Below are 115343 nucleotides of genomic sequence, written 5' to 3' on the forward strand. Positions count from 1 at the left end.
CATCTATCTGCTGGGGTTTGGACCGTCACAGTTGATTTATGGTCCCTTATCAGATGTGCTTGGCCGCAGACCGGTGTTATTAGCAGGGGTACTGATTGCAGTATTCGGGGTTTCAATCCTGATCTTTCAGGCCGAATCATTTACCGGATTGCTGATTGGCCGTTTTATTCAGGGATACGGGGCTGGCAGTGTCTCGGTACTGGCCAGAGCGATGATACGGGACAGCTATCAAAAACAAAACCTGGCGAAGGCGCTGACCTGGCTAGCGATTGTGGCAGCTTTCACACCGATCATGGCGCCTGTGATTGGTGGCATGGTCAATCATTATCTGGGCTGGTTGTCTGCATTCTTTTTGCTGCTTGGCTATATCACACTGATATGGCTGCTGCTCCTGGTCAGTTTCCGGGAGACATTAAATGCCGTCAAACAGCCGCCGTCCGTCAAGCGACTGCTGGGGAGCTACTTCTCATTATTTCGTGAACGCCATTTCATGACCTTTGCCGGGATTGGCTGGATTAATTTTGCTGTGGTGATCATGGCAATCTCCATGATGCCTTATATCATGCAGGTTCAGATCGGCATGACTTCAGAACAGTATGCAATGTGGGCGATGATTCCAGCCTGTGGTTTTCTGTGTGGCGGCTTGCTGTGTCAGCGTCTGCGTCCTTATGTCGGTACTGCACGCATGCTACAGCTGGCACCACTGATGCAGATTCTGTCAGCGGCGGTTTATATCTTTGCGCCGCTGGATCCGCGCTGGATGTCGCTTGCACATTTTCTGTTGGCAGTGACAAATGGCATCGCTTTTCCCTGTGCTCAGTCGATGTTATTGATTCCCTATCGTGAAAAATCCGGGACTGTATCTGCTTTGTCGGGGGCATGTCAGATGGTGGTGGCTTCACTGGTCAGTCACGTCTTATTACAGTTGGGAATTAGTCAACCCTGGCATCTCGGGACTGTGTTATTGAGCGCTTCTTTTCTGGGCATGGTACTTGCCAATCTGGGCCTTCGTAGTGAGTCGGGCCGACAGGCTTCGGTTGAGCTGAGTCAGTCCTGATTGTATTTTTCGGTATATCACCGCCAAATCACCGAGAATCCTCCATACTTAAGGCACAGATTTGCAGTTGGCTGAGGAGGTTGTATGCGTCAGCTCATCTGTATGATAGTTGTTCTGATGGTTGCTGCCTGTGTCAGTCAGTATGAAGCGCAGTTATCCCGGCATGGTGAATGGCAGGAGTTGGGAGCTTATCACGGCGAATATGGTTATCAGGAGTGGGATAAGAAACGCCTGGATCGTTTAGGGGTGTTGTCGGAATCGGACTATGAGAAATATCGTGCCGGTTATCTGCAGGGCCGTTATGAATATTGCACCGGAAAGAAAACGGTGACCACAGCGATCAATCCCGCGTATCCGGATGAGTGTAAACAAGACTCCAGCCAGTTTGGCCTGACAGAGCGGGGATACTGACAGCGTCGGAAATCCGGATAAAAGAAAGGCTGCCTTGGGCAGCCTTTTTTATGATTTGATCGTTTCGAAAAAGACTGACAGCAATCAGTTATTGCTGTGCAGTTCGCTGTTCAGTTCAACGGCCGTCTTGTTGGTCAGGCACTCGATGGTACCTGTTACAGAGTTACGACGGAACAGCAGATCGGATTTTCCGGCCAGCTCGCGCGCTTTCACGGTTTCGACGACATTGCCGCTTGAATCCAGCATCGTCACCTTAGTGCCGGCAGTCACATACAGACCAGATTCAATTGTACAGCGGTCGCCCAGCGGGAAGCCCAGACCTGCGTTTGCACCCAGCAGGCTGTTTTCACCGATAGAAATGACAACCTTTCCGCCGCCACTCAGGGTACCCATAATCGAAGCACCGCCGCCGATGTCTGAACCGTTACCGACCACAACACCGGCAGAAATACGGCCTTCGACCATGCTGACACCGGTTGTTCCTGCGTTGAAGTTAATGAAACCTTCGTGCATGACTGTGGTGCCTTCGCCGACGTGTGCGCCCAGGCGGACACGGGAAGTATCAGCGATACGAACGCCTGCAGGTACGATGTAATCGACCATTTTCGGGAATTTGTCGACACAGTCGACACTCAGTACTTCACCGTTCAGACGGGCTTCCATCTGACGTTCTGCCAGCTCAGGCAGATCGATGGGTCCCTGATTGGTCCATGCAATATTGTGCAGCAGACCAAAAATGCCATCCAGTACCAGACCGTGCGGCTGAACCAGACGGTGAGAAATCAACTGCAATTTCAGGAAGCCTTCGGCAACAGAAGCCGGTGCTTCGTCAGTGGCCAGGATCACCAGGACCAGCGGCTGGCTTGATTGTGCTGCTTTTTCAGCAAAGCTTGCACTGGCTTGTTCGCCATGGGCTGCAAATGCACCAGCCAGTTCAGCAGCCTGCGCCTGAGTCACTTCAATGGCCTGATTACCTTCTTTGTAATCAGCGACTTGAGCAATGGTATCAACCAGCGTCTGAGCCGGGTTCAGCAGTGGTGTTGGGAAGAAGGCTTCAATAATTTTGCCGTCGCGGTTTTTGGTCGCGGTACCCAGGGCTAAAGAAAATGTGGCCATGGTGAAATGGTCTCCATATCAAAGGGGAAAAGACTGCAAACAGCAGGCAGCCTGTTTGATGATTAAAAATTTCAGATATCCCATCATAAAGAGACTGAACCGGATATTGAAGGGGAAATCTGCCATTCATGGCAAAATGACTGAGAAATGAAGAAAACCTAAGGTTATCCCCATAGAAAGTCAGTCTTTTTGCATAAAAATCTTGTACAAAAAAACCTCCCTCAGGAGGTTTTTCAAGAGCATTGCCGCTGGATGATGATCAGGCCGCTTCACTTTCTGCGTCGTCTTCAACCGCTTCAGGCTTGGCCGGCTTTTTCTTTTCTGCTGGTTTTGCTTTTTTCGCACCCAGTGCGACCAGAACTTTCTCGCGTTCCTGAGCCAGGAACAGCGCCAGTTCTTCCTGTTTGGCTTCGTCTTCAAGCAGTTTACTTTCACTCAGAACCGCGAACAGCTCGTCAGCCATATCCAACATTTTATCGTAGGCATCAGCTTCAGATTTAGAGGTAAAAGTCATCTTCTCTTCTCCGTTGCGCTCTACTACATATTTGACGATAACAGCCATGGTCACCCTCTCCCGATATTGATTAACTGGTTTTTTATACAGTAGGATAAGGCCAGAGTCCAGTTCTGATTCCGGAGAGAAGGAGTTCTTGTGAGCGTGAGAGAAAAATTTGATCAAATTTATGCCCGTGCCGCTGATCGCAAAGGCGGTAAGGCGGCACTGGAAAGTCTGCTGAGTCATCCGCTGACGCCGGCGGAACTCAAAGCGATTCCTGACGACCGCTGGCTGGCCGCGTTTACACAGAAAGTGTTCCAGTCCGGTATGAGCTGGAAAGTGGTCCGTCAGAAATGGGACGGCTTTGAATCGGTGTTCTTCGGATTTGATATTGAGAAGTTGTTGCTGGTGCCGAACGAGATGTGGGAGCGTAAAGCAACGGATCCGGCCATTATTCGTCATCTCGGAAAAGTCATGACGATCCCGGAGAATACCTACATGATCCACCGGGCAGCCAAAGAACACGGTTCTTTTTCGGCCATGGTCGCGGACTGGCCGTCGGAGGATATCATTGGACTGTGGAAATATCTCAAAACCAAAGGCAAGCGTCTGGGCGGGAATACGGGACCTTATACCCTGCGGGTGATGGGAAAAGATACCTTTATTCTCAGTCAGGATGTGGAAGCCTATCTGCGCAATACCGGCATCATAGACGGCGGTAGGGATACCCAGCGCTCGCTGGCCGCTGCGCAGGCAGCATTTAATGCCTGGCAGCAGGAATCGGGGCGGCCGTTATGTCAGATCAGTCAGATCATTGCGTTCAGCAGCGGGGATAACCGGGTCTGAGCCCGGTTGCCAGTGCAGGCAGAATTGAATAAAAGCAGCCAGCAGCGGGCTGTTGTATTTGTCTTTGTGGTAGAGCAGCCAGTATTGCCGCTCTTTGGGCAGCGTGAAAGGCAGCTCGGCAACGCGCTTTTCCTGTAATGCGTGATATACCGCGTGGCGTGAGAGGCAGGTCATTCCCAGTCCTGCCGCAACACTGTTGATGATGGACTCTGTGGTATTCAGCTCGAATGCCAGATGCCAGTGGGTCACTTCCGGCGCAATCTGGTTCAGGAAATAATCACGTGTGCCGGAGCCGGATTCTCTTAACACCCACTCGGTGTTCGCCAGATCGGAAAACGTCAGTGTCTTATATTGCCGCAGCGGATGGGCCGGATGGCAAATCACCACCATCTCATCTTTCAGCCAGGGCTGGCTAATCAGCGCAGGCTGATTGACCTGGCCTTCAACCAGTCCGATGTCCAGTTCAAAATCGCGCAGTTTCTGGCAGATGCTGGCCGTGTTACCAATCAGCAGCGATTGGTCATGATGATGACTCCGGGCCTTGAAATCGCGCAGCAGAAACGGAGTCAGCTGATTACCGACGGTATCGCTGGAGCCGATCGCCAGATGTCCGGTCAGCGGACCGTCTTGCTCAAAAAACTGCTCAATACTATGGGCGCGATGCAGTAATTCATCAGCAAGCGGCAACAGGCGTTTACCCTGATGGTTCAGCGTCAGCCGGTTGTGGTGCCGGTCAAAGAGCGGCTGGCCGAGTTGTTTCTCCAGCTCGGCCAGTGCCATGCTGACGGCAGGTTTGGTCAGGTAAAGACGCTCAGCCGCGGCAGTAATGGTTTTTTCCTGCGCGACGGCAACGAAGACCCGAAGCTGTTTCAGGGCAATATTCATGACGGAGCGTTTCTTGAAGTGGCTTGAATATGTTCAGTTTAATTTAACCTATCTTTCAATTTATTCAATTATTCTAAACCCATTCATCTCAGTACACTGTCTCTATCGATAAAAAGAAAAATAACCGAACTGAAAACAGAGAGAGCAAGCTGATGCGTCAACAGTGGAAGCAAAGAATCGCGTCCGTGCCAACCCCAATGGCTGGTCTGGCGCTGGCAATCGCCAGCCTTGGCTGGTGTTGGGAGAATGCGCTGCCGTTTCATGGCCTGGCTCAACTGGGCAGTGCCGCAGTCGCTGCGTTGATGCTTCTTGGACTGGCGGCCAAATTTGCCCTGCATCCGCAACTGCTCTGGCAGGATCTGAAACATCCGGTTGTCGGGAGTGTTGTGCCGACTTTTTCTATGGCGGTGATGGTTGTCACTCATGCGATCGGGCCATTTGCACCGACTCTCGGGCAGGGGCTCTGGTTGTGTGCAGTAGCCTTGCACCTGATCTTTCTGGTCTGCTTTGTGTACCACCGTTTCTCCGGTTTTTCGCTGCATCACATGGTGCCCAGCTGGTTTGTCCCGCCAGTCGGGATCATCGTGGCGGATGTGACCTTTCCCGGCGGAATCATGGAGCCGCTTGCCCACGGCCTGCTGGTCTTTGGTCTGAGTGCCTACGCTCTGATGCTGCCGGTTATGTTATACCGCCTGATATTCGGTCGTGAAGTGCCGGATGCTGCCAAGCCGACGATTGCCATTCTGGCTGCCCCGGCCAGTCTGTCTCTGGCCGGATACCTGACGATGGCGGTGCAGCCTTCGGTACTGATGGTGGCCCTGCTGGCAAGTATTGGCTTGCTGATGACGCTGGTGATCTATCTGGCCTTCTTTCGATTACTGCGCCTGCCGTTCAGCCCGGCGTATGCGGCGTTTACCTTCCCCATGGTGATTGGGGCTACGGCACTGTACAAAACTGCGCACTGGATGAGCACTCAGCCGCTGCTGTCGGATTATGCGAGTCAGGTTCAGACGCTGGCGCTGGCTGAGCTTTTTATCGCCACTGTGGTGGTGGGGTATGTGATTGTGCGTTATCTGACGTTTTATTGTACCGCCAGCGTACGGCTGAGCCGTCCGGCGATGTAACGGGCTGAACCGAAAGGGCGGCGGCCGTCACAGCTGCCGCTGTTTACACCCTTCAATCCATGGTAGACAATCGGGATCATTCTTGTCTGATAGCGAGCCTGACGCGTGTTTACTGTCTACCATTCCAACCAACTGGACCTGCTGAAATCGCTGCTGGTTGAGCTGGTCCGCCGTGACCCGCTCGCTGATCCTTTTATTCCTGAGCACATCCTGGTTCAGAGCCCGGGGATGTCCCAGTGGCTCAAGCTGGAACTGGCTCAATCGCTGGGTGTGGCGGCGAACATTGCTTTTCCGCTGCCGGCGACCTTTATCTGGGACATGTTCACCAAAGTGCTGCCGGATGTCCCGGCGCGCAGCGCATTCAATAAAGAAGCCATGACCTGGTCGCTGATGAAGGTGCTGCCGGGATTGCTGGAACAACCGGAATTTGCGCCTCTGAAGCGTTATCTGGCCGAAGATGACGATCAGCAGCGCCGCTATCAGCTGTCGGCCAAAATTGCCGATATTTTTGACCAGTATCTGGTGTACCGTCCGGAATGGATTCAGGCATGGGAATCCGGCGTGCTTGATCCGGAACTCACCGCGGAACATCCCTGGCAGCCGATCCTCTGGCAGGCACTGTACGATCATATTCTGTCGCAGGGACAGTCGCCGTATCACCGGGCCAATCTGTACGAACACTTCATTGAATCTCTGAACCATGCGGCTCAGTCCGGAACGGCTTTGCCGGACACGCTGCCCAAGCGACTGTTTGTGTTCGGGATTTCAGCCTTACCACCGCGCTATATGGATGCACTGGCCGCACTGGGTCAGCACATTGATGTCCATCTGATGTTCACGAATCCGTGTCGTCACTACTGGGGGGATGTCCGTGATCGCAAATATCTGGCACGCCTTGCAGCCAGACAGCGTCAGCAGGTGATCTGGCAGGATGAACACAGTGAACCGGTGGGCGATGTCGGGATGCTGAAGGGCTCGCTGGAACAGAATCTGGTGGACGAAAAGCATCAGGAAGCCGCGGTCGGAAACACGTTGCTGGCCTCGCTGGGGAAATTGGGACGCGATAATCTGTATCTGCTGTCTGAACTGGAAGCCTTTGAAGTCGATGCCTTTGTTGATATCCCGGCCGACAGCCTCCTGCATGCAATTCAGTCCGATATTCTGCAGCTTGAAGACCGGGTGAATGATCAGCTGCTGGCCGACAGTCAGCACAAGATGCCGCTGAGTGCCGACGATCGTTCACTGTCTGTGCATGTCTGCCACTCGCCGATGCGGGAGGTGGAAGTACTACATGACAATCTGCTGGCGATGCTGGATGCCAACTCCGAACTCTCGCCGCGTGACATCGTGGTGATGGTGGCGGATATCAATGCCTACAGCCCTTACATTCAGGCGGTCTTTGGCAATGCCCCGGCAGAGCGGTATCTGCCTTTTTCAATCTCTGACCGCAGTGCGGATCAGGAAAATCCGGTGTTGCTGGCGTTCCTGCGTCTGCTGGATCTGCCGAACAGCCGCTGTCATGCTTCTGAGCTGACGGAAATGCTGGAAGTACCCGCGATCATGAACCGGTATGGTCTGGATGCAGAACGGTTTCTTCAGGTGAAAGCCTGGATTGAAGAAGCAGGGATCCGCTGGGGACTGGATGGTGATACGGCCCGGGAGTTTGCTCTCCCGGATCAGAAACAGAATACCTGGCTGTTTGGCTTGCAGCGGATGCTGCTGGGCTACGCCATGCCACAGCAGGCCGGACTCTATCAGGGGATGCTGGCCTATGATGAAGTGCAGGGGATGGAGGCCGAGCTGGCTGGCCAGCTCAGCGTTTTTGTCGAACAACTGATTCATTATCGCAAGGTGCTGAATCAGCCTCATTCAGCCAGCGGTTGGTTTGCGGTGCTGAACCAGTTGCTGGACGATTTCTTTGTCGTGGATACGGAAGGAGAGCTGGTCCTTCGCCTGATCCGCGAGAAATTACAACAGCTGGAACAGCAGCTGAAAGATGCCGGTTACGGCGACCGGCTGACTCCGGCCATCATGCGTGACTACCTCAATGACAAGCTGGGTGGCGAACGGATCAGTCAGCGCTTTCTGGCCGGACAGATCAACTTCTGTACCCTGATGCCGATGCGTTCTATTCCGTTTCAGGTGGTCTGTCTGCTGGGAATGAACGACGGCGTCTACCCGCGTACCATTGCGCCGGAAGGTTTTGATCTCATGGTCGGCCGCCAGCGCGCCGGTGATCGCTCCCGCCGTGACGACGACAGATACCTGTTCCTTGAGGCTATGCTCTCGGCCCAGCAGCAGCTCTATATCAGTTATGTCGGCCGGTCGATTCAGGACAACAGCGAGCAAATGCCGTCAGTGCTGCTGAGTGAATTGCTGGAATATTGTCAGCAGGGATTCTGTCTGACCGGGGATGAAAGTCTGTCGCCGGACGATTCAGCCGCCCGGCTGCTTCAGCAATTGGTCCGCCACCACCCGCTGACGCCTTTCAGTCCGCAGGCATTTCTGGGAGCAACGCCGAGCTATGCAGCGGAGTGGCTTTCTGCGGCCCGCCGGGAACCGGTGATTCAGGACGAATTCCTGGACCAGCCGCTGGCTCCGGTCGCACTGGAGGCGCTGTCGGAATCGACCGGTACGTCTGCGGTGATGGAGCTGGCGGAGCTACAGCGTTTCTGGCGTCTGCCGACACAGTATTTTTTCAATCGTCGGCTGAAGGTGTACTTCAATGCAGCCGAAGGCGCTATGGCGGATGATGAGCCGTTTGCGCTGGATGGTTTACAGAGTTACCGGCTGCGCGAAAATCTGCTGATGACCCTGCTGGAAGCAAAAGAACAGTCGAAAGATCAGTCCGAGGCCCTGGCGCAGTTTCAGGCCCGGCAGCAGGCTGCGGGCAGTCTGCCGATTGGAGCATTCGGAGAACTGACGCTGGCGCAGGAAACACTGCAGATCCTGCCGCTGGCTGAGCAGATCTCATCTTTGCTGGCCACCCGGACTGAAGACCCGGAAATCGACCTGCCGCTTGAAACTGCTGTCGGCGGCATTCGCTTGCAGGGGTGGTTACGTCACCGCACCGCAGAAGGTCTGGTGCATTTCCGGCCGGGTAAGATCCGGGCTCAGGATATGCTTCAGGCCTGGATGGAACATCTGGCACTGGCCGCTCAGGAAACTCAGGCAGCGACTCATCTGCTGGGCATTGATACCCATCTCCGGCTGAAACCGGTTGATGCAGAGTATGCCCGAGATCAACTGACCGCGTTGATCGACGGTTATCTGGCCGGGCAGTCGGATCCGCTGCCTTATTTCCCGCGCACGGTCTTGTCGGGGCTGGAAGCGCTTCAGGATAAAAGCGGCAACTGGCTGACGGATGAGGACACTCTGTTGAAAGCGCAGACCAAAATGGCTGCGGTTTTTCAGGACAGCTATTTGCTCCGCGGAGAAGGCAGCAATGTCTACATCGCCCGTGTCTGGCCGCAATGGCAGGATGATTTGGCGGCGGATGTCATGGCTTGGGGAGAGCGTGTGCTCAAGCCTGTGTTAATGCACCTGGAAGCGGTTGATTGAAGCTGGTGAGCGAGGTGGCCGCCGGCAAAATCATTATGAGTGTAGGGTGTTCACCGGTCGGCCACAAGGTCCAGAGGTAGACCAAATTTCGTGGCTGCGATACTACAGAAAGCCAGTGGTTGAAAATGTGAAACACCTCCCATAGTGATAGAAACATCAGAATGAAATAGGGTAAAAAGTGTTGAACCCGTGAGTGATCACAAAAGCACATGTAAAAAAGAAAGTTTTCCATTTTTTATGCTGCCTGAAACAGAATTCTGGTGTCACGGAGTTTGGGTGCCGTGTCAGCATGCGGGCAAATAATTTTTTCAGAGACCAGGTTGATGAGATGACAGCGACCACAGCAACGGATAAACCAGCAATCATGCCACAGCCGCTGGAGGCAATGACGTTTCCCCTGCATGGGACCCGGCTGATTGAAGCTTCGGCGGGCACGGGAAAAACCTTCACCATTGCCAGCCTGTATCTGCGTCTGCTGTTAGGACATGGTGAAGCGGGCGCGGCATTTCCGCATCCGCTGACCGTGGATCAGATTCTGGTGGTGACCTTTACTGAAGCGGCAACAGCTGAGCTGAGAGACAGGATCCGCCGACGGATTCACGATGCCCGGATCGCTTTCAGCCGTGGCTCCAGCGAGGATCCGATTCTGGCGGGGCTGTTGTCGGATCTGCCGGATCATGCCCGATCGGCCACCTTGCTCTTGCAGGCCGAGAGACAGATGGATGAAGCTGCGATTTTCACCATCCACGGTTTTTGTCAGCGCATGCTGACCCAGAATGCTTTTGAATCCGGCAGCTTGTTCACCAATGAATTCATTACGGAAGAGAGTCAGCTCAGGGCACAGGTCGCAGCCGATTACTGGCGCCGTTATTTCTATCCGCTGTCCCGTGAACTGGCGAATGAAATTCGTCGGTGCTGGCCCGCCCCGGAAACACTGCTGCAAGCGATCAATCCCTTTTTGTCCGGTGCACCGGTCGTGCTGAAAGCGCCGCCGTTATCCGGCGATCTGGCGCAGTTACACCAGCAGAATCTGGAACGGATAGAAGCCGTCAAGCAGGGCTGGTGTGCGCATGCGGCTGATTTTTTTGCGTTGATCAGCGATTCCGGGGTCAATAAGCGCAGTTATACCAAAACCAGTCTGCCAAAGGCGCTGGATGAAGTCGGCCAATGGGCTGCGCAGCCGACCACAGATTACAGTCTGCCCAAGGCCCTGGAAAAATTTGATCAGGCGGTGCTGGCAGAGAAAACTGCCAAGGGCACCGTGCCGGAGCATCCGGTTTTTGTTGCGATTCAGGATTTGCTGGCGAACCCGCCCAGTGTACGGGAGCCGATTCTGGCGCACGCGATCCGGGCATGCCGGGAACTGCTGGCTGAGGCAAAACAGCGCAAAGGCTGGCTGTCTTTTGATGATTTGCTGACGCAACTGGCAGCCGCGCTGCAAACGGATCGCGACAGCGGGAATGGTGCTCTTGCAGCCCGGATCCGTCATTTGTATCCGGTGGCAATGATTGATGAGTTTCAGGACACGGATCCGCTCCAGTATCAGATTTTCAGTACGGTTTATATGCCGGAAGAGTCTGCCGAGGGAGAATCATCGGCAGCCGTGTCCGGACTCTTTATGATCGGCGATCCCAAGCAGGCGATTTATGCTTTCCGGGGCGCGGATATTTTCACCTATATCCGCGCGCGGCGGCAGGTCAGTGCCCATTATACGCTGGGCACCAACTGGCGCTCGACCGCCAGTATGGTGGCCGCGGCCAACCGGGTGTTTGCACTGCCGGACAGTCCTTTTATCTATGACAGCGATATCCAGTTCCTGCCCGTCCAGTCTAGTCCGAAAGCGGCTGAACGACACTGGGTACTGAACGGTGAACGGCAGCAGGCGCTGTGTTTCTGGCACATGGATGCCGAGGCGCCGGTCACGAAAGGGGATTATCAAACCGTGATGGCGGAAGCTACCGCGGCCCAGATCCAGACGATTCTGACTCAGTCTGAACTGGGTCAGGCTGCGCTGGTGGACGGGGAAGAACAACATCCGGTGGCAGCCGGTGATATTGCGGTGCTGGTGCGGACCGGGACAGAAGCGGCCCTGATCCGTCAGGCGCTGGCCGGACAGGGGATTGCCAGTGTCTATCTGTCGAACCGGGACAGTGTCTTTGCCAGCCAGGAAGCGGCCGATCTGCTGCGTCTGCTGGTAGCCGTCCAGTATCCGGAACAGGAAACAACGCTGCGTGCAGCGCTGGCAACGCCTTTGTTTGCACTCAGTGCCTTTCAGCTGGACCGGCTCAATAACGAGGAAGATGAGTGGGAGCGCTGGATCGCCGAGTTCCGCGATTACCGCAGCCTGTGGCAGCGTCGCGGTGTCCTGCCTATGATTCGTCACATGCTGACCCGACGTCAGATAGCAGAACGGCTGCTGGGAGAAAACGGCGGCGAGCGGCGTCTGACGGATGTGCTCCATCTGGGCGAGCTGTTGCAGCAGGCCAGTCAGATGCTGGACAGTGATCAGGCCCTGATTCGCTGGCTGGCGGAGCATATTGAATCTCCGAACGGGAACAGCGATGAGCAGCAATTGCGGCTGGAATCTGATCGCAATCTGGTGCAAATCGTCACCATCCATAAATCCAAGGGACTGGAGTACGATCTGGTCTTTCTGCCGTTTGTCTGCAGTTATCGCAGTACCGAAACCGCGCTGTATCATGATGCGGATTCCCAGCAGGCTGTACTGGATGTCCGGGGGGAAGATGCCAGTCTGGCGCTGGCGGAACAGGAGCGTCTGGCCGAAGACCTGCGTCTCATATACGTGGCTCTGACCCGCGCCGTATACGGCTGTTATGTCGGCATGGCGCCACTGCGCAACGGGCGCAGTACCAAAGAGCCGACCGGTTTGCATCTGTCGGCAATTGGTTATCTGGTTCAGAACGGCCAGCCCGGCGGGCTGGCAGAGTTGACAGCTGCATTGGAGACGCTGGCACAAAGCGAGGACATTTGCATCGTCACGCCGCCGGCTTTACCGGAAGAACTCTGGCAGCCGGCTCCGGTGGAGCAACCGGTACCAAAAGCGGCCAGCTTCAGCGGTTCTGTCGGCCATCCCTGGTGGATCACCAGTTATTCCTCCCTCGTTAAACAGGGGCACTCCGTCCTGGATGCGACCAGCGAGCTGCCCGGCTTTGATACGGATTCATCTCAGGACAGCCTGCTTGAGTCGGCTGAATCTGAAACGGACATGTCAGCGCCGGAACGTTCAATTTTTACTTTCCCGAAAGGGGCACGGCCCGGCACTTTTCTTCACAGTCTGTTTGAGAATGTCGAGTTCACGGAAGCGGCAGACAGCGAAGCGACCGCGACCATCGTTCGTGAATTGCTGCGTCAGGAGAACTATGACCCCGAATGGCTGCCGGTGTTACAACAACTGCTGGAGCAGGTGCTCAGCTGCGCGCTGGATGGTGAATCGCTGGTGCTCGGCCAGTTATCCCCGCAGCAGCGGCTGGTGGAAATGGAATTCATGCTGCCGATCCACCTGCTGTCATCGGCACTGCTGAATAAAACGCTGGCCCGCCACGATACCTTGTCTGCAACTGCAGGAGAGCTGGGATTTGCGACTGTCAGCGGCATGCTGAAAGGCTTTATCGATCTGGTGTTTGAACACCAGGGGAAATATTACGTGCTGGACTGGAAATCGAACTGGCTGGGGGACAGCCATGACGCCTATCGCGGCGAGGCACTGACCACAGCCATGGCCGAACACAGATATGACTTGCAGTATCAGCTGTATGCACTGGCACTGCACCGTTTTCTGAAAAGCCGCAAAGCGGATTACGACTATCAGCAGCACTTCGGCGGTGTGTATTACCTGTTCTTGCGGGGTGTCCGTCGTGAGGACAACAGCGGCATTTTCCATGCCCGGCCCAGTCTGGCGCTGCTGACCGAACTTGAACACCTGATTGACGGCCAGATGAGCCAGGGAGATATAGCCTGATGATGACCTTGAACTCTCCCGTGGCTGACGGGCAATCGGCGATGATTGCGCAGCTGGATACGCTGGCGCGTGGCGGTTTGCTTAGGTCGCTCGATACCCAGTTTGCCAAATTTGTCTGCGATTCGGTGGCCGGGTTTGATGACCCTCAGGTCCGGGATTTACTGGCGCTGGCAGCTGCCTGGGTCAGCCAGGAGCTGGGCCGGGGGCATGTCTGCCTCCCGCTGTCGTTTCTGCAGAGTCAGCCACTGGGGTTACCGAAAGAGGTGGCGGAATCTTTATTATCGCTGTTGCCGGATGCCTGGCGATTGCCAGCCAGCTGGCCAGCGATCCTGAATGGCTCGGCAGCGATTTCGGATGGTCTGCAGCCCACGCCGCTGGTGCTTTGTGACGATCGATTGTATCTGCATCGCTACTGGCAGGACGAGCAGACGGTTGCCCGTCGCCTGTTGTCTGCGGCTCGTCTTCCTGAAACCGGTCAGACTGTCACGCAATCGGCCGGGATGCTGGATACCTTGTTTGCCCGCAGTTATTTCTATTTGTTTGATGGACTGTCGGCGCTGCGTCAGTCCGGTGACGACAGTGCGGAGCGCCGTCGTTTCGTGGTCTGCGATCTGCTGGATGTGGTGACGCCAGACGCGCTGAAATGGGAAAAAATTGACGCTGTACTGGTTCAGGCTCAGCGCTTTTCGGACCTGACACCGCTGGATACGTTAATCCCTGCATCTGCCTGTCTGAACTGGCAAAAGGTGGCGGCAGCAACGGCCCTGAGCCGGCCATTTGCGGTGATCTCCGGTGGGCCCGGAACCGGAAAAACGACGACGGTTGCGAAACTGCTGGCGGCGTTGGTGATGCAAAACCAACCTGCTGCCGCGTCTGTCGATGCTGCCCGGGTGCCCCATATTGTACTGGTGGCACCGACCGGTAAGGCTGCGGCCCGGCTGACCGAATCGATTGGTAAAGCGGTCCAGTCGCTGCCGGTGGCTCCGGCGTTGCAGGCCGCCATTCCGACGCAGGCCAGTACCTTGCACCGGTTGCTCGGAGCAATTCCGGGGCGGACTGCTTTTCGGCATCATGCAGGGAATCCACTACATGCGGATGTCTTGGTGGTCGATGAAGCGTCGATGGTCGATTTGCCCATGATGGCTCGCTTGCTGGAAGCATTGCCGCCGCATGCCAAACTGATTCTGCTGGGGGATAAAGATCAGCTGGCTTCCGTGGAAGCCGGAGCGGTGCTGGGAGACATCTGTGCTTTCGCCCGTCAGGGCTACAGTGTGCCGCAGGCAAAACAGCTCAGTGAGATGACCGGCTTTGTGCTGCCTGCCGGACAGTCGGACTCACTCAGTCCGATTGCTGATTGTCTCTGCGTGCTGCAAAAAAGTTACCGTTTCCACGCATTGTCGGGGATCGGCCAGCTGGCCAGTGCTATTAACAGTGGTCAGCCGGATCGGCTGGCTGCGGTCTGGCAGCAAGCATACAGTGATATCCGGCAGTACCCGCTCGGAGCCGAGCATTACCAGCAGTTGATTCAGGCGATGTCGAATTTTTACCGGCGTTATCTGGAGGCGATGACCCAAGGTGAACCGCCAGCCGAGGTGCTGCGGCAATTTGCCAGTGTCCGGCTGCTGTGTGCGCTGCGGGAAGGGGACTTTGGTGTTAAGGGGCTCAACAGCCGGATTGAACGCCAGCTGGCGAAAGATAAGCTGATCACGCCGGGGGATGAAACCTGGTATGTCGGTCGTCCGGTGATGATCACCCGTAACGATCATGGTCTCGGTTTGTATAACGGTGATATTGGGATTGCGATGCCGGATCCGGACGGGCGATTGGATGGTCGCGGCCGTCCGGCGCTTCGGGTGTATTTTGATATGCCGGACGGCAGTATCCGCAGCTTTCTGCCCAGCCGTCTGCCGGAGCATGAGCTGGTGTACGCGATGACAATTCATAAATCTCAGGGTTCAGAATTCGCCGATACCCTGATGATTCTGCCGCCGGAGTTCAGTCCGATCCTGACCCGGGAACTGATTTATACCGGGGTCACGCGGGCGAAGGAACGACTGTATCTCTATGCCCGGCCTGAGGTATTACAGCGCAGTATCCAGCGCTGTATTCAGCGGGCCAGTGGTCTGGAAGTGAACCTCAGCTAAGCCATTTGCACCCGCCAGCGAGACGGGCGGGTGACAGTTATAACGCCAGCGTCAGGATTTTCGAACGACGTTGCAGGTTATAGAGGGCCTGCTTTGCCATCGGCAGGTCTGACACATCAATTTCCACGAAGCCCTGCTCCCGGAACCAGTGCAGGCTTCGGGTGGTCAGGACAAAGAGCTGCTTCAACCCTTGCGTGCGAGCCTGATGGCGAATGCGATTGAGCAGCAGCGCACCCCGGTCACCGTCCCGGTAATCCGGATGCACGGCCACACAGGCCATTTCACCCATCTGTTCTTCCATGAAGGAATAAAGGGCGGCGCATCCGATGATCAGGCCGTCGCGTTCAATCACAGTGAATTGTTTGATTTCCTGCTCCAGCTGTTCGCGGGAGCGGCGAACCAGAATACCTTCTTGTTCCAGCGGCCGGATCAGCGCCAGAATACCGCCGATATCGTCGATGTGAGCCCCCCGGACTTTTTCGGCACTGGCCATCACAATCTGTGTGCCGATTCCGTCGAAAGAGAAGAGTTCCTGAATGAGCGCGCCATCGTCTTTATAGCTGATGAGGTGACTGCGGGGCACACCGGCCCGGCAGGCGGTCATGGCACCGCGCAGGAAGCGGGCTGTCCCGGAGTCAGATTTCTTCTGTTCGGTCAGCCGTTGCAGTGCTGCCTCTGCTTCCGCCGGCAGCATTTCGGAGACGATTTCCCCCTGTTCATCCCGAACCCCCTGATGGGAACAGAAGCCAATCAGTTTGTCGGCTTCCAGACGGATGGCGACCTGCGTGGCAACTTCCTCTGACATCAGGTTGAAGCATTCTCCGGTCACAGAGCTGGCAATCGGACCCAGCAAGACAATACTGTTCTGATCCAGCTGGCGTTTGATACCGTCAACATCGATGCGGCGGATCCGGCCGCTGTGGCAGTAGTCAATGCCGTCATCGACCCCCAGAGGCTGCGCGATGACAAAGTTTCCGCTGACCACGTTGATTTGTGAGCCGGCCATCGGTGTATTGTTCAGGCCCATGGAGAAGCGGGCGGTAATATCCAGATGCAACTGTCCGGCCGCCTGTTTGGCGATTTCCAGTGAACGTTCATCAGTGATCCGCACCCCTTTGTGGTACGGCGTTTCATAGCCGTGCAGCGCGAGTAAATGCGAAATCTGGGGACGGGCACCGTAAATCAGGACAATGCGCAGGCCCAGACAATTGAGCAGGGCGATGTCATTGACGATATTGCGGAAGTTTTTATCAGCAATTGCTTCACCGCCCAGCATGATCACCAGCGTTTTACCTCGGTGCGCATTGACATAAGGGGCTGACTGGCGAAAGCCTTTGACCAGTGCGGTACTTCTTAATTTCACTGAGTATTCCGTTACAAAAAATGAATCAGGGGGGACATGCCAGCATGTTGCCTGTTTATCTGCTGCACAGCAAGCAGGAAAAGTGTTCAATAAGTTAGAGTTCAGACTCAAATTTTTGAGTCAAGATCCCGTTCTGACATTCTGTGCTTATTCGACCCATCAGACGGACGCCAGCTAAGCGTATAGTTGAATCACGTAGGGATGATTGGCGATGCTGCTGATGGCATTCAATAAGTACACCAAGTGGCAGGGTGCCACCATGCTGACCATATTGGTCACAGGTCTGGCGCTCAGTGGTTTTCTTGCAGTCGGTGCAGTAAAAGGTGATCTGTTCACCCCGGCGCCGGAACCCAGTATTTTCGGGATTTGGGTTGAGCAGGATGTCGCACCTTACGCAGCGGATCAATTTGAACTGCGCCAGGATGGGGTGTACGTCGCCGGTCGTATGGTCAGTACCCGTTATGACTGGGATGGCAGCCGGTTAAGCTATCGTATGGGGGGCGAAACCTACAAGTACACTTTCGAGGAAGGAAAATTAGTTCGCCAGCAGCCTGCCCATTACGTTTCAACTTTTTCCCGTCAGGGCACGCTTCAAAAAACCAATTCCTGAATGGCTTCCCGGTCTGGCCGGGAACCTGGTTATTCCTCTTCCCGGAGTCTGGCAAACAGCTGGTGCACGGGGATTTTATTCAGTGCTACTTTCCGCATGGTATCGGCTGTCTGAGGGCTGCCGCCCAGACATCGCTGGATCACTGTATTGATTTGCTGCGCTGAGTTGCCGTCGCTGTCCAGATTGCGTATCCACTGGTATTCTACGGCGTTCGGATCAAGTAAGGTTTCCTTACCCACTTTAAATTGTTTGTTCATGCCTGTCCTTCCTGTGACATCAAGTTCCTGTTCGCCTAAAGGTGATCGCATTGTCTGCCGGTGAGCGGTATGCCAGTAAGCACGAAGTATAGTTTCCCTGACAGAATGATGTCTTTTATATGACGGTTTTATTAAATCGATCTTATATGACACTTATATGACAGTAGGTGCTTATTATTCATCTTTCGTGACAATCAAAACAAGACTTTGACATTGGTTATGATAAAAAGTCTTAAGATAACTGTTTTATCAGTGGTGCGAGAGTGGCGCCGCTGTTAATTTTTTAACCTGTCAATTTCATGAAGGCAATTCTGTGTTTCAACAATTTTCCCTGTTTAGAAAAGTGACCCTTGTATCTTGTGTGCTTGGGCTGGCGGCTTGTGCCAGACCTGTCGACCGCGGTCAGCAGTATCTGGATGGTGAGTTTGGCCAAGTACTGAATCCGGTCACTCACGTTGCATCAGATAAACCCAGGGATTACACCCGCTTTGAAGCGCAGTCTGAACAAGTACTGGCCCGCTCCCCTTCAATGATGCTGCGGTATCAGAACCTCTATCAGCAGGTGAAAAACTGGGCGGAAGAAAGCGGTGATCCGGCGTTGCTGACTCAGTATGGTCTGACGACGGATCAAATGGGCGGCGGCGACGGTTACGGCAACGTGATGTTTACCGGTTATTTTTCACCGGTGATTGAATTACGCCATGCAAAAGACGAGACCTTCAGATATCCGGTCTATGCGATGCCGGTTTGCGGTGAAAAATGTCCGACCCGGGCCGATATCTATAACGGCGCTCTGGAGGGACAGGGGCTGGAGCTGGGCTATGCGGCTTCAAAACTGGCGGTGTTCATGATGGAAGTGCAGGGCAGCGGCTTTGTCCATTTTGAGGATAATGACCAGCTGCAGTACTTTGCGTATGGCGGTAAGAACGGCCATCCTTATGTGAGTATTGGTAAAATCCTGATCGAGCGCGGGGAAGTGCCACGGGAGAAAATGTCGCTCAAGGCCATTGCTGAATGGGTGGAGCAGCAGGATGAAGCCACGGTTCGTGAGTTGCTGGAACAGAATCCGTCCTATGTCTTCTTCCGTCCGCGCGAGGATCTGGATGTGCTGGGAACTGCCGGGATCCCGCTGTTGCCGATGGCTTCGGTTGCGGCTGACCGTGAATTCCTGCCGATGGGCAGTGTGTTGCTTGCAGAAGTGCCTCAGCTGGATGCGGAAGGAAACTGGAACGGCAAGCATGTCCTGACATTGCTGATGGCGCTGGATACCGGCGGTGCAGTAAAACGCAACCATCTTGATCTTTACCATGGGATGGGTGAACAGGCCGGGATTGATGCCGGGCACTACAAGCATTTTGGCCGGGTCTGGAAACTGGGACTGACGGCTGAGACGGATGCGGCACTGACCGAAGAGCGACAGAAAGCCAGTGAAAAGACAGTGGCCCGCCCGGTTGATACGCACTTTACCTTCCTTGAAGAAAGTGTGCAGAGCCAGCCGGTGGTCACCGGTTCGGGACTGGACAACTGACAGGAGAGCGCGTATAAAAACGCGCTCATTCTCCACACACTGACAGGCCGTTATGCAACAACTCGAGACTCCAGCATCAGACAACTATAACCAGCGTTTTGGCGGTACCCGCCGTCTGTATGGTCATCAGGAAGTTGAGATCCTGAGAGCGGCCCATGTCTGTGTGATCGGTATTGGCGGAGTCGGCTCCTGGGCAGCTGAAGCCCTGGCCCGCTCCGGGGTCGGTGAGCTGACACTGATCGATATGGATGATGTGTGTGTCACCAACATCAACCGTCAGATCCACGCGATGTCAGGGACTGTCGGCCGCAGCAAAATTGAAGTGATGGCTGAACGGATCGCTCTGATTAATCCGGACTGTAAGGTCAATCTGATTGATGACTTTATTACCCCGGAGAATATTCCGGAGTATATTGGCGCTCATTTTGATTATGTACTGGATGCGATTGACAGCGTGAAGCCGAAAGCGGCACTGCTGGCGTACTGTAAGCGTCATAAAATCAAAGTGATTACCACGGGCGGTGCGGGTGGTCAGATTGACCCGACGCAGATTCAGATTGCGGATCTGGCAAAAACGATTCAGGATCCGCTGGCAGCGAAAATCCGGAATATGCTGCGTCGTTTTTACAACTTCAGTAAAAATCCGGCACGCAAGTTTGGTATCGACTGTGTCTTCTCTACTGAGCAACTGAAATATCCTCAGGCCGACGGTAGTGTCTGTGAAGCGAAAGCCACGGCGGAGGGGCCGAAACGGATGGACTGTGCAACCGGTTTTGGTGCCGCCACCATGGTGACGGCGACCTTTGGATTTGTTGCTGTGTCCCGCATTCTGCAAAAGCTGATCGAAAAACACAGCCAGCTCTGACAGAGCTGAGTTTAGCGACTGACGTACATCCGGATTTCTTCCACAATGGCCTTCAGCCCGTTACTGCGTGACGGGCTTAAATGAGCCAGCAGACCCAGTTGCTCAAAGTAAGCATCAATATCAAACCCCAGGATTTGCTCAGCGCTTTTTCCTTCATAGGCTGCAAGCACCAGGCAGATCAGTCCTTTCACAATTCGGGCATCAGAATCTGCCGCAAAGTGGTACCGGCCGTTTTCACAGCGCTTCACTAACCACACCTGGCTCTCACAGCCACTGACTTTCACTTCGTCTTCTTTGAGCGCATCCGGCAGGGCGGGGAGCTGTTTTCCCAGCTGAATCACCTGACGGTATCTGTCTTCCCAGCCACCGGCGTTGGCCATACTGGCAACAATGTCGTCGGTTAAGATGGCGGTACCAAACGGGTGGGAAGGAAAATGAACGGTTGTCATGAGAACTCTCTTTATTTACAGCAGGTCACAGGCTTTGTGCAGCGCCGCAACAAAACGGGCAACATCGTCTTCGGTATTATAAAGCGCAAAGGAAACACGCAGAGTCCCGGTCAGTCCGAGCGCATCCAGCATCGGATGGGCGCAATGGTTGCCGGCACGCAGCGTAATATTCTGTTGATCCAGCAAGGTTGCGATGTCCTGATGGTGAACACCATCGACGACGAAAGAGAACAGGCTAGCATCAGGCTGCAGGCCAATCACCCTTAGTCCTTCAATATCCCGTATGCCTTCAAGCGCCTGCTGGCGGAGGGCGTGAACGTGCTGCTCGGCACCTTCACGGTCAATACGGTTCAGCCAGTGAATGGTCTCGGCCAGTGCGATCACGCCGGAAATATTCGGGGTACCGGCTTCAAATTTTCCCGGCAGTCCGGTGAACCGGGTGCCATCGAAGGAGACTTTCTCGACCATCTTGCCGCCGCCATGCCATGGCGGCATGGCTTCCAGTAAGGCCTGTTTGCCATACAGAACCCCGATGCCGGACGGACCAAATAGCTTATGACCGGAAAAAACATAAAAGTCAGCATCCAGCGCCTGAACATCTACGGTTTCATGCACGATGCCCTGTGCACCGTCGATCACTACGACGGCACCATGCGCATGGGCGGCTTTGATCATGGTTTCGATCGGGTTACGGGTGCCGGTTACATTGGTGATATGGGCAACGGCAACAATACGGGTTTTTGCCGACAGCAGCTCATGAAACGCAGCCATATCCAGCGTGCAGTCGGGCTTCATCGGAGTTTTCACCACAGTTGCCCCGGTCTGTTCGGCGACGATCTGCCAGGGCACAATATTGGCGTGGTGTTCGAGTTCGCTGACCAGAATCTCATCGCCCGGCTGCAACGTGCTGCGTGCCCACGTCTGGGCAATCAGATTCAACGCTTCTGTTGCACCACGGGTCCAGACAATTTCCTTTCGGTCTCTGGCGTGAAGAAAAGCCTGTACGGTGTCCCGGGCCTGTTCAAAACGCTGTGTCAGGCTGGCGGTCAGCTGGTGGCTGCCACGGTGAACGTTCGCGTTCTGATGACGATAGTAATCATCCAGTGTCTGAATCATCGCCAGAGGCTTCTGCGCGGTGGCAGCGCTGTCCAGGTAAACAATGGGATGATCGGAATCTTGGTTCAGTGCCGGAAACTGAGCACGGATAGCCTGAATGTCGAATTGGACGGTCATGGTGAAACTCGTTGATAGCCTAGTGCAGGGATCATCCTCATTATTGACCACAGAGGCAAGGGGACGAGAAAAGATTGAATAAAAAAAGGCACCGCGTTGGGGCGCAGTGCCATCAAAAAGTTTTGACAGACAGGTCAAAAAAAACAGGAAGTAAATCGGTAGCTCGAAGGCTACCTGCCCGACAGGAACCGGGCAATATGCAAACACAACATGCAATCTCCAGGAAACAGACGCCGGGAATCAATTTGGGATCAACCCAAATTACAGCATTTACCCTTGAGATTGCGGCGCCAATCTTAGGGTTTCTGTGGTACTAGAACAATCGACAATTTATAATGGACTGGATAAAAAAAACTAATGCAACCAGTATGGCAGGACAATATGTCGAGAAGACTTCCCCCTCTGAATTCGCTCAAGGTATTTGAGGCAGCAGCCCGTCACTTGAGTTTCACGCGCGCTGCGGAAGAATTGTTTGTGACACAGGCGGCGGTCAGCCACCAAATTAAGGCGCTGGAGGAATTTCTGGGCCTGAAACTGTTTCGTCGCCGGAACCGTTCTTTATTGCTGACGGAGGAAGGGCAGAGTTATTTTCTCGACTTGAAAGACATCTTCAGTGCGATATCAGATGCGACAGATAAAGTTTTGGAACGCGGTTCAAAAGGTGCGCTGACCATTAGTTTATCTCCCAGTTTTGCGATCCAGTGGCTGGTGCCCCGCTTAAGCGATTTTAACCAGCTGCACCCGGATGTTGATGTCCGGATTAAAGCCGTCGACCTGGATGAAGGCTCGCTGACCGATGATGTGGATGTGGCGATTTATTATGGCCGGGGGAACTGGCCGGGTCTGCGCTGCGACAAACTGTATCAGGAGTTTCTGGTCCCTGTGTGTTCCCCGATGCTGCTCAGTGGGCCGAAAGCACTGAATACACTGGCGGATTTGCAGTTTCACACACTGTTGCATGACAGTTCCCGGAAAGAGTGGAAGAACTATGTTCGTGAGTTTGAGATCCCGGGCACCAATGTAAATCAGGGGCCGATTTTCAGTCACTCGACCATGGTACTGCAGGCAGCTATCCACAGTCAGGGGATCGCGCTGGCGAACAATGTTCTGGCTCAGCCTGAGCTGGAAGCCGGACGTCTGGTGTGTCCGTTTGATGAAGCATTGATGAGCAAAAATGCCTTCTATCTGGTCTGTCAGGAGAAACAGGCAGAAACCGGCCGGATCCAGATTTTCCGTGACTGGGTGCTGGAGAAGGCGCGCAAAGAACAGGAAGAAGGGCCGCTGCCGCAGCCAGAGGTTCCGGTCGAAGAAGCCCTTGCCTGATTCGCCTCTGATAATGCTGCAGGCTGTCATCCGCGGTCTGCAGATGGTCAAAACAGAGCCCGGAAACATCCGGGTCTGTCCTGCCACGCCCTGTTTTTCTCCCAGAAATCGTTCTGAGTTTGGTCTGAACGATTAAAGATTGAAATTCGCCACGGGTCGGTAATACTGACCCTGTCTGACAATCGAAGAAATGAAGGGAAAAATCAGTGTCATACCTGATCAATACACCGGAAAACGGCCAGTTCGATACCACCTTTTTGTTCGCACACGGTGCGGGGGCGGGCATGGATCATGAATTTATGACGGCGATTGCCGAAGGGCTGGCCGAAAAAGGCATTCGTGTGGTGCGTTTTGATTTTCCCTATATGGTGAAGCGTCGTGAAGACGGCAAGAAACGTCCGCCGGACCGGCAGCCGAAGTTGCTGGCAGATTTTCAGCGCCATATCGAACACTTTGCAGAGGAAGGGCCGCTGGTGATTGGCGGCAAATCCATGGGAGGCCGGATGGCCAGCCTGATGGTGACTGAAGTGGCCGATGAAGCTCCGGATGCTGCCAATTGCAGGGAGAAAGTGCTGGGCGTGGCCTGTCTGGGCTTTCCGTTTCATCCGCCGGGCAAACCGGAAAATTTCCGGGGCGAACACCTGAAAACCATTGAAGTGCCAACCCTGATCCTGCAGGGAGAGCGCGATACCTTCGGCACGCGCAGCGAGGTGGAAGGCTGGACCTATGCTGAATCGGTCACCCTTTCATTTCTGCCGGATGGTGATCACAGCCTGAAACCACGCAAGGCATCCGGACACACAGAAGCTGGAAATCGGCTGATGGCTGTCGAATCACTGGCGGATTTTATTCGGCAGTGCGTGTCCCGTATTTAAAAACAAAAGGATAGATTGAATGCAAAGCCGCAGCATGATTCTGTTTGCCGCTGTCAGCGGAGCCATAGGTGTGGGTCTGGGGGCTTTTGCTGCCCATGGCCTGAAGGCACAACTGAGCCCGTATTTACTGGACGTTTTTAAGACGGGTGTGGATTACCAGCTATGGCATAGCCTTGCGCTGTTCGGGTGCGGGATTTGGGCACGCAATTTTTCTGCAAAAGCGCTATCATACGCGGCCCTGTTGTTCGCGGTGGGGATTTGCCTGTTCAGTGGCAGCCTCTATTTGCTGGTGCTGACAGGCGTGAAGTGGTTTGGTCCCGTAACACCACTGGGGGGACTGTGTTTTATTCTTGCCTGGCTGTCACTGGCGGTGGCGGCCTGGCGTTCTAAATGAGGACTCGTGGTGAATCAGGTTCTGTTGTACTGCCGTCAGGGCTTTGAAAATGAATGTGCCGGTGAAGTGCAGGATAAAGCCAATGCACTTGAGCTGTTTGGCTTTCCGCGCGCAAAGAAAAATAGCGGTTATGTGCTGTTTGAGTTTTATCAGCCGGGTGATGCCGATAAGTTTGCGCAGCTACAGCCATTTTCACAGCTGATTTTTGCCCGTCAGATGCTGGTCGTCACGACGCGTCTGGAAGATTTGCCGGCCGACGATCGGATCAGTCCGATTCTGGCGGTTGCCGAAACATTACCACGTTGCGGTGATCTGCGGGTTGAAACACCGGACACCAACGAAGCCAAAGAACTGCTGAAATTCTGCCGCAAGTTCACGGTGCCGCTGCGTCAGGCACTGCGTAGGCAGGGTGCGTTGTATGTGAAAGACAATCCGAAGAAACCGGTACTGCATTTGTGCTTTACCGAACCGGGCTGTTGTTTCCTGGGGTACTCCTACAGTAACAACAACTCGCAGTTCTTTATGGGGATCCCGCGGCTGAAATTCCCGGCAGATGCACCCAGCCGTTCAACGCTGAAGCTGGAAGAAGCCTTTCATGTCTTCATTCCGCGTGAGGAGTGGGATGAACGTCTGGCCTCCGGCATGTGGGGTGTCGATCTGGGCGCCTGTCCTGGAGGCTGGACTTATCAGCTGGTCAAACGATCCATGTTTGTTCATGCGGTGGACAACGGACAGATGGCACAGAGCCTGATGGATACCGGTCAGGTGAAACATCATATGGCCGACGGATTTAAGTTTGAGCCGCCACGCAAGAATGTCACCTGGCTGGTGTGCGATATGGTTGAGAAACCTGCCCGGGTGGCGCACCTGATGGGGCAGTGGCTGATCAAAGGCTGGGCCAAAGAAACGATCTTCAACCTGAAGCTGCCGATGAAAGGTCGTTATGATGAGGTGCTGCAGGATATTGAAAACCTGAAGGTCTTTCTGATTCAGAATGGTTTGAAATTCCGCCTGCAGGCGAAGCATCTGTATCACGACCGCGAAGAAATTACGGTCCATATTCAGGCGCTGGACAACCGCAGTCCGCACTAAAACCTGCGTTACGGATGGCGGGCACTCAGCCCGCCGTCTGATATCGGATATCCTGTAAATTAAAGCCCAGCTGCAAGTCGGTTTTCAGCCGTGCAACGGCTTTGCTTGCTCTGGCACTGTCCTGAGCAGGTTCAATTTTCTTACGCCATTTCTCCGGCAGATCCGCTGCCGTTAGAATGCTTTCCAGATCCGGATACTGTCGTAGCAGTTCACAGGCAGCTTTCGGCCCGATGCCCGGAACGCCCGGGATTTTACTGGAGCTGATCCCGGCCAGTCCCCAGTAATCCGGCAGTTGCTCCGGACGCACGCCAAATTCTTTTTCAATGAACGGGCTGTCGAGCCAGCGTTGCTGGAAGTAATCCCGGATCATTACGGTTGGGCGTAACAGCTGGCAGTAGCCCTTATCGGTGGATACGATCGTCACCTGGCCGCCGTGATCGGCGACTTTCAGCGCCAGCGTCGCAATCAGATCGTCGGCTTCATCGCCGTCGGACAGCAATGAGTCGACGCCAAGTGCCATAAAATCATCCTGAATCTGCGCCATACCCGTCTGAAGCTCAGCCGGCATTGGTTTGCGGCCTTCTTTGTAGCCGGGCAGCAATTCGGCACGCCAGCCTCTGTCGTCTCCATGGTGGTCAAATACCGCCACAATGTGGGTCGGCTGACTGACAGCAATAATTTTACTCAGTGCCTGGCAGCAGACTTTACTGGTGCTTGCGATGTCCGGCTCGCCGGGTTGGGCGGCGTGAACACGGCGGATCAGGTTGAGGGCATCAATGACGACAAGATGTATAGACATAATATTCAATAAAAAACAGGGCCAGCTGGCCCTGTATTCTACGTTGCATGGCAAATTATTTCACCATGTCGGGGTGGGTGAGGATGCGATAACAGGGAATGTACTCGCTGCCGGGCAGTTTCATACGTTGCTGGGCGACGAAACTTTTCAGTAGTTTGTCCATACGTTTCATCAGCGACGGGTCGCCGTTGATTAAAAAGGGTCCTTTGCGCTCGATTTCCCGGATCCCTTCTTCTTTGACATTTCCCGCCACAATCCCGGAAAAGGCTCGGCGCAAATTCGCTGCCAGTTGTTCCGGACGCTGGTTAAGTTGCAGATCCAGACTTCCCATGGCTTCATGTGTCGGCTCAAACGGTAGCTGAAATTCCGGCGGAATTTTCAGTGACCAGTTATAACAGTACGCATCGCCGGTTTCCTGGCGGTGTTCCTTGGTCAGCGGCATTGCTGCTTTCATGATACGGGCCACCTGCGCCGGATCATCAATCACGATTTGATATAGTTTGGCTGCTTCTTCTCCCAGCGTATCGCGGATAAAGTTGTCGAGCGTTCTGAAATAGAGTTCGCTGCTCTTCGGCCCGGTCAGCACCACTGGCAATGGTTGATCCTGATTATCGGGGTGCATCAGGATCCCGATGATATAGAGAAGCTCTTCGGCGGTCCCGGCACCACCAGGGAAGATGACAATCCCGTGGCCAACCCGGACAAAAGCTTCCAGACGTTTTTCGATATCCGGCATAATGACCAGTTCGTTCACAATCGGGTTTGGCGGTTCGGCTGCAATAATTGAAGGTTCCGTCAGGCCGATAAAACGGCTTTTGCCGTAACGTTGCTGGGCATGGCCGATCGCGGCACCTTTCATCGGACCCTCCATGGCACCGGGGCCGCAGCCGGTGCAGATATTCATTTCACGCAGCCCCAGCTGATGGCCGACATCCCGGGTGTACTGGTACTCTTCAGGATTAATGGAGTGGCCGCCCCAGCAAACGATAATACTGGGATCTTCACGTGACCGGACCGTCTGGGCGTTACGCAGGATACTGAAGATAAAATTCGTAATATGCGGCGCACTGGTCAGATTCAGATCATTGCGTTGTTGAACGTGTACGTTGACGTAAATGATATCCCTCAAGACGGCAAACAGGTGTTCCTGAATACCGCGAATGATCTTGCCATCGACGAAAGCATGCTCTGGCGGATCTTTCAGTTCGAGTTTGATGCCGCGCTCTCTTCGGAGGACGTTAATGTCAAAGGATTTGTGTCTTTCCAGCAGGGCACTGGAATCATCGCTGTGGCTCCCTGAGTTCAGGACAGCCAGCGAACAGTTGCGGTACAGGCGATAGAGATCGCTGGCTGCGGTCGCTTTCAGCCTTTCGACTTCCAGTTGCGATAGCAGTGTCATTGCCCCAACCGGACTGATATGTGTAATCATGTTTACCTCCCTGGAGATAAATACAGGCCATCAAAGCGCCTGTACCTCATACCAGTCAGAGCAAACTACGTCGGGCAGCAGCTCTCACCTGGTATTTGTCTTTCCGCGTGCGGACAATGGTCGCTTCACGGAGAGAAATATCGGACATTTTTCCCTGCCCGTATTATTCAACATACACAGGCATCCAGAGTTTGACTAGAGGAAGTCTGAAAAAAAAGCGTTTGTACAGCAGTGGGTTAGATGCGAAATGCTGCGTTATTGAGTTTAAAATCAGCTGTTAAGCAATCCAGATCAGGTGATTCCGGCCAGCATTTTTGGCACTGCTCAGCGCTTTCTGGCTGCGTTCGATCACGCTGCTCGGCGTGTCGTTGTCATCAAACAGGGTGGCCCCCATAGATGCCGTGACCGAAACATTTTTTTCGCGAAAACGGAAGGGTAACTGGAAGATGCTTTCGCGAATGTTCGATAAGCGGCGATGCCTTTCCGTTTCTGTCATTTCCGGCAGGATCAGCATGAATTCATCGTTGCTGACCCGGGCGATAAAGTCGGTGTCCCTTAACTGCTGGCGCAGTGTCCGGGCAATGATTCTGAGGACTTTATCACCGGCCTGGAAACCATAGTTGTCATTCAGTTCGCTGAAGTGGTCCAGATTGACCACGGCCAGGCAGAGCGGATGCTGATAGCGAATCCACCGACGGTATTCATGTTCCAGACGATCCTGGAAGGCGGCCCGGTTGTAGACCCGGGTCAGCGGGTCCTGAAATATCCGTCGCTGCAGATCTTCAATCTGTCGGTGCTGATCCTGTGTCTGCTGATAGAGTTGTTCTGCACGGCTCTGATGATAGTGCAGCTGCTCCAGTAAGGATTGTTCGCGGTTTTCCAGGGCACGCTGGCGCTCAACCAGATGTCTGAAAGACTGATCCAAATCCTGCGCGGCACTGCGCCAGTTTTCCAGATTGCTGTGCTGGGCCAGAGCCTGATGGAAGCGATCGGACAGTTGTCCCAGCTCAGAAGTCAGTTCCGAGCGGTGATTGTACAGTGCTAACCCTTGTTCAACAGCCTGGCGGGTGGTCTGTTCCAGCGCAGCCAGATCGCCGCTGATCACATCCAGAAACTTCTGCGCATGGCGTCTTTCACTGACAAATGCATCCAGTGCCAGGCGGAGTACTTCCAGGCAGAGTTCAACCAGGGAAAGGGTGGTCACGCCTTTGAGCAACTGATGACGGATGGTCAGGAGCTGCTCACCAGATTCCCCTTCCGCATCCAGCTCAGTAATGATTTGCTGCAGCTCATGACAGAGCTTCCGGTGCAGGTCACTGTCTTTGGTGAGCGACTCCCGCTCGACACTGACCGGAACGGTCAGGAGCTTCAGAGCACGGTCGTACAGGCCGAACAGTTGAGTAATTTGCTGGTGGCTGTGGTTCAGTGAAGCGGGTGACTGGGAGAGTAAATCATGAAGGTCGCGTTTGAGCTGAACCGGCAGGGCAGGAATGCGTTTCAGACTCTCGGAACTTTGCTGTATCAGGCCCGCCAGCCGTTCTATGGTTGTATGGGTTGGCGTTTGCCGCAGCAAAAGGCGTTCCACCTGTGCCAGATGCGGCACAATTTTACTGATGTCTTTGTTCTGCTCCAGATCCCGGCGCAATGTTTCCAGACGCTTGTCCAGGTCGACATCCAGTCCTCGGCAGGCGACAGCCATACGGGCAATCAGACGCTTTAAAATGACGATCTCACGACGTGACTTTAACGACGCATCGCGATATGACAATTGAGCCTGATCCAAGCGCAGCTTCAACTTACTCACTTCAGAAGCTGCGTCAACATTCGTTGCCACGTTGACTAATGATTACCTTATCTGAACTTCCTTCGCTCAGTACAACTCACAGAGCGATACCGGATGTTAGCAAAAAATTCCTGCCGGGTTGAACATTATTAACGGCTTGTTTTCCCGGACACAAACGCTCGCGTGTTTTTTATACATTTTCGTGATCTTAGTAGACCTAAATAGCAGTAATACCGAGTGTTTTTTCTTCAGAGGTGTTTGCTCCAGTCATATTCCTGCTGGGAAGATGTCTGAACTTTGACCAGTCCCTTATCCATTCCCTGAATGCAGGCATGACGAATATTGTCTCCGGCAAAGCTGGCGGCAGGTGCGGCATCGATGGCACTCAGATGCACCCACTGGCTGCCCGACTCGGCTTTACTGATTTGACGGGCGGCCTGGGTGGCCATCAGCAGAATATCAATCAGCTCCTGGTCATTGATGGCCGTATAGGCGCGGGGCAGAAACGGATATTCCGCCATGCCGATGCGAACCCGGCTGTCGAGCTGTTTTTCAGCCATGAAATGATCGACCAGTTGCTGAATGGAATCGGCCAGCTGTTTGGGCGCACTTTCCAGTCGCGAATTCGGCTCAATATATAAAAACATGGCATCAGAGAAATGGTACAGGCGTGCGGGTTCGCAAATCTGGGCATTCAGGTAGTCACCGAACTCGCGTTCCAGTGCCAGTCCCTGCTGATAGCCATGCTGCAAATAGACATGTTTGAGTAGCGGTACTTCAAACAGCGCAAAGCGGAGCCGGTCACTCAGGGGCTCATTGATGATTTCGCCCAGATGCCATTGTTCAAAATGGGCGCTGCTTTGCTGCAATGAGTTCGACAGTCTTGCATTGAGCATTCGCAGATTGCGCAGACCGCTGCGCGGGTGCGTGTAGAATTCATCACGTAACAGCTTGAGGCGGCGACGCCACTGATGTGCGGAACGATTGCGATACCAGAGCAGCAGCAGGGAAAGCAATAAGCCGATCAGTAAGACGGTAGTCAGGTTTTTCTGCTGATACAGCGCCTTTTCCTGTTCAAACTGTTGACGCTCGAGTTCTTCGAGTTTCAGCGAGCGCGCCATAATCCGCTGCTGCTGACGAAACACTTCGACATTACTTTTGACCTGATTTTCCTGCATGGAGGCTTGCAGCTGCTCATAGCGGCGCTGGCTGAGCAGAGCATTGTAATAGTCTTTTTGTTTTTCAAAGGCTGCAGACAGGCTGGCTTCCCCCATCATTTGCAGTGCGGGCTGGGGTTTCTGCAGGCGGCTGGCAGCAAGCAGAGCCGACTGGATGGTCGAAATTGCCTGCGGCGTTCTTTCTTCAGCCAGTTCAAGCTGACCCTGGAGTAACTGAGACTGAATCAGGGTGATCTCATCATCGCTTTCTTGAGCCAGTTGCCGGGCATGATGGAGGTATTGTTCGGTTTTGGGGTAGTTATACAGTTTCAGATAGACCCGGGCGATACTCAGGCGCAGACGGGCTGAACGAGGCTGCAGACGCAGCTGATTTTCCTGATCCAGTGCATTGAAATAGTGCACCAGCGCCAAATTGTAGCGGCCTTGCTGTTCATAGATACTGGCGATCAGTGCCAGAGTTCTTGCCAGCGGAATCGTTCGGTTAAAGTGCTCAAAAAATTCTCCCGCCTGAGTGGCGTGTTCCAGCGCTTTGTCGAAGACTTTCCGCTCTTCATAGAGCGTTCCCAGTTCCAGGTTGGCCACGGCCACTTTGCCGTGGTCTTCCTGTTCCTGAGCCAGCCAGTAACCACTGAGCAGACGGTCCAGCGCCAGATCATAATGCTGATGCCTCAGATAATGACGGCCGTGGCTCAGCAGGAAGTTGATTTCTTCTTTGGGCTCATTCAGTTCAGACAGATCACGCTTGGCGCGGGTAAACATTTTTTCGGCTTTGCGTTCATCGCCCAGCGTGGATTCAATATCTGCGCGAAGCATCAGCAGATGGTACTGCAGGACTTTCACCTGCTCACTGCGCTGGAGCTTTTCATCACCGGCAATCGCCTGGTCCGTTTTGTTCAGCAGGTCGCTCGCAGAGGTGGCATCGCCGAGTCCCTGCCAGAGAATGTCGGCATGGATCAGCTGAGTTTCCAGCAGGGTGTAGCTGAATTCATTGCTGATCGCCAGTGCCTCGGCTTCCCGGATGATCTGAATGGCTTCGGGTTGCCGGTTCAGCAGGGACAATGCTCTGGCTTTAATCTGGAGCGCATTAATAGTACTGAGAGGGGTGCGGATAGAATGGTCGGTTTCTTCGCTTACATGTACGCGCGAACTGTCGACAGGGATGCTCATCTGACGCTGGCTCAGGTAGCGGTTGGTAATTTCCAGCGCTTTTTCAGGGCTGGTTTCCAGCAGCAGGTCTGCATCGGCCAGAATCGGGGTGGCATAGATTTTTGCCTGCACGGGCAGGGCAGTCAGAAAGCAGAACAGAATGCTGAAGAGCCAGTCACGACAGTTCATAGAGCACTTATCCATCAGGAAACACGGCCCTCATATTACTGGCTCAGGTCCTCAAGTCCAGCAAACTAGAGTGATTTGCCGGACTTGCAAGACAAGTTGAACTCAGAACTACTGTCGGGCCAGACGATCATTGTCGCTTGGTGTTTTGCCCTGATTGGTTCGGTAAGGGTTGATATCCAGACCTCCACGACGGGTATATCTTGCGTAAACCGTCAGTAACTCAGGCTGGCAGAAGTGCAGCAGGTCCGTGAAGATACGCTCGACACATTGTTCATGGAACTCATTGTGGTTGCGGAAAGACACCAGATAACGCAGCAGCTTTTCCCGGTTGATCTGTTTCCCTTTGTACGAAATCCGTACGCTGCCCCAGTCCGGCTGGCTGGTGATCAGACAGTTGGATTTCAGCAGATGGCTGTGCAGGATTTCTTCGACAACGTCGCCTTCAGCGGCATTTGCCAGCAGGCCCGGGTCAAAGTCGAAACTATCAATTTCAATGTCCTGATCATCAATGCAGGTGCCGCTGAAATCGACAATCGGCTGCGCGGTGAAATCACTCAGCGGCTGGATCGTCACATCGACGTCAGAACCGGCACAGGCAGACAAATCTTTCTGCAGCATATCAGCAACTTCCTGCCAGCTTTCGATACGCGTGTTGTTCAGGCTGTTCAGATACAGCTTGAAAGATTTGGACTCAATCAGGTTCGGGCTGCCGGCGGGCAGACGCACTTCACCGATTGCAACCTGCGGCAGTCCTTTACTGTTCAGCCAGGACAGTTCGTACAGGGTCCAGATGTCATACCCGGTAAAGGGCAATTCATCACCAAGCGCCAAGTCATCGCGGTTCAGTTTGCGTGGCACTGCCTGCAGCAGGGAAGGATCATACTGATCTTTGTATTCACTTTTTTGGCCAAGAGTTAAACCGGCTAGTTCTTTCGCGTCTTTGTATTTGCTCATATTGTCCTGGACACACACACTTGGATTACAATAGGCAAAGTTTACTGAATCTTGCTTGAGGTTGCGAATGAATCATCCGGTTACGGCCGCATTGGCCGATTTTTCTTCCCGTTTTATGAAAGCCTGGTCTTATGATCAGGCCAGCCAGCCATGCAGCAGCGATCTGATTGGCCTGGCATCGCCCTGTGTGGTTCGTGACAGTGGCGATACGGTGTTCTGGCAGCCGGTGGTCCGAGAGCCGGCAGGTGATTTGGCCGCAGTTGAACAGGGGATTGAACTCCGTCTGCACGCCGACATTCAGGCGTTTTACGGCAGCTATTTCAGTGGCGACATGGCGGCCCGTTTTCAGGACCTGGAACTGGATTTGCTGCAGGCATTCAGCGAATCGGACCATCAGCGGTTACAGGAAAATATTCTGGGCCATCTGGTGACCCAGCGTCGTCTGAAACTGAAACCGACCGTTTTTATCGGGGTGATGGCCTCTGAGCATCAGGTCATTGCCGTCTGCAATCTGACGGGGAATGTCATTCTGGAAACTCTGGGTCAGTCGGAGCGTGAGGTTCTGGCGGAAGATGTGGCCAGTTTTCTTCGCCAGCTGGAACCTGTGGTCAGGGTAAGTTAAACCATGTATGTCATCGAATTGCAGTTTGAATGCTTTGATAACACGACGATTTCTGCCGTTGAGCAGGCGATCAATGGTTTGATGGATGCGCTGAGGTACAACGGTCAGGTCCTGGGCCGTGAGTTTCCTGTGGTCATGGATGAAGCGGTCTTTAAAGTACGGGCTGTCTGTCCGGAAAAACAAAGCCTGCACAGTCAGTTCCACAGTCCTCAGGTGAAGGCCTCTATGAACCGGCTCTCTCAGGCCGGTCTGCTGGCCCCGAAAATCAAAGTTCTGGGCCGGGATATCAACTCTGAAGCAACCGCCGAAGAATCGCCCGGCTGGCAGGTGCTGTATACCACTTATGTGCACACCTGTTCGCCCTTGCGCAGCGGAGATTCTTTACTGCCGATACCCTTATACCGGATCCCGGCAACCTTTAACGGGGATCACAAGGCTGTGGTGAAATGGCAGACCGAATGGCAGGCCTGCGATGAAATTCAGATGGCCGGTGGCTGTCAGGCCGAACATGCAGCCTTGCATGAAATTCGCGATGCGGACAGTGATTTATTCCGGCGCGGCTGGGATTTGCGGGGCCGGATTGAACACCTGACCAAGGTACCGACGTATTATTACCAGTACAGAGTCGGGGGTGTCAGTCTGGCAGAAGAAGCAAACCGGCCTTGTCCGAAATGCGGTCAGCCTTGGCGCCTAGAGGAACCGATTCACGGGATTTTCCATTTTAAATGCGACCCTTGCCGTCTGGTCTCAAACCTTTCCTGGGATTACCAGTAACAAATTACCAGTAACAAAGAGACGCCCGCTCCGAAGAAGAGCGGGCGTTTTTTTCAGCCAGGTCAGGTAAGACTGATTTATTTGGCCTGAATCGCTGTTTCCAGCGCGGCGAGGCGTGAGGTCAGGCTGGCCACCTGTGCTTCAAGCTGAGCAATGCGTTCGCTGTCGCTGGCTGTTGCTGCTGGTGTTTCGGTAATCTTCGGTACTTTGGCGTGCTGTTTCCAGCTTTTGATTGCCTGAATGATGACGGGCATTGGCAGCGGTTCGCGCAGGCGTGCCTTCACCAGTGCAACGCTTGGTTCTTTACCTTCGGCCATCAGAGATTGAATGGCGCTTTCTAATGCTTCAGTGATTGCTGAGGACATCATTTCTTCCTGAAATTGAGGGATCGTTGGCTTATTTTCGTAGCAATGTATCCAACTGATCAATCACTTCGCACCAATCGGCATCTTCTGCGATCGATTCGTTCAGAAACCGGCGCTGGGAGGGCTGCCAGAAATCAGCCTGGGTGATAGTTTCGTTCTGCTGCAAATGATGATCCCGGATAAAGCTTTCGATGGACTCTTTGGATGAATTTAAGCCTAACTGGTTGAAGAGGCTGGGTAAATCGTGGCTGAAAGTTTCCATGGTGACATTCCCCTAGTCGTGTTTGCCTTAAGTATAGTGGGGAATAATCGGCATTTCGTCTGAGCCCTTTGTGAGAGATCGCTTACAAATGTGTAGGAGAAATTGAAATCAGTTGACAGATGATGACTTTAGCTTTGTATTAAAGTCGTTTTCTTTCAAGTGTTTACCTTTATTTTTTGTTTTTGATATTTGTGTCATTGAAAAGATTACCATCAGACAGTTGCTTGTTCTGAATCGGATATCGCGTAATCTTAACTCTGTCGGAAGGAACTGACACGGAACAGGAACTGGCGCCACGGAATCGGCGGTCTCAGGATGAGACAGGTTTTCAGGAAGAAAACTGACAGGGAAGATTCGGAGGTTGCAGGACGCAATCAGTGCAAACGGGATGTTTGCCGTCAGGATGACACAAGGATGATGCTTCAGGGCAGAAGCGATGGACACCGCCAGGAAGGCTGTTGAGAGTTAATTCAGGACGGATTAACGGGTCAGGAGACCAGGGAACACTTCAGGACGAAGTTCAATAAGGGAAGCGCTGAAGGATTCAGCATACAAAGGAATGATGCAGGGAGCACCGTTGTAGTAGGATGCTACAGGTAAGACCTAAGGGCGCAGCGCAAGTTGCGCCCATTCTTTTATTGGTGCCCCGCCAGCCGCGTCCAACCGCATGAAAACCAGCCTTTCTATTGTCTGAACCAAACCATAGAGCTCCATCCATATAGCCTCATTGTCTTGCAGTTGAGAATCTGTTTCTCAGGAAAATGGTATTCTCATCTTTGAGTATGAAAGCCGGTGCCTTATGTTTCTTCTGTTTTTGCTCGTCTCTCTGTAAGAGATCTCTCACAAAAACGTGAGAAATCTGAGTTTAAGGGTCAGTCAATCTACGCACACTCTATATAAATTGTCTTTAAATACAATTTTTTAAGTTATTTCTTTTAATTCAATGACGATGGTGCCTTTTTTTCGTCGTTTCGCCATACTGTGTTCGCCTTCGATTTGTCGTAGTCTTAGAAGTGTCGAAGGATTTGACATTTTGGAACAGGATAACGGCCAGGGAGCAGGGTCGGTTAGGGATGATAGTGAGGGCGAGGACAGCTCTTGCGCTAAGGACAGTTCAGGACATGGCAGGATGCCGGTTGCAGTCACCAGGATGGGGCTGCTCAGGATGAGACAGGACACTTTCAGAACGAAAGCAAGGACACCGCCAGGACGGTCGAAGAGAGTTATTTCAGGATGAAGTAACGGATCAGGAGATCAACGGACACGTTCAGGATGAACGCCAAATGGAATATCGCCGACGGATTCCGGCGCATCGATGGATTGAGGCAGGGAGCCACTCAGTAGCGGGAATGCTGCAAGTAAGACCTAAGGGCGCAACGCAAGTTGCGCCCGTTTTATTTGGTCGCCAGTCAGAATGCGCACTTCAACCCGGCATATGATGCGGCGGGACGTAAAACTGTACAGGTCTCATTCCCCGGAAGGTTGCACAACCCTGATAGGCATCGGCACCATCCGCGGAAAACTCGAACAGGTAAAGCGTCTGCCAGGTCCAGTTGCCGGCATCGTCTTTCAGGCGGTGTGCTCCCCGGGCAACACTCAGCAGCTGTAAGCCGAGCTGCTGGCAGCGCTGGTGAATAAACTGCTGCGCCAGTTCACTTTGCCGGCGTTGCTGCCAGAACAGGTAACCCGCGAAGGCCAGCGCCAGTATAATGAGTAAATTCTCCATCCTTGGTTCTATTCCTTTTTTGTAAGTGACGGCTTACTGGCCGCGTGCGGCTTGCTGTAAGCGGGTGATCGCTTCAGTCAGTTCAGGATTAGCCTCGCTGTGCAGGACCTGCAGCATGATTCCCCGCAGAGCCGGCAGCATCACCAGATCGGCAAACAGCTGGTTAAACAACGTTTGGTCCTGCGTCTGTGCCAGACGCAGCAGGTACAGTCCGGCAGTCTCTGTATCAGCCAGTCCTTTCCAGCACCGGCCCGCAATAGCGACCATCATCTCCGGGTGGCACAGTTCAGGCTGGTTCAGCAGCTTCCTGACCGTTTCATGCAGCCTTCCGGATTCGGCACCGGACAGGGCGCGAACCAGCGCCGTCAGCAGAAAAATATCGGCTTCTTCAGACGAGAGCTCCAGCGTCATCCGCTCAATCAGCCGTTCAGTCAGTGCGGGTGGCAAATCACAGTGTTCCAGACAGCCCAGCAGCGCGTACAACGGCGTCATCGGCAGATGATGAATGGCTTTGCGTAACCAGGTTGCGTTGTTTTCCTGTTTCATTCGGGCGCAGACATCAGCCAGCCCCTGTAAACCCACACCCTGCCATTGATCCCAGGCCAGCTTGCCGCTCAGGTAGAGCTGCGCGTGCTCGTAGTACTGGCTGGCCGGCAGGGACAGTTGTTGTCGCAGATGGGCATGGAAAATCGCCATCTTGTCGTCTTTCGGTTTGAAGGTATAAGGGTTTGCCGCCAGTTTTTCCTGCTCTTCTTCTGTCGGCACCGCGTTCAGGGTCGCACCCATCGCTTCGATGACGTATTTAATGAAGTCGCCGACAGCGGCTTGTTTCAAAAGCCCGCGCTCATCAAGCGGCAGTTTTAGAAACCAGATCCACGGCGGGTTATTCTGTTGCCAGAAGGAAATCGACAGGTGGGCGTGCTGTTGCAGCGGCCATGGATACGGCTGGCGGTTATCCTCGACTGCTTTGAAAGTTTCCCGCTCGATCTCGCTGACCCGGCGGCCAAGATCATAAATCTTATACTGGCAGCCAGCGTTATCCAGCAACTGGGTCAGGGTGTGAAATTTATCCATGGACATGCAATCGAGCTCCTCGGTTTTTAACGCATATGGTGGCGCATTATAGGGAGTTGCAGCAGAAGATGGTATCCTTGCGCGCCAGTTGTCCGGCAGAGGTCAAGCCCTGTGCCCGTATTGTTTCAGGAGTACCGTTTTGGACCCTTATGAGAAAACCGCCCGTTTAATGACGGCACTGGAGCAGCAGTTGCGTGCGCATGACCTGTGGCAGGATGAATCCCCCGATGAAGTTGCGCTGACCAGCACGCTGCCATTTGCTGTGGATACCCTGAGTTGTGCTGAATGGCTGCAGTGGGTTTTTCTGCCGCGGATGCATCATCTGGTGGAAGAGCGCCTGCCGTTGCCGACTCAGTTCAGTATTTACCCTTATGCCGAAGAAGCCGCCAAGCTGACTCCGGCACTGGCCGGTGTGCTGCCGGTAATCAATGAATTGGATCACTGGCTGGGAGGTGCGATTCAATGAGTGAGCCCGCCACTGAGTCAGTCACAGAACCGCCAATTGAGCTGGAAATCCTGTATCAGGATGAATATCTGGTGGCTGTGAATAAGCCATCGGGCATGCTGGTACACCGTTCCTGGCTGGACCGTCATGAAACTCGTTTTGTGATGCAGACCCTGCGTGATCAGCTGGGGGGGCAGCATGTATTCCCGCTGCACCGGCTCGACAGGCCGACATCCGGCGTGTTGCTGTTCGCGCTCTCGAGTGAAATGGCGGCGCAGATGATGCCGAAATTTGCCGGGCGTGAAGTGAAGAAAACTTATCATGCGGTGGTGCGGGGCTGGGTGAAAGAAGCGGCGGTGCTGGATTATCCGCTCAAAGAAGAGCTGGATAAGCTGGATGATAAACGAGCCCGTCAGGATAAAGCACCGCAGGAAGCAGTCACAGCTTATCGCCCGATCGCCAGAGTCGAAATGCCGATCCCTGTCGGCCGTTATGCGAGCAGCCGTTACACCCTGGTGGAAATGAAACCGGAGACCGGGCGTAAACACCAGTTGCGCCGTCATATGCACCACCTCAGTCACCATATTATCGGTGACGTGAATCACGGTGACGGACGACATAACCGCATGTTCCGGGAGCAATTCGACTGCCATCGCCTGATGCTGCATGCGTCATCACTGGAATTATTCCACCCGGTGACCGGTCATTCTCTGAAGATATGTGCGACAGTTGATGAAGCCTGGCAACGGGTGATGCAGGCGTTTGACTGGCCGGTGTCCCATCTGGATGCTTAAAGCATTTTTGACAACGGGATCGCGCAATTGCAACTGAGACTTGCATCTGGCCGGAAGCCGCGCCAGAGTAAACGCAGGTCATTGATTTTCAGACAGGGAGTGAGGCGTGACTTTGATGGCAAATATTGGTGTTTTTGTGGGTTCGGTGTTTGGTGGGGCTGAAGAAGTCGCTGAAGAAGTTGTCAGTGAGCTGAAAGCCAATGGTCACCAGGCCGAAATGTTTATTGAACCGAGTCTGGAAGATTTTCTGGCTTATCGTGATCAGGTGGCACTGGTGATTACCTCGACCACAGGGCAGGGCGAACTTCCGGAAAATCTGTTGCCGCTGTTTACCGCGCTGAATGATCAGTTTCCGCTGATGCCTGCTCTGAATTACGGTGTGATCGCCATGGGGGATTCCAGTTATGGTGAAGACCGATACTGTGGCGGTGGCCGTCAGTTTGATGCGCTGCTGCAGGAACTGCAGGCCAAATCTGTGACAGAACGGCTGGATATTGATGCCTGTGTGAATTTTGATGCGACCGAAGCTGCGCTTCCCTGGCTGAAAAACTTCATGAATAAAGTCAAATAATAACACGATGCCGCTGTTTTACGGCGGCATCAGTTGCTTGTTTATTTCAGTTTTTCCAGATCGGCTTCGATCTCGGCAATCTTATGCGTGACCACCTGCTCAAGGTGACGTAAGTCCGCCAGAATCTTTTTCTTGATATCTACATCGTTGTGGCGTTTGTTGGTGATTCGGTCCAGCTCATCGGTCACAAATGTCAGTTTGCGGTTGATTTCCGAAAACTCTTTTGCTTCCCGGTTGCCGCTGTTGACGACGACAGAGCGGGTTTGACGGGGAAATTTGAACTTCATGCTTTTGGCAAAAAGCTCTCCCTTCTCTTTTGCAAAATAGATCTTCAGAATGTCGTTTGCGGCTTCCTGACGCAGGCTGTAGCTCTCAATGCGTTCAGGGTGTTCAATGCCCAGGCTGGTAAGGTTCGGATACATGGCGGCCTCGTGTGATTCAGTCAAGCTTCGCATCCAATACAACAATATGCGGCAGGTGGCGTAATCAGCAGTATTGATTGATGCAGGATGGGATTACTCTAGCAATTAATCCGGGGTAAATCTTGAACCCAGCGCAGAATCTGCGTGAAGGATTCAGGGCTATACCCGCCAGCCTGAGCTGACGGGCGGGGCTCAGGCAGCGTCGTCGATGCGTTCAATTAGTGCCGCTTTCAGTGCCTGTTCCTGTTCGGCGGACAGTTGCTGACCGGCTTCATTTACCAGAATGAAAAAGTCTTCCGCCCGTTCACCGATCGTGGTGATTTTCGCGGCCTGCAGACTGACGTTCTGATCGGCAAAGACAGAACCAATCCGTGCCAGCAGGCCGGGCATATCCAGCGCGACCAGCTCCATCATGGTTTTCTTGCCGGTTTTTGTCGGCAGGAAGTCGACCTGAGTTTTCACGTGAAAATGGCGCAGTTTCCGGGGAGGCCGTTTGTGGCGGCGCGTTGTGCTCATGGTTTCCAGCGCGTGGATCAGGGCTTCTCGCACCATGGCATGACGATTCTCCGTCAGCGGATCACCGTTCGGATCCAGCACCATAAAGGTATCCAGCGTATAGCCGTCTCTGCTGGTCATGATCTGGGCGTCATGAACACTGAGGTTCTTTTTATCCAGTTCAGCAACCACGATGGCAAAAAGCTTTGCCTTATCCGGGCTGTAAACGAAGACCTCTGTACCACCGCGGGTCGGTTTTTTACTGATCAAGATCAGCGGCGCATTCGGGTCGTCGTGCCTGAGCAGGGCTTCGGCATGCCAGGCGATCTGCTGGTGAGTATGGCGCAGGAAATAGTCGGCTTTAAAGCGTTGCCAGAGTACGTCGACTTCACGCTGTGCGAACCCCTGGCTGCGGAGCAGGGCCGAAGCCATCTGCTGATTGTGACGGATCCGTTCCCGGACATCCGGCGGATTTTCCAGACCCCGTCGTAACGCTTTCTGGGTGGAATAGTAGAGTTCTGCCAGCAGGGTCCGTTTCCAGCTGTTCCAGAGTTCCTGGTTGGTCGCGCAGATGTCGGCCACGGTCAGACAGATCAGGTAATCGAGTCGTTCTTCGTCGCGGACGACTTTGGCAAACTCGGTAATCACATCCGGATCATAGATGTCGCGGCGCTGGGCTGTGACAGACATCAGCAGGTGATTTTTCACCAGCCAGGTCACCAGATTGGCTTCAGGTCGCGACAGGCCATGGTTGATACAGAAATTATAGGCATCGTCGGCACCCAGTTCGGAGTGATCGCCGCCGCGCCCTTTGGCAATATCGTGGAAAATCGCAGCCAGAATCAGCAGTTCTTTTTTGATGATCCGCGGATAGACTTCACAGCAGATCGGATGCAGTTCGCGGTTGGCCGGATCGCTGAACTTGTTCATGTGTTTCAGCAGGCGCACGCTGTGTTCATCCACGGTGTAGACGTGGAAGAGGTCGAACTGCATCTGACCGACGATCTGACTCCACTGAGGCAGATAAGCGGCCAGTACCCCATGACGATGCATCAGGCGAAAAGCCTTGTTAAGCGCATTGGGCTGGCGGACCAGCTCCATGAATTTCTCGCGCGCGGCCGGGATATCGACCAGAAAACGGTTGAGCCGGCGGCGGGCAGTTCGCAGCTGACGCAGGGTGGGTGCGGAAATTCCATCAATCTCTGAGTTACGTGCCACATGCAGGAACATATCGAGAATCGTTTCCGGCCGGGCCTGAAACAGGGCGGGTTTGCGTGCTTCAATTAACGGACCGACCAAACGGAAATCTTCATCCAGATCGACTGTGGTTTGTGCATTGCCATTTTTCAGAATGGCCTGGTCAAACAGCTGCAGCAGCATTTTGTTGAGTTCTGCCACCCGGCGCAGCGTACGGTAGAACTCTTTCATCATCATTTCGACTGGCTTGTTGCCGTCACCGGTATAGCCCAGTTTCTGAGCGACTGAAGCCTGATGTTCGAAGGTGAGCCGGTTGTCGTAACGTTTCAGCTCACTGTGCAGGGCAAACCGGATCCGCCAGAGGGATGCCTGGCATTCATAGAGCTCGCGGTATTCGGCGTCGGTCAGAAAGCCGAACCGGCTCATTTCCAGCAGATTGGTGGCACCGAAATGACGGCGAGCAACCCAGCTCAGCGTATGAATATCGCGCAGGCCGCCGGGGCTGGATTTGATGTCCGGTTCGAGATTATAGGTGGTGTCGTGGTAGCGGGCGTGCCGAACCCGCTGCTCTTCTACTTTGGCACGGTAGAACGCTTCACTGGGCCAGAATTTACCTGAGTTGACCTGCTCCTGCAGCTGCAGAAAGCTGTCTTCACTGCCGCAAAGCTGGCGGGCTTCCTGCAGGTTAGTCGCGACGGTCAGATCTTCCAGACCAATATTGATGCACTCTTCAATGGTGCGGACGCTGTGACCGACTTCCAGTTTGAGATCCCATAAAAGCGTCAGGAATTCACTGATTTGCTTCCCGGTATGAGCATCCAGCGGCGTACTGCTCAGCAGGAGAATATCGACATCGGATAACGGATGCAGTTCTCCCCGGCCGTAACCGCCCACCGCAACCAGAGACAGATCATCGCGTTGGTCCAGCTCGAAAACAGGCCAGAGATGGCGGAGTAAACCATCAATGCATGTTGCCCGGGCTTCAACCAGTTCGGTCACCGGCACGTGCTGAGCAAACAGGAGTTGCTGCTGTGCGTTGAATTGTTCCAGTTCCTGCTTCAGCGCAGCACGTAACGGATGAATGTGGTCACCGTTCATCGTGGTATCAGATTGAGTCTGTGTCATTGCAGTCCATGCCCAGTTGTACTTTCCTTTACTCTAGCCTGAAACGGGGGAACAAAAAAGCCAGCAGAATGCTGGCTTAGATGTCTTTATCAGTAGCGGACTACTGCAGATTGTTAGGCGTTTTTCATCACGCGTGGCAGTGATTCTTCTTTCCGCAGAGTCAGGATTTCACAACCGGTCTCGGTGACCAGCAGGGTGTGCTCCCACTGTGCTGATTTCTTGCCGTCCACAGTATAAACTGTCCAGCCATCATCGTCATCGAGGATGCAACCGAATTTACCCGCGTTGATCATCGGCTCAATGGTAAAACACATCCCGGCTTTCAGCACGGTGCGGTCTGCATTTTTATAGTGAACGACTTGCGGTTCTTCGTGGAACTCATCCCCGATGCCGTGACCACAGTAGTCGCGGACAATCGTGAAACGGCTGTTACCGTTTTTCACGAATTTCTGAATCGTTGTGCCAATCTCACCCAGCTTCGTCCCAGGTTTCACTTTCTTGATGGCCTGGTACAGGCTTTCCTGAGCCACACGGCACAGGCGTTTATCTTCCAGTGAGACTTCGCCGACTTCAAACATTTTCGACGTATCGCCGTGGTAACCATCTTTGATCACCGTGATATCGATGTTGATGATATCACCGTCTTTCAGTACATCCTGCTCACTCGGAATGCCGTGGCAAACCACGTGATTGATGGAGGTACAGATGGATTTCGGGAAACCGTGGTAGTTCAACGGAGCCGGGATAGCATCCTGGGTTTCCGTGATGTATTGATGGCAAATCCGGTCCAGCTCTTCAGTGGATACGCCAGGTTTGACATACGGCTCAATCATTTCCAGCACTTCTGCGGCCAGCTGGCCAGCGACGCGCATCTTTTCGATTTCTTCTGCCGTCTTGATCTTAATGCTCATGCGAACTTCTCTACCCTATCAGTCTCTATACTTAATATGGTATCAGCGCATGCACCAGATGGAAACTGGCTTTGCCGATGCGGGGGAGATTAGGCTGGATTTTGACGGCAAAAATATGGTATAAAGCGCGCCGTAATTTGCCAGATTGTGCGTTGATGAAAATTAACCCGGCGGGTCAGATTACAAAAAACGTTATTTTATTAATCACTCACACATATCGACACGTGCTCCGGGGTGCCCAAGGCTTAATGTTAAGTCGGCTGTTATGCAGTCAAGGGTCGGTAGCATGGGATATGTGGACGCCTAACCCCAATTGAGGAATATTCAATGGCAACTGTATCAATGCGCGACATGCTGAAGGCTGGTGTTCACTTTGGTCACCAAACCCGTTACTGGAACCCTAAGATGAAGCCGTTCATCTTCGGTGCTCGTAACCGTGTGCACATCATCAACCTTGAGAAAACTGTACCAATGTTCAACGAAGCGCTGGCTGAGATCAACAAGATCGCTGCTCGCAAGGGTAAAATCCTGTTCGTTGGTACTAAGCGTGCAGCCAGCGAATCTATCAAAGAAGCTGCTATCAGCTGTGACCAGTACTATGTGAACAACCGCTGGTTGGGCGGTATGCTGACTAACTGGAAAACTGTTCGCCAGTCAATCAAGCGTCTGAAAGACCTGGAGACTCAGTCTACTGACGGTACTTTCGACAAGCTGACTAAGAAAGAAGCGCTGATGCGTACTCGTGAAATGGAAAAACTGGAGAAATCTCTGGGCGGTATCAAGAACATGGGCGGTCTGCCAGACGCTATGTTCGTTATCGATGCTGATCACGAGCACATCGCTATCAAAGAAGCGAACAACCTGGGTATCCCAGTATTCTCTATCGTAGATACTAACTCTAACCCAGACGGCGTTGATTACGTTATCCCAGGTAACGATGACGCAATCCGTGCTATCCAGCTGTACACAGGCGCTGTAGCGACAACCGTTACTGAAGCTCGTAACCAGGACATCGTTGCCCAGGCTGAGCAAGACGGTTTCGTAGAAGCTGAGTAATCAGTCGCTCCTTTGAGCATCTTAAGTTACCTTGTGTAAACTAAGTATGGTTAACAGGGGCCGCTCTCAGGCCCCTGATTTTTACACCAAGATTTAAAAACTGAGGATATAACAATGGCAACAGTTACAGCTGCCCTGGTTAAAGAACTGCGTGAGCGTACTGGCGCAGGCATGATGGAATGTAAAAAAGCTCTGGTTGAAGCCAATGCAGACATCGAGCTGGCCATCGAGAACATGCGTAAGAGCGGTGCTGCTAAAGCGGCTAAGAAAGCAGGTAACATCGCTGCTGAAGGTTCTATCATCATCAAGAACAATGACAGCGTAGCTGCTCTGGTCGAAGTAAACTGCCAGACTGACTTCGTTGCTAAAGACGGTAACTTCCTGGCTTTCGCAAACGAAGTTGCTGATGCTGCACTGGCAAGCAAAGCTGACGTTGAAGCTCTGCAAGCACAGTTCGAAGAGAAGCGTGTTGCACTGGTTGCGAAAATCGGTGAGAACATCTCTATCCGTCGCGTTGCTTACATCGAAGGCGAGAAAGTTGCTTCTTACCGTCACGGCGACCGCATCGGTGTTGTTGTTGCAGGTAACGGCGAAGACGAAACCCTGAAGCACATTGCAATGCACGTTGCTGCTTCACGTCCAGAGTACGTGAATCCAGAAGACGTACCAGCTGAAGTTGTTGCGAAAGAGCGTGAAGTTCAGGTTGAAATCGCAATGAACGAAGGCAAGCCTCAAGAAATCGCTGAGAAGATGGTTGAAGGCCGCATGAAGAAGTTCACTGGCGAAGTGTCTCTGACTGGCCAGCCTTTCATCATGGAACCTAAGAAATCTGTTGGTGATGTTCTGAAAGAAAGCGGTGCTTCTGTTTCTAACTTCATCCGCCTGGAAGTTGGTGAAGGTATCGAGAAAGCCGAAGGCCTGAGCTTTGCAGAAGAAGTAGCTCTGGCGCAGAAAGGTTAATCCTTCGCGAATTGCTCATTCGAAGACCGTGGCCAAGGCTACGGTCTTTTTACAACTCCATATCTCTATAGTAAGCCTGGAAGGTACAATAAATGACCACAAATCCTAAACCGACTTATCAACGGATCCTGCTGAAACTGAGCGGTGAAGCGCTGCAGGGCGACGAAGGTTTTGGTATTGATGCACATGTTCTGGACCGCATGGCTCAGGAAATCAAAGAACTGGTAGAGCTGGGCGTACAAGTGGGTCTGGTTATCGGTGGTGGTAATCTGTTCCGTGGTGCAGGTCTGGCTGCTGCGGGTATGAACCGAGTTGTGGGCGATCACATGGGTATGCTGGCAACCGTGATGAATGGCCTGGCCATGCGTGACGCACTGCACCGTGCCTATGTGAACGCGAAAGTAATGTCAGCCATTCCGCTGAATGGTGTGTGTGACAGTTATAATTGGGCGGAAGCCATCAGTCAGCTTCGTCAGGGCCGTGTGGTTATTTTCTCTGCCGGTACAGGGAATCCTTTCTTTACAACAGACTCTGCTGCGTGTCTGCGTGGTATTGAAATTGAAGCCGATGTTGTGCTGAAAGCCACAAAAGTAGACGGTGTTTACAGCGAAGATCCAGTTAAAAACCCAGAAGCTGTTCTATATGATAAGCTAGGTTATCAGGACGTTCTGGAAAAAGAACTGAAAGTCATGGATCTCGCAGCATTCACGCTGGCACGTGATCACGGCATGCCAATTCGTGTGTTTAACATGAATAAGCCGGGAGCACTGCGCAAAGTGGTCATGGGTGAAGCTGAAGGTACCTTGATCGCCAATGGCGACTAAGGACGCAAGATATTGATAGGGTGGGGGACTGCCTCCCTCACTGAGACCGACTATTCAAGGGTACAAACGTGATTAACGAAATTAAAACTGATGCGCAAACGCGCATGGAAAAAAGTGTTGAAGCACTGAAAACTCAACTGGCAAAAGTGCGTACTGGTCGTGCACACCCAAGTTTGCTGGACGGCATTCAGGTTGAATACTACGGCTCCAATACGCCGTTGCGTCAAGTTGCAAACGTCATCGCTGAAGATGCGCGTACCCTGGCGATTACTGTTTTTGACAAAGAACTGACGCCTAAAATTGAAAAAGCCATCATGATGTCTGATTTGGGTCTGAACCCTTCATCTGCTGGCACCGTGATTCGCGTACCACTGCCGCCACTGACGGAAGAACGTCGTAAAGATCTGGTGAAGATCGTTCGTGCGGAAGCAGAACAAGGCCGTGTTGCAGTACGTAATATCCGCCGTGATGCGAATGCAGATGTGAAAGCGCTGCTGAAAGATAAAGAAATCTCTGAAGACGACGATCGTCGTGCTCAGGACGATATCCAGAAGCTGACCGATGCTGCTGTTAAGAAAATCGATGCCATTCTGGAAGCGAAAGAAAAAGAGTTGATGGAAGTATAAGGATTTCCTGACTTCGGTTCGACTTTAGCTTGATAAGCTCTGAAGCGCTGTGCGTGCAGCACGGCGCTTTTTTGTTGAGGGAAATGTATGGCAGAGCCTACAACCAACACTGAATGGTATGCTCAGAAGCTGCCCAAGCACGTAGCCATCATCATGGATGGGAACGGCCGCTGGGCAAAAGCGAAGGGCAAAGCGCGAGTGTTTGGCCATAAAGCCGGTGTGGAAGCCGTACGAAAAACTGTCTCTGTTGCGAGCCGCCTTGGGATTCAGGTAATCACACTGTTTGCATTCAGCAGTGAGAACTGGCGTCGCCCGGAAGACGAAGTGTCTCTGTTGATGGAGCTATTTCTGACTGTCTTAGGTCGGGAAGTAAAGCGCCTGCACAAAAATAACATCCGCCTGAAAATTATCGGCGATATCAGCCGTTTCAGTCAGCGCCTGCAAGATAAAATTGCGGCGGCAGAAACACTGACGGCTAACAATACCGGAATGGTTTTGAACGTGGCTGCCAATTATGGTGGACAATGGGATATCATTCAGGCAACGCAGGCACTTGCGCGTGAAGTTGCTGAACAGGGGTTAGCCCCGGAAGATATTACCGAAGCGATGCTGGCCGAACGTTTGACGACCCACGGGCTTCCTGATGTTGATCTGCTCATTCGCACCAGTGGCGAATGCCGGATCAGTAATTTCATGCTCTGGCAGACCGCCTATGCGGAACTGTATTTCACCCCACAGTTCTGGCCGGATTTTGATGAAGATACATTCTCTGATGCCATTGCCTGGTTTATGAACCGGGAACGTCGTTTTGGCTGTACGGGTGAACAAATAAAAATGCTACTAAATAGCCAGTAGCAGCACCAGAGGCAGTGGAAACTGGAATCCCGCTGCCATTCTGGTAACAAGCACGTAGCTTGTTGAATTGCGACCGAGCAAGATATTGCTGAGAAGCGACAAAGATAAATTATAACGAGAGGAACAAGCTTGCTTAAGCAACGAATTTTGACTGCATTGGTTCTGGCCCCTGTTGTGATTGCCGGGATCTTCCTGCTCCCTTTTTCGGGATTTATGTTTGCACTGGCCGGAATTACCCTGGCTGGATTCTGGGAATGGACCCAGTTTGTAAATACCCGCTCCCGCCTGTTAGCTATGGTGCCGCCTGTACTGGTTCTTCTGGCATCTTTTCTGGCGTTGCCGACGGATGCGATCGCTTTGGGCGAGTTGCACACCGCTCACCACACAATGCTGGGTCTGGGAGGCGCCTGGTGGTTGTTTGCCTGCCTGCTGGTGGTCACTTATCCGGATAAATCCGGCTTCTGGACCCGCTCGACTTTGCTTCGTTACTGTTTTGGTCTGCTGACGCTGATTCCTTTCTTTTGGGGCGTAGTGATGCTTCGTGCCGTCAATTATGCAGAGTCTCCGTTTTATGGCGCCAAGTTGGTGATGCTGGTCTGTCTGCTGGTCTGGGCCGCTGACAGCGGGGCTTATTTTGCCGGTAAACGTTTTGGACGTCATAAAATGGCGCCGAAGGTCAGCCCGAATAAAACACTGGAAGGTCTGGCGGGTGGTGTGGTCCTGGCTGTTGTTGTGGCCTGGGGCGCAGCTGCGGTGTTTGGTATTCCATTCAGCCACAGCGGAGCGCTGCTGGCGACCGTAGTGCTGACCGTCATTGCCTCGGTTTTTGGCGACCTGGTCGAAAGTATGCTCAAACGAGTGTCGGGAATTAAAGACAGCGGACAGATCTTACCGGGACATGGTGGTATCCTTGACCGAATAGATAGTCTGACTGCGGCACTGCCTGTATTTGCATTGCTCTATCTCTGGCTGATTTAATGCCTGATTCGGGGGAAGCGGGTAACCACTTCCCCCGTTTTGATTTTAAGGCCGGAGAGCGGCGTGTGAGCTGGTCGGTGGCATATCGGCTATAAGTCGTCTGTATATATTAAGTAGTGAAGATATGCGTAAATTAACCATCCTTGGCGCAACCGGTTCGATTGGTACCAGTACACTGGGAGTCGCTGCTGCGAACCCGGACCGTTTTGAAGTGGTTGCACTGGCTGCCGGAACGGACAGCCGAAAAATGTTTGAACTCTGCTGCCAGTGGAAACCGAAATATGCAGCCATGGCGTGTGAGCAGGCTGCCAGAGACCTGGCGCAGCAACTGTCAGCGCAGGGGAGCAATACCCGGGTCCTCTCCGGTGAAGCCGGGATGTGTGAAGTGGCGGCACTGGATGAAGTCGATACGGTCATGGCGGCGATTGTTGGTGCTGCCGGTCTGTTGCCGACCATGGCAGCGGTGAAAGCCGGAAAACGAATTCTGCTTGCAAATAAAGAAGCACTGGTGATGTCCGGACAGATGTTCATCGATGCCGTGACGAAATACGGGGCAGAATTATTACCCATTGATAGTGAACATAATGCTATTTTTCAGTGTCTACCTGTACAAGTGCAGCAAAACCCGGGACGATGCGATCTCGCTGAGGCCGGGATCAGCAAGATTTTACTGACAGGTTCCGGCGGCCCCTTCCGTTATACGGATGTGCGTGAGCTGGATGCGGTGACACCAGAAATGGCAATTGCCCACCCGAACTGGTCGATGGGGCCAAAGATTTCTGTGGATTCGGCCACTATGATGAATAAGGGGCTGGAGTACATTGAAGCACACTGGCTGTTTAATGCTTCAAGAGAACAGCTTGAAGTCCTGATTCATCCTCAGTCGGTGATTCATTCGATGGTACAGTACAGAGACGGCTCGGTACTGGCGCAGCTGGGACTGCCGGATATGCAGACCCCGATTGCATTTGCGATGGCTTATCCGGAAAGGGTTGAAGCCGGGGTGAAACCGCTCGACTTTACAAAGATTGGCGAGTTTACGTTTATGGCACCGGACATGTCGCGTTATCCGTGTCTGCAACTGGCGATTGACGCGTGTTACAGTGGACAGGCTGCGACAACGACACTGAACGCCGCCAATGAAGTAGCCGTGGCTGCTTTTCTTGCCGGTTCGATACGGTTTACCGATATCGCGCGTGTCAATCAGCAGGTACTGGAACGGGCTGATTTAAGTGAGCCTCGTAGTCTGGATTGTGTCTTAGCTTTGGATGCAACAGCCCGACAGCTTGCGCAGCAAGTGATTCATAAGGTGACTAAATGATTGGTATTTTGTGGAACTTGGGAGCCTTTCTCGTTGCGTTAGGCATTCTGATTGCCGTACACGAGTACGGACACTTCTGGGTTGCACGTCGTTGCGGGGTGTATGTCGAACGCTTCTCGATCGGATTCGGTAAGCCATTGTGGCGCCGGGTCGATAAGCAGGGCACTGAATATACTCTGGCGATGATCCCGCTGGGGGGCTACGTCAAGATGCTCGACGAGCGGGTTGAAGCCGTTTCTGAAGAGCGTCGTCATCAGGCCTTTAATAATAAAGCGCTCTGGCAACGCAGTGCCATTGTGGCTGCAGGTCCGCTTGCAAACTTTGTGTTTGCCATTTTTGCCTACTGGGTGGTGTATCTGATAGGTGTGCCAGCCGTCAAACCTGTCATTGGTGACGTTGCGCCTCAGTCCATTGCTGCGCAGGCGGGGATTGAAAGCGGGATGGAACTTAAGTCTGTTTCCGGTATCAAAACTTCGGATTGGGAATCGGTCAATATGGCAATGATCAGCCATATTGGTGATGACGAGATGACCCTGACCGTCGTTCCGCCGGATGAAAATTATGAAGAAACGCTTCGCTTGGATTTGCGTGAGTGGTCTTTTGATCCGGAGAAGGAACTCATACTGACAACGCTGGGGATCACGCCTTTTTCACCACCGATTACGCTGGAAATTGGTCAGCTGGTGGATCAGGGCGCGGCACAGCAAGCCGGTTTTCAGGTCGGTGACGTGATTGTCGCGATCAATAACCAGCCCATAACAAACTGGAATCAGGTTGTCGATGCTATCCGCTCGAACCCGGAGACAGTGCTGGATATTCAGCTGCGTCGTAACGGAGAGCTGATTCATGCACCACTGACCCCCCGGACCAAAGAGCTGTCCAGCGGAGAGCTGGTTGGTTATGCTGGTTTTGCCCCGGTCGTTGAAGCATGGCCGGCTGAGCAACGTTTTCAGTTAAAGTATGGGCCACTGGATGCGATCGGTGCGGCAACGGAGAAAACCTGGCAACTGGTGACGCTTACCTTTGATATGGTGGCGAAACTCCTGACCGGTGACGTAGCACTGAAAAACTTAAGCGGTCCGATTTCCATCGCCAAAGGCGCCGGAACAACCGCCGATTATGGCATTGTGTACTTTTTAGGGTTTCTGGCCTTAATCAGTGTCAACCTGGGTATTGTGAACCTGTTGCCTCTGCCGGTACTGGATGGTGGTCATCTGCTCTTTTTTGCCATTGAAGCAGTGACGCGACGTCCGGTCTCAGAGCGAATTCAGGAGATTGGTTACCGGCTTGGCTCAGCGATTTTGGTCGTTTTGATGGCTGTGGCGCTCATAAATGACTTTACACGCCTTTAATAAGTGCGTTTTTAGCAAGGAATAATCAGAACAGTAATGGCGATGAAGAAACTGTTAGTCGCGTCCCTCTTGCTTGGAAGCAGTGTGGTACATGCGGAAGAATTTGTGGTGGACGATATCCGCTTTGAGGGGCTGCAGCGCGTGGCTCTGGGTGCGGCGTTACTGAAGACGCCGGTCAGAGTCGGCGACACGGTAGACGAGCGTGATGTCGCGGATATGATTCAGGCGCTTTTTGCATCCGGTAACTTCGAGGACATTCAGGTCTACCGGGATAACAATGCTCTGGTCGTGAAGGTTGTCGAACGTCCAACCATTGCCAGTATTACTTTCTCGGGCAATAAGGCGATCAAGGATGAACAGCTTCAGGAAAATCTGAATGCTTCGAAAATCCGGGTCGGTGAAGCGCTGGACCGGACAACCCTGAGCAAGATCGAAAAAGGTCTGGAAGATTTCTATTACAGCGTGGGTAAATACAATGCCAGCGTGAAGGCGGTTGTGACGCCTTTGCCGCGGAACCGTGCTGATCTGAAATTTGTGTTTACTGAAGGCGTTTCTGCCAAAATTCAGCAAATCAACTTTATCGGAAACCGTGTTTTTTCGGATGAAGAGCTGCGTGACAAATTTAACCTTCAGGCGGATGTGCCCTGGTGGAACTTCCTGGCAGATGAAAAATATCAGAAACAGGTTCTGGCCGGTGACCTGGAGACACTGCGCTCTCAGTACCTGAACAATGGTTATCTGAAATACAAGCTGCAATCGACCCATGTTTCCATTTCGCCAGATAAGAAAGGCGTCTATATCACACTGAATATTGACGAAGGCCAGCAATATAAAGTGAAAGGTGTGAAGTTCCGCGGAAACCTGGTCGGGGAACCCGGCGAGCTGGCCGGCCTGATCACTTTCAAAGACGGCGATATTTATAACGGCGCCCAGGTGACGGCTCTTGAAGAGTCAATTAAACGTCGTTTGGGTGAGCTGGGCTACGCCTATCCTCAGGTGAAGACGATTCCTGAATTTGATGATGAAAATCAGCAGGTGTCGCTCTTAGTCAATGTAGAACCGGGCAAACGTATTTACGTACGTAATATTGCTTTCTCCGGAAATACCTCAACCAAAGATGAAGTTCTTCGCCGTGAAATGCGTCAGATGGAAGGCAGCTGGCTGAATTCCAAGTCTGTCGAACGCGGGAAAGAGCGTCTGAGCCGGACGGGTTTCTTTGAAACCGTGGATGTTCAGACGGTGCGCGTGCCTGGTACGGATGATCAGGTTGATGTGAATTACAAGGTTAAGGAAGCCAACGCCGGTAATATCAACTTTGGTGTGGGCTATGGTACCGAGTCTGGTGTGTCTTTCCAGGCCGGGATCCAGCAGGATAACTTTCTGGGAACCGGGAATCGTTTCGGCATCAGCGCGATGATGAACGATTACCAGAAAAACGTCAGCATGGAGTACCGGGATCCGTACTTCACGCTGGATGGGATCAGTCTGGGCGGAAAGATCTATTACAACGAGTTTGAAGCCTCTGATGCCAACATCTCGGACTATACCAACCAAAGTTATGGCGCCAGCCTGACCTGGGGTTTCCCGTATGATGAATTGAATTTCTTTGAATTCGGCGTCGGCTACGATCACAACAAGATCTCAAATACTGAAGAGTATTATCAGATCGAAAAATTCAAGCGTATTCACGACTTCGATCAGGCCAATACTTCGATCGAGCTGGATGATTTTGACTGGTCTGTCTCCTGGACACGAAACAACCTTAACCGTGGTTTCTTCCCGACAGCTGGTAACCATCAGCGCGCGACTTTCCGGATGACAGTACCGGGTTCTGATGCCCAGTATTTCAAGGCGCAGTATGATGTTCGTCAATACTATCCTCTGACTGAGAAGCAGGACTTTACCTTGTTGCTTCGCGGCCGACTGGGCTATGGTAATGGTTACGGCACCACAGAAAATGGCAGCGATCAGTTGTTGCCATTCTATGAAAACTTCTACGCGGGTGGTTTCTCAACCCTGCGTGGTTTCCGTTCAAATACCGTGGGTCCGAAAGCGGTGTATGTCGGCGGCTGTGATACCGGGAGTGGAATTGGCGGAAACAACAGCTGTGCGACGGGCTCGGATGATGCCGCCGGTGGTAACGCTGTGGCGCTGGCGAGTATGGAGCTGATTGTTCCGACACCATTTGCATCGGATGAAGTCAGGAATCAGATCCGGACCAGTTTATTCATTGATGCCGGTAACGTGTGGGACACCGAATATGATCTGACCGATGAGGACGGCGCATATCTGTACGATTATTCCGATCCATTCCTGATCCGTGCCTCATATGGTGCTGCTCTGCAGTGGATGTCGCCGATGGGACCTCTGGTCTTCTCTGTCGCGAAACCAATTAAGAAATACGATGGCGATGATGAGGAATTCTTCACCTTCACCATTGGACGCACATTCTAACCCTTTAAGGAGAGAGCCTTTGAAACAGTGGATTAAAGCAGCCAGCCTCAGCCTGGCCGTCTTGTCATCTTCAATGTATGCCCAAGCTGCGGTTGCCGCAGAGAAGGTGGGCTATGTCGCCACGAATCAGGCTATGGCACAACTGGTACAGCGTTACAATGTGAAAGACAAACTGCGAAACGAATTTCAGGGTCGGGTGACTGAGTTGCGCACACTGGAAACCAACATCAAAACCAAGCTGGAAAAACTGAAGCGTGATGGTCAGTTGATGAGTGCCAGTGACAAGTCTAAGTTGCAGTCAGAGCTGCAAACGCTGGACGGACAGTTTAAGCAAAAAGCACGGGCACTGCAGGAAGATCAGGCGCGTCGCGGCGCTGAAGAACAGCAGAAGCTGGCGATGAAGCTGCGTACAGCCATTCAGGATGTGGCCAAACGTGAAGGTTATGACATGGTTGTCGACGGTCAGGCCGTCCTGTTTGCGAACCCGAAAGATGATCTGTCTGCAAAAGTATTGTCAGCGGTGAAGTAACCGTCTGAAAACCGGCGGCCATGTATCGCAACGTCAGCAGGCATGAGGGGCTTGCTGGCGTGTCAGCTGGTAGGGTCTGCCGAAATGAAAAATGACAGTATTATGTGAACATTGTTCAAATTGTAGACGTTCCTGCGCATATCCTTTGCATTGTCTCGCCGACCACAGATAATAATGCGCAGTGCGATAAAAACGATGAAATATTAAGGTAACAAATGGCTGCATTGACGCTTGCTGCATTAGCAGAGAAATTAGGTGCGGAGCTGCGTGGTGACGCAGCTGCCGAAGTCACAGCAATCGCAGGACTGGGTCAGGCCGGTCCCGGCCAGATCACTTTCCTTTCCAGCAGTAAATATCGCCAGCATCTGAACGAATGCCAGGCGACTGCGGTGATTTTAAAAGACGTTGACGCTGAATTTTTCAACGGCAACGCCCTGATTGTCAAAGATCCTTATCTGGCGTATGCCAAAGTCGCGCAAATGCTGGACAGCACACCGGCCAGCGCGACTGAAATTGCGCCATCTGCTTATATCGCACCGGATGCTGTTCTGGGAGAGGGCGTTGCGGTTGGCCACAATGCTGTCATTGAATCCGGCGTGGTGCTCGGTGATAACGTCCAGATTGGTCCCGGAAGCTTCGTTGGCAAAAATGCCCGCATTGGTCAGGGGACGAAGCTGTGGGCGAACGTCAGCATCTACCACAATGTGGTGATGGGTGACCATTGTCTGGTGCAGTCGGGCGCAGTGATTGGCTCGGATGGCTTTGGCTATGCCAACGATAAGGGACGCTGGGAAAAAATTCCTCAGTTGGGCTCTGTCCGTATTGGCGACCGGGTCGAGATCGGTGCATGTACTACGATTGATCGTGGTGCGCTGGAAGATACCATTATTGCGGACGGTGTCATTATTGATAACCAGTGCCAGATTGCCCATAACGTCTCTATTGGTGAGAATACCGCTGTTGCTGGTGCAACTGTGATGGCAGGTAGCCTGAAAGTGGGTAAACACTGCTTTATCGGCGGCGCCAGTGTGTTCAACGGCCATATGGAAATTACTGATGGTGTGACCGTGACGGGCATGGCCATGGTGATGCGACCGATTACTGAACCAGGGGTTTATTCATCGGGAATTCCGCTTCAGACGAACCGGGAATGGCGCAAGACTGCGGCACGGGTTTTGAAAATTGAAGAAATGAATAAGCGCCTGAAATCTGTTGAGAAAAAACTCGAAGAAGACGCTCAGTAACCCAATTTTTCTTTCTGCGCCGCGAGCTGGCCTGCGTTATTGAATTGCGTAGGCCGTTTTATATTTTATCCGGCGCTTGATTAACTTTTTAGACAGGAATGCAGTTTTGACTAGCGAGAACAAAACGCTGAATATCACCGAAATCCAAGAACTTCTACCACACCGTTACCCATTCCTGATGGTTGACAAAGTGGTGAACTACGAAGAAGGCAAGACCCTGACGGCGATTAAAAATGTGTCCGTCAATGAGCCGCAGTTTACCGGCCACTTCCCGAAAATGCCGGTATTTCCGGGCGTACTGATCCTGGAAGCGATGGCGCAGGCAACAGGTCTGCTGGCGTTTAAAACCTTCGGCGCACCTGCTGAAAACGAACTTTATTACTTTGCCAGCATCGACAATGCCAAATTCCGTAAGCCGGTTGGCCCTGGTGATCAGCTGGTGATCGAAGTGGAATTTCTGAAAGAACGCCGTGGCATCGCTATGTTTAATGGTGTGGCGAAAGTAGACGGCGATGTCGTTTGTTCTGCTGAGCTGAAATGCGCAAGACGAGAGTTTTCATGATTCACGAAACAGCACAGATCCATCCATCGGCGGTGATCGAAGATGGTGTGAAAATCGGTGCCAACGTTACCGTAGGCCCATTTACCTACATCGCGAAAGATGTAGAAATCGGTGACGGCAACGAAATCATGTCGCATGTTGTGATTAAAGGCCCGACGACCATCGGCAAGGATAACCGAATTTTTCCTTATGCCATTATTGGTGAAGAGTGTCAGGACAAGAAATACAACGGTGAACCGACCCGTGTAGAAATCGGCGACCGCAATGTGATTCGCGAAAGTGTGCAAATCCACCGTGGGACAGTGCAGGACAAAGGCGTGACCATTGTCGGCAATGATAACCTGCTGTGTGTGAATGCTCACGTTGCGCATGATGTTGTGATTGGTGACCACACCCACATTGGCAACAACTCAATTTTGGGTGGTCACGTGACCGTCGGCGATTATGCTGGCGTGATGGCACTGTCGGCGATTCATCCGTTTTGTACTGTGGGCGCTTACAGTTATGTCGGTGGCTGTTCTGCAGTGGTGCAGGATGTTCCGCCATACGTTCTGGCTCAGGGAAACCACGCGACGCCATTTGGTCTGAATATTGTCGGCTTGCAGCGAAATGGTTTTGAAAAGCCTGAACTGCATGCGCTTCGTCGTGCTTATAAAGAGATTTACCGTTCAGGTAAAACGCAGGCCGAAGTGAAGCCGGTGCTGGAAGAAATGGCGAAAGACTGGCCTTCTGTCGGCCTGTTCCTCGACATGCTGAATAACACCACGCGTGGAATTATTCGCTGATATGACGAAACCACTTCGTATAGGAATAGTCGCCGGAGAGATCTCCGGCGATATTTTAGGGGCCGGTTTTATCGAGGCGGTCAGAGCGCGCTATCCTGATGCTGAGTTTGTCGGCGTCGCGGGGCCGCGTATGCAGGCCTTAGGCTGTGAAGCCTTGTTTGATATGGAAGAACTGGCTGTTATGGGCATCGTCGAAGTGATCGGCCGACTGCCTCGCCTGTTTCATATTAAAGCTGAGCTGGTGAAATACTTCACCGACAATCCGCCGGATGTTTTCGTGGGGATCGATGCCCCGGACTTTAACCTGCGACTTGAAAAAGATCTCAAGCAGCAGGGCATCAAAACCGTCCACTACGTCAGTCCCTCTGTCTGGGCCTGGCGCCAAAAGCGTATCTTTAAGATTGAAGCGGCAACCCATCTGGTCCTGGCCTTCCTGCCGTTTGAAAAAGCGTTTTACGACCAATATAACGTTCCCTGTGAGTTTGTCGGCCATACCATGGCCGATGCGATTCCACTGGAAACGGACAAAGTTGCCGCCCGGCAAAAACTGGGACTGGATCCGGAGAAACGCTGGTTGTCCGTGCTGCCTGGCAGCCGGGGCGGCGAGATGAGCTTATTGGCTGAGCCTTTCATTCAGACCTGTCAGATCCTGAAAGCAAAGTATCCTGAGCTGGAATTTGTTGTGGCTCTGGTGAATCAGAAACGCAGAGAACAGTTTGAGCAGGCCTGGAAAGCCACAGCGCCTGAACTGGATTTTGTGCTGGTGGATGATACGGCCCGGGATGTGATGACAGCTTCGGATGCGGTCCTGCTGGCGTCGGGCACGGTCGCGCTGGAATGTATGCTGGTGAAGCGGCCGATGGTGGTTGGCTATAAAGTGAAGCCTCTGACGGCCTGGCTTGCCAAGCGGATGCTGAAAACCAAGTATGTTTCTTTACCGAATATCCTTGCGGATCGTGAGCTGGTGCCTGAACTGCTGCAGGAAGACTGCGTGCCGGAAAAACTGGCCGCTGCGGTCGAGCAAAGCCTGGCTGCTGAGAATGCCGCACTGATGGCTGAATTTACCCGTCTGCATCAGTTGATCCGTTGTGACGCCGATAAGCAGGCCGCCAATGCGGTGCTGACGCTGATCGGCAAATAAGTTAAACCATGGCCGGTTCTGTAGACCGGCCAGAGTGAACCAATCATGCAATACGAACCTTTTGTTTACCCTGATGCTCCATTGATTGCCGGTGTTGATGAAGTCGGCCGAGGCCCATTGGTCGGTGCCGTGGTCACCGCCGCGGTGATTCTTGATCCGGCCAATCCCATTGAAGGGCTGACGGACTCCAAAAAGCTCAGCGAGAAAAAACGCCTGGCTTTGTTTGATGAAATCAAAGAAAAAGCACTGAGCTGGTCACTGGGCCGCTGCGAGCCGTCAGAGATCGATGAGCTCAATATTCTGCAGGCGACGATGGTTGCCATGCAGCGTGCGGTCGCCGGACTGTCTGTTGAGCCTGGCTTTGTCCTGATTGACGGGAACAAGGTCCCGCAGCTGCCAATGCCAGCTCAGGCGGTGGTGAAAGGTGACTTGCGGGTGGCTGAAATCAGCGCTGCGTCGATTCTGGCCAAAGTGACCCGCGATCAGGAAATGGTCGAACTGGATGCCCGCTACCCGGCTTATGGCTTCGCTCAGCACAAAGGCTATCCGACGAAAGCGCACTTTGCTGCGCTGGAGGCGTTCGGTGCGATTGATGAGCACCGGAAAAGTTTTAAGCCAGTTCGAGAGCGAATTGCACAAAATTTGAAGTAACAGTTTCCCGGTACTTGCGTTGCCGGGAAATCATTTTAGACTCAACCTCTGTTTGTGTCTTAACGGCTGAATTGACGACATCATCATGGCAGAACCACGCTTTATACACCTGCGCATCCACAGTGACTTTTCGATGGTCGATGGCCTGAGTAAGGTCCCGCCACTGGTCAAAAAAGTAGCAGAGCTGGGTATGCCGGCAATGGCCCTGACGGATTTCACGAACCTTTGTGGTCTGGTGAAATTCTACTTTGCGGCACATGGTGCCGGAATCAAACCGATCACTGGTGCTGATTTTAAAGTGCGCAGTGATGAGAATGGCGATGATCTGACGGATCTGACCATTCTGGCGGCCGATAATGACGGCTATAAAAATCTGACTCTGCTGATCTCCAAAGCTTATCAGCGTGGTCATGTTCAGCATATGCCGGTGATTGAACGGGACTGGCTGATTGAGCACAAGCAAGGGCTGATCCTGTTGTCTGGCGGGAAGGGTGGTGATCTCGGTCAGGCGTTGCTCAAAGGCAACAAGGCGGCTGTTGAACGCTGTGTCACCTTCTACAGAACGTATTTCCCGGATTGTTATTATCTGGAGCTGGTCCGAACCGGCCGTCCGGATGAGGAAGCTTACCTGCACTTCGCGGTTGAGCTGGCCGCAGAGGCTGAGCTGCCTGTGGTGGCCACCAACGATGTGCGTTTTATCAGTCCGGAACAGTTTGATGCTCATGAAATCCGGGTGTGTATCCATGACGGCTATACGCTGGTCGATCCCCGCCGCCCGAAAAACTACAGTGCTCAGCAATATCTGCGCAGTGAGGACGAGATGTGCGCGCTCTTTGCCGACATCCCGGAAGCACTCGAAAACTCCGTTGAGATTGCCAAGCGCTGTAATGTGACGGTCCGTCTGGGCGAATACTTCCTGCCGAACTTCCCGACCGGTGATATGACGACGGAAGACTTCCTGGTCCTGAAATCCAAGGAAGGTTTGGAGCGACGTCTTGAATTTCTGTTTCCGGATGAAGAAGTCCGCAAGCAGCGCCGCCCTGAGTACGACGAGCGTCTGGACATCGAACTGGAAGTGATCAACCAGATGGGATTCCCCGGTTACTTCCTGATCGTGATGGAATTTATTCAGTGGTCAAAAGAGAACGGCGTGCCGGTGGGTCCCGGGCGGGGGTCTGGTGCCGGTTCTCTGGTGGCTTATGCACTGGATATCACGGATTTGGACCCGCTGGAATTTGACCTGCTGTTCGAACGATTCCTGAACCCGGAACGGGTTTCCATGCCCGATTTCGATATCGACTTCTGTATGGACAAGCGGGATCAGGTGATTGATCACGTAGCCGAGATGTATGGCCGGGATGCCGTGTCCCAGATCATCACGTTCGGTACCATGGCTGCGAAAGCGGTGATTCGGGACGTGGGCCGGGTCCTGGGGCATCCGTATGGCTTTGTCGACCGGATTTCCAAACTGGTACCGGCTGAGCCGGGCATGACGCTGGCGAAGGCCTTTGATGCCGAGCCGCAGCTTGGCGAAGTCTATGAATCTGACGAAGAAGTCAAAGAACTGATTGATATGTGCCGGGTGCTGGAAGGGGTAACCCGGAACGCCGGTAAGCACGCGGGTGGTGTGGTGATTTCACCCACGACGATCACCGATTTCGCTCCGCTGTACTGTGATTCGGAAGGTCACCATCCGGTGACTCAGTTTGATAAGAATGATGTGGAAACTGCGGGTCTGGTGAAGTTCGACTTCCTGGGTCTGCGGACACTGACCATCATTGACTGGGCGCTGGGGATGATTAACCCGCGTCTCGAAAAGCTGGGCAAACCGCCGGTCAATATCGCCGCGATTCCGATGGACGATGCCAAGTCCTTTGCCATGCTTCAGCGCTCAGAATCTACAGCGGTATTCCAGCTCGAATCCCGCGGGATGAAAGATCTGATCAAGCGGCTGCAGCCGGACTGTTTCGAAGACATGATCGCACTGGTGGCGCTGTTCCGTCCGGGGCCGCTGCAATCAGGCATGGTAGATAACTTCATCGACCGGAAGCACGGTCGTGAAGAGATTTCTTACCCGGATGCGACCTATCAGCACGAATCGCTGAAGGAAATTCTGGAACCGACCTACGGCATCATCCTGTATCAGGAGCAGGTCATGCAGATTGCCCAGGTTCTGGCGGGTTACAGCCTGGGTGGCGCTGACTTGTTGCGCCGGGCGATGGGTAAGAAAAAACCGGAAGAGATGGCCAAACAGCGGGCCACGTTTGAAGAAGGCTCGGTCAACAACGGCGTTGACGGCGAACTGGCAATGAAGATCTTCGACCTGGTGGAGAAATTCGCCGGTTACGGCTTCAACAAATCGCACTCAGCAGCTTATGCGTTGGTTTCGTATCAGACCCTGTGGCTGAAAGCCCACTTTCCGGCAGAGTTCATGGCGGCGGTCATGACCGCGGATATGGATAATACCGACAAAGTGGTCGGGCTGGTGGAAGAATGCCAGCGCATGAACCTCAAAATGTTGCCGCCGGATGTGAATAAGGGGCTGTACCGTTTTACGGTTGATGAAGAGGGTGCGATTGTTTATGGCATCGGCGCCATTAAGGGCGTGGGTGAAGGCCCGATTGAAAATATTATTGCGGCGCGTGAAAAAGACGGACATTTTAAAGATCTGTTTGATTTCTGTGCCAGAATAGACACCAAGAAAGTGAACAAGCGGGTCTTGGAACGGCTGATTAAGGCCGGGGCGATGGACCGTTTGGGACCGAACCGTGCTGCCATGATGGCAACGCTGGATGATGCGCTGAAAGCGGCAGGTCAGCACCATCAGGCCGAAGCTTTTGGTCAGGCCGACATGTTTGGTGTACTGACCGCTGCACCGGAAGAGGTCGAAAAAGCTTATGCCAATATTCCTGAATGGCCGGAGAAAATCTGGCTGGAAGGGGAGCGGGATACGCTGGGACTCTATCTGACCGGCCACCCGATTAACAGTTATGTTCGTGAACTGAAGCATTATGTCACCTGGCGGCTGAAAGATGCTCATCCGACGGGGCGGGATAAAGTGGTGACGGTTGCCGGGCTGGTCATTGCGGCCCGGGTGATGACAACCAAACGTGGCACACGTATTGGCGTGCTGACACTGGATGACCGATCGGGCCGGATGGAGGTGATGCTGTTCTCCGAGGCTTTGGATCGATATCTCGATTTGATTGAAAAAGACCGGATTCTGGTTGTTTCCGGACAGGTCAGCTTTGATGATTTTAATGGCGGCCTTAAAATGTCCGCACGTGAAGTCCTTGATATCTCTGAAGCTCGAGAAAAGCATCTGCGGGGTCTTGCCATCTCGCTGACTGAAAGGCAAATTGATCACACATTTTTTGAGCGTTTCAGCAAAGCGCTGGAACCGCACCGGGCAGGTACTGTCCCGGTGAATATTTATTATCAGCGTTCGAATGCGCGCGCTAAAATTACCCTGGGCACGGAGTGGCGGATTACGCCGAATGATGATCTCATCACTGATCTCAAAGTGCTATTGGGCGAGCAGCAAGTCGAATTTGAGTTTAATTAATGCGTCCGGCACCTGTAATGGCAGGTCGCTTAACATGGACAAAGGATTACAAGTCGTATGAGCCTGAACTTCCTGGATTTTGAACAACCGATTGCCGAACTAGAAGCCAAAATTGAAGCATTGCGCGATGTGTCACACCGTGACAAATCGGCCTCGGTGGATCTGGACAAAGAAATTTCTCAGCTTGAGCAAAAAAGCCTGGAACTGACCAAGAAAATTTTTGGTGATCTGGGTGCATGGCAAGTTGCCCAACTGGCCCGTCACCCGCAGCGTCCTTACACGCTGGATTATGTCGAGCATATTTTTACTGAGTTCGACCCGCTGGCAGGTGACCGTGCTTTTGCGGACGATAAAGCGCTGGTTGGTGGTATTGCTCGTCTGGATGGCCGCCCGGTGATGGTGATTGGTCATCAGAAAGGCCGTGAAACCCGCGAAAAAGTACTGCGTAACTTTGGGATGCCAAAGCCAGAAGGTTACCGTAAAGCCCTGCGCCTGATGCGTATGGCCGAGCGTTTTCGTATGCCAATCATTACCTTCATTGATACTGCGGGTGCGTACCCGGGTGTTGGTGCTGAAGAACGCGGCCAGTCTGAAGCCATCGCGATGAACCTGAAAGTCATGGCGGGCCTGACGGTTCCTGTGATTTGTAATGTGGTCGGTGAAGGCGGTTCCGGTGGTGCGCTGGCCATTGGCGTGGGTGACTGTGTCAACATGCTGCAGTACTCAACTTATTCTGTTATTTCTCCGGAAGGCTGTGCATCCATTCTGTGGCGTGATTCTGACAAAGCCCCTCAGGCAGCTGAAGCGATGGGTATGACAGCAGAGCGTCTGAAAGAACTGGGTCTGATCGATAACATTATTGGTGAGCCCCTGGGTGGTGCACACCGCGATGTTACGGCGATGGCTGCCAGCATCAAACAGCAGCTGCTGAAGACGCTGGACGAACTGGAAGCAATGGACGAAGAGAGCCTGCTGGAGCGTCGTTATCAGCGTCTGCTGGGCTACGGTTACTGCTGATTATCGATTCAATTGAATACCAGGAAAACGGGTCGCCAAGTGCGGCCCGTTTTGTTTTCGGGCTTCTCTGCATGTCGCGCGGTTACCATCTCGGGTTACCCTGCGATAAGATAAGAGTGTTGAATTATCCATCCTGTACAGTCCCACGGAATCCCATGCTGTTGAATCAATTTGCCGACACATTACGACGTTTATGTCCTGAACCTGCGCCACTCGTCCTGGCGTTCAGCGGCGGCCTTGACTCCCGGGTGCTGTTGCATCTGTTAAGCCGGTTTGTCCGTGATTTTCCTGAGTATCCGGTGACAGCGGTGCATGTCCATCATGGCCTCAGTCCGAATGCAGACCACTGGATGGCACAGTGTGAGGCATGGACGAAGCAGGATGGTATTCCTTTTCAGGCTGAAAGCGTGAGCGTACAGACCGGGAGCCGGATCAGTCTTGAACAGGCGGCCAGAGATGCCCGCTATCAGGCGCTGGCTCAATACATGTCGCCGGGGACGTATTTACTGACGGCCCAGCATGCTGACGATCAACTGGAAACCATTTTACTGGCGCTGAAGCGTGGCAGCGGGCCAGCCGGACTGGCAGCAATGCCGGTACGTAAGGCGTTTGCCGGGGGAATTCATTTGCGGCCATTGCTGGATACCAGTCGGGCGACGCTGGAAGCGTATGCGCGGGCGAACAATCTGTGCTGGGTCGAGGATGAAAGTAATCAAGACACCCGTTTTGACCGTAATTTCCTGCGTCAGGATATTCTCCCACTGCTGACTTCGCGCTGGCCGGGACTGCGGCAGTCAGCGACCCGCAGTGCGGCGCTGTGCGGAGAGCAGCAGGCGCTGCTGGAAGGACTGCTGGCGGATAAGCTCAGCCAGCACCGTTTACCGGACGGCAGTCTGAATCTGGCGGGATTGCAGGATGAGGTTCAGGGGAGGGCTCTGATCCGTCTGTGGTTGCAGCAGCAAGGGTTGCCGTTGCCGACAAAGGCACAACTGGTGCAGGTCTGGCAAAGTGTCTGTCATGCCCGTGAAGACGCGAATCCTTGTGTATCCCTGAATGGTTATGATCTTCGTCGTTACCAGCAGCAGCTGTGTGCGATTCGGCCGCTGCCGGATATCAGCCAGTGGCGAGCGGACATGGTGCTGAATCAGTCCTGTCTGTTGCCGCCGTCCTTGGGAAGCCTGACACTTTCCGCGGATGGACCGGAAACCGGGCAGCAATCGGGTGAGGCCATGCGGTTACCCAAACCGGATGAACACATTTGGGTGGGGTTTGATCCCAGCGGTCTGAGCGCGCACCCTGTCGACCGGGCTGGTCGCCGCAAACTGAAAAAACTGTTTCAGGAGTATGGCGTTCCGAGCTGGCGGCGGCGACAGACCCCATTGCTGTTCTACGGTGAGCAGCTGGCAGCTGTGGCTGGTTTGTTCGTGGTGAAAGGGTTTGAAGGCGATGCATGCCGGTTGGTCTGGAAGTGTGATCCCCTACACTGACATCGGGGGCAGGAATGTAGATAGTCAGTCAGTGTTTAAATGTCGATAAAACTAGAAAAATGAGGATCCTATGAAAAAAGCACTGACGCTGACACTCATCGCGACGTTCTTTTCCCTGCCGGCAATGGCAGCGGGTGATGCCGAGGCCGGAAAAGCCAAAGCTGCAATTTGTGCCGCTTGTCATGGCGCGAATGGTATCGCGGTGATTCCCGGCTATCCGAATCTGAAAGGCCAGAATGCACAGTATATTGTCAATGCACTGAAAGCGTATAAGAACAAAGATCGTAACGGCGGGAATGCCATGGTGATGCAGCCCCAGGCGGCAATGCTGAGCGACACGGATATGGAGAATGTCGCTGCATATTTCTCCCAGATGAAATAAGCCGTACGGATATCCGCCTGAGGGCGGATATTTTTTTATCTATCGATATATTGTATGAATATTTCTCTGCCTGATTAATATTTATCCAGTTGGTTACGCTGGCATTGATAATGACCTTGATTAAATATATTGTACTAGTCCGCTGATACATTGAGGTTGTGAATCATGGCAGGAACACGAGAACATTTTGGCTCACGGATGGGCTTTATTCTGGCTGCGGCAGGTGCTGCGGTTGGACTAGGGAATATCTGGGGGTTTCCGACCCAGGCTGCCAGCAATGGTGGTGGCGCTTTCCTGCTGGTCTATTTGCTGATGATCCTGGTGGTTGCCTTCCCGATGCTGATTGTGGAAATGGCCATTGGTCGCCACGGGCAGGCAAACCCGGTCGACAGTATGCGCCATCTGAGTGATAACCCGGTAGCGAAACGCACCGGTGCATTGGTCGGCTGGATTGGCCTGATGGTGCCTTGTCTGGTACTGGCGTTCTACAGCATCGTGGCCGGCTGGTTGGTGACGTTCATGATGGCTGCAGTGACGGATATTTTTGGTCTGACGGATCTGACGGCCTGGTTAAAAGGCTTTTCGGTTTCTCGTAACCTGTTCGGTGCGGCAATCTTTTATCTGCTGACCATTCTGATCGTACAGAGCGGGGTCAAAGAGGGGATCGAGAAGTGGTCGACTCGACTGATGCCGGCGCTGTTTGTGCTCTTCTTGCTGCTGTTTGCTTATATCATGACCCAAGACGGCGCGATGGAAGGGCTGAAGCATTATCTGATCCCGGATTTCAGTAAAGTACTGGAACCCAAGTTGTTGCTTGCCGCGATGGGACAGGGCTTTTTCTCCCTGACCATTGGGGGCTGCTCAATGCTGATTTACGGCTCTTACCTGAGCAAGAAAGAGAGCCTGCCGAAAATGGCGCTGAGTGTGACGCTGGTTGATACTGCGGTGGCATTTATCGCCGGTCTGGTGGTACTGCCTGCCATGTTTGTAGCCATGCAAAAAGGTGTGGCCATCTATGCAGATGACGGCTCACTGCTGAGCTCAGATACCCTGGTCTTTACTGTGTTGCCAATGCTGTTTGACAGCCTGGGCTTTGCCGGTCAGCTGATTGCGCTGGTGTTCTTTGTGCTGATGACCATTGCGGCCCTGACCTCATCGATTTCTATGCTGGAATGTCCGGTTGCGTTGGTGAGTGAGCGCTTCGACACCGGCCGTAAATCGACCAGTTGGGTGCTGGGTGGTGTAATCGCGATCTTCAGTGCAGTAATTATTTTTAACTTCGGTGAGCTGTTTGGCCTGGTCGCAACGGTCGCCACACAGTACTTTCAGCCGTTTGCGGCACTGTTGTTCACATTGTTTGGCGGTTGGGTATGGTCACGGCACAGTAAGCTGAAAGAACTGAGTGCTGGTAATCCGGAACTGGAGCAGTCACTGTTCTGGAAAATCTGGCCGCTGTATGTGAAGTTTGTCTGCCCGGTGCTGGTGGCAACGGTGCTGGTCTCTTCCTTCAGTTAAGCGATACATCGCCATGAATCATCAAAAAAACGGAAAGCGGGTGCTTTCCGTTTTTTATGCTCGCTAAGCCTTAGCGGAATTGCTTGGCTTCCGGCAGATAATCGAAACCGGCCGCTGCCAGTCTGGCGACCAGTACAGCCTGGTCAATTTCATAGAATCGCGTTAATGCTTCTAAATCCCCGAATTCATCACGAATCTTCATATTCACGATGCTCATCAGCATCACTGGATCCATGGTTTCAAATTTTTTTAAATCCATCAGTTGTCCTCGTGGTCACTGATCAGCAGGTTGGCCGCAGCAAAGGCTGCTTGCTCTCGAACCTGGACCGGCAATTCCGGATTGGCGGCGATGTCATTTAAAGCACGAACGGCACAGGCGATTGCAGCGGGAATATAACCCTGATCTCCGCTGCCGATTTGGCTGTAACTTTGACGAACAAGCTCGCAACAGTCGGCGACTTTCATGGTGTCTCCTGATTGACGACAAAAGAAAAAGAGTTTTGAGCTTACCGCGAACGATAGGGGAGATCGAGAGGCTATTTCGAGCGTTTGTGCTGATACAGGGCTTTGTCTGCACGTTCCAGCAGGCTGGTCGGAGAGTCACCCTGGTGATACTGGCTGGCACCAATGGAGGTACCGATCTCCAGACTGCGAAGTGTATGGTCGCGTGTCATCCGGATCATCACCCGCTGAATGACTTTATGGGCAGACTGCTCCGAAGCGGGTTGCAGCAGCAGAACAAACTCATCTCCCCCCATCCGGTAACAGCGATCGGAAGTACGAACGGAATGTTTCAGAATAGAAGCAAAACGGCGAATCACATTATCACCATCGAGATGACCGTATTTGTCGTTCACTTGCTTGAAGTTATCCAGATCAAATAACAGCAAAACCAGACCCACCTGACGGCGTTCACTCATGGCAATGGCATGGAGGATGTCCTGATCCAGACAACTGCGGTTTCGCAGGCCGGACAAATGATCCCGCATCGCCATTTCTTTGACCCGGCGATATTCCATTGCGCTGAACAGCGGACCGGCCAGCAGTCTGTGATAGGTGTGAAGCAAATTGACTTCATCCTGATCCAGCGCATAAGGCGTATCATACTGGAGCTCTCCCAGCGGCTGATCCGCATAGCGAAGGATAAAGCACTGGCGGTTGTCGGTTGAGGGACCATGGCGAACGAGGGTGGTCGTGGTGTCCTGACGCCAGAGCATCCGGCTGACGTCAATTTGCTTTTCCACTTCCATGGCAAAGACTTCCAGCAAGACTGACAATTCTGGTTTCCCCTGCAATTTTTGCAGGATCAGCAAGCGCTGATCAGCCCCCAGTGGTTTGGCTCGGGTTGGTGAAGAATCAGCCAGCGATTTTTGCCAGATAATCGGATCCATGGTTAATGTTGTTGATTAGTAAGGGTTTTAATATAGGAGATTTTAGAACCAGATCAATAGAAAATGGAACAAAATGAAAATCTCTCATTGTTTTTATTCTAAAAACGAACGTAGCTCACCTTCCCGTTCCTGCGCATCCACATAGCCCAAATGAATCAGCGCGTGAATATAATTCGGCTCAAAAAGGATGTAACTGGTCAGTGCGGAATCGTCTTTTGGACTGATCCCTAACAGCCTCATCAGGCTTCTCGCCGCCAGTGGCATATGATGATAGAACGCCTGAGCCAGCGGTTCAAAAGACTGGCTGGGGAACAGGTGCAGGGTTTCGACTGCCTTGGTGGCCATGTTTTTGCGTTCCTCCTCAGGCAGTTTGTGGAGCAGAAGATTGGTATTTTCCAAATGCTCCAGTTCGGCGGCCATGGTATCGCTGAAGATGGTGTCCATCAGGTGGCCGGTCAGCATGCCTAAACCGGGAGCCTGAGTGGGATCTCTGGGTTTGAGCCGCTGGTTGATCAAATCAATGATCAGGATTTTATCTGCCCCCATTTTCATCGACGGGCGCAGCGGTGTCAGCTGATGGATCGAGCCGTCACCATAATAAGCCTGACCAATCCGGCTGGCCGGAAAGACAAAAGGGATCGCCGATGATGCCAGCAGGTGCTCAGTCGTGATCAGTGACCGGCGTCCTTTCGATGTCGAATGCGTCCAGGGCTCGATACTTTGCTGGCCCTGAAAAAAGCTGATTGTTTTTCCGCTTTTGTAACTGGACGTCGTCACGGAAATACCGTGAAGGTTACCCGCCAGGATCTGTTGCTCCAGGCGGGCATAATTGTTTGCCTGATTCAGCAGCTGACGCAAAGGCCGGTTATCCAGCAGCCCAAACGGCGGTCTGGGATGATAAGGCGCCTGCAGTCGGGCAAGCAGCTGGTGGAATAAGTGTTGTGTTATCCCGACAGTGCTGGAGCGGAATACACGACGGCTGTGGAGTCTTGCCCATATCCATTCGAGCTTTTTGACACCCAGGCGAAAACAGGACGCATAGCAGGCGATTGCTGTCGCATTGATCGCTCCTGCTGATGTGCCGCAATAAATGTCAAATGGGCTGTGGTGGTTCCTCGGATACCATTCGGAAATCGCTTTCAGCACACCTACCTGATAGGCAGCCCGGGCACCGCCGCCGGAAAGCAGGAGACTGATTTTTGGCTTTTCCTTGCCCATACTGGCACTTCCACTCCAATGGTAAAAACAGAAATCGCAGACTTTGGTGGCGTCTAGTCTGATGATAAGACTCAGTTTATGCCTATCTTAGACTGAAATTCTGTGGCACAGATACGAAAAAGCCTCCCGAAGGAGGCTTGAAAGAATTGTTTCGGCAATTATGCCAGCTTTTGCTTAATGAAATCCGCAATGCTGTCTGCTGCAACAGGTTCTTTGTTACCGGTAAGGCGGTCTTTGTATTCCACCTCACCGTTTTTCAGGCTGCGGTCACCAATCACCACGGTGTGCGGGACACCGATCAGTTCCATATCCGCGAACATGACACCCGGACGTTCTTTACGATCGTCGAACAGGACTTCAATACCGGCAGCCGTCAGATCGGCGTACAGCTTCTCTGCTGCCTGCTGAACTTCTTCAGACTTATGCATGTTCATTGGTACAATCGCAACCTGGAACGGTGCAATAGCGTCTGGCCAGATGATGCCGTTTTCATCGTTGTTCTGCTCGATAGCTGCTGCGACAACACGCGTACAGCCGATACCGTAGCATCCCATTTCCATCACGGCTTGTTTGCCGTTGGCATCCAGAACTGTTGCACCCATTGAGGCAGAATAGTTGGTGCCCAGCTGGAAGATGTGGCCGACTTCAATACCACGCTTGAGCATGATGGTACCTTGACCACATGGGCTTGGGTCGCCTTCAATCACATTACGCAGATCTTCGACACGGCCCAGTTCGACGTCACGGCCCCAGTTGATCCCAAAGTAGTGCTTGTCATCTACGTTCGCACCGGCACCGAAATCGCTCATCACTGCAACGCTGCGATCAACGATGAACGGAATGCTCAGGCCGACAGGGCCCAGAGAGCCAGGACCTGCGTTTACAACCGCACGGATTTCTTCTTCGCTCGCGAATTCCAGTGGCTTGGCCACACAGTCCAGGTTCTCAGCTTTGACTTCGTTCAGCTCGTGGTCGCCGCGGACGATCAGGGCGATCAGCTCAGCATCAGCTTCCTCAGAAGCTTTCACAAATAATGTCTTCACTGTTTTTTCGATTGGCAGGCCAAATTGTTCGACCAGCTCAGCGATGGTTTTCGCGTTTGGCGTATCAACCAGCTTCATCTCTTCCGTTGGCTCAGCACGCTCAGTGGTTGGTGCCAGCGCTTCGGCTTTCTCGATGTTCGCTGCGTATTCTGACTCGGTCGAGAAGGCAATCAGGTCTTCACCGCTTTCCGCCAGAACGTGGAATTCGTGCGAGCCGCTGCCACCGATTGAACCGGTGTCTGCCAGTACTGCGCGGAAGTCCAGACCCATACGGCTGAAGACATTGCTGTACGCCTGGTACATGTCCTGGTAGGTTTCCTGCAGACTCTCTTTATCCAGATGGAAAGAGTAAGCATCTTTCATGATGAACTCACGGGAGCGCATGACACCAAAGCGCGGACGAACTTCATCACGGAATTTGGTCTGAATCTGATACAGGTTCAGCGGCAGCTGTTTGTAAGATTTGACCTCATTGCGCACCATATCAGTGATGACTTCTTCATGGGTCGGGCCCAGTACAAACGGTCGGTTGTGACGGTCAGCGATTCGCAGCAGCTCAGGACCAAATTTGTCCCAGCGGCCTGTTTCCTGCCACAGTTCAGATGGCTGAACGACAGGCATCAGCGTTTCGACTGCACCGGCTTTGTTCATTTCTTCACGAACAATATTTTCGACCTTACGCAGAACGCGCAGACCAGTAGGCAGCCAGGTGTACAAACCTGAGGCCAGCTTACGGATCATACCTGCACGCAGCATCAGCTGGTGGCTGATCACTTCTGCGTCGTTTGGAGTCTCCTTCAAAGTAGAAAGAAGATATTTACTGGTACGCATTGATGGTATCCGTTGGTAATTATGAGGATTGATTTGGAAGCAGTATATTAGCAGCGTATCGGCCTTTCGCCAAAGGGAACCCGACGCTTATTGGCTTTCCGGTGACGTCAGTCACCGGAAAATAGGGTAAGTATGGTGTGATTATTCGGGCGATGCCAAATCTTCGACCCGGACTTGATTTCCTTCAAACCGGAACTGAACGTTGTAGTTGAACAGCAGGACGCCATACAGTCTGTCGTCTTGTTTGCCTTTTTTGTATGCCGGCCGGGGATCCTGTGCCAGCACTTCTTCAATCACGGCCCGGTGATATGCCGCATCGTTGCCGCTGAGCTTTGACAAGGCTGTTGCTGAGAACTCAACGGGCAGCAAAGCGGGCGTTTCCGCAGCAAAACCGCCGAGAGCATCAGGCAGGCTGTCTGAATATGGAATATAAGGTTTGATATCAATCACGGGCGTACCATCGACTAAATCGACGCCGGCCAGATCCAGTAAAACCTGCCCGTTTTCCTGACGGACTCCCAACAGCTGAATGGCGGACATCCCAATCCCGTTCGGACGAAAAGTCGCCCGGCTCGCAAATACGCCAATGCGTTCGTTTCCGCCCAGCCGGGGAGGTCTCACCGTCGGCCGCCATCCTGCCGATAGGTTCTGATCAAACAAAAACAATAACCACAGGTGACTGAACTGCTCTATACCCCGGACCGATTCAGGACTGTTTGCATCACCACACAGGGCCAGTGTCGCTCTGGCGCTGGGAACTAGTCCGGGCTGGCGCGGAACGGCAAATTTTTCTTTGTAGGGAGAATGAATGATGCCAACGGGCTGTAGCTGGAATGTCTCTGTCATGGTGTTTTCAGGCTGAGTAAAAGATCCCGCAGACCATAACATAAGAGCCTGCCGCAAAGCCCGAAGAAAAAATGCTTGTTGAGAACGAATATCAAATGTTATGTTATAATGTAACATTTGATTGAGGGGGCTTTATGAAACCAGACATTCATCCTGAATACCGGAAAGTGGTATTTCACGACACCAGCGTGGATCAGTATTTTGTGATTGGATCCACCCTGAAAACAGACAAGACGATCCGGTGGAAAGATGGGAAAGAGTACCCGTACTTTTTACTGGACATCTCTTCTGAATCACATCCGTTTTACACCGGGAAGCAGCGCATTATTCAATCGGAAGGCCGGATGGCGAACTTTCAGCGTCGCTTTGCGGCATTCAGCAAATAAGGAAAACTCATGCAGGTATTAAGTTCATTAAAGAGTGCCAAGCAACGTCATCGGGATTGTCAGGTGGTGAAACGCCGAGGCCGGATCTATGTGATTTGTAAATCGAATCCGCGCCTGAAAGCGGTGCAGGGAAAGGTGAAAAAGAAAAAGTAATTGATACAAAGTAAGCGATAAAAAGAAAGCCCCTTGAAGGGGCTTTCTGATGTTGAAAGGGAATATAGTGTCAGGTGGATTACCAGCCTTTCACCACACCGCCTTTGAAGATTTTCATGGCTGCATCGTTCACCGCATCTGACTGGTATGCTTTCACGAACGTTTTCACGTTTTCTGCATTCACGTTGTTTTCACGCGCCACAATCAGGTTTACATATGGTGACTCTTTATCTTCCACGAAGATGCCGTCATGCTCCGGCGTCAGATCAATTGTGCTGGCATAGGTGTTATTGATAATCGCCAGTTTGACGTCGTCCAGAGAACGCGGCAGCTGAGGCGCTTCCAGTTCCACAATTTCCAGATTCTTCGGATTCTCAACAATATCCAGTACGGTTGCGGTCAGGCCAGCACCTTCTTTCAGTTTGATCAGACCCTGTTGTTGCAGCAACAGCAGGGAACGGCCAAGGTTTGTCGGATCGTTTGGCACGGCAATCTGGTCACCGTCCTGCAGCTCATCAATTGATGCGATTTTGCTTGAATAGGCTGCGATTGGGTAAACAAAGGTGTTACCGGCAACGGCGAACTTGTAACCGCGGTCTTTGACCTGCTGATCCAGATAAGGTTTATGCTGGAATGCATTCACATCAATGGAACCTTCTTCCAGTGCTGCGTTTGGCGATACGTAGTCAGTGAAAGTGATCAGCTCAACATCCAGACCATATTTGTCTTTGGCTTCTTTAGCGGCAACTTCAGCAACCTGTGCTTCAGAACCGGCCATCACACCGACTTTGATTTTGCTGTTGTCTACTGCGGCTTCTTTTTCTCCGCAGCCCGTCAGAGCCAGAGCTGAAGCAAGTCCCGCCACTGCGAAGAAGTGTTTAATATTCAGTGCCATTGTACATCTCCTATGTTCAGGGTATCCCTGTACTTTGTTGTCGTTGTATTTCACTAACTTATCGGTATCGCCTGAATATGATGTCCGGCGAATGTGAGTTTTCTGTCTTGTTCTCGTTAACTTATCTGTGGTCGACGCGGCGGACCAGATGGTCACCTGCAGACTGAATCAGCTGGACCAGAATCACCAGCATGACCACGGTAATCATCATGACGGTGCCGTCAAAGCGCTGATAACCGTAACGGATACCGACATCGCCCAGACCGCCGCCGCCGACGGTACCGGCCATGGCCGAATAACTCACCAGCGTGACCAGCGTAATGGTGACTGCGTTGATAATGCCCGGCAGGGCTTCCGGCAGCAGCACCTTGCGGATAATCTGGGTCGGGGTGGCGCCCATGGCTTGCGCAGCTTCAACCAGCCCGCTCGGTACCTCCAGCAGCGCGCCTTCAACCAGGCGGGCAATGAAAGGAATTGCGCCGACGGTCAACGGGACGATTGCCGCAGCGGTGCCGATTGAGCTGCCCACCACAAAGCGGGTAAAGGGGATAATAGCAACCAGCAGGATAATAAACGGGATCGAGCGGCCAATATTGACGACCGTGCCCAAGGCTTTGTTCAGGCCTGGATTTGCCATCAGACCTTTGGGTTTGGTCAGATGCAGGGCAACACCCAGCGGAATACCAATCGCGAAGCCAATCACACCGGAGGCAAACACCATCATCAGGGTTTCACCCAGAGCTTCCGTTAAAAGACCGACCAGACGTTCGTTGGTTTGCCACCAGGCGGCGATAGAATCAAGCAACATAACCCAGCACCTCTACATTAACTTTATGTTCGCGAAGGAAAGCGATGGCTTGTTGTGTCGCTTCCTCTGTTCCGAAAAATTCTGCCAGCATCAAGCCAAACTTCACGCCGCCGGCGTAGTCCATGTCGGCACTCAGAATGTTGGCATCAATACCAAACTGGCGTGACACCTGGCTGAGCAGGGGGGCATCCACGGAGGCGCCGGTAAATTCAAGGCGAATCAGCGGATAGTTGCTTTCCGTGCGGGTGCTCTCCAGTCGTGCCTGATAGTCTTCCGGAATGGAAAGATCCAGGGTTGCGCGAATGAACTCACGTGCCAGTTCTGTTTTCGGATGAGCGAAAATATCGCCGACCGGGCCTTTTTCAACCAATTCGCCCTGACCAATAATGGCCACTTCAGAGCAGATGCTTTTCACCACATCCATTTCATGGGTGATCAGCAAAATGGTCAGGTTCAGCTTGCTGTTGATTTCACGCAGCAGCTCAAGAATAGACTGCGTGGTGGCCGGATCCAGTGCGCTGGTGGCTTCATCACACAGCAGGACTTTCGGGTCTGAAGCCAGCGCGCGCGCAATTGCCACACGCTGTTTCTGACCGCCGCTCAGATTCGACGGATAAGCATGGTGTTTGTCGGCCAGGCCAACCAGTTGCAGCAGTTCGGAGACTTTTCGTTGGATTTCGGTTTTATCTGTGCCGGACAGCTCCAGTGGCAGAGCCACGTTGTCAAAAACAGTCCGCGAAGACAATAGATTGAAATGCTGGAAAATCATGCCGATTTTACGGCGGGCCAGCGTCAGTTCCTGGCTGGAGAGTTGTGTCAGGTCGACTCCGTCGACAATCACATGGCCGGAAGTTGGCTTTTCCAGCAAATTGACGCAACGGATCAGAGTACTTTTACCGGCACCGGACGCACCGATCACGCCGAAAATGGTTCCTTCCCCGATGCTGAGATTGATATCGCGCAGGGCGTGGATGTCTTTATCCCCGACCTTGAAGACTTTATTGACCCTGTTGATTTCTATCATTCTGTGTCCTGCTACTACTTTTGACGTGCCAGAAAATGTGTATCCAGCATAGCGTTGCGGTCATTACTTCGCCTGTTTTAGTGATTTTGTATGCTGAATTGGCGCATGACCTTGTTATTTGTTTGTGTTCGCGGATTTTTTCCGTGCCTTCTGTTGCCTGATGCTAGGGTGTCTAGATGGCTAAGTCAATAGATATTTTTACGTCTAGACGTCCAAATGAGGTTTTTCAGAGGTTGAGCTGAAATCTGTTCGCGAAACCGGTTTGTGTCCTGATGCGGATTAAGAGATGAATCCGGCTGGCAGCCATGCCATAATTTAGTCAATTTTGGTTTCGAGATTTAGGTGGTCGCTTGGCTAAGCCTGCTGTGTTTATCGATCGTGATGGCGTGATTAATGTTGATCATGGTTATGTTCATACCGTGGATGACTTTGAATATATTGAAGGTGTGTTTGACGCCTGTAAGCAGCTCAAAGAGATGGGATATCTTCTGGTACTGGTGACCAATCAGGCTGGTATTGCCAAAGGGATGTACACGGAAGATGAATTTCTGAGTCTGACAGAGTGGATGGACTGGAACTTTGTCGACAATGGTGTGGAGTTTGACGGAATTTATTATTGCCCGCATCATCCGAGTGAGGGGCAGGGTGATTACCTGCAGGACTGTAATTGCCGCAAACCGAAACCGGGAATGTTTGTCTCTGCCCGCGATTTTCTGAAGATTGATATGGCGCGTTCAGTCATGATCGGTGATAAAACCGATGACATGAAAGCGGCTGAAGCGGCAGAGGTCGGCACCAAGATTCTGGTCCGTACCGGTAAGCCGGTGACTGAAGCCGGAGAAGCGCTGGCCACTGTGGTGTTGGATAGTGTTGCTGATGTGCCGAAATGGCTGGCGTCTGTGAAATAAACAAGTTCGTGATGCATTTTTCTGAGCAGGCCAACGGCCTGCTTTTTTATGTCTCGGAATCGGCGGCAATCGAACCAGTGAAATAGCTTCAGAGTATTTGAACAGAACCATTCAGTCTGAGCTTTCATGTTTTGTATTGTCGGTTCTACTGAACCGACGTTATTCATCTGTCTCAACCTGAATGATCCGGGGAGGTGCTGATTTTGATTGTTGATTCATAACATTAATGAGATTAAGTTGAACATTCCGTTTGGTGAAAGAGGCGATTGGATTGCTCTCGTCTGACGGATAGCAAATTTGGACTGGTGCTATACTGCGATTGAAAGGAATTGTGGCAATGACAGGGAGTCATGGAAGCGGATGTTGTCGTATTTTTTGCGCCGCTTGGCGTTAGTGGTCCCTACTTTTATCGGGATAACCGTACTGATCTTTACGCTGACCCGGTTTGTGCCGGGCGGACCCGTCGAGCGGATGCTGGCGAATATTCAGGCCCAGCAGGGGATGTCATCGTCACCGTCCATGGCCGGGGAGAGTAATGCGCTTTCTGAAGAGCAACTGGCAGAACTGAATGCTTTCTACGGGCTGGATAAACCGGTTTTTGAAGCCTACAGTGAGTGGCTGACGAAACTGGTGCAACTGGACTTCGGTTTATCAACCCGTTACTACGAACCGGTCTGGGACATGATTATGGAACGCCTGCCGATTTCTTTGTTTTACGGCGGAGTAACGTTCTTCCTCAGTTACTTTATCTCCATCCCGCTGGGTTACTACAAAGCGCTGAAACACGGTAGTCATTTTGACTCGGCATCTTCGATTCTTATCTTTATCGGTTACGCGCTTCCGGGGTATGTGATTGGTGTCCTGTTGATCACGTTTTTCAGTTATCAGCTGGAATGGTTCCCCATGGGCGGTTTTGTCAGTGACGAATTTGAGGACTACGAAAGCGTCTGGCTGCAAATCAAAGATATTTTCTGGCATGCGTGTTTACCTTTAATTTGTTACCTCATTGGTGATTTTGCCACCCTCACGATGACTATGAAAAATAATATGATGGAGACGTTATCGGCTGACTATATCCGGACAGCCATCGCAAAAGGACTGCCATTTTCTCAGGCGGTCCGTCGGCATGCGTTGCGAAACAGTCTGATCCCCATTGCCAGTCATTTCGGGAACTCGCTGCTCTTTTTCATGACCGGATCGTTTCTGATCGAAGTTATTTTTAATATCGATGGCGTTGGCTTATTAGGATATGAATCAATTATGGAACGGGACTATCCGGTTGTGATGGGGATCGTTGCGATCAATGCCGTTTTATTAATGCTGGGCAATATTATTTCGGATATTTGTGTTGCGCTGGTGGATCCTCGTGTGAGATTCGGAGCCTGATATGTTGTCGCTGAGCCCATTAACCCAGAAAAAAATCAAACGATTTAAAGAGATCCGGCGCGGCTACTGGTCTTTGGTGATTCTTTCTACTTTGCTGGTGCTGTCATTATTTGCTGAGTTTCTGATTAACAGCAAGGCCTTGGTCGTGAAGTATCAGGGGGCCTATTTTTTCCCTGTCATGAGTGATGTGCTGCCCGGAACAACCTTTGGTGAAGACTATCAGAGCGAAGCCCAGTACCGGGACTTAAAGCAACGATTTACAGAAGCAGGACAAGGCGACTACGTCATCATGCCGCTGGTGCCCTGGAATCCGCTGGAGCAGGATTTCAGTGGCGATTTTCCTCCGACGGCACCGGATGCAGAATCTCGGCATTATCTGGGAACTGATACCATCGGGCGGGATATTCTGGCCCGGCTTGTATACGGCTTTCGCATTACCATGGGGTTTGCCTTGCTGACGATGGCGATTTCCTACGCTATCGGAACCATGGTCGGCTGTGCGATGGGGTTTTGGGGCGGCAAGTTTGATTTGCTGGTGCAACGCTTTATCGAAGTCTGGTCGATGGTACCTTTCCTTTACGTCATCATGATTCTGGTGTCGATTACCCAGCCGTCTTTTACCTTATTCGTTGCCATCAATGTGCTGTTTGGCTGGATGGGAATGACTTGGTATATGCGCACAATGACATACAAGGAAGTTGCCAGAGATTACGTGATGGCAGCCAGGGCGATAGGCGCATCGAACTGGCGCATCCTTTATGCGCATATTTTGCCGAATGTGATGGTGATGATTGTGACACTGGCGCCTTTTACCATTGCGGCCAATATTACGGCTCTGACGGCGCTGGATTATCTTGGTCTGGGCCTGATGCCGCCGACACCGAGCTGGGGAGATTTATTGCAGCAGGGAAAATCGAACCTGGATGCACCCTGGATAGTGACGACGGTCGTCACGGCCATTGTGGCTGTTCTGGTGATGGTGACGTTCATCGGTGAAAGTGTCAGGGCTGCTTTCGATCCCAAGAAATTTACCCGTTATAGTTAACAGAGTAGCCACACAACAAGGACGTATGATGAAAAAGACGCTGAGCATATCCGCATTTCTCGCCATGGCTCTGGGCAGCCCGTTGCTGACCGCTGCTGAGTTACCTGCGGGGCTGAAATGGCAATCGAATCTGCATGAACCGCTGTTTGCTTCTCCGCAAGCAAAGTTTGGCGGGACATTTCATACCTACATCGAGAGTTTCCCGCAAACGTTCCGTACGGTCGGTCCGGATTCCAACGGACGATTCAGGTCATGGCTGTTAGACAGTCGCCCGGCTGCGGTCACCCGTCACCCCAATACCTATGCGTGGATCCCGGATATTGCCTCCGAATGGGCGTATGGCGATGATGATAAGACCGTGTATTTCCGGATCAATCCCAATGCGAAATGGTCCGATGGGAAACCGATTACTGCCGACGACTTTACCTTTGTGCTGACCTTCATGCGTTCCAAAGATATTGTTGCCCCCTGGTACAATACCTTTTACAACCAGCAGATAGAGGACGTGATTAAATACGATGACCTGACATTTGCCGTGGTGTCGGCTGAAAAGCGTAATGCTGAAGAACTGATACTTTATGCCAATCTGAGACCGATCCCGGCACATTTCTATCAGCCTAAAACCGATAAAAATAACGACGGCATTCAGGACAACTTTGTCCGCTATTACAACTTCAAGCCGGAGCCGTCTGCCGGACCTTATTACGTTGATGAGATCAAAAAAGGAAAATCTATTTCCTTCAAACATGTCGGGAAAGACTGGTGGGGGTATACCAATCCTTATTACCAGCATCGCTATAATGTGGAAAAAATCCGTATCAAAGTTATTCGCGACAAAGACATTGCCCGTCAGCATTTTGAAAAAGGGGATCTGGATTCTTTCTGGCTGGACACGCCGGAGCTCTGGCGAGAGAAAGCGCAAACACCGAACTTTGAAAATGGCTATATTCACAAGTTCTGGGGATACAACCAGACCCCGATGGGAGCCGGAGGGCTATGGATCAACACGGCCAAGCCGCTGCTGGATAACCTAGACGTCCGTCAGGGGATTGCGCTGGCCAGTGACTTTGACGGCCTGATTGACAAAGTGCTGCGCGGTGATGTAATCCGAAAACCGAATCCTATGGGGATCGGGCATGGTGATTACACCAATACCGACATCAAGGCGCCGCCGTTTAATCCCGAGCTTGCAATCCAGCATTTTGAAAAAGCGGGATTCAGCCAGATTGGCCCGGATGGGATTCGGGTGAATCAGCAGGGACAGCGGCTGTCTTTTGCGATCACTTACAGTTATGGCTACCTCACTCCTCAGATTGCTTACCTGAAAGAACAGGCAAAACTGGCCGGTCTGGAGTTTACCCTGAATTTGGTCGATGGCTCATCTGCGTTCAAGTATGTCCTTGAGAAGAAGCATGAATTGTCATTCCATAATATGGGAACCAGCGAAATTCCCCAGTATTGGGAGTACTTTTATTCGGCCAATGCCAATAAACCGCAAAACAACAACTTCACCAACTACAGCACGCCGGAGCTTGACCGGCTGATCTTGGCGTACCGCTCTGAGTTTGATCTGGAGAAGAAGAAAGCTGAAGCCAGGCAGATTCAGTCGATTATTGCTGATGCCAGCGTGATTGTTCCGGGTTACATGCGTCCTTATGCCCGGGAGGCTTACTGGCGCTGGTTGCAGATCCCCAAACCTGCCATGACCAAATTAACCGAATTTCTTTTTCCGTCCGGCACCTTCCAGGATTTTGGTACCTTCTGGATTGATGAATCGCGTAAAAAGGAAACCAAAGCGGCCATGAAATCAGGCCGGCATTTTGAGCCGGTGACCATAGTTGAAGAGGAATACAAGCTCTGAGCGGAGTGGCGTGTTGTATGGCGAATGAAGAACTGATTCTGCAAGTCCGGGATCTGGAGACAGAATTCAGTACCGATGACGGTATTGTGAAAGTGCTGCACGGTGTCTCGTTTGATGTCAAAAAGGGCCGTACCCTGGGTTTGGTCGGGGAATCGGGCTCAGGAAAGAGTGTGACGGCGATGTCAATTATGGGGCTGCTTCCGCAGCCCTATGGGCGGGTGACCCGGGGAAAGGTACTTTACCGGAATACAGACTTACTCCGGCTGTCGGCCAGAGAAATGTACGCGATGCGGGGGGATCGCATTTCGATGATTTTTCAGGATCCGATGACCGCGCTCAATCCGGTCCATACCATCGGAAAGCAGCTGAACGAAGTGCTGGAACTGCACCGGCCGGAGCTGAAGAAAAAGGAACGCAGCCTTTACTCGCTGGAAATGCTGAAAAAGGTACGTATCCCGATGGCCGAAAAGCGACTTTATGAGTATCCGCATCATTTGTCTGGAGGGATGCGGCAAAGGGTGATGATTGCAATGGCGCTGGCCTGTCAGCCGGATATTCTGATCTGTGATGAGCCAACCACTGCGCTGGATGTCACCATTCAGGCTGAAATCCTGAGACTGATGAAAGCACTTCAGGAAGAAACGGGCATGGCCATGATCTTCATTACCCATGATTTAGGTGTCGTCGCTGAGATTTGCGACGATGTTGCCGTTATGTATGGGGGCAAAGTGCTGGAAACCGCCGGCGTTTTTGAGTTGTTTGATCATCCGCAGCATCCATATACCAAGCGTTTGTTGGGATTGATGCCTGATTTAAACAGACCCGGCAAGCAGATGATCCCGTTTGAACCAATAGACCCGACATTGTTTCCGGAGTTCAGGAAGTCATGACAGACCGTCATTGTTGCCAACATCAGGTGCAGTTCAATGGATGAAATTCTTCGTATCGATAACCTCAAACAGCATTTTATCTCTGGGAAGGGGATTTTTAAGAAGGGCTATACCATCAAAGCGGTTGATGGTGTGTCTTTCTCATTAGCCAGAGGGGAAACGCTCGGGCTGGTGGGGGAGTCTGGCTGCGGCAAGAGCACTTTAGGCCGAAGCATTCTCAAACTGTTTGAGCCAACAGACGGCCGTATCATCTTTGAAGGGCAAGATATTACGGATTTCTCACCGCGTCAGATGCGGCCATTACGAAAAGACATGCAAATCGTTTTTCAGGACCCGCTGGAATCCCTGAATCAGCGACACACCATCGGCATGATTCTTGAGGAGCCTTTCATCATCCATCAGATTGGTCGTGCGGCTGAGCGTAAAAAGTGGGTCCTGGAGTTACTACAGAAAGTGGACTTACCGGCTTCGGCTGTCAATCGCTATCCGCATGAGTTCTCCGGCGGCCAGCGTCAGCGGATTGGGATTGCCCGGGCCATCGCATTAAAACCCAAACTACTTATCTGTGATGAATCTGTTTCTGCGTTGGATGTTTCAGTGCAGGCACAAATCCTGAATTTGCTGCTGTCCTTGCAACAGGAAATGGATCTTTCCGTGATTTTCATCTCGCATGACTTATCCGTGGTGAAACATGTATCCGATCGGGTCGCGGTGATGTATTACGGAAAGATTGTCGAGATTGGCTCGGCAGAACAGATCTATTCATCACCTCAGGCGGAATATACCAAGACATTATTATCTGCGATTCCGATTACGCATCCCCGGCAGCGACAGGACATCATCCAATCAACCCCGAAAACAGCCTTGAAATCGGTCTCAAAATAATCAAATCGAACTTGTTTATCTCTTTTTGTTTAAATGTTGGTCTCTTGAAAATAAAATTCAAAAAAACTATTGCGCTCTCTGAGGAGGTCTCTATAATGCGCCTCCGTTGTCACGATAAACCAAACGGTTCAACGGGATAGCAAAGTTCTTTAACAATTTGACCATGCAATCTGTGTGGGCACTCGACAATGATACAGTCAAAAGATTTTATCAGTGAACTGAGTGACCAATTGGTAGCACTTTTTCGAAAGGGTTACCGGCACAGTCAATTTATCAGTAATCACTGAGCCGCTTTTCTTCGGAAAGGCAACAAAATTCTAATTGAAGAGTTTGATCATGGCTCAGATTGAACGCTGGCGGCAGGCCTAACACATGCAAGTCGAGCGGCAGCGACATGACCGAACCTTCGGGGGACGTTATGGGCGGCGAGCGGCGGACGGGTGAGTAATGCCTGGGAACATGCCTTAGTGTGGGGGATAACCATTGGAAACGATGGCTAATACCGCATAATCTCTACGGAGCAAAGCGGGGGACCTTCGGGCCTCGCGCGCTAAGATTGGCCCAGGTGGGATTAGCTAGTAGGTGGGGTAACGGCTCACCTAGGCGACGATCCCTAGCTGGTCTGAGAGGATGATCAGCCACACTGGAACTGAGACACGGTCCAGACTCCTACGGGAGGCAGCAGTGGGGAATATTGCACAATGGGGGAAACCCTGATGCAGCCATGCCGCGTGTGTGAAGAAGGCCTTCGGGTTGTAAAGCACTTTCAGCAGTGAGGAAGGGGTGAGTATTAATAGTGCTCATCCTTGACGTTAGCTGCAGAAGAAGCACCGGCTAACTCCGTGCCAGCAGCCGCGGTAATACGGAGGGTGCGAGCGTTAATCGGAATTACTGGGCGTAAAGCGCATGCAGGCGGCGTGTTAAGCCAGATGTGAAAGCCCGGGGCTCAACCTCGGAATCGCATTTGGAACTGGCATGCTAGAGTCTTGTAGAGGGGGGTAGAATTTCAGGTGTAGCGGTGAAATGCGTAGAGATCTGAAGGAATACCGGTGGCGAAGGCGGCCCCCTGGACAAAGACTGACGCTCAGATGCGAAAGCGTGGGGAGCAAACAGGATTAGATACCCTGGTAGTCCACGCCGTAAACGATGTCTACTTGGAGGTTGGTGTCTTGAACACTGGCTTTCGGAGCTAACGCGTTAAGTAGACCGCCTGGGGAGTACGGTCGCAAGATTAAAACTCAAATGAATTGACGGGGGCCCGCACAAGCGGTGGAGCATGTGGTTTAATTCGATGCAACGCGAAGAACCTTACCTACTCTTGACATCCAGAGAACTTAGCAGAGATGCTTTGGTGCCTTCGGGAACTCTGAGACAGGTGCTGCATGGCTGTCGTCAGCTCGTGTTGTGAAATGTTGGGTTAAGTCCCGCAACGAGCGCAACCCTTATCCTTGTTTGCCAGCACTTCGGGTGGGAACTCCAGGGAGACTGCCGGTGATAAACCGGAGGAAGGTGGGGACGACGTCAAGTCATCATGGCCCTTACGAGTAGGGCTACACACGTGCTACAATGGCGTATACAGAGGGCTGCCAACTAGCGATAGTGAGCGAATCCCACAAAGTACGTCGTAGTCCGGATTGGAGTCTGCAACTCGACTCCATGAAGTCGGAATCGCTAGTAATCGTGGATCAGAATGCCACGGTGAATACGTTCCCGGGCCTTGTACACACCGCCCGTCACACCATGGGAGTGGGCTGCACCAGAAGTAGATAGCTTAACCTTCGGGAGGGCGTTTACCACGGTGTGGTTCATGACTGGGGTGAAGTCGTAACAAGGTAGCCCTAGGGGAACCTGGGGCTGGATCACCTCCTTACCTAAAGACTGCGTTGTTATCGCAGTGTCCACACAGATTGCCTGGTTAAAATGTAAAGAGCGCAAGAGAAGGGTCTGTAGCTCAGGTGGTTAGAGCGCACCCCTGATAAGGGTGAGGTCGGTGGTTCAAGTCCACTCAGACCCACCACTGTTTTCCCAAACACAGTGGTTGAACACTCTTGCAAAACTCGATGGGGCTATAGCTCAGCTGGGAGAGCGCCTGCCTTGCACGCAGGAGGTCAGCAGTTCGATCCTGCTTAGCTCCACCACTCTTTAAGGGTTTTCCCCGAGAATCTTTAGAAAGTGGTTATCTGTCGATAATTCACAATGCTCTTTAACAATCTGGAAAGCTGACTAGTAAATTCAATCTTTGAGATTGAATCAAACTGTTTCGAAAGAAACAGAGTTCTCAAGCAAAACACATTCAAGTGTCTTGTATTTTTTGTCTTCACTTTTGAAAAGTGAAAGCAAAGTGAGTCCGGCGAAACAAATCAAACCTTGGTTGTTTGAACATACGAAACCTCTTGGGGTTGTATGGTTAAGTGACTAAGCGTACACGGTGGATGCCTGGGCAGTCAGAGGCGATGAAGGACGTACTAACTTGCGATAAGCGGTGATGAGGCAGTAAGAGCCACTTGAGTCACCGATTTCCGAATGGGGAAACCCAGCCGCATAAGCGGTTATCATCAGGTGAATACATAGCCTGATGAGGCGAACCGGGGGAACTGAAACATCTAAGTACCCCGAGGAAGAGAAATCAACCGAGATTCCGGCAGTAGCGGCGAGCGAAACCGGATTAGCCCTTAAGCGTTTTTTGTGTCAGGTGAAGGCTCTGGAAAGTGCCGCGATACAGGGTGACAGCCCCGTAACCGACGATACCTTAAACGTGAAAACGAGTAGGACGGGACACGTGTTATCTTGTCTGAAGATGGGGGGACCATCCTCCAAGGCTAAATACTCCTGACTGACCGATAGTGAACCAGTACCGTGAGGGAAAGGCGAAAAGAACCCCTGTGAGGGGAGTGAAAAAGAACCTGAAACCGTGTACGTACAAGCAGTAGGAGCCCTTCGGGGTGACTGCGTACCTTTTGTATAATGGGTCAGCGACTTAATTTCAGTAGCAAGGTTAACCGTATAGGGGAGCCGTAGGGAAACCGAGTCTTAACTGGGCGTGCAGTTGCTGGGATTAGACCCGAAACCAGGTGATCTAGCCATGGGCAGGTTGAAGGTGAGGTAACACTTACTGGAGGACCGAACCGACTAATGTTGAAAAATTAGCGGATGACTTGTGGCTAGGGGTGAAAGGCCAATCAAACCTGGAGATAGCTGGTTCTCCCCGAAAGCTATTTAGGTAGCGCCTCGGACGAATACTACTGGGGGTAGAGCACTGTTAAGGCTAGGGGGTCATCCCGACTTACCAACCCTTTGCAAACTCCGAATACCAGTAAGTACTATCCGGGAGACACACGGCGGGTGCTAACGTCCGTCGTGGAGAGGGAAACAACCCAGACCGCCAGCTAAGGTCCCAAAGTATCACTAAGTGGGAAACGATGTGGGAAGGCTCAGACAGCCAGGATGTTGGCTTAGAAGCAGCCATCATTTAAAGAAAGCGTAATAGCTCACTGGTCGAGTCGGCCTGCGCGGAAGATTTAACGGGGCTAAGTGATACACCGAAGCTGCGGCAATGCGATTTATCGTATTGGGTAGGGGAGCGTTCTGTAAGCGGCTGAAGGTGTGCTGTAAGGCATGCTGGACGTATCAGAAGTGCGAATGCTGACATGAGTAACGACAAGGGGGGTGAAAAACCTCCCCGCCGGAAGACCAAGGGTTCCTGTCCAACGTTAATCGGGGCAGGGTAAGTCGACCCCTAAGGCGAGGCCGAAAGGCGTAGTCGATGGGAAACGGGTTAATATTCCCGTACTTCTTACTATTGCGATGGGGGGACGGAGAAGGCTAGGTGGGCCAGGCGACGGTTGTCCTGGTTCAAGGGTGTAGGCTGATGGTTTAGGCAAATCCGGACCATCTCAAGGCTGAGACCCGATGTCGAGTCACTACGGTGATGAAGTCATTGATGCCATGCTTCCGGGAAAAGCCTCTAAGCTTCAGATAGTAAGGAATCGTACCCCAAACCGACACAGGTGGTCGGGTAGAGAATACCAAGGCGCTTGAGAGAACTCGGGTGAAGGAACTAGGCAAAATGGTACCGTAACTTCGGGAGAAGGTACGCTGCCGGCGGTGAAGAGACTTGCTCTTGGAGCTGCTGGCAGTCGCAGATACCAGGTGGCTGCAACTGTTTATTAAAAACACAGCACTGTGCAAAATCGAAAGATGACGTATACGGTGTGACGCCTGCCCGGTGCCGGAAGGTTAATTGATGGGGTTATCTTCGGAGAAGCTCTTGATCGAAGCCCCGGTAAACGGCGGCCGTAACTATAACGGTCCTAAGGTAGCGAAATTCCTTGTCGGGTAAGTTCCGACCTGCACGAATGGCGTAATGATGGCCACGCTGTCTCCACCCGAGACTCAGTGAAATTGAAATCGCAGTGAAGATGCTGCGTACCCGCGGCTAGACGGAAAGACCCCGTGAACCTTTACTACAGCTTGGCACTGAACATTGACCCTACATGTGTAGGATAGGTGGGAGGCTTCGAAGCAGGTACGCCAGTATCTGTGGAGCCGTCCTTGAAATACCACCCTTGTAGTGTTGATGTTCTAACGTCGCCCCGTTATCCGGGGTGCGGACAGTGCCTGGTGGGTAGTTTGACTGGGGCGGTCTCCTCCCAAAGCGTAACGGAGGAGCACGAAGGTGGGCTAATCACGGTCGGACATCGTGAGGTTAGTGCAATGGCATAAGCCCGCTTAACTGCGAGAATGACGGTTCGAGCAGGTGCGAAAGCAGGTCATAGTGATCCGGTGGTTCTGAATGGAAGGGCCATCGCTCAACGGATAAAAGGTACTCCGGGGATAACAGGCTGATACCGCCCAAGAGTTCATATCGACGGCGGTGTTTGGCACCTCGATGTCGGCTCATCACATCCTGGGGCTGAAGTCGGTCCCAAGGGTATGGCTGTTCGCCATTTAAAGTGGTACGCGAGCTGGGTTTAGAACGTCGTGAGACAGTTCGGTCCCTATCTGCCGTGGGCGCTGGATGATTGAAGGGAGTTGCTCCTAGTACGAGAGGACCGGAGTGAACGAACCGCTGGTGTTCGGGTTGTGTCGCCAGACGCATTGCCCGGTAGCTAAGTTCGGAACAGATAACCGCTGAAAGCATCTAAGCGGGAAGCTGGCCCTGAGATGAGTCATCCCTGAGACTTTGAGTCTCCTGAAGGGCTGTTCGAGACTAGAACGTTGATAGGCAGGGTGTGTAAGCGTTGTGAGGCGCTCAGCTAACCTGTACTAATTGCCCGTGAGGCTTAACCATACAACACCCAAGGGGTTTTACGTACGGACTCCATGAGCACTTGAATGATGTGCTGAGAACTTTAGTCAGATTTTTCCGAGATTGTTGAACAAATTTTGCCTGGCGACCATAGCGCTGTGGAACCACCTGATCCCATGCCGAACTCAGACGTGAAACGCAGCAGCGCCGATGGTAGTGTGGGGTCTCCCCATGTGAGAGTAGGACATCGCCAGGCGCCCTATTTTGAAGTCAGATTATTCTGGTTTCAGCCGTGTGGAGCGGTAGTTCAGTTGGTTAGAATACCGGCCTGTCACGCCGGGGGTCGCGGGTTCGAGTCCCGTCCGCTCCGCCACTTATTCAGAGTTTCAGCTCTTAAAAACTGAAACAACAGGGGTGTAGCTCCAATTGGCAGAGCAGCGGATTCCAAATCCGCGTGTTGGGAGTTCGAATCTCTCCACCCCTGCCACCTTCGAAAGCCTCAGCATAACTGCTGAGGCTTTTTTGTATTTGCTGTTTGGCTGGCTAGCAAAGCAACACGCCACAGATCCGCGCTTCGTAAATTGTGCTGCTGCTGATGACTGAGTTCTGAAAGGTAGGCGCTCATCGTGAATTCAAATTTTCAGCCTTCTTTGCTCCAAGATCTTCGGAGGAAGCAGAGCCTCAGGGAGTTAATCCGTACATCTCATGGTGATAAGATGCGCAGATGATTGTGCAGGAGAAAACGCAGCGCTGGCTTTATGAGCCATTCTTGTGAAAAGAATCTTTTTCAGGTGAAACAGAGGCTGCGACGGAATCCTGTAAGCTGGATCTAGGAATAAAGAAAGGAAGAGTGAATGCTCAGACGCTTGATATTGTTGATGGGAATTGCAGCTATTTTGTCCGGAGGCGGAGCCTACTTTTCATTTCATGTGCCGCCGCAGCCGGAGTTAACTGTTGGTTCTGACATTGACCGTGCAGAGGTTCGCTGTTACGAAGCTGAGCCTGAAGCGTTCATCGATCGACAGGGTCAGTTGCAAGTGACTGTCTGGAATATTTATAAAGAGCAGCGGGAGAACTGGCGAACGGCATTAGATGCTTTCAGTGAGGGAAGTGATATTGTGCTCTTACAGGAGTCGAGTCTGACAGCTGATTTTCAGCAATACCTCAGAGAGGCTCAGTGGCAGGTCGTCATGGCGAACGCCTTCTCATTCTTGGATACACAAGCTGGCGTAATGAATTTATCACGGAACCCGGCAAAAACGACGTGTGCTTATTTGGCGATGGAGCCCTGGCTGCGTTTGCCAAAATCGGCTTTACTGGCAACCTTTCCTCTTTCTGACGGGACAACTTTGACGGTCGTGAACCTGCATGGAATTAACTTTGCCTGGGGAATTGAGGAATATGAGGCGCAATTTGAAGCCTTAGCGGATGAACTGGAAAAAGCGAAGGGGCCAGTGCTGTTGGCTGGAGATTTCAATACCTGGCGACAGGAAAGAATGGATGTGCTCGCCCGGTTTGTTGAACTGCTGGGATTGCACGAAGTAACGTTAGAGCAGGATCTGAGGGTCAGAGTGTTAGGATGGCCGTTGGATCACTTATTTTATCGCGGTATGCGGCTGGAAAAAGCAGAGGCGCCTGTCACGGACGCCTCAGATCATCATCCAATTATTGCCCGCTTCAGGTTGTCAGAATAAGCAGTGGCCAGACAACCAGCACTAACAGCCAGGGCAGTGCAGCGATGACAATAGCCTTGGCGCGATCAATCCCGCACCACAAGCTGACCACAATATAGGTCAGGGCAATATACCAGGGAGCCAGCAGCGGAATACTGGATGCTAATGCAGCCCAGGGGTTATCCATGGGCAATTTCAGGAATGCATTCAGGCTGTTCAGGTCGGCCGTGTTCGGTAAAGCCTGGGTCGGGTTGAACAGGATGTTCAGATAGCTCGCGAGATCGCCAATCAGTCCGGGAAGCATGATAAAACAGCTTGCCGCCAGCCATTTCCCAAAGCTCTGAGGGGCGCCGCTGTTTTTGGTCGCTAGGTTCAGCCATAATGCCAGCAGGAGCAGGTTGGCAGTGCGGCCGAAAATGTCACTGAAAATCTCACCGGCCAGTAAGACTTCTTTCGTTAACCATTGCAACTGACTCTCGTCAGCCAGCACTGAAAGCTGGCTGCGAAGGGTTTCCTGCAACCATGCCATATCAACCTGGTTAAAATAGCTGCCCCAGAGGCCGAAAGGCGCCATGATGAGCAGTAAGTAGGGCATCAGCGCCCATTTGGGGCGCTGATGAACGGCTGTGAAACAATCTACCGGTGAACGGAAGACATCTAGCATGGCAATGAATGGGTTTGCTGAGGGGGTCATACACTTACCTTGGTCACGTCAACAAACAGTTTGAGTTTCTGACCCGGCTGCAGATACTTTTTGTCACCGAGCTGGTTCCATTTGATCACATCGGCCAGTTTCACTTTGAACTTATCTGCAATGACGCTGAGGTTATCGCCTGAACGGACTTCGTAATATACAGTCCGGATGACGCCACCATTTTTACTGGTTTTCCAGATATTCAGCTTCTGACCAATTTGTAGCGTAGACTTTTTGCTCAGCCCATTCCACTTCATGATCTCTTTAATACTGACTTTTTGTTTTTTCGCGATGGTCCACAGATTATCACCGGATTCAACTTTGTAAATTGTGCGATAGCCGCCCCCATGACTGACCTGAGAGCGAACTTCGCTGGTCAGGCTCGGGAATGCATTTTCGCCGTTCATCGCCACTGGGATCAGGATATATTTACCGGCACGAATACTTGAACCATCGATTTTGTTTGCCCGTTGAATCAGATCAACTGAAGTATGGTGGGTTTTCGCCAGCACACTCAGGCTGTCTCCTGATTTGATCTGATAACGGATCACTTTCATGCCCTGACGGCCGCTTTTTTCAAAAGCCTGATTGAATGTATCGACTTTATCCGCTGGTAGCAGCAGGTGGGTCTGATCATCAGGTGACGTTGCCCACTGGTTATAGGCCGGGTTCAGCGCTTTCAGCTCAGACAGAGAAATCTCTGCGTATTTCGCTGCCATTGCCAGATCCATCTGGGTCTTGGGATCGACAGTTTCAACGGCAGGTTCATTGGCAATGAAAGGAACGTCGACACCATATTTTTCCTGGTTCTTAATGATGTCAGCTACTGCCAGTAATTTCGGCACATAGCCACTGGTTTCCTGAGGTAAATCCAGTGCCCAGAAGTCAGTCGGCTTTCCGGCTTTTTTATTTTCACGAATCGCCCGGAAAACACGCCCCTCACCAGAGTTATAAGCAGCTAGTGCATGAAGCCAGTTTCCGTCGAAACGGCGATTGAGGTATGCCAGCAAATCTAATGCGGCCTCGGTAGACTGCACGACATCACGACGGCCGTCATACCACCAGTTTTGCTTCAGGCCAAACTGTCGGCCCGTTCCCGGGATAATTTGCCACAGTCCGGCCGCGCGGCCATGGGAGTATGCGAACTGGTCGAAAGAGCTTTCTACAATTGGCAGCAGGGCCAGCTCAAGGGGCATATCACGCTTTTCGACAGCTTCAGTGATGTAATAAAGGAAAGGCTCAGCACGTGAAGAAACAATGGAGAAATGACCTGGATGTTTCAGGTACCAGTTTCGATAATAATTCACCTGCTTATTATCTGGCACATCAATACGCAACTGCATTGCAACACGCTGCCAGACGTCATCCTGTTCCTGCGGGGTGACCACGGGCACAGGTTCTTCTGCTGCGACTTGGGGTTGTGTCGATGTGACAAGCGGAGAGGCACCATCGGTGTCATTCTGTGTGATAGTCGAATGACTGTCATCTTGCGCAGTGGCTGCACTTTCTTGATTGGTTGCCACAGATTCTTGTTGTGAATTTTCTGTGATCTGACAACCCGCCAACAGCAGCGCACTTGCTAAAAAAAATCGGGATTTCATGTAACCTGCCTTTAGCCAAAATCGCAGGTGATGATACTTGGCGGAAGGTACAGGTTACAAGTGACAGCCCTTCAAAAATTGTCCTTCCATCGGCGCAGAGCGGCGAAGGTCTCGAGGTCGCTGTCATTAACCGCCTTATCTGCAACTGCTTTTTTGATACTCGGCTGGTCACAGCGCAGGAACGGATTCACTCGTTTTTCCAGCCCCATGCTGGATGGAATGGTACTGATTCCGCGCGCACGGCGCAGACTGACGTCTTCCCGGTAACGCTGCAGGTGAGGATTGTCCTGCTCGGCAACTAAGGCAAAGGCCAGATTGCTGCTGGTGTATTCGTGTGCACAAAAAACTTCAGTTTCATCGGGCAGGGCTGCTAATTTTTGTAACGAATTGTACATTTGAGCAGGCGTTCCCTCAAAAAGGCGACCACACCCGGCGGAAAATAAAGTATCGCCGCAGAAAAGCTTTTCATCACCCACATATGCAATATGGCCGGCTGTATGGCCCGGGACACTTAACACCATAAAGCGCTCTCCGAATATGTCGATCTGGTCGCCATCTTCAACAGATTGCGTTAAGCCGGGGATCGCTTCGCTGCCAGGGCCTACAATATTGCAAGAAGGGAAAGCGCGTTTGAGCTCGCTGATTCCGCCGACATGATCATGATGATGGTGGGTGATCAGAATGGCCTCCAGAGTCAGTGACTCTTCGTGAAGTCGGGCCAGGACTGGCGTGGCATCCCCGGGGTCAACGACAACACAGCGGTTATCCGGCCCTTGGATCAGCCAGATGTAATTGTCGTGAAATGCAGGTATGCTCTTCATCGTTAACATAAAATTGTCTCCAGTCCTTGATGTGGTGAATCATCATTTATGAAGCCAGCCCGCACGATAAAATACATCGGCACACCCTATTCCTGGTCTCAGCTGGTACAGGGAGAATGGGCGGCACAACTGCTGCAGGCCCAGCTGGACGAGTGGTGGCCGAGACTGTTTGGCTACCATTTGCTGAAACTGGGCGGCCTGAGCTGCGAACTCGTCAGTGGCCATTGTAACATCCGGCATCAGGTTTGTATTGATCGCGATAATCCGCTTCGGAATCTGGAGGCGGATCCGATGGCATTGCCGTTTCTGGAAAAATCTTTTGATGCCTGTGTCTTAGCGCATCAGCTGGATTTTTGCCGGGATCCGCACAACCTGCTGCGGGAAGTCGACCGGGTGCTGGTCGATGACGGTTACCTGTTGATCAGCGGTTATAATCCGCTCAGTTTGCATGGTTTACGGGGTCTGTTTCCCTGGAACCGGAAGCGGGCGCCATGGTCTGGCCGGATGTTCATGCCGATGCGGGTGAAAGACTGGCTGGGCGTACTGAACTATGAAGTGGTCTTTCATGAAAATCTGGCGATACTGCCGCCGACCCGGTCTCCGGCATTTTCCGCCTGGGCGGAAAGCATGCTTTCCGGCACCTTATCCGGCATCGGCGGAATGTACTTGATTGTGGCCAGAAAACGTACTTTCCCGCTCAAGCCTATTAAACCGAGCTGGAAACTGAGACGGCAGCTGACACCAATCAGTGTGAACTGCCGTACCCGGGCCAGTGAAAAGCAGTCAGGTTAAACTGAAACGAATTATCCGGCTTCCTGATATCCATGGTCATCTTTGACCGGAGATTCTGCAGCCTGTCGTGCCAGCTCGTCACAACGTTCATTCTCAGGGTGACCAGCATGGCCTTTTACCCAATGCCAGCGGACCTGGTGGCGCTGCGTTTCTTTATCCAGCTGCTGCCAGAGATCCGCATTTTTGACCGGCTTTTTGTCGGCAGTTTTCCAGCCGCGTTTTTTCCAGTTATGAATCCACTGGGTGATGCCCTGACGGACGTACTGACTGTCCGTTGTCAAATCAACGCTGCATGACTCTTTCAGACTCGCCAGTCCGACAATGGCTGCCAGCAGCTCCATCCGGTTGTTGGTTGTCATGAAAAAGCCGTCGCTCAGCTCTTTGACATGGCCTTTATACCGCAAAATTGTACCGTAACCACCCGGGCCCGGGTTGCCGAGGCAAGAACCGTCGGTGAAAATTTCTACCTGCTTGGTCATCTTTGGTAGTATTCGTCTTAAGATAAAAAACTTAGTCTGACATAACCAATACTATGAATGCCACCAATGAACGCATAATTGTATTCGATACCGAAACAACCGGTATGAATATGACCGGCCCTCACTACGAAGGGCATCGCATTGTGGAAATCGGTGCGGTGGAAATTATCAATCGTAAATTCACCGGCCGGACCTTCCATGTGTATATCAAACCCGATCGGCCGATTGATGCCGAAGCGGTTGCGGTCCACGGGATTACGGATGAATTCCTGCGTGATAAGCCAACTTACGCGGAAATTCATCACGAGTTCATGGACTTTATCCGCGGGGCGGAGCTGGTTGCTCATAACGCGCCCTTCGATATCGGGTTTATGGACTATGAATTCCGCAAGCTTGACCCGTCGATAGGGAAGACCACGGATTACTGTTCCGTGACCGATACCCTGGAAATGGCGAAAAAGATTTTCCCGGGGAAACGGAACAACCTGGACGTGCTCTGTTCGCGTTACGGGATTGATAACTCGCACCGGACGCTCCACGGGGCCTTGCTCGATGCCGAAATTCTGGCCGATGTTTATCTGATGATGACCGGCGGCCAGACGTCGCTGGCACTGCATGCAACCGGAGAAGATAGTGACAGTGGTGCAGAAAATGGCATACGACGTCTGACCAGCGGACGGAAAACATTAAAGGTTATCCGGGCTTCTGCCGATGAACTAGAAGCGCACGAAGCGCGTTTAGATATCATTGAGAAAAAAGGCGACGTCACACTCTGGCGTCAATAGGAGAACTATGCGAAGGCTAGCGTTACTGTCTACATTGATTCCGGCGCTGCTTGGCACGCAAAGTGTTCAGGCTGCGTCTTGGCTGGATAACCGCTTCAGGGTTGATCCAACCGTCAAACAGGTGGCCTTCGTGGTGGAACGGGAAACCAAGAACCAGAATGTGGTTCTGGTGAGGCCTGATGGGGTGAAATATTACCCATGGCGGCATCCGGACAATGTGGCCTGGCACGAAGAGTCAGGTATGGACATTATTACCATTGAAAATCCGATGCCCGGTCCCTGGCAGGCTGTCGGCAGGGTTAGTCAGCACAATCAGGTTAAAGTTCTTTCTAACCTGAAACTGGATGTGGCCGCTTTGCCTGAGCGGCTTTATCAGAACGAAAGCTACAAATTTACAGCGCGGCTGACCCAGGGTGGTGAGCTGCTGAAGGAACGTGATTTTCTTGACCGGGTCAAAATGTCGGTCAATTTCTATGAATATGTAGATCAGCCGGAAACACTGGCTGAGGATTCGCTGCCGACGCCTCTGTCGCTGGGGGAGTTTGCGGATGATGGACTGGGGCTGGATGAAGCACCGGGTGACGGGGTCTTTACCGTAGCGCTCCCGGTTGATATTCAGCCCGGCCGATATCGGGTGAAAATCACTTCTGGCAATGGCATTTTCCTGCGCACTTACGAGCAGGAGGTTCTGGTGTATCCGCCGCCGTTGTTATCTGCGTTTATTCAGGCCAGAACCGCGGAAGAATCTCATCAGCTGGTGGTGACCTCTGATGAAGGTATGATCGTACCGGGCTCGCTGTCGGCGCATGTTGAGCAGGAAGCCCCGGATGGCAGTGTGACGGTCAGTCAGGAGCAGGCAGAGCCGGAAGCGACAAGCCTGGAAATAACAGTGCCAAATCTGCAAAAGCCCGGGAGCTATGCCTGGTCGGGCTGGTTGTATGCCACCGATACATTCCAGCAGCGTCCGCTGGTCTTTCCGTTACAGAAGAGCCATTTTGCGATTACATCCGTCCTGCAGCTGGATAAAAATCTCGAAGAGTTTAAGGCTCGTCAGGAAGAGAAAGCGCGGCTAGAGGCAGAAAAGCGCCGGCTGGAAGAACAGAGAGCGGCCAGAAGCCAGGTGTGGAAGCTGATTCTGGGCGGAAATGGTGTGATTGTACTGATTGCTGCGGTCTGGCTTCTGCTCAGAAGAAGAAGGAACAAGCCTGCTGTGTCTGAATCTGATTCAACGAAGCTGGAAATTCCGCCGGACATGAAAGTGTAAGCGGGAACATTAAGGCTTTTGGGTCACAGTAAATAAAAAGGGAAGCATTACGCTTCCTTTTTTGTTGATATCGTTGTTTTCATTGTGGTGTCAGCAAATTACGCTGCGTCCTCAATGTCTTTTTGCATGTCGGATACACCGGCGATTAGACGCTGGGGGTCAAAGTCATCAACGTTGATAGTACGCAGGCGGCCTGCCTCAGCGCGGCGCAGCAGTGCGGCTTCATCTTCATTAATGGCTTTCAGTTCCAGCCCGGTTTCAGCAACCAGGTCCAGTTGCATGAACGGCAGTTTCTTGCCTGCTGCCTGACAGACACGGTCATACAGGGGTTCTGCAGCCAGAATGTCTTTCAGTGCAGCTTCCATCATACCCACCGGATTGCTCTCAATCGCTTCCAGGAACTGACCACGACCCAGACGGTCACGGGTTTCACATGGCGTTTGCAGCATCATGGCCAGCTTGTGATCCAGTTTGTCGCTTGGCTGAACGCGGGACAGGCCAAGTGGCAGGATCATGACACGTAACAGACCTGCAACGATACGGCTCGGGAAGTTACGCAGGAACTGGTCGATTGCCTGCTCAGACTGATACAGCGCGTCCTGTAAACCCCAGTGAACCAGCGGCAGATCTTCCTGCTTGCAGCCATCATCGGCATAGCGCTTCAGGGTAGCTGACGCCAGGTACAGTTGGCTCAGGATGTCACCCAGACGAGCGGACAGGCGCTCTCTGCGTTTCAGTGAGCCGCCCAGCACAGCCATCGACATGTCAGACAGCAGGGCCATGTTGGCACTGTAGCGGTTCAGTTGCTGGTAGTAGCGTTTGGTTGCATCTTTGCGTGGTGCAGATGAGCCGCGACCGTCGGTCAGCCCCAGCCAGAAAGAACGGACCAGGTTACTGATGACAAAGCCCACGTGGCCAAACAACGCACCGTCGAAGTCGGTCAGTGCCTGACGCTGATCTTCGTTGTATGCAGCGTTCATTTCAGCCAGGACGTACGGATGGCAGCGGATCGCACCCTGACCATAGATGATCATAGAACGAGTCAGGATGTTGGCACCCTCTACCGTGATAGCAATCGGCGCGCCCTGATAACCACGAGCCAGGAAGTTGTTCGGACCCAGACAGATCCCTTTACCGCCAATGATATCCATAGCATCGATGATGCCGCGCTGGCTGCGATGGGTACAGTGATACTTCACAATCGCGGAGATCACAGATGGTTTCTCACCCAGGTCAATCCCGGAGACGGTCAGCGCACTGGCTGCATCCAGAACATAGGCGTTACCCGCAATGCGAGCCAGTGGCTCTTCAATCCCTTCCATCTTGCCGATTGGCAGTTTGAACTGACGGCGGATACGAGCGTAAGCACCTGTTGCCAGGGCGGTGGTTTTCAGGCCGCCTGTGGTGTTTGACGGCAACGTAATGCCGCGGCCAACCGACAGACACTCAACCAACATACGCCAGCCCTGACCGGCCATGTCCTGACCACCAATGATGAAGCTCAGTGGCACGAAAATTTTGTCACCTTGTGTCGGACCATTCTGGAACGGTACGTTCAGCGGGAAGTGGCGACGGCCAATTTTCACGCCTTCCAGATCGGTCGGGATCAGTGCACAGGTGATGCCCAGCTCTTCTTCGTCACCCAGCAGATGCTCAGGGTCGTACAGTTTAAAGGCCAGACCCAGCACGGTGGCGACAGGAGCAAGCGTGATATAACGCTTGTTCCAGGTCAGTTCCATTCCCAGAACTTCTTCGCCCTGCCACTGGCCTTTTTTCACAATACCAAAGTCAGGAATTGAGCCTGCGTCAGAGCCGGCTTCCGGACTGGTCAGTGCAAAACAAGGTATTTCCTTACCGGCAGCCAGACGTGGCAGGTAATGGTTTTTCTGATCTTCAGTACCATAGTGTTGCAGCAGTTCGCCCGGACCTAAAGAGTTCGGTACACCTACGGTTGAAGACAGCACCATTGAGACACTGGACAGTTTTTGCAGGACCAGTGACTGGGCATACGCTGAAAACTCCAGACCACCATATTCTTTCTTGATAATCATGGCGAAGAATTTGTTGTCTTTCAGGTATTGCCAGATCTCAGGTGGCAGGTCAGCCAGATCATGGGTGATTTCGAAGTCGTCGACCATGCGGCAGACTTCGTTGACCGGACCGTCCAGAAACGCTTTTTCTTCAGCACTCAGGCGAGGAGCCGGAATGTCATGTAGTTTGTTCCAGTCTGGTGCACCACGGAACAGATCGGCTTCCCACCAGACTGTACCGGCATCAATCGCTTCTTTTTCAGTGCGCGACATTTCAGGCATCACACCTTTGAAGGCCTTGAGTGCTGGTTTACTCAGCAGTTTCTGACGAAGCGCCTGCAGGTTCAGCGGTAAGGCAATGATCAGGAAAGCCAGCCAGCTGTATTCGCCTGTGATATCCAGCAGTGTGCCGGCTGCCAGAGCGGCCGCAAAAACCAGGGTAAAGGTTCGCAGACCGGCCCGGTGATAAGCGAGCAGTCCGGTTATCCCCAGTAACCCCAGCAAGTACACGAGTGTAGCCATTCTATCTTCTCCTTAATCAGGAATATTCTCTTAGGGTATTTAATGTTTTATTGAATGAATAGGTAAGAGGTCATACCACTTGGTTTAAGTGTAAGATGAAGTTTGCCGAAATGTAAAAACTTTTTTTGTGATTTGAGGAGTAAGTTCGCATTGCGGTTTGATGAATAAGGCGACAAAAGGGATGAAAAAAAGGCGGGAAAACGGTTTCCTTACTGGCTTAGCAACTGATATTGGGCGTAAATCACTGGTTTTGCCGTACAGCGAGTCGACACTTCCTAGGGTTTGTAGGTAAACTGCCAGCCAGGGCATATCCTTGCATCATCAATCATTCACAGAGAAAAGCCTATGTACCAAGATCTCATTCGTTCCGAGCTGACTGAAGCGGCTGATGTACTGAATCGATTTATCAGCGATGAAAAGAATCTGGCAGATATTGAAGCGGCAGCCAAGCTGCTGGCCGAATCATTCAAGCAGGGTGGTAAAGTACTGTCATGCGGGAATGGGGGTTCACACTGTGATGCCATGCATTTTGCTGAAGAGCTGACTGGCCGTTATCGCGATAACCGTCCGGGCTATCCTGGGATTGCGATTTCAGATCCGAGTCATCTGTCTTGTGTCAGTAATGATTTTGGTTATGAATATGTCTTTTCACGTTATCTGGAAGCGGTCGGCGCAAAAGGCGACGTGTTGTTCGGTCTGTCGACCTCGGGGAATTCCGGCAATATTCTCAAAGCGATTGAAGCGGCTAAAGCGAAAGGCATGAAAGTGATTGCGCTGACGGGGAAAGACGGCGGCAAAATGGCCGGACTGGCCGATGTGGAAATTCGTGTGCCGCATTTCGGCTATGCTGATCGTATTCAGGAAGTACACATCAAGATCATTCACATTCTGATTATGCTGGTTGAAAAGGAAATGGCGGGTGCTGAGTAAATCAGCATTGTACTGAGGAAGACGGTAACATGTGTGAATTGCTTGGCATGAGTGCCAACGTGCCAACGGACATTTGCTTCAGCTTTACTGGCCTGATGCAGCGGGGTGGCCGGACCGGTCCGCATGCAGACGGCTGGGGGATCACTTTCTATGAAGGAAAGGGATTTCGTACTTTCAAAGATCCGAAGCCCAGCTGTCATTCGAAGATTGCAGAGCTGGTTCAACAGTATCCGATTAAAAGCTGCGCGGTGATCAGCCATATCCGCCAAGCCAATCGGGGCGGGGTGTGTCTGGAAAATACACATCCGTTTACCCGTGAGTTGTGGGGGCGTTACTGGACTTTTGCCCATAATGGCCAGTTGTCTGGGTATGAATCGCTGGAAACCGGTCGTTATCAGCCTGTGGGGGATACCGACAGTGAAATCGCTTTTTGCTGGTTGTTGAACCAGATTGATTCACACTTTCCTCAGCCGCCGGAAGACTGGAGTCAGATATTTCAGTTGATTGCTGAGCGTTGTGACGACCTGCGAAAGCTCGGTGTATACAACATGCTGTTGAGCGACGGAGAGTTCGTCCTCACTTACTGTTCCAACAACCTTCACTGGATCACCCGAAGGGCGCCTTTCGGGAAAGCATCGCTGATTGATGAAGATGTGACGATAGATTTTCAGCAGGAAACCACACCTAATGATGTGGTGACGGTCATTGCGACCCAGCCGCTGACCAATGATGAGCGTTGGCACAAAATGGCAACCGGAGAATTTGCCGTTTTCCATTATGGGGAGCTGATCTTCAATCGGAAACTGGCAGTGCCGGAAGCGCCACCGCCATCCCCCGGCCAGAGGTAATCTGTTTAGAAAACCAAAAAAATGCGGCTGTGAAAGCCGCATTTTTGTATCTCTTGTAACTACATCTTATGGGGCAATTATTCGTCAGCAGCGTAACCATGCTGTGCCAGACGAGCGCCATCCAGATAAGCTGCGTCATCCTGCATGACCGCCCGGCCTTCCAGGAACCACTGACAGACCAGCGGATAAATGCGGTGTTCCTGCTGCTGTACTCGGGCCATCACTTCGTCGGCAGTATCGCCCTCGAAGATTGGGACTTTGGCTTGCAGGATGACAGGCCCGCCGTCCAGTTCTTCAGTAACGAAATGGACACTGGTACCGTGCTCGGTATCACCGGCATCCAGCGCTCGCTGGTGGGTATGCAGGCCGGTATATTTCGGCAGCAGAGACGGGTGGATGTTCAGCATCCGGCCTTCATAGTGACGGACGAATTCGCTGCTCAGGATCCGCATATAACCGGCCAAAACGACCAGATCCGGCTGATATCCGTCGATGATTTCAGCCAGTGCCCGATCGAAAGTGTCACGATCAGCATAATCTTTCGCGGCCAGATGGGCTGTTGCAATGCCGGCATTACGGGCTCGTTCCAGACCATAAGCATCAGCTTTGTTCGAAACCACGGCAGCTATGCGGCCGTGTGTGATGACATCACTTTCACAGGCATCAATGATAGCCTGCAAGTTCGAGCCGCTGCCGGAAATCAGGACAACAATGTTTTTCATTGTTTAGTTGATCTCCACCTGGGCTTCCCCCTCGGCAGCCTGTGCAATGGTACCCAGCAGCCAGGCGTTTTCGCCCTCAGCGTTGAGCAGTTCGACCGCTTGTGCTGCCTGAGCCTGAGGCAGAGCAATGACCAGACCAACGCCGCAGTTGAATGTGCGGTACATTTCATGGGTTTCTACGTTACCAGCCTGCTGCAGCCAGTTGAACACTGCAGGCCATTCCCAGCTTTTACCGTCGATGACCGCTTTGGTGCCTTTTGGCAGGACGCGTGGAATGTTTTCCCAGAAACCGCCGCCGGTAATGTGCGAAATTGCGTGCAGTTCGCAGCTTTCCATCAGTTTCAGAACTGATTTGACATAAATACGGGTGGGCTCCAGCAGGTGTTCTGCCAGAGATTTGCCTTCGAGGTCTTTGCTCAAATCGGCCTGAGAGACTTCGATGATTTTACGGATCAGTGAATAACCGTTGGAGTGAGGGCCGCTGGAAGCAACAGCAATCAGGGCATCACCTGCCTGAACTTTGGTGCCGTCGATAATTTCAGACTTTTCAACCACGCCCACACAGAATCCTGCGACATCGTAATCTTCGCCGTGGTACATGCCCGGCATTTCAGCAGTCTCGCCGCCAATCAGAGCACAACCGGCCTGTACGCAACCTTCACCAATCCCGCTGACAACACTGGCTGCGGTATCGACATCCAGTTTGCCGGTGGCGTAGTAGTCGAGGAAAAACAGCGGTTCACCACCCTGTACAATCAGGTCATTGACACACATCGCTACCAGATCGATTCCAATGGTGTCATGTTTCTTCAGATCCATCGCCAGACGCAGCTTTGTACCGACACCGTCAGTCCCGGAGACCAGCACTGGCTCTTTGTATTTGGTCGGCAGTGAGCACAAGGCACCAAAACCACCCAGACCGCCCATCACTTCAGGACGTGTCGTGCGTTTGACCACCCCTTTGATTCGATCAACCAGGGCATTCCCTGCATCAATATCGACACCTGCATCTTTGTAACTTAGAGAAGAATGATTACCGCTCACAACAGATCCTCACCGGTTAAATCGTAAAATCCGCAGTATGATAACAGTAGTCAGGACGGAAAGGAAAACGTTTGCGTCAAATATTCCTGGTGACGGAAACCTGACCAGGCAAGTCGCTATTTCCTACCTGTATGAGGATGGTCTAGTGTATAATGGATCGATTTTTTTGAAACTTTGTTGTGTAGGAGTCCAAGATGAAAGTCGTTGAGGTAAAACACCCGCTGGTGAAGCATAAAATTGGTCTGATGCGTGAAGGTGACATCAGCACCAAGCGTTTCCGCGAGCTGGCGACGGAAGTGGGTAGCCTGCTGACTTATGAAGCGACGTCTGACTTCGAAACAGAAACCATCACGATTGAAGGCTGGAACGGCCCGGTTCAGGTAGAACAGATCAAAGGGAAGAAAGTGACTGTTGTACCGATTCTGCGTGCAGGTCTGGGCATGATGGATGGTGTGCTGGAGCACATGCCAAGCGCCCGTATCAGTACGGTCGGTATCTATCGTGATGAAGAAACACTGGAGCCTGTCCCTTATTTCCATAAGCTAGCTTCCAACATTGATGAGCGTATGGCGCTGGTGGTTGACCCGATGCTGGCAACCGGTGGTTCTATGATTGCGACGATCGATCTGCTGAAAGAGCACGGTTGCAGCTCCATTAAGGTGCTGGTTCTGGTCGCTGCTCCTGAAGGTATCGCTGCACTGGAGAAAGCACATCCGGATGTTGAGCTGTACACCGCAGCGATTGACGAGAAGCTGAATGACAAGGGCTACATCGTTCCGGGTCTGGGTGATGCAGGTGACAAGATCTTCGGCACCAAATAATTCATCTGATGAATAAAAAAACCGGCATTGCGCCGGTTTTTTTGTTTCCGAAGCAAGAAAGTTTATGCGTCAGATGATTCTATTTGGGCGTTGTCGACAACCTTACTTTCACCCAGATCTTTTGGCAGGACCAGGTTCAGGACAATCGCAACGATACCGCACAGGCTGACGCCCTGCAGACTGAACTCGCCAATCCCGAAGGCCATGCCGCCAATCCCGAACACCAGCGTGACAGCAACAATGACCAGGTTACGGGATTTATGCAGGTCAACCTGATTTTTGATCAGGGTATTCAGGCCGACTGTCGCAATTGAGCCGAACAGCAGGATCATGATCCCGCCCATGACTGGGACAGGGATGGTTTGCAGTGTGGCACCCAGTTTACCGACAAAGGCCAGTATAATTGCGGTAACTGCACTCCAGGTCATGATGGCCGGATTGAAGGCTTTCGTCAGCATGACCGCACCAGTTACTTCAGAATATGTCGTATTCGGTGGCGCACCGACCAGAGAGGCCGCAATGGTTGCTACGCCGTCGCCGGCCATGGTGCGATGCAGGCCCGGTTTTTTCAGGTAGTCTTTACCGGTGACATTGGAAATCGCCAGCATGTCGCCGACGTGCTCAACAGCTGGTGCAATCGCAACCGGAATCATGAACAGCACGGCATTGATGTTGAATTCAGGCATGGTGAAGTTCGGCATGGCGAACCAGCTGGCTTCCTGTACCGCCGTGAAATCGACGACGCCAAAGAACAAACTGGTTCCGTAACCAGCCAGGATGCCCGCGATGATAGGGACCAGTCTGAAAATCCCATTTGCGAACACGCTGACCAGAATGGTGACCAGCAGAGAGATGCAGGCAATCCACAGCGCGGCATCACCGTTGACGATCTGGATTGAACCGTCACCGCTTTTTCCCAGGGCCATATTCACTGCGGCTGGCGCCAGGCCAAGACCAATCACCATGATGACCGGACCAACCACGACTGGAGGCAACAACTTATGGATGATGCCAACACCGCGAACTTTGATGATTGTGGCCATCAGCAGGTAAACTACACCGGCCATCATCAGACCACCGAGCGTTGCGGGAATACCCCAGGCTTGCACACCGTAAAGAATGGGAGCGATAAAAGCAAAAGAGGAGGCAAGGAAGATAGGAACGCTGCGTTTCGTGATGACTTGAAAAAGAAGAGTACCAATACCGGCACCAAAGAGGGCAACATTGGGGTCCAGACCGGTTAACAGCGGGACCAGAACCAGAGCGCCAAATGCTACAAACAGCATTTGTACCCCTTGTAATATCTGCATCATTGTCACAATTCTCCCTTGGTATAAAAAAATCGCGCAATGCTAGCACAAGAGCAAACGTTTCCCCAGTGTTCCGGCACATTAATTTATGATCTTGTCATTGATGGCGCAGGGCGTGTGAATTCACCCGAACAAGCTGCGATTTTCTGCTGTGTTTCAGGAGACAAAATTCGCTTTGGTTTGAAGCGGCTGCTGGCAGACATGCCGTTTTTTGTTCAGAACGCCAACGTCTGCCCGTTTTTGGTATTTTTTTATGGCAAATAACGTTATTTGTCTGAGCCTGAGGTATAGTTAGGCCTGTCAGCGAGTCTGGCCATGGAATGGCAGGCTGCGATGGATAAAAACGAATTACGGGATGTCTGACATCCTTGGCTAACACTGAAATTCTACGAGTGATTTATGTGGCGTTTTGCTTTTTTCTTTGGAGCGCTGATGGCGTTGCCGCTTCAGGCTGCAACGGTTGAAACTTTATATCAGGCGCAGGTTTCCCTGCCGGATACAGACAGCCAGACGGCTCAGACTGCAAGAGCAACAGCTTTACAGCAGGTGCTGGTGAAGGTCTCAGGTCAGAGCAATATTTCCGACAATGAAGTGATTCAGAAAGCACTGGAAAATAACAGCGCTTACGTCAGTCAATTGGGCCGCGGCAGCGTGAATGGCCAGCCGATGCTGGATGTCAGCTTCGACCGCGAGAAAATCCGTACGCTGCTGACTCAGGCGAATGCGACCTTCTGGTCAGAACAGCGTCCGACCATTCTGGTCTGGCTGATTGAGGACAAGAGCCGTGATCGCACAATTGTGTTCGATCAGTCCGGGAATGCACTGCAAAGTCCCCTGAATCAGGCGGCTGCACTGCGGGGCTTGCCACTATTGCTGCCGATTGGAGATTTTGAAGATGTGACGGCAATCAGTGTACCGGATCTCTGGGGCGGATTTGCACAGCCAATTGCGAAGGCGAGTTCCCGTTACCAGCCTGATGCTGTGATGGTTGTTCGCGTGAAGGGCAGTGGTGAGAAAACACAGCTCAACTGGCAGCTGTTCCCGGATTCTCCGGCAGCGATGCTGGACGGGAAAGCAGAGCCGGTTGAGGGGCGTATCAGCGGCCCGGCGGCAATCCAGGAGATGATGAATACGGTGGCCGATAATCTGGCTGCGCGGTATGCCATTCAGCTGGGTGGGGCAACTGAGGGTGGATTTGCGATTGAAGTGGCAAATATCCGTCATGTCGAAGATTTCTTCCAGCTGGAATCGTTGCTGAAAGCGATGAGCTCAGTGGCTGAAGTGAACGCGACCCATCTGCAGGGCGACCGGGTTCGTTTTTCAATCCGGTTGCTGAGTAACGAGCAGGCGTTTGCCCGTGAGCTGAGTATGGAACCTCGTCTTCAGTCGCAGCCGGTGACTTCTTTGGTGCGTGAGATGCCAGCAGAGGGTTCATCACCCGGTGCAGCACCCGAAGGTATCATTGTTCCGACATCCCGTGAGGGTTCGGCCTCTGAGCCGCTGCCTCAGCTCGATGTGTCTGCCACCCGCAGTTCAGTGGCATCCGGAATCAGCCAGTATTACTGGAATCCCAATGCCTGAACGCAGACAGCAGTTAAATGATTGAAAAAAGAACCCCGGCAAGACAGCCGGGGTTCTTTTTTACTTAACGACAATTATTTATCGCCGTGAGCTTCGCGCTCTTCACGTTCGACCTGAGACAGTTTCTTCAGCTTGTTGCCGAGTTCCCGTCCGCGTGCCCGGGCAAACAGAATGTTGCCGAAGAAAGCAGCAATGGTCAGTCCCAGTTCGACCAGAGCCAGCCAGCGCTCACCGCCATCGACCCACAACAGAGTCAGGGCATGAAGGAAGTAAAACATCAGGATGAAGTTGGCCCAGGCGTGCGTGTAAGGTTTCCCCTCCAGAATTCCTTTCATCGGCAACAGCAAGGGCAGTATCCACATCCCGGCAACAACATAGTTGTTCAGGTGCGGGTGCGGGGAAATCACGCTTTGCCAGAGTGCAACCCATAGCAGCAGTGACAGGTTCGCGGTCAGCGCAAAGTAGCGCAGATTCTGGGTCGAGGGGCTCATTGGTTTCATGATCAAATCCTTTCGCTGCGATTTCACGCAGGACGTCACTTATTGCAACTTAAGGGCTGTCTGTGCCAGCCTTTTTCCTAATGCCTGTGCCAGAGCTGCTTCATCTTCAGTCAGACCGCCCTGCTGATTCAGGTGAGATGCCCCGTAAGGGGTACCTCCGGATTGTGTCGTATGCAGGAGCGGCTCAGAGTAGGGCAGACCCAGCACCAGCATGCCATGATGCAGCAGCGGCAGTAACATTGACTGTAACGTTGTTTCCTGCCCGCCATGCATGGAAGATGACGCTGTAAACACACAGGCTGGTTTGCCAATCAGGCTGCCGGACAGCCATTGTGCACTGGTGCTGTCGATAAAGTGCTTCAGTGGTGCAGCCATGTTGCCAAAGCGCACCGGACTCCCTAAAGCCAGCCCCTGACAGGTATCGAGATCGGCCTGAGTGACAAAAGGGTCACCGTCAGAGACAGCTTCCTGCTCACCGCTTGCCCGGATATCCGGCACGGTGCGCAGGATGGCTTCACAGCCAGCGACTTGTCCGATCCCCCGGGCGATCTGGCGTGCCAGCTGCCGGGTGCTGCCGTGCCTGCTGTAGTACAGCACCAGAACAGGCAGCATTACAGAATATCCAGCACTTGTTCCGGCGGACGACCCAGCGCGGCTTTGTCACCATTGACGACAATCGGGCGTTCAATCAGTTTCGGGTTGGCTGCCATAGCGTCCAGCAGAGCCTGCTCCGACACGGACGCATCGCCAAGGTTCAGGGACTGATAAATATCTTCTTTTGTCCGCATCATCTGACGGGCAGAGTCAAAGCCAAGTTTACGTTGCAGCTCTGCGAGTTGGGTTGCAGACGGGGTTTCTTCCAGATACTTGATGATTTTCGGTTCAATCCCTTTGCTTTCCAGCAGGTTCAGCGTTTCACGGCTCTTGGAACAGCGTGGATTGTGATAAATCGTGATAGACATAGTTTCTCCTGAGAGCATCAGAATGGTCATGCCCGCCGGATTCGGCGGGCTAAATGACTGATATTGTAGTGGACTGTCCGGCAACAGGAAAAGAGAATCCCCTGAGTCTGTTAGCCGGATCTGCTTTGTGAGGGTCTGACGGGGCTACAAATCGGCAAATCGGGCCCGCGCCAGGCGTAACTGGTCGATACGGGCATCGTATCGGGCCTGATCCAGTGAGCCGACTTCCACGATCTGGCTGGCCTGAATGTAGTTCTGGATTGCTTTTTCCCAGTCGCCGCGGAGGGCCATCACTTCGGCCCGTGCAGCCAGCTCACCATCCCGGCGGCCAGTTCCGGCATAGGCTTCGGCCAGCATGTTCCAGCCGTTGATATCATCAGGGTTGTCGTAGGTAAATCGGCTGAGTAATGTCAGACAATCTTTTGCCCGCCCGGCTTTCAGAAGTGTATGCGCCAGATTCAGCCTCAGCACTGCATTGGCGGGGTTGGATTTCAGTGCATGTTGCAGTCGGTTGATGGCATTGTCGTAGCGTTTCAGGAACAGATCCAGGTCGGTTGCTGAATCGATGAAGAAACGGTTGCCGGGTTCTGCTTTGAGCAAAGGCATCAGCAATGCTTCTGCTTCTTTGTATTTGCCGCTGTCCATCAGTACCAGCGCTTTTCCGTAGTCGACGGCCATTTTTTCGGCCCCATGGGCTTTTTTGTCTTTGCGTTCAAACCAGTCCAGCGCATTCCGGCTGTCGAGGTTAGCATAGCGTGCAATCACTCTGGCCTGTGCCAGCAGATAGTTTTCGGAAATCTGAACGCGGTGCGGCGGATATTGCGCAGCACGGTTGCGGGTATCTGCGATACGGGATTCCGGCAGCGGGTGAGTCAGCAGCATGGCAGGCGGGGTGCTGGCATAGCGGTACTGATCGGCCAGACGACCAAAAAAGGTTGGCATAGCCTGAACGTCGAAACCCGATTTTGCCAGAGTCGCGATACCAATCCGGTCAGCTTCCATTTCATTGCTGCGGGTATAGTTGATCTGCCCCTGCACCGAAGCCGCTGTGGTGGCCTGGATGGCTGCAATACCGGCCTCCGGTGAGGCAATGGCTAACATCAGGGAGCCAATCAGTGCGGCCATCGTCGCCGGTGATTTCTTCGCCTGATCTTCCATGCTCCGTGCCAGATGGCGCTGGGTGATGTGGGCGATTTCGTGTGCCATGACCGAAGCCAGTTCACTCTCACTCTGGGCATGAAGGAAAAGACCGGAGTGCAGGGCGACGTGGCCGCCAAAGAAAGCAAAGGCGTTCACTTCGCGGTTCTGGATCAGGAAAAACTCAAAGGGGGTGCGTACATCCTGTGCATTGGCAACCAGCTTATGCCCCAGATCCTGCACGTATTCAGAGAGCAGCGGGTCATTGATAATCGGCTTGCTGGCCCGCAGCATGCGCATGTAGGCATCGCCGTATTCCAGTTCTTTTTCGATGGTCAGTGTTGAGGCCGCAGTGGTTCCGATCTCAGGAAGATCTTCCGGAGACGCTTCTGCCTGAGTTATTGTCGGGGCTGAACTCAGCAGTGCACAGAGCAGCAGGCAAACTGGCTTTTTGGTCAATCGAAGCATAGAAATGATGGTCGCCTTCATTACAGGTTGTTGTTATTTCGATTATGAAGCCGATAGCAGTCAAATAATCGATGTATTAACTGATATGACAACAAAATATCCAGGCTGTTTCTTTCTTGTCGCCATCATGTTATTTACAATAACCTGTTGGATAATAACCGCCAGTGCACAAGAATGGAAATACCCAAGCTGGATTTAACTGATGCCCGCTGTCCGCTGGCGTTACTGATTGCGAAACGGGCTTGCCATGGACTGGATGTCGGATACTCCCTGGACATTCATGTTTGTGACACGGGCGCCCGGCAGGATATACCCCGCTATCTGCGGCATCAGGGCTTTGACGTCCGGGTGCAGTCAGATGACCCACAATTACTTGTGATTACCGTTACTAAAAGGTTGTGACGCTTTTATGCTGGAAATGATAAGTCGCTGGTATCAGCGCAGGTTTTCTGACCCTCACGCGGTCAGTCTGGTGGCGATTCTCTTGGTGGGCTTCATCACCATTTATTTTTTCGGCAACCTGATCGCGCCTTTGCTGGTCGCTATCGTACTGGCTTATTTACTTGAGTGGCCGGTCATGTATCTGACCCGGCTCCGGGTTCCCCGTACCTTAGCGGTTACGCTGGTCCTGTTGCTGTTTACCAGTCTGATGGTAATGGCGGTCTTTGGCCTGATCCCGATGATCTGGCATCAGATCAGCAATCTGCTTTCAGATGTTCCCAGCATGTTTAATGATCTGCAGCGTTATGTCTCCAGCCTGCCAGAACGATATCCTGAACTGGTTCAGCCGGAGCAGATCACCACAGTGATGAACAGTATGCGAACCAAAGTGCTGGGGATGGGGGAAACCGCTCTGAAAGGTTCGGTGGCCTCGTTGCTGAGCCTGGCGACGCTGGCAGTCTATTTGATTTTGGTGCCGCTGCTGGTCTTCTTCCTGCTGAAAGATAAAGATGAAATGCTCAGTACACTGGGCCGGCTGTTACCGAGAAACCGTCGTCTCGCCAGTAAAGTCGGCGAGGAGATGAACGAGCAAATCTCAAACTATATTCGCGGTAAAGTCACGGAAATCATTATCGTCGGTGTTGCCAGCTATATTACCTTTGCTCTGCTTGACCTGCGTTACTCTCTGCTGCTGGCGGTATTGGTGGGGCTTTCCGTTCTGATCCCTTATATCGGTGCTGCGGCCGTGACGGTGCCTGTTGCCATGGTTGGTTTGTTTCAGTGGGGGCTGACACCGGATTTCTGGTGGCTGCTGGTGGCGTACGGCATTATTCAGGCACTGGACGGGAATGTCCTGGTTCCGGTGCTGTTTTCAGAAGCGGTGAACCTCCATCCGGTCGCGATTATTGTATCGGTACTGGTTTTTGGTGGCTTATGGGGTTTCTGGGGTGTCTTTTTCGCGATCCCATTGGCTACACTGGTAAAAGCGGTCTGGCATGCTCTGCCAGCCACTGACCATGCTGAAGATACGCCATAACTGACGATTAAATCACGGGAGGGGAGCATGCCGATACCGTTCAGAGTATTGATGTTCACCTCCCTGGCCATGCTTGCTTTTGCGGCCAACTCTCTTCTCAACAGAATTGCTCTGTCTGAAACTGACATCGATCCCGCGAGTTTTACCCTGATCCGGTTAGCATCGGGTGCGGTTTTGCTGTGGTTGCTTCATGCGCTGAACACACCGGCACATACACTCAGCGCCAGACCGGCAGGCAGCTGGATCTCTGCTTTTTCTCTGTTTATCTACGCAGCCGGTTTCTCTTTTGCCTATCTGAGCCTGACGGCGGCAACCGGTGCATTGCTGTTATTTGCCGCAGTTCAGATCACCATGATGGCCGTCGCGTTATGGCGCGGAGAAAGAATGACAATCTGGCAATTGGCGGGCTTTGTGCTGGCACTGGCTGGTCTGGTCGTCCTTTTGCTCCCCGGCGTATCTGCGCCTTCCTGGCAGGGGGCAATCCTCATGCTGACGGCCGGAGGCGCATGGGGAATCTATACCCTCAGAGGAAAAGGGGCGAAAGACCCCCTGCAAATTACGGCTGGAAATTTTCTGCGGGCGGTGCCGATGGCTGTAGTTTGTTGTCTGATTGCTGGGGGGACGCATCTTGATCGGCTTGGCGTGATATATGCCATCCTGTCTGGTGGAATTGCATCCGGTGTCGGATATGCCGTCTGGTACAGTGTTCTGCCTCTGCTGACAGCAATGAGTGCGGCAACCGTTCAGCTCAGTGTGCCTGTGCTGGCTGCAATGGGCGGGGTTATTTTTCTGTCGGAGTCAGTGAGCACCCGGCTGTTGATTGCCTCAGCAGCAATATTAGGCGGTATTGCGGTGGTGTTGTGGTTTAAGCCTGTCCCGCAACCCGAACAAAGCCGGGGCAGGCAATGAAAAAGACCGCATCATGCGGCCTTGTTCCAGACAGACCTTGTGACTGACAGAAATCAAATGGCATTGTTTTCTTTCAGGTAGTTCAGCACGACTTCGTGGTGATCTTTGGTCTTAAACTTATTGAAGACATGTTCAATCACACCGTCTTCGTTGATCAGGAAGCTGATGCGATGGAGGCCATCGTAGATTTTCCCCATGAATTTCTTCTCGCCCCAGACACCGAATTGCTCAGCAACAGCATGGTCTTCGTCTGACAGCAGGGTAAAGTTCAGCTTGTCGCGCTCGATAAATTTCGGCAGACGCTTCACCGGATCAATGCTGATTCCCAGAACCACCACATTATGCGCATCAAGCTCGGTTTTGCTGTCGCGTAATCCGCAAGCCTGGACGGTGCAGCCCGGTGTCATGGCTTTGGGATAGAAATAAGCGAGAACCTTTTTCCCTTTGAAATCGTTCAGGCTGACAGGTGCACCATTCTGATCCAGAAGCGTGAATTCAGGTGCGGGAGTTCCTGCAGTCAGGGTTTGCATGTGTTGTTCCTTATTTTTCTTTCGGATTATGGCCGGTAAATGTCACTGTGCCCGTGACTTGTACGGTCTGGCACAAATCTTCAAATTCTTCCTGTAAAGACATCAGGTTGCAACCTTCCGGCAGGTTGGTACTCAGTTGCAGGGTCAGCTGGTCTTCCCCGCTGTTGTCATCTTCTTCCTGAGAATGGGCACTGAGCGCCGAGATGTCTATCTGGCGTGTGGCACAGAAATGGGTGAACTTCTCAATGAGTCCCGGGGCATCGTTTCCCTCGACATGGAATTCAGCCGTATAAGGGTAAAAACGGTGTTCGTGCCGGGTTGTCCGCTTCATCATGGTCAGCAAATCGAGTTGCTGGGCCCGCATTGGGAGCGTTGCCTCGACCCGCGAAATAGACGCGGCCGTACCCGACAAAAGCAGGATAAAAGTGAATTCGCTGCCGAAAATCGCCAGCCTGCTGTCTTCAATATTGCAACCGCTCAGGGAGATATGCCGGGTGATTTCATCGGTAATGCCCGGCCGGTCAGTGCCAATCGCGGTAATAACGAGGTAGTGTTCCATACAGTTTCACATTGATGACATTCATGCTTGCATGGTAGCACAGCAAACTTATCTCCTGCCATGAAGTTACAGGGACAAATGATGATATGGTGAGGAAAGATATATTTTGTTGCGTAATGCGCTGCAACTGGCGTAACTCACTGGTTTAATCGACTTTTGACAGGGGATCACAGGCTGGGCAATGAAGGATACATTCTGGCCATCTATGACAGCTATTTTACATTCTGCTCGCTTGTGTTTACTGTCACTGAAAAGTACCATGAGAAATCAATAAAAAAGGGAGATCGACATGTTTACTGGTAGCATGGTAGCGCTAGTTACGCCCTTGGATGAAGTCGGTGAAGTAGATTACGCCAGCCTGAAATCCTTGGTTGAATATCATATTGCAGCAGGCACAGATGCTCTGGTTGCTGTAGGAACCACAGGCGAGTCCGCCACGCTGACTGTGGAAGAGCACGTGAAAGTGGTGCTGAAGACAGTCGATTTTGCTCAGGGCCGTATCCCTGTCATTGCCGGTACAGGCGCCAATGCCACCCATGAAGCCATCACTTTCAGTAAACTTTTCTCCGGTACGGGTGTTGCCGCTTGCCTGACAGTGACTCCTTACTATAACAAACCGACGCAGGAAGGCTTGTATCAGCACTTCAAGGCGATTTCTGAAGCCACAGACCTGCCGCAAATTCTGTACAACGTACCGGGTCGTACTTCTGTCGATATGCTGCCGGAAACTGTGGCACGCCTGTCTAAGCTGGATAACATCATCGGAATTAAAGATGCGACCGGCGATTTGTCCCGTGTAGCAAAAACTCGGGAACTTTGCGGCGAAGATTTCCTCCAATTCAGCGGTGATGATGCAACAGGTCTGGAATTTGTCGCGCTTGGCGGACATGGCGTCATTTCAGTGACTGCAAATATTGCAGCTGAGGATATGGCAACGATGTTCCGGCTGGCACTGAATGGCGAGATTGAAGCTGCGAAAGCCATTGACGCAAAATTAATGCCATTGCACAAGAACCTGTTTGTTGAGTCCAATCCCATTCCGGTGAAATGGGCAGCACACAAAATGGGGCTGATCCAGCACGGTACATTACGTCTGCCGTTGACGCCGCTGAGCAAAGAGGCTGAACCTGTTGTGTTGCAAGCGTTGAAAGATGCGAAACTGCTGCCTTCACTGGCCACCGCATAGGAACGTAAGAGCTCTACATGAATGTGAATTACAGGCTGGCAGTTACGGCTGTCATGGTCGCTACACTGGCTGGCTGTTCGGGTGGTGCTGAGCGCCGCCGTCAGGCAAATCAGGACTTTAATTATCTGGAAACTGTACCGCTCAGCAGCTGGAACAGCCCGAGCAGCGGTGCGGCGACGGTGTCTGGCGAGTATGCCATTCCGGCTGCCGACTATTCTGGTGCCATTGGTAAAGCGGTTGATATTCGTCCACCGCAACAGGTACTCGCGCTCATTCCGGGCGCCCGAACTGTCCATAATTCCGATGGTACGGTGAGCCTGCAACTGGTTAAAGCTGAAGAATTGAATGAACTCTGGACCCTGACCAAACGTCTTGGGAAAGAGCGGAATATTCCATTTGATGTTGATACCGCGCAGACCCTGGAAACCAGTTGGGTTCAGTGGAACAACGAGGATGAAGACACTGAAATCAGCAGCCGATACCGGATTACCCGTTCCAGCGAGAATGGCCAGAACCTGTATACCATTAAACTGCTGGACTGGCGTGAAGCGGGTGTCGACAAGACGGTGAGTCTCGGGAATCAGGAACGTTACAGTATCCTGATGACGAATCTGGTCATGGCGAAATACGACGCATATGAGCGTGAGAAAGCCCGCGTGCGGGCACAGGAACTGGTCAAGCAGATCTCAATCAGTATGGGCCGTGATCGCAGCGGTTTACCCGTGATTATTGCGCGTGCGCCTTACAATGTTTTCTGGGAACGCTTGCCAAGCCTCCTGCAGGCGCTGGGTTTCACCGTTGATGGCAGAAACCGTTCTCAGGGTACAGTTGATGTTTCTTTCCGTTCACCGGGTGATGATTTCTGGACCGAACTCGGTATTCAGCCGCTTCAGCTGTCGAATCGTGATTATGATTTGCAGCTGGGTGATCTGGGGAACCGGACCTCAATTACCGTCACAGATGAAGATGGTAAGCCGATCACTGAGGAAGCGCTGGAAAGTTTAGCGCCGGTACTGGCAGCTGTGATTGATAAAGAGAATCAGCGCTGACAGAGCAGGGAACAGTACAGTTACAGAACTGAGTTCAAAAATAAAAACGCTTCGGTATGTCACAGACTCCGAAGCGTTTTTTTATGGGATCCAACTGGGGACGAAGCACGGGAATCAGAGGCGTCATGTCACCATACGATTCCCGACTTGTGTGATTATTTCACTTCTTCGCCTTTTGCCTGCAGGTCGGCATGGTAAGACGAGCGGACAAACGGACCACAGGCCGCATGGGTAAAGCCCAGCTCCAGTGCAATTTCTTTGAGCTCATCAAACTCTGATGGCGGCACATAACGTTCAACAGGCAAGTGGTGGCGGCTTGGTGCCAGGTACTGACCTAAGGTCAGCATCGTTACGCCGTGTGCACGCAGATCCTTGAGGACTTCAATGATCTCTTCTTTGGTTTCACCCAGACCCATCATCAGGCCGGATTTTGTCGGAACGTTCGGATGCATTTCACCGAATTTCTTCAGCAGATCCAGCGACCACTGGTAGTTCGCACCCGGACGGGCCTTGCGGTATAAGCGTGGCGCAGTTTCCAGGTTATGGTTGAAGACATCCGGCGGATTATCACGCAGGATTTCCAGCGCACGATCCATCCGGCCACGGAAATCAGGGACAAGGGTTTCGATCTTGATTTCAGGGCTCTTCACGCGAATTT

General features: G+C 52.5%; 104 protein-coding genes, 4 tRNA genes and 3 rRNA genes (2 of these 111 running past the window's edge). 68 read left to right on the top strand and 43 right to left on the bottom strand.

From position 1 onward, the window contains the following. Together L4174_RS02990 and L4174_RS02995 are read left to right on the top strand one after the other, a co-directional pair. Positions 1 to 1057 carry the 3' portion of a multidrug effflux MFS transporter gene (locus L4174_RS02990; RefSeq protein WP_248144096.1) on the top strand. The gene continues 146 nt to the left of window position 1, outside the view, so only the last 1057 of its 1203 coding nucleotides appear in the window; its start codon lies beyond the left edge, outside the window; its stop codon occupies positions 1055 to 1057. 84 nt (positions 1058 to 1141) lie between these two features. Then, positions 1142 to 1468 (top strand): DUF2799 domain-containing protein, encoded by a 327-nt coding sequence (locus L4174_RS02995; protein ID WP_248144098.1) that lies wholly within the window; start codon positions 1142 to 1144, stop codon positions 1466 to 1468. 84 nt (positions 1469 to 1552) lie between these two features. Here the strand turns inward: L4174_RS02995 and dapD are convergent, their stop codons facing one another. Both dapD and L4174_RS03005 read right to left on the bottom strand, forming a co-directional pair. Continuing rightward, on the bottom strand, positions 1553 to 2584 hold the full coding sequence (gene dapD / locus L4174_RS03000; RefSeq protein WP_248144099.1) for a 2,3,4,5-tetrahydropyridine-2,6-dicarboxylate N-succinyltransferase: 1032 nt from the start codon (positions 2582 to 2584) through the stop codon (positions 1553 to 1555). Positions 2585 to 2843: 259 nt separating this feature from the next. Then, on the bottom strand, positions 2844 to 3146 hold the full coding sequence (locus L4174_RS03005) for a YebG family protein (RefSeq protein ID WP_248144101.1): 303 nt from the start codon (positions 3144 to 3146) through the stop codon (positions 2844 to 2846). A gap of 90 nt (positions 3147 to 3236) precedes the next feature. Between L4174_RS03005 and L4174_RS03010 the strand changes: the two genes are divergently transcribed. After that, positions 3237 to 3926: a DNA-3-methyladenine glycosylase I gene (locus L4174_RS03010; protein WP_248144103.1), complete on the top strand. Its 690-nt coding sequence runs from the start codon at positions 3237 to 3239 to the stop codon at positions 3924 to 3926. Here L4174_RS03010 and L4174_RS03015 read toward each other — a convergent pair. Continuing rightward, positions 3873 to 4811 carry a LysR substrate-binding domain-containing protein gene (locus tag L4174_RS03015; RefSeq protein ID WP_248144104.1) on the bottom strand — a complete coding sequence of 313 codons (939 nt, stop codon included), beginning with the start codon at positions 4809 to 4811 and terminating at the stop codon, positions 3873 to 3875. The genes L4174_RS03010 and L4174_RS03015 overlap by 54 nt on opposite strands. Positions 4812 to 4963: 152 nt before the next feature. Here L4174_RS03015 and L4174_RS03020 point away from each other — a divergent pair, with 152 nt between their 5' ends. The 4 genes from L4174_RS03020 (at position 4964) to recD (ending at position 15619) form a co-directional block, all read left to right on the top strand. Next, the gene (locus L4174_RS03020) at positions 4964 to 5935 is read left to right on the top strand and encodes a TDT family transporter (RefSeq protein ID WP_248144105.1); all 972 of its coding nucleotides are present in this window, start codon (positions 4964 to 4966) and stop codon (positions 5933 to 5935) included. Positions 5936 to 6040: 105 nt separating this feature from the next. Next, the gene (gene recC / locus L4174_RS03025; protein WP_248144106.1) at positions 6041 to 9496 is read left to right on the top strand and encodes an exodeoxyribonuclease V subunit gamma; all 3456 of its coding nucleotides are present in this window, start codon (positions 6041 to 6043) and stop codon (positions 9494 to 9496) included. Positions 9497 to 9824: 328 nt separating this feature from the next. Further along, positions 9825 to 13475 (top strand): exodeoxyribonuclease V subunit beta, encoded by a 3651-nt coding sequence (recB, locus tag L4174_RS03030; RefSeq protein WP_248144107.1) that lies wholly within the window; start codon positions 9825 to 9827, stop codon positions 13473 to 13475. Between the two features lie 41 nt (positions 13476 to 13516). After that, positions 13517 to 15619: an exodeoxyribonuclease V subunit alpha gene (gene recD / locus L4174_RS03035; protein ID WP_248144214.1), complete on the top strand. Its 2103-nt coding sequence runs from the start codon at positions 13517 to 13519 to the stop codon at positions 15617 to 15619. A gap of 37 nt (positions 15620 to 15656) precedes the next feature. Here the strand turns inward: recD and argA are convergent, their stop codons facing one another. After that, positions 15657 to 16982, bottom strand: coding sequence for an amino-acid N-acetyltransferase (gene argA, locus L4174_RS03040; RefSeq protein WP_248144108.1), 1326 nt, complete (start codon positions 16980 to 16982; stop codon positions 15657 to 15659). Positions 16983 to 17193: 211 nt separating this feature from the next. Between argA and L4174_RS03045 the strand changes: the two genes are divergently transcribed. Further along, on the top strand, positions 17194 to 17592 hold the full coding sequence (locus tag L4174_RS03045; protein ID WP_248144109.1) for a DUF2850 domain-containing protein: 399 nt from the start codon (positions 17194 to 17196) through the stop codon (positions 17590 to 17592). A gap of 29 nt (positions 17593 to 17621) precedes the next feature. Here L4174_RS03045 and L4174_RS03050 read toward each other — a convergent pair whose 3' ends face one another. Further along, entirely contained in the window at positions 17622 to 17849 is a 228-nt protein-coding gene (locus tag L4174_RS03050) for a hypothetical protein (RefSeq protein ID WP_248144110.1), read from the bottom strand. A gap of 331 nt (positions 17850 to 18180) precedes the next feature. Between L4174_RS03050 and mltA the strand changes: the two genes are divergently transcribed. Both mltA and tcdA read left to right on the top strand, forming a co-directional pair. Further along, entirely contained in the window at positions 18181 to 19377 is a 1197-nt protein-coding gene (mltA, locus tag L4174_RS03055; protein WP_248144216.1) for a murein transglycosylase A, read from the top strand. A gap of 52 nt (positions 19378 to 19429) precedes the next feature. After that, positions 19430 to 20242, top strand: a complete 813-nt coding sequence (tcdA, locus tag L4174_RS03060; protein WP_248144111.1) for a tRNA cyclic N6-threonylcarbamoyladenosine(37) synthase TcdA — start codon at positions 19430 to 19432, stop codon at positions 20240 to 20242. Positions 20243 to 20253: 11 nt separating this feature from the next. Here the strand turns inward: tcdA and csdE are convergent, their stop codons facing one another. Both csdE and csdA read right to left on the bottom strand, forming a co-directional pair. Continuing rightward, positions 20254 to 20691, bottom strand: a complete 438-nt coding sequence (gene csdE, locus L4174_RS03065; protein ID WP_248144112.1) for a cysteine desulfurase sulfur acceptor subunit CsdE — start codon at positions 20689 to 20691, stop codon at positions 20254 to 20256. Positions 20692 to 20706: 15 nt separating this feature from the next. Continuing rightward, positions 20707 to 21924 carry a cysteine desulfurase CsdA gene (gene csdA, locus L4174_RS03070; RefSeq protein ID WP_248144114.1) on the bottom strand — a complete coding sequence of 406 codons (1218 nt, stop codon included), beginning with the start codon at positions 21922 to 21924 and terminating at the stop codon, positions 20707 to 20709. A gap of 381 nt (positions 21925 to 22305) precedes the next feature. Here csdA and L4174_RS03075 point away from each other — a divergent pair, with 381 nt between their 5' ends. From L4174_RS03075 to rlmM, 4 genes are all read left to right on the top strand, one after another. Continuing rightward, positions 22306 to 23247, top strand: a complete 942-nt coding sequence (locus L4174_RS03075) for a transcriptional regulator GcvA (protein ID WP_248144115.1) — start codon at positions 22306 to 22308, stop codon at positions 23245 to 23247. Positions 23248 to 23453: 206 nt separating this feature from the next. Continuing rightward, positions 23454 to 24122: an alpha/beta fold hydrolase gene (locus L4174_RS03080; RefSeq protein ID WP_248144116.1), complete on the top strand. Its 669-nt coding sequence runs from the start codon at positions 23454 to 23456 to the stop codon at positions 24120 to 24122. Between the two features lie 19 nt (positions 24123 to 24141). Then, complete coding sequence (locus L4174_RS03085; protein ID WP_248144117.1) at positions 24142 to 24516, top strand: DUF423 domain-containing protein; 375 nt, start codon at positions 24142 to 24144, stop codon at positions 24514 to 24516. Between the two features lie 9 nt (positions 24517 to 24525). Beyond that, a complete protein-coding gene (rlmM, locus tag L4174_RS03090) occupies positions 24526 to 25608 on the top strand; it encodes a 23S rRNA (cytidine(2498)-2'-O)-methyltransferase RlmM (RefSeq protein WP_248144118.1) in 1083 nt (360 codons plus the stop codon). A 25-nt stretch (positions 25609 to 25633) separates the two neighbouring features. Here the strand turns inward: rlmM and xni are convergent, their stop codons facing one another. The 5 genes from xni to queF form a co-directional block, all read right to left on the bottom strand. Next, positions 25634 to 26407, bottom strand: a complete 774-nt coding sequence (xni, locus tag L4174_RS03095) for a flap endonuclease Xni (RefSeq protein WP_248144119.1) — start codon at positions 26405 to 26407, stop codon at positions 25634 to 25636. Between the two features lie 55 nt (positions 26408 to 26462). Beyond that, entirely contained in the window at positions 26463 to 27836 is a 1374-nt protein-coding gene (gene ppnN / locus L4174_RS03100) for a nucleotide 5'-monophosphate nucleosidase PpnN (RefSeq protein WP_248144120.1), read from the bottom strand. A gap of 277 nt (positions 27837 to 28113) precedes the next feature. Then, positions 28114 to 29670, bottom strand: a complete 1557-nt coding sequence (locus tag L4174_RS03105) for a diguanylate cyclase domain-containing protein (RefSeq protein ID WP_371929369.1) — start codon at positions 29668 to 29670, stop codon at positions 28114 to 28116. Between the two features lie 197 nt (positions 29671 to 29867). Beyond that, positions 29868 to 32132 carry a GGDEF domain-containing protein gene (locus L4174_RS03110; RefSeq protein ID WP_248144122.1) on the bottom strand — a complete coding sequence of 755 codons (2265 nt, stop codon included), beginning with the start codon at positions 32130 to 32132 and terminating at the stop codon, positions 29868 to 29870. A gap of 108 nt (positions 32133 to 32240) precedes the next feature. Continuing rightward, positions 32241 to 33086: an NADPH-dependent 7-cyano-7-deazaguanine reductase QueF gene (gene queF / locus L4174_RS03115; protein WP_248144124.1), complete on the bottom strand. Its 846-nt coding sequence runs from the start codon at positions 33084 to 33086 to the stop codon at positions 32241 to 32243. 67 nt (positions 33087 to 33153) lie between these two features. On the opposite strand from queF, the gene syd reads away from it, so the two are divergent. Together syd and L4174_RS03125 are read left to right on the top strand one after the other, a co-directional pair. After that, positions 33154 to 33708, top strand: coding sequence for a SecY-interacting protein (syd, locus tag L4174_RS03120; protein WP_248144126.1), 555 nt, complete (start codon positions 33154 to 33156; stop codon positions 33706 to 33708). Between the two features lie 3 nt (positions 33709 to 33711). Beyond that, the gene (locus tag L4174_RS03125) at positions 33712 to 34482 is read left to right on the top strand and encodes a Zn-ribbon-containing protein (RefSeq protein ID WP_248144128.1); all 771 of its coding nucleotides are present in this window, start codon (positions 33712 to 33714) and stop codon (positions 34480 to 34482) included. A gap of 77 nt (positions 34483 to 34559) precedes the next feature. Here the strand turns inward: L4174_RS03125 and L4174_RS03130 are convergent, their stop codons facing one another. From L4174_RS03130 to L4174_RS03145, 4 genes are all read right to left on the bottom strand, one after another. Next, on the bottom strand, positions 34560 to 34850 hold the full coding sequence (locus L4174_RS03130; protein WP_248144129.1) for a hypothetical protein: 291 nt from the start codon (positions 34848 to 34850) through the stop codon (positions 34560 to 34562). Between the two features lie 28 nt (positions 34851 to 34878). Beyond that, positions 34879 to 35109: a DUF2789 domain-containing protein gene (locus tag L4174_RS03135; protein WP_248144130.1), complete on the bottom strand. Its 231-nt coding sequence runs from the start codon at positions 35107 to 35109 to the stop codon at positions 34879 to 34881. A 1423-nt stretch (positions 35110 to 36532) separates the two neighbouring features. Next, positions 36533 to 36835 carry a DUF3301 domain-containing protein gene (locus L4174_RS03140; RefSeq protein ID WP_248144131.1) on the bottom strand — a complete coding sequence of 101 codons (303 nt, stop codon included), beginning with the start codon at positions 36833 to 36835 and terminating at the stop codon, positions 36533 to 36535. Between the two features lie 33 nt (positions 36836 to 36868). Next, positions 36869 to 37915, bottom strand: coding sequence for a DUF3549 family protein (locus tag L4174_RS03145; RefSeq protein WP_248144132.1), 1047 nt, complete (start codon positions 37913 to 37915; stop codon positions 36869 to 36871). A gap of 133 nt (positions 37916 to 38048) precedes the next feature. On the opposite strand from L4174_RS03145, the gene L4174_RS03150 reads away from it, so the two are divergent. The 3 genes from L4174_RS03150 to L4174_RS03160 all read left to right on the top strand — a co-directional run bounded on the left by L4174_RS03150 (position 38049) and on the right by L4174_RS03160 (position 39719). Beyond that, a complete protein-coding gene (locus tag L4174_RS03150) occupies positions 38049 to 38375 on the top strand; it encodes a YqcC family protein (protein WP_248144133.1) in 327 nt (108 codons plus the stop codon). Beyond that, positions 38372 to 39148 carry a tRNA pseudouridine(65) synthase TruC gene (gene truC / locus L4174_RS03155; protein ID WP_248144135.1) on the top strand — a complete coding sequence of 259 codons (777 nt, stop codon included), beginning with the start codon at positions 38372 to 38374 and terminating at the stop codon, positions 39146 to 39148. Before L4174_RS03150 ends, truC begins: the two co-directional genes overlap by 4 nt. 115 nt (positions 39149 to 39263) lie before the next feature. Further along, positions 39264 to 39719, top strand: coding sequence for a flavodoxin (locus L4174_RS03160; protein WP_248144218.1), 456 nt, complete (start codon positions 39264 to 39266; stop codon positions 39717 to 39719). A 41-nt stretch (positions 39720 to 39760) separates the two neighbouring features. On the opposite strand, the gene L4174_RS03165 is transcribed toward L4174_RS03160, so the two are convergent. The 3 genes from L4174_RS03165 to map form a co-directional block, all read right to left on the bottom strand. After that, the gene (locus L4174_RS03165; RefSeq protein WP_248144136.1) at positions 39761 to 40141 is read right to left on the bottom strand and encodes a DUF3461 family protein; all 381 of its coding nucleotides are present in this window, start codon (positions 40139 to 40141) and stop codon (positions 39761 to 39763) included. A 192-nt stretch (positions 40142 to 40333) separates the two neighbouring features. After that, on the bottom strand, positions 40334 to 42958 hold the full coding sequence (gene glnD, locus L4174_RS03170) for a bifunctional uridylyltransferase/uridylyl-removing protein GlnD (protein ID WP_256549372.1): 2625 nt from the start codon (positions 42956 to 42958) through the stop codon (positions 40334 to 40336). Positions 42959 to 43071: 113 nt separating this feature from the next. Beyond that, positions 43072 to 43869, bottom strand: a complete 798-nt coding sequence (map, locus tag L4174_RS03175) for a type I methionyl aminopeptidase (RefSeq protein WP_248144137.1) — start codon at positions 43867 to 43869, stop codon at positions 43072 to 43074. Positions 43870 to 44196: 327 nt separating this feature from the next. On the opposite strand from map, the gene rpsB reads away from it, so the two are divergent. From rpsB to L4174_RS03275, 20 genes are all read left to right on the top strand, one after another. Continuing rightward, the gene (rpsB, locus tag L4174_RS03180; protein WP_248144138.1) at positions 44197 to 44925 is read left to right on the top strand and encodes a 30S ribosomal protein S2; all 729 of its coding nucleotides are present in this window, start codon (positions 44197 to 44199) and stop codon (positions 44923 to 44925) included. Between the two features lie 114 nt (positions 44926 to 45039). Continuing rightward, positions 45040 to 45885 (top strand): translation elongation factor Ts, encoded by an 846-nt coding sequence (tsf, locus tag L4174_RS03185; protein ID WP_248144139.1) that lies wholly within the window; start codon positions 45040 to 45042, stop codon positions 45883 to 45885. A 92-nt stretch (positions 45886 to 45977) separates the two neighbouring features. After that, on the top strand, positions 45978 to 46709 hold the full coding sequence (pyrH, locus tag L4174_RS03190; protein WP_036755939.1) for a UMP kinase: 732 nt from the start codon (positions 45978 to 45980) through the stop codon (positions 46707 to 46709). Between the two features lie 68 nt (positions 46710 to 46777). Further along, positions 46778 to 47335, top strand: a complete 558-nt coding sequence (frr, locus tag L4174_RS03195) for a ribosome recycling factor (RefSeq protein ID WP_248144140.1) — start codon at positions 46778 to 46780, stop codon at positions 47333 to 47335. Positions 47336 to 47422: 87 nt separating this feature from the next. Beyond that, the gene (locus L4174_RS03200; protein WP_248144141.1) at positions 47423 to 48190 is read left to right on the top strand and encodes an isoprenyl transferase; all 768 of its coding nucleotides are present in this window, start codon (positions 47423 to 47425) and stop codon (positions 48188 to 48190) included. Positions 48191 to 48319: 129 nt separating this feature from the next. Next, the gene (locus L4174_RS03205) at positions 48320 to 49168 is read left to right on the top strand and encodes a phosphatidate cytidylyltransferase (protein WP_248144142.1); all 849 of its coding nucleotides are present in this window, start codon (positions 48320 to 48322) and stop codon (positions 49166 to 49168) included. Between the two features lie 124 nt (positions 49169 to 49292). Next, on the top strand, positions 49293 to 50489 hold the full coding sequence (ispC, locus tag L4174_RS03210; RefSeq protein ID WP_248144144.1) for a 1-deoxy-D-xylulose-5-phosphate reductoisomerase: 1197 nt from the start codon (positions 49293 to 49295) through the stop codon (positions 50487 to 50489). After that, on the top strand, positions 50486 to 51841 hold the full coding sequence (gene rseP, locus L4174_RS03215; RefSeq protein ID WP_248144145.1) for a sigma E protease regulator RseP: 1356 nt from the start codon (positions 50486 to 50488) through the stop codon (positions 51839 to 51841). Before ispC ends, rseP begins: the two co-directional genes overlap by 4 nt. Before the next feature lie 36 nt (positions 51842 to 51877). Then, on the top strand, positions 51878 to 54295 hold the full coding sequence (gene bamA, locus L4174_RS03220; RefSeq protein ID WP_248144146.1) for an outer membrane protein assembly factor BamA: 2418 nt from the start codon (positions 51878 to 51880) through the stop codon (positions 54293 to 54295). Between the two features lie 19 nt (positions 54296 to 54314). Further along, positions 54315 to 54824, top strand: coding sequence for an OmpH family outer membrane protein (locus tag L4174_RS03225; RefSeq protein WP_248144148.1), 510 nt, complete (start codon positions 54315 to 54317; stop codon positions 54822 to 54824). A 215-nt stretch (positions 54825 to 55039) separates the two neighbouring features. Next, a complete protein-coding gene (gene lpxD / locus L4174_RS03230) occupies positions 55040 to 56068 on the top strand; it encodes a UDP-3-O-(3-hydroxymyristoyl)glucosamine N-acyltransferase (RefSeq protein WP_248144149.1) in 1029 nt (342 codons plus the stop codon). A gap of 106 nt (positions 56069 to 56174) precedes the next feature. Continuing rightward, a complete protein-coding gene (gene fabZ / locus L4174_RS03235; protein ID WP_248144151.1) occupies positions 56175 to 56630 on the top strand; it encodes a 3-hydroxyacyl-ACP dehydratase FabZ in 456 nt (151 codons plus the stop codon). Further along, positions 56627 to 57415 carry an acyl-ACP--UDP-N-acetylglucosamine O-acyltransferase gene (lpxA, locus tag L4174_RS03240; RefSeq protein ID WP_248144152.1) on the top strand — a complete coding sequence of 263 codons (789 nt, stop codon included), beginning with the start codon at positions 56627 to 56629 and terminating at the stop codon, positions 57413 to 57415. Before fabZ ends, lpxA begins: the two co-directional genes overlap by 4 nt. 1 nt (position 57416) lies before the next feature. Then, positions 57417 to 58556, top strand: a complete 1140-nt coding sequence (gene lpxB, locus L4174_RS03245) for a lipid-A-disaccharide synthase (protein ID WP_248144153.1) — start codon at positions 57417 to 57419, stop codon at positions 58554 to 58556. Positions 58557 to 58601: 45 nt separating this feature from the next. Beyond that, entirely contained in the window at positions 58602 to 59207 is a 606-nt protein-coding gene (gene rnhB / locus L4174_RS03250) for a ribonuclease HII (protein ID WP_248144155.1), read from the top strand. Positions 59208 to 59292: 85 nt separating this feature from the next. Further along, positions 59293 to 62772 carry a DNA polymerase III subunit alpha gene (gene dnaE / locus L4174_RS03255; RefSeq protein WP_248144156.1) on the top strand — a complete coding sequence of 1160 codons (3480 nt, stop codon included), beginning with the start codon at positions 59293 to 59295 and terminating at the stop codon, positions 62770 to 62772. A 57-nt stretch (positions 62773 to 62829) separates the two neighbouring features. Beyond that, positions 62830 to 63789: an acetyl-CoA carboxylase carboxyl transferase subunit alpha gene (gene accA / locus L4174_RS03260; RefSeq protein WP_248144158.1), complete on the top strand. Its 960-nt coding sequence runs from the start codon at positions 62830 to 62832 to the stop codon at positions 63787 to 63789. A 155-nt stretch (positions 63790 to 63944) separates the two neighbouring features. Continuing rightward, positions 63945 to 65276, top strand: coding sequence for a tRNA lysidine(34) synthetase TilS (gene tilS, locus L4174_RS03265; RefSeq protein ID WP_248144160.1), 1332 nt, complete (start codon positions 63945 to 63947; stop codon positions 65274 to 65276). A 70-nt stretch (positions 65277 to 65346) separates the two neighbouring features. After that, complete coding sequence (locus L4174_RS03270; protein ID WP_248144162.1) at positions 65347 to 65658, top strand: c-type cytochrome; 312 nt, start codon at positions 65347 to 65349, stop codon at positions 65656 to 65658. A 165-nt stretch (positions 65659 to 65823) separates the two neighbouring features. Continuing rightward, positions 65824 to 67173 (top strand): sodium-dependent transporter, encoded by a 1350-nt coding sequence (locus L4174_RS03275; protein WP_248144164.1) that lies wholly within the window; start codon positions 65824 to 65826, stop codon positions 67171 to 67173. Between the two features lie 70 nt (positions 67174 to 67243). Here the strand turns inward: L4174_RS03275 and L4174_RS03280 are convergent, their stop codons facing one another. From L4174_RS03280 to tsaA, 6 genes are all read right to left on the bottom strand, one after another. Further along, entirely contained in the window at positions 67244 to 67432 is a 189-nt protein-coding gene (locus L4174_RS03280) for a DUF4250 domain-containing protein (RefSeq protein ID WP_248144166.1), read from the bottom strand. After that, entirely contained in the window at positions 67432 to 67638 is a 207-nt protein-coding gene (locus tag L4174_RS03285; RefSeq protein WP_248144168.1) for a YaeP family protein, read from the bottom strand. The genes L4174_RS03280 and L4174_RS03285 overlap by 1 nt, the downstream gene beginning before the upstream one ends. A 71-nt stretch (positions 67639 to 67709) precedes the next feature. Beyond that, positions 67710 to 68564 (bottom strand): GGDEF domain-containing protein, encoded by an 855-nt coding sequence (locus L4174_RS03290; protein ID WP_248144170.1) that lies wholly within the window; start codon positions 68562 to 68564, stop codon positions 67710 to 67712. 93 nt (positions 68565 to 68657) lie between these two features. Next, entirely contained in the window at positions 68658 to 69782 is a 1125-nt protein-coding gene (locus tag L4174_RS03295) for a patatin-like phospholipase family protein (protein WP_248144172.1), read from the bottom strand. Positions 69783 to 69940: 158 nt separating this feature from the next. Further along, positions 69941 to 71656 carry a proline--tRNA ligase gene (locus tag L4174_RS03300; protein ID WP_248144174.1) on the bottom strand — a complete coding sequence of 572 codons (1716 nt, stop codon included), beginning with the start codon at positions 71654 to 71656 and terminating at the stop codon, positions 69941 to 69943. Between the two features lie 141 nt (positions 71657 to 71797). Next, positions 71798 to 72502: a tRNA (N6-threonylcarbamoyladenosine(37)-N6)-methyltransferase TrmO gene (gene tsaA, locus L4174_RS03305; protein ID WP_248144176.1), complete on the bottom strand. Its 705-nt coding sequence runs from the start codon at positions 72500 to 72502 to the stop codon at positions 71798 to 71800. 134 nt (positions 72503 to 72636) lie between these two features. Here tsaA and L4174_RS03310 point away from each other — a divergent pair, with 134 nt between their 5' ends. Further along, positions 72637 to 72888, top strand: coding sequence for a type B 50S ribosomal protein L31 (locus tag L4174_RS03310; protein ID WP_248144179.1), 252 nt, complete (start codon positions 72637 to 72639; stop codon positions 72886 to 72888). Between the two features lie 9 nt (positions 72889 to 72897). Further along, positions 72898 to 73041, top strand: a complete 144-nt coding sequence (gene ykgO / locus L4174_RS03315; RefSeq protein ID WP_036755872.1) for a type B 50S ribosomal protein L36 — start codon at positions 72898 to 72900, stop codon at positions 73039 to 73041. 79 nt (positions 73042 to 73120) lie between these two features. On the opposite strand, the gene L4174_RS03320 is transcribed toward ykgO, so the two are convergent. From L4174_RS03320 to metN, 3 genes are all read right to left on the bottom strand, one after another. Next, positions 73121 to 73936 carry a MetQ/NlpA family lipoprotein gene (locus L4174_RS03320; protein ID WP_248144181.1) on the bottom strand — a complete coding sequence of 272 codons (816 nt, stop codon included), beginning with the start codon at positions 73934 to 73936 and terminating at the stop codon, positions 73121 to 73123. Positions 73937 to 74057: 121 nt separating this feature from the next. After that, positions 74058 to 74744 carry a methionine ABC transporter permease gene (locus L4174_RS03325; protein WP_248144183.1) on the bottom strand — a complete coding sequence of 229 codons (687 nt, stop codon included), beginning with the start codon at positions 74742 to 74744 and terminating at the stop codon, positions 74058 to 74060. Next, positions 74734 to 75768, bottom strand: coding sequence for a methionine ABC transporter ATP-binding protein MetN (gene metN, locus L4174_RS03330; protein WP_248144185.1), 1035 nt, complete (start codon positions 75766 to 75768; stop codon positions 74734 to 74736). Before metN ends, L4174_RS03325 begins: the two co-directional genes overlap by 11 nt. Before the next feature lie 350 nt (positions 75769 to 76118). Here metN and gmhB point away from each other — a divergent pair, with 350 nt between their 5' ends. The 14 genes from gmhB (at position 76119) to L4174_RS03400 (ending at position 89685) form a co-directional block, all read left to right on the top strand. Beyond that, positions 76119 to 76676 (top strand): D-glycero-beta-D-manno-heptose 1,7-bisphosphate 7-phosphatase, encoded by a 558-nt coding sequence (gene gmhB / locus L4174_RS03335; RefSeq protein WP_248144186.1) that lies wholly within the window; start codon positions 76119 to 76121, stop codon positions 76674 to 76676. A 360-nt stretch (positions 76677 to 77036) separates the two neighbouring features. Next, positions 77037 to 78062 carry an ABC transporter permease subunit gene (locus tag L4174_RS03340; protein WP_248144188.1) on the top strand — a complete coding sequence of 342 codons (1026 nt, stop codon included), beginning with the start codon at positions 77037 to 77039 and terminating at the stop codon, positions 78060 to 78062. A gap of 1 nt (position 78063) precedes the next feature. Beyond that, positions 78064 to 79107 (top strand): ABC transporter permease, encoded by a 1044-nt coding sequence (locus L4174_RS03345; protein ID WP_248144190.1) that lies wholly within the window; start codon positions 78064 to 78066, stop codon positions 79105 to 79107. A gap of 28 nt (positions 79108 to 79135) precedes the next feature. Then, positions 79136 to 80968: an extracellular solute-binding protein gene (locus L4174_RS03350; protein WP_248144222.1), complete on the top strand. Its 1833-nt coding sequence runs from the start codon at positions 79136 to 79138 to the stop codon at positions 80966 to 80968. Between the two features lie 17 nt (positions 80969 to 80985). Then, the gene (locus L4174_RS03355) at positions 80986 to 81858 is read left to right on the top strand and encodes an ABC transporter ATP-binding protein (protein WP_248144192.1); all 873 of its coding nucleotides are present in this window, start codon (positions 80986 to 80988) and stop codon (positions 81856 to 81858) included. Positions 81859 to 81894: 36 nt separating this feature from the next. Then, complete coding sequence (locus L4174_RS03360) at positions 81895 to 82743, top strand: ABC transporter ATP-binding protein (RefSeq protein WP_248144194.1); 849 nt, start codon at positions 81895 to 81897, stop codon at positions 82741 to 82743. Between the two features lie 318 nt (positions 82744 to 83061). Further along, positions 83062 to 84613: ribosomal RNA gene (locus tag L4174_RS03365) — 16S ribosomal RNA — on the top strand. 70 nt (positions 84614 to 84683) lie between these two features. Beyond that, positions 84684 to 84760 (top strand) — tRNA-Ile (locus tag L4174_RS03370). A gap of 45 nt (positions 84761 to 84805) precedes the next feature. Further along, positions 84806 to 84881 (top strand) — tRNA-Ala (locus tag L4174_RS03375). A 267-nt stretch (positions 84882 to 85148) separates the two neighbouring features. Next, a 23S ribosomal RNA gene (locus L4174_RS03380) occupies positions 85149 to 88033 on the top strand. 98 nt (positions 88034 to 88131) lie between these two features. Then, a 5S ribosomal RNA gene (gene rrf / locus L4174_RS03385) occupies positions 88132 to 88247 on the top strand. The 16S, 23S and 5S rRNA genes sit together here with 4 tRNA genes alongside, the layout of an rRNA operon. Positions 88248 to 88287: 40 nt before the next feature. Continuing rightward, positions 88288 to 88364 (top strand) — tRNA-Asp (locus tag L4174_RS03390). A 37-nt stretch (positions 88365 to 88401) separates the two neighbouring features. After that, a tRNA-Trp gene (locus L4174_RS03395) sits at positions 88402 to 88478 on the top strand. 367 nt (positions 88479 to 88845) lie between these two features. Then, the gene (locus L4174_RS03400) at positions 88846 to 89685 is read left to right on the top strand and encodes an endonuclease/exonuclease/phosphatase family protein (protein ID WP_248143385.1); all 840 of its coding nucleotides are present in this window, start codon (positions 88846 to 88848) and stop codon (positions 89683 to 89685) included. Here L4174_RS03400 and L4174_RS03405 read toward each other — a convergent pair. The 3 genes from L4174_RS03405 to gloB form a co-directional block, all read right to left on the bottom strand. Next, complete coding sequence (locus tag L4174_RS03405) at positions 89669 to 90358, bottom strand: YIP1 family protein (protein ID WP_248143387.1); 690 nt, start codon at positions 90356 to 90358, stop codon at positions 89669 to 89671. The genes L4174_RS03400 and L4174_RS03405 overlap by 17 nt on opposite strands. Beyond that, positions 90355 to 91959, bottom strand: coding sequence for a LysM peptidoglycan-binding domain-containing protein (locus L4174_RS03410; protein ID WP_248143389.1), 1605 nt, complete (start codon positions 91957 to 91959; stop codon positions 90355 to 90357). The genes L4174_RS03405 and L4174_RS03410 overlap by 4 nt, the downstream gene beginning before the upstream one ends. 71 nt (positions 91960 to 92030) lie before the next feature. Continuing rightward, entirely contained in the window at positions 92031 to 92789 is a 759-nt protein-coding gene (gene gloB, locus L4174_RS03415; RefSeq protein ID WP_248143390.1) for a hydroxyacylglutathione hydrolase, read from the bottom strand. A gap of 39 nt (positions 92790 to 92828) precedes the next feature. On the opposite strand from gloB, the gene L4174_RS03420 reads away from it, so the two are divergent. Continuing rightward, positions 92829 to 93572 (top strand): methyltransferase domain-containing protein, encoded by a 744-nt coding sequence (locus L4174_RS03420; protein WP_248143391.1) that lies wholly within the window; start codon positions 92829 to 92831, stop codon positions 93570 to 93572. 11 nt (positions 93573 to 93583) lie between these two features. Here L4174_RS03420 and rnhA read toward each other — a convergent pair whose 3' ends face one another. Continuing rightward, complete coding sequence (gene rnhA / locus L4174_RS03425; RefSeq protein WP_248143392.1) at positions 93584 to 94051, bottom strand: ribonuclease HI; 468 nt, start codon at positions 94049 to 94051, stop codon at positions 93584 to 93586. Positions 94052 to 94104: 53 nt separating this feature from the next. On the opposite strand from rnhA, the gene dnaQ reads away from it, so the two are divergent. Continuing rightward, entirely contained in the window at positions 94105 to 94836 is a 732-nt protein-coding gene (gene dnaQ / locus L4174_RS03430) for a DNA polymerase III subunit epsilon (protein WP_248143393.1), read from the top strand. Between the two features lie 7 nt (positions 94837 to 94843). Further along, complete coding sequence (locus tag L4174_RS03435) at positions 94844 to 96100, top strand: TIGR03503 family protein (RefSeq protein ID WP_248143394.1); 1257 nt, start codon at positions 94844 to 94846, stop codon at positions 96098 to 96100. A 98-nt stretch (positions 96101 to 96198) separates the two neighbouring features. Here L4174_RS03435 and fadE read toward each other — a convergent pair whose 3' ends face one another. After that, positions 96199 to 98652, bottom strand: a complete 2454-nt coding sequence (gene fadE, locus L4174_RS03440; protein WP_248143395.1) for an acyl-CoA dehydrogenase FadE — start codon at positions 98650 to 98652, stop codon at positions 96199 to 96201. A gap of 345 nt (positions 98653 to 98997) precedes the next feature. Between fadE and lpcA the strand changes: the two genes are divergently transcribed. Beyond that, entirely contained in the window at positions 98998 to 99582 is a 585-nt protein-coding gene (lpcA, locus tag L4174_RS03445) for a D-sedoheptulose 7-phosphate isomerase (protein ID WP_248143396.1), read from the top strand. Between the two features lie 29 nt (positions 99583 to 99611). Next, a complete protein-coding gene (locus tag L4174_RS03450; RefSeq protein ID WP_248143397.1) occupies positions 99612 to 100430 on the top strand; it encodes a class II glutamine amidotransferase in 819 nt (272 codons plus the stop codon). A gap of 77 nt (positions 100431 to 100507) precedes the next feature. Here L4174_RS03450 and purN read toward each other — a convergent pair whose 3' ends face one another. Both purN and purM read right to left on the bottom strand, forming a co-directional pair. Further along, positions 100508 to 101152, bottom strand: coding sequence for a phosphoribosylglycinamide formyltransferase (gene purN, locus L4174_RS03455; protein WP_248143399.1), 645 nt, complete (start codon positions 101150 to 101152; stop codon positions 100508 to 100510). 3 nt (positions 101153 to 101155) lie between these two features. Continuing rightward, positions 101156 to 102196 (bottom strand): phosphoribosylformylglycinamidine cyclo-ligase, encoded by a 1041-nt coding sequence (purM, locus tag L4174_RS03460; RefSeq protein ID WP_248143400.1) that lies wholly within the window; start codon positions 102194 to 102196, stop codon positions 101156 to 101158. Between the two features lie 194 nt (positions 102197 to 102390). Here purM and upp point away from each other — a divergent pair, with 194 nt between their 5' ends. Then, the gene (gene upp, locus L4174_RS03465; RefSeq protein WP_036753143.1) at positions 102391 to 103017 is read left to right on the top strand and encodes a uracil phosphoribosyltransferase; all 627 of its coding nucleotides are present in this window, start codon (positions 102391 to 102393) and stop codon (positions 103015 to 103017) included. Between the two features lie 62 nt (positions 103018 to 103079). Here the strand turns inward: upp and L4174_RS03470 are convergent, their stop codons facing one another. Beyond that, the gene (locus L4174_RS03470) at positions 103080 to 104330 is read right to left on the bottom strand and encodes a uracil-xanthine permease family protein (protein WP_248143402.1); all 1251 of its coding nucleotides are present in this window, start codon (positions 104328 to 104330) and stop codon (positions 103080 to 103082) included. A 36-nt stretch (positions 104331 to 104366) separates the two neighbouring features. On the opposite strand from L4174_RS03470, the gene L4174_RS03475 reads away from it, so the two are divergent. Both L4174_RS03475 and L4174_RS03480 read left to right on the top strand, forming a co-directional pair. Next, the gene (locus L4174_RS03475) at positions 104367 to 104591 is read left to right on the top strand and encodes a hypothetical protein (protein ID WP_248143404.1); all 225 of its coding nucleotides are present in this window, start codon (positions 104367 to 104369) and stop codon (positions 104589 to 104591) included. A 135-nt stretch (positions 104592 to 104726) separates the two neighbouring features. Further along, positions 104727 to 105908: a DUF2066 domain-containing protein gene (locus L4174_RS03480; RefSeq protein ID WP_248143406.1), complete on the top strand. Its 1182-nt coding sequence runs from the start codon at positions 104727 to 104729 to the stop codon at positions 105906 to 105908. Positions 105909 to 105982: 74 nt separating this feature from the next. Here L4174_RS03480 and L4174_RS03485 read toward each other — a convergent pair whose 3' ends face one another. The 4 genes from L4174_RS03485 to L4174_RS03500 all read right to left on the bottom strand — a co-directional run bounded on the left by L4174_RS03485 (position 105983) and on the right by L4174_RS03500 (position 108975). After that, entirely contained in the window at positions 105983 to 106408 is a 426-nt protein-coding gene (locus tag L4174_RS03485; protein WP_248143408.1) for a DUF2069 domain-containing protein, read from the bottom strand. A gap of 39 nt (positions 106409 to 106447) precedes the next feature. Continuing rightward, the gene (gene wrbA / locus L4174_RS03490) at positions 106448 to 107020 is read right to left on the bottom strand and encodes an NAD(P)H:quinone oxidoreductase (protein WP_248143410.1); all 573 of its coding nucleotides are present in this window, start codon (positions 107018 to 107020) and stop codon (positions 106448 to 106450) included. Then, complete coding sequence (arsC, locus tag L4174_RS03495) at positions 107020 to 107370, bottom strand: arsenate reductase (glutaredoxin) (RefSeq protein ID WP_248143412.1); 351 nt, start codon at positions 107368 to 107370, stop codon at positions 107020 to 107022. The genes wrbA and arsC overlap by 1 nt, the downstream gene beginning before the upstream one ends. 144 nt (positions 107371 to 107514) lie before the next feature. Continuing rightward, positions 107515 to 108975 (bottom strand): M48 family metallopeptidase, encoded by a 1461-nt coding sequence (locus L4174_RS03500; protein ID WP_248143413.1) that lies wholly within the window; start codon positions 108973 to 108975, stop codon positions 107515 to 107517. Between the two features lie 174 nt (positions 108976 to 109149). On the opposite strand from L4174_RS03500, the gene L4174_RS03505 reads away from it, so the two are divergent. Genes L4174_RS03505 through L4174_RS03515 form a run of 3 tightly spaced genes read left to right on the top strand, consistent with a single transcriptional unit; the run spans position 109150 to position 111361 of the window. Then, positions 109150 to 109377 carry a sulfurtransferase TusA family protein gene (locus L4174_RS03505; protein ID WP_248143415.1) on the top strand — a complete coding sequence of 76 codons (228 nt, stop codon included), beginning with the start codon at positions 109150 to 109152 and terminating at the stop codon, positions 109375 to 109377. A 7-nt stretch (positions 109378 to 109384) separates the two neighbouring features. Next, positions 109385 to 110452 carry an AI-2E family transporter gene (locus L4174_RS03510; RefSeq protein ID WP_248143417.1) on the top strand — a complete coding sequence of 356 codons (1068 nt, stop codon included), beginning with the start codon at positions 109385 to 109387 and terminating at the stop codon, positions 110450 to 110452. 27 nt (positions 110453 to 110479) lie between these two features. Further along, positions 110480 to 111361: a DMT family transporter gene (locus L4174_RS03515; protein WP_248143419.1), complete on the top strand. Its 882-nt coding sequence runs from the start codon at positions 110480 to 110482 to the stop codon at positions 111359 to 111361. A 53-nt stretch (positions 111362 to 111414) separates the two neighbouring features. On the opposite strand, the gene bcp is transcribed toward L4174_RS03515, so the two are convergent. Together bcp and L4174_RS03525 are read right to left on the bottom strand one after the other, a co-directional pair. Beyond that, the gene (gene bcp / locus L4174_RS03520) at positions 111415 to 111891 is read right to left on the bottom strand and encodes a thioredoxin-dependent thiol peroxidase (RefSeq protein WP_248143421.1); all 477 of its coding nucleotides are present in this window, start codon (positions 111889 to 111891) and stop codon (positions 111415 to 111417) included. A 10-nt stretch (positions 111892 to 111901) separates the two neighbouring features. Continuing rightward, complete coding sequence (locus tag L4174_RS03525; RefSeq protein ID WP_248143423.1) at positions 111902 to 112450, bottom strand: glycine cleavage system protein R; 549 nt, start codon at positions 112448 to 112450, stop codon at positions 111902 to 111904. 289 nt (positions 112451 to 112739) lie between these two features. On the opposite strand from L4174_RS03525, the gene dapA reads away from it, so the two are divergent. Together dapA and bamC are read left to right on the top strand one after the other, a co-directional pair. Continuing rightward, positions 112740 to 113636, top strand: a complete 897-nt coding sequence (gene dapA / locus L4174_RS03530) for a 4-hydroxy-tetrahydrodipicolinate synthase (protein WP_248143425.1) — start codon at positions 112740 to 112742, stop codon at positions 113634 to 113636. A 17-nt stretch (positions 113637 to 113653) separates the two neighbouring features. Then, on the top strand, positions 113654 to 114685 hold the full coding sequence (gene bamC / locus L4174_RS03535; protein ID WP_248143426.1) for an outer membrane protein assembly factor BamC: 1032 nt from the start codon (positions 113654 to 113656) through the stop codon (positions 114683 to 114685). Between the two features lie 155 nt (positions 114686 to 114840). On the opposite strand, the gene lipA is transcribed toward bamC, so the two are convergent. Continuing rightward, positions 114841 to 115343, bottom strand: the 3' portion of a protein-coding gene (gene lipA / locus L4174_RS03540) for a lipoyl synthase (RefSeq protein ID WP_248143427.1). 469 nt of this gene lie beyond the right edge of the window; the window shows 503 of its 972 coding nt (coding positions 470-972); the start codon falls outside the window, past its right edge — the gene reads right to left on this strand; the stop codon is at positions 114841 to 114843.

Source organism: Photobacterium sp. CCB-ST2H9 (assembly GCF_023151555.2).
GTDB lineage: Bacteria > Pseudomonadota > Gammaproteobacteria > Enterobacterales > Vibrionaceae > Photobacterium.

Excerpts from the sequence above, each read along its gene's own strand:
- L4174_RS02995 (WP_248144098.1), top strand. The coding sequence starts at position 1,142 with ATGCGTCAGCTCATCTGTATGATAGTTGTTCTGATGGTTGCTGCCTGT.
- dapD (WP_248144099.1), bottom strand. The coding sequence starts at position 2,584 with ATGGCCACATTTTCTTTAGCCCTGGGTACCGCGACCAAAAACCGCGAC.
- L4174_RS03005 (WP_248144101.1), bottom strand. The coding sequence starts at position 3,146 with ATGGCTGTTATCGTCAAATATGTAGTAGAGCGCAACGGAGAAGAGAAG.
- L4174_RS03015 (WP_248144104.1), bottom strand. The coding sequence starts at position 4,811 with ATGAATATTGCCCTGAAACAGCTTCGGGTCTTCGTTGCCGTCGCGCAG.
- L4174_RS03020 (WP_248144105.1), top strand. The coding sequence starts at position 4,964 with ATGCGTCAACAGTGGAAGCAAAGAATCGCGTCCGTGCCAACCCCAATG.
- recB (WP_248144107.1), top strand. The coding sequence starts at position 9,825 with ATGACAGCGACCACAGCAACGGATAAACCAGCAATCATGCCACAGCCG.
- recD (WP_248144214.1), top strand. The coding sequence starts at position 13,517 with ATGATTGCGCAGCTGGATACGCTGGCGCGTGGCGGTTTGCTTAGGTCG.
- L4174_RS03045 (WP_248144109.1), top strand. The coding sequence starts at position 17,194 with ATGCTGCTGATGGCATTCAATAAGTACACCAAGTGGCAGGGTGCCACC.
- L4174_RS03050 (WP_248144110.1), bottom strand. The coding sequence starts at position 17,849 with ATGAACAAACAATTTAAAGTGGGTAAGGAAACCTTACTTGATCCGAAC.
- tcdA (WP_248144111.1), top strand. The coding sequence starts at position 19,430 with ATGCAACAACTCGAGACTCCAGCATCAGACAACTATAACCAGCGTTTT.
- csdE (WP_248144112.1), bottom strand. The coding sequence starts at position 20,691 with ATGACAACCGTTCATTTTCCTTCCCACCCGTTTGGTACCGCCATCTTA.
- csdA (WP_248144114.1), bottom strand. The coding sequence starts at position 21,924 with ATGACCGTCCAATTCGACATTCAGGCTATCCGTGCTCAGTTTCCGGCA.
- L4174_RS03075 (WP_248144115.1), top strand. The coding sequence starts at position 22,306 with ATGTCGAGAAGACTTCCCCCTCTGAATTCGCTCAAGGTATTTGAGGCA.
- L4174_RS03085 (WP_248144117.1), top strand. The coding sequence starts at position 24,142 with ATGCAAAGCCGCAGCATGATTCTGTTTGCCGCTGTCAGCGGAGCCATA.
- xni (WP_248144119.1), bottom strand. The coding sequence starts at position 26,407 with ATGTCTATACATCTTGTCGTCATTGATGCCCTCAACCTGATCCGCCGT.
- ppnN (WP_248144120.1), bottom strand. The coding sequence starts at position 27,836 with ATGATTACACATATCAGTCCGGTTGGGGCAATGACACTGCTATCGCAA.
- L4174_RS03110 (WP_248144122.1), bottom strand. The coding sequence starts at position 32,132 with ATGAACTGTCGTGACTGGCTCTTCAGCATTCTGTTCTGCTTTCTGACT.
- queF (WP_248144124.1), bottom strand. The coding sequence starts at position 33,086 with ATGAGCAAATACAAAGACGCGAAAGAACTAGCCGGTTTAACTCTTGGC.
- syd (WP_248144126.1), top strand. The coding sequence starts at position 33,154 with ATGAATCATCCGGTTACGGCCGCATTGGCCGATTTTTCTTCCCGTTTT.
- L4174_RS03125 (WP_248144128.1), top strand. The coding sequence starts at position 33,712 with ATGTATGTCATCGAATTGCAGTTTGAATGCTTTGATAACACGACGATT.
- L4174_RS03130 (WP_248144129.1), bottom strand. The coding sequence starts at position 34,850 with ATGATGTCCTCAGCAATCACTGAAGCATTAGAAAGCGCCATTCAATCT.
- L4174_RS03135 (WP_248144130.1), bottom strand. The coding sequence starts at position 35,109 with ATGGAAACTTTCAGCCACGATTTACCCAGCCTCTTCAACCAGTTAGGC.
- L4174_RS03140 (WP_248144131.1), bottom strand. The coding sequence starts at position 36,835 with ATGGAGAATTTACTCATTATACTGGCGCTGGCCTTCGCGGGTTACCTG.
- L4174_RS03145 (WP_248144132.1), bottom strand. The coding sequence starts at position 37,915 with ATGTCCATGGATAAATTTCACACCCTGACCCAGTTGCTGGATAACGCT.
- truC (WP_248144135.1), top strand. The coding sequence starts at position 38,372 with ATGAGTGAGCCCGCCACTGAGTCAGTCACAGAACCGCCAATTGAGCTG.
- L4174_RS03160 (WP_248144218.1), top strand. The coding sequence starts at position 39,264 with ATGGCAAATATTGGTGTTTTTGTGGGTTCGGTGTTTGGTGGGGCTGAA.
- L4174_RS03165 (WP_248144136.1), bottom strand. The coding sequence starts at position 40,141 with ATGTATCCGAACCTTACCAGCCTGGGCATTGAACACCCTGAACGCATT.
- glnD (WP_256549372.1), bottom strand. The coding sequence starts at position 42,958 with ATGACACAGACTCAATCTGATACCACGATGAACGGTGACCACATTCAT.
- map (WP_248144137.1), bottom strand. The coding sequence starts at position 43,869 with ATGAGCATTAAGATCAAGACGGCAGAAGAAATCGAAAAGATGCGCGTC.
- rpsB (WP_248144138.1), top strand. The coding sequence starts at position 44,197 with ATGGCAACTGTATCAATGCGCGACATGCTGAAGGCTGGTGTTCACTTT.
- tsf (WP_248144139.1), top strand. The coding sequence starts at position 45,040 with ATGGCAACAGTTACAGCTGCCCTGGTTAAAGAACTGCGTGAGCGTACT.
- pyrH (WP_036755939.1), top strand. The coding sequence starts at position 45,978 with ATGACCACAAATCCTAAACCGACTTATCAACGGATCCTGCTGAAACTG.
- L4174_RS03200 (WP_248144141.1), top strand. The coding sequence starts at position 47,423 with ATGGCAGAGCCTACAACCAACACTGAATGGTATGCTCAGAAGCTGCCC.
- ispC (WP_248144144.1), top strand. The coding sequence starts at position 49,293 with ATGCGTAAATTAACCATCCTTGGCGCAACCGGTTCGATTGGTACCAGT.
- rseP (WP_248144145.1), top strand. The coding sequence starts at position 50,486 with ATGATTGGTATTTTGTGGAACTTGGGAGCCTTTCTCGTTGCGTTAGGC.
- bamA (WP_248144146.1), top strand. The coding sequence starts at position 51,878 with ATGGCGATGAAGAAACTGTTAGTCGCGTCCCTCTTGCTTGGAAGCAGT.
- lpxD (WP_248144149.1), top strand. The coding sequence starts at position 55,040 with ATGGCTGCATTGACGCTTGCTGCATTAGCAGAGAAATTAGGTGCGGAG.
- lpxA (WP_248144152.1), top strand. The coding sequence starts at position 56,627 with ATGATTCACGAAACAGCACAGATCCATCCATCGGCGGTGATCGAAGAT.
- lpxB (WP_248144153.1), top strand. The coding sequence starts at position 57,417 with ATGACGAAACCACTTCGTATAGGAATAGTCGCCGGAGAGATCTCCGGC.
- rnhB (WP_248144155.1), top strand. The coding sequence starts at position 58,602 with ATGCAATACGAACCTTTTGTTTACCCTGATGCTCCATTGATTGCCGGT.
- dnaE (WP_248144156.1), top strand. The coding sequence starts at position 59,293 with ATGGCAGAACCACGCTTTATACACCTGCGCATCCACAGTGACTTTTCG.
- accA (WP_248144158.1), top strand. The coding sequence starts at position 62,830 with ATGAGCCTGAACTTCCTGGATTTTGAACAACCGATTGCCGAACTAGAA.
- tilS (WP_248144160.1), top strand. The coding sequence starts at position 63,945 with ATGCTGTTGAATCAATTTGCCGACACATTACGACGTTTATGTCCTGAA.
- L4174_RS03270 (WP_248144162.1), top strand. The coding sequence starts at position 65,347 with ATGAAAAAAGCACTGACGCTGACACTCATCGCGACGTTCTTTTCCCTG.
- L4174_RS03275 (WP_248144164.1), top strand. The coding sequence starts at position 65,824 with ATGGCAGGAACACGAGAACATTTTGGCTCACGGATGGGCTTTATTCTG.
- L4174_RS03280 (WP_248144166.1), bottom strand. The coding sequence starts at position 67,432 with ATGGATTTAAAAAAATTTGAAACCATGGATCCAGTGATGCTGATGAGC.
- L4174_RS03285 (WP_248144168.1), bottom strand. The coding sequence starts at position 67,638 with ATGAAAGTCGCCGACTGTTGCGAGCTTGTTCGTCAAAGTTACAGCCAA.
- L4174_RS03290 (WP_248144170.1), bottom strand. The coding sequence starts at position 68,564 with ATGGATCCGATTATCTGGCAAAAATCGCTGGCTGATTCTTCACCAACC.
- L4174_RS03295 (WP_248144172.1), bottom strand. The coding sequence starts at position 69,782 with ATGGGCAAGGAAAAGCCAAAAATCAGTCTCCTGCTTTCCGGCGGCGGT.
- L4174_RS03300 (WP_248144174.1), bottom strand. The coding sequence starts at position 71,656 with ATGCGTACCAGTAAATATCTTCTTTCTACTTTGAAGGAGACTCCAAAC.
- tsaA (WP_248144176.1), bottom strand. The coding sequence starts at position 72,502 with ATGACAGAGACATTCCAGCTACAGCCCGTTGGCATCATTCATTCTCCC.
- L4174_RS03310 (WP_248144179.1), top strand. The coding sequence starts at position 72,637 with ATGAAACCAGACATTCATCCTGAATACCGGAAAGTGGTATTTCACGAC.
- ykgO (WP_036755872.1), top strand. The coding sequence starts at position 72,898 with ATGCAGGTATTAAGTTCATTAAAGAGTGCCAAGCAACGTCATCGGGAT.
- L4174_RS03320 (WP_248144181.1), bottom strand. The coding sequence starts at position 73,936 with ATGGCACTGAATATTAAACACTTCTTCGCAGTGGCGGGACTTGCTTCA.
- L4174_RS03325 (WP_248144183.1), bottom strand. The coding sequence starts at position 74,744 with ATGTTGCTTGATTCTATCGCCGCCTGGTGGCAAACCAACGAACGTCTG.
- metN (WP_248144185.1), bottom strand. The coding sequence starts at position 75,768 with ATGATAGAAATCAACAGGGTCAATAAAGTCTTCAAGGTCGGGGATAAA.
- L4174_RS03340 (WP_248144188.1), top strand. The coding sequence starts at position 77,037 with ATGTTGTCGTATTTTTTGCGCCGCTTGGCGTTAGTGGTCCCTACTTTT.
- L4174_RS03345 (WP_248144190.1), top strand. The coding sequence starts at position 78,064 with ATGTTGTCGCTGAGCCCATTAACCCAGAAAAAAATCAAACGATTTAAA.
- L4174_RS03350 (WP_248144222.1), top strand. The coding sequence starts at position 79,136 with ATGAAAAAGACGCTGAGCATATCCGCATTTCTCGCCATGGCTCTGGGC.
- L4174_RS03355 (WP_248144192.1), top strand. The coding sequence starts at position 80,986 with ATGGCGAATGAAGAACTGATTCTGCAAGTCCGGGATCTGGAGACAGAA.
- L4174_RS03360 (WP_248144194.1), top strand. The coding sequence starts at position 81,895 with ATGGATGAAATTCTTCGTATCGATAACCTCAAACAGCATTTTATCTCT.
- L4174_RS03400 (WP_248143385.1), top strand. The coding sequence starts at position 88,846 with ATGCTCAGACGCTTGATATTGTTGATGGGAATTGCAGCTATTTTGTCC.
- L4174_RS03405 (WP_248143387.1), bottom strand. The coding sequence starts at position 90,358 with ATGACCCCCTCAGCAAACCCATTCATTGCCATGCTAGATGTCTTCCGT.
- L4174_RS03410 (WP_248143389.1), bottom strand. The coding sequence starts at position 91,959 with ATGAAATCCCGATTTTTTTTAGCAAGTGCGCTGCTGTTGGCGGGTTGT.
- gloB (WP_248143390.1), bottom strand. The coding sequence starts at position 92,789 with ATGTTAACGATGAAGAGCATACCTGCATTTCACGACAATTACATCTGG.
- L4174_RS03420 (WP_248143391.1), top strand. The coding sequence starts at position 92,829 with ATGAAGCCAGCCCGCACGATAAAATACATCGGCACACCCTATTCCTGG.
- rnhA (WP_248143392.1), bottom strand. The coding sequence starts at position 94,051 with ATGACCAAGCAGGTAGAAATTTTCACCGACGGTTCTTGCCTCGGCAAC.
- dnaQ (WP_248143393.1), top strand. The coding sequence starts at position 94,105 with ATGAATGCCACCAATGAACGCATAATTGTATTCGATACCGAAACAACC.
- L4174_RS03435 (WP_248143394.1), top strand. The coding sequence starts at position 94,844 with ATGCGAAGGCTAGCGTTACTGTCTACATTGATTCCGGCGCTGCTTGGC.
- fadE (WP_248143395.1), bottom strand. The coding sequence starts at position 98,652 with ATGGCTACACTCGTGTACTTGCTGGGGTTACTGGGGATAACCGGACTG.
- lpcA (WP_248143396.1), top strand. The coding sequence starts at position 98,998 with ATGTACCAAGATCTCATTCGTTCCGAGCTGACTGAAGCGGCTGATGTA.
- L4174_RS03450 (WP_248143397.1), top strand. The coding sequence starts at position 99,612 with ATGTGTGAATTGCTTGGCATGAGTGCCAACGTGCCAACGGACATTTGC.
- purN (WP_248143399.1), bottom strand. The coding sequence starts at position 101,152 with ATGAAAAACATTGTTGTCCTGATTTCCGGCAGCGGCTCGAACTTGCAG.
- upp (WP_036753143.1), top strand. The coding sequence starts at position 102,391 with ATGAAAGTCGTTGAGGTAAAACACCCGCTGGTGAAGCATAAAATTGGT.
- L4174_RS03470 (WP_248143402.1), bottom strand. The coding sequence starts at position 104,330 with ATGATGCAGATATTACAAGGGGTACAAATGCTGTTTGTAGCATTTGGC.
- L4174_RS03475 (WP_248143404.1), top strand. The coding sequence starts at position 104,367 with ATGCTAGCACAAGAGCAAACGTTTCCCCAGTGTTCCGGCACATTAATT.
- L4174_RS03480 (WP_248143406.1), top strand. The coding sequence starts at position 104,727 with ATGTGGCGTTTTGCTTTTTTCTTTGGAGCGCTGATGGCGTTGCCGCTT.
- L4174_RS03485 (WP_248143408.1), bottom strand. The coding sequence starts at position 106,408 with ATGAAACCAATGAGCCCCTCGACCCAGAATCTGCGCTACTTTGCGCTG.
- wrbA (WP_248143410.1), bottom strand. The coding sequence starts at position 107,020 with ATGCTGCCTGTTCTGGTGCTGTACTACAGCAGGCACGGCAGCACCCGG.
- arsC (WP_248143412.1), bottom strand. The coding sequence starts at position 107,370 with ATGTCTATCACGATTTATCACAATCCACGCTGTTCCAAGAGCCGTGAA.
- L4174_RS03500 (WP_248143413.1), bottom strand. The coding sequence starts at position 108,975 with ATGCTTCGATTGACCAAAAAGCCAGTTTGCCTGCTGCTCTGTGCACTG.
- L4174_RS03505 (WP_248143415.1), top strand. The coding sequence starts at position 109,150 with ATGGAAATACCCAAGCTGGATTTAACTGATGCCCGCTGTCCGCTGGCG.
- L4174_RS03510 (WP_248143417.1), top strand. The coding sequence starts at position 109,385 with ATGCTGGAAATGATAAGTCGCTGGTATCAGCGCAGGTTTTCTGACCCT.
- L4174_RS03515 (WP_248143419.1), top strand. The coding sequence starts at position 110,480 with ATGCCGATACCGTTCAGAGTATTGATGTTCACCTCCCTGGCCATGCTT.
- bcp (WP_248143421.1), bottom strand. The coding sequence starts at position 111,891 with ATGCAAACCCTGACTGCAGGAACTCCCGCACCTGAATTCACGCTTCTG.
- L4174_RS03525 (WP_248143423.1), bottom strand. The coding sequence starts at position 112,450 with ATGGAACACTACCTCGTTATTACCGCGATTGGCACTGACCGGCCGGGC.
- dapA (WP_248143425.1), top strand. The coding sequence starts at position 112,740 with ATGTTTACTGGTAGCATGGTAGCGCTAGTTACGCCCTTGGATGAAGTC.
- bamC (WP_248143426.1), top strand. The coding sequence starts at position 113,654 with ATGAATGTGAATTACAGGCTGGCAGTTACGGCTGTCATGGTCGCTACA.